Source organism: Geodermatophilus sp. SYSU D00742 (assembly GCF_054049935.1).
This window is the reverse complement of record NZ_JBJGYJ010000006.1, coordinates 55,994-167,323: the sequence shown is the minus strand read 5'-3', so window position 1 is coordinate 167,323 and position 111,330 is coordinate 55,994. Positions and strand designations below refer to the sequence as shown.

The following is a 111,330-nucleotide window of genomic DNA, read 5'->3' as shown; positions in this document are numbered from 1 at the left end:
TCGGGCAGGAGCGCGATCCGCTGCTGCCACGGCCGGTAGCTCGGGGTGAAGTGCTTCTCGACGTCGTAGCCCTCGGGGAGCAGCGGGCGCATCGAGTCGAGGAGGAGCGTGCGCAGCTCGTCGGGGTTCTCGAAGGAGGTCCGCGCCAGCTGGGCGCTCTCGGCGATGTACTGCCGCCGGAGGATCTCGTGGGTCCACTCCTCCGGGATGTCCAGCGCCCGGAGGGTGGTCGCGAGCTCGTGGTTCCGCGGCTTGGCGAAGAAGAACGTGGGGGAGCGCTGCAGCATCGTCACGTGCGCGGCGGTGCCCGCCATCGCCGGGATGAGGGTCGCCGCCGTCGCGCCCGAGCCGATGACGACGACGCGCTTGCCGGCGTAGTCGAGGTCCTCGGGCCACTGCTGCCGGTGGACGACCGTGCCGCGGAACCGCTCCAGGCCCGGCCACTGCGGCGTGTAGGGCTGCTCGTGCTTGTAGTAGCCCTGACACATCCACAGGAAGCCGGTGGTGAACCGCAGCTGCTCGCCGGTGTCGCCGCGGGTGACCTCCACGGTCCACCGGCGGTCGTCGGTCGACCAGCTCGCCGCGGTGACCCGGTGCCGGTAGCGGATGTACCGGTCCAGGCCGTTCTCGTCGACGACCTCGTCGAGGTAGCGGAGGATCTCCTGCGACGACGCGATGGAGGCGCCGCGCCAGGGCTTGAACCGGTAGCCGAAGGTGAACAGGTCGCTGTCCGAGCGGACCCCGGGGTAGCGGTGGGTCCACCACGTCCCGCCGTGGCCGTCGAGGGCGTCGAGGATGACGAAGCTCGTGCCGGGGCGCTGTGTCAGCAGGTGGTAGCCGGCGCCGATGCCGGAGATCCCCGCCCCCACGACGAGCACGTCCACGTGCTCGACCCCCTCGGCCACGTCCGCCCTGGCCTCCTGCGTCACGGTCATGTCCCAGCTCCCCTCGGTCCGTCCGCCGCGCGGCTCCGCCCGCACCCTGGCCGAGGTGTGGTGGCCCTCACAACCAGCCGGAACAGCCGGGGACGGTGCGTGTCAAGGTGCTGACGGTGGGTGATGACCGGTGTGGCTGCCGACATCGGCCGGCGCACCGCTGTGGGCGACACCGACTGGACAGCCGGCATGCAGCGCGGATCAGCCGGCCGACCGCTGCCATTCGCGCGGGGTCGTCCCGTAGGCCGCGCGGAACCGCCGGGCGAAGTGACTCGGGTCGCTGAACCCGCAGCCGCGGGCGACCGCCGCGATCGACCGGCGCCGGCCGGCCGGTGAGGCGAGTTCCGCCCGCGCCGCCTCCAGCCGCTGCTCGATGACCCACTGCTCGAGGCTCACACCCGCCTCGGCGCAGACCTTGTACAGCTGCCGCACCGAGACGTTGTGCGCGGCGGCGATCCGTCCGGGGGTCAGCTCCGGGTCGGTCAGGTGCTGCCGGGCGTAGGCCAGCACCCGCGTCGCCATCGTCTCGGCGCGCACGCCGGCGACCAGCCGGTCGGGGGCCGCGGCGGACACCAGCAGCGCCCGCACCAGCTCCGTCGTCGCCGTCCCCAGGATGCCGGCGGCGGGGTCGCCGGCCAGCCGGTCGGCGTCGCCGGCCATCCGCACCAGGTGGTCGCGGACCAGGTCGTGCAGCGGGCTGGCCCGCAGGCGGGGAGCGGCCGCCCGGACGACGTCCGGCGAGAGCCCGAGCTGATCGCTGGGCACCTGGAAGGCCCGGGAACCACCGGTGCCCGACCAGGAGAACGCGTACGGCGCCCGGAGGTCGTTGAGCATCAGCTCGCCGGTGCCCACGGCCTGGTCCGCGCCGAACTGGGTGAACCGCCCGACCCCGCCCCACTGCACCGCCAGCGCCACCACCGGCGGGTCCTCCTGCCGCACGTGCCGGGGGGTGCGCACCAGCCGGAACCCCGACGAGTCCGTGCTGAACAGGTCGGCCCGGCCGTAGCGCCACAGGTGCATGCGGGTGCGCACCTGGGCCGGCGGCCCCAGGTGCTCGATGGAACACGGGACCGACGCCTGCCCGAACGCGACGCGGAAGGCCTCCACCCGGTGCTCGGGCGGCAGTGCGGCGGTGTCCAGGAGCAGCATCGGACTCCCTCGGGACGTGCGGAGGACGGCCGGCGGGACGTCGTCGCACACCGACCGGGACGCGCCCCCGCTCGCGGCCCGAGTCTGGCAGGACGGCGGCCGGCGGTGAACCCCTCGCCCGTGCGCGCAGGGGCCAGAGGTGTGCAGTCAGGGACCGGCACCCGGCGCCGACCGCTGCCAGGCTCGGCGACCGGAGACCTGCACGCGTTCGCGCGCGGCTGAGAGGAGCCGAGATGACCGACGCCGTCCCCATCCCGCGACCCGCCGAGCCGCCCGCCCCGGGCGCGCCCGACACCATCGTCCTCGTCCACGGCTTCTGGGTGACCCCGCGCAGCTGGGAGGAGTGGAAGGCGTACTACGAGGCCCGCGGCTACCGCGTGCTCACCCCCGCCTACCCGGGGTTCGAGGTCGAGGTCGAGGCGCTCAACGCCGACCCCACCCCCATCGCCGAGCTCACGCTGCCGCAGGTCGTGGCGCACCTGGAGTCGGTGGTCGGGGCGCTGGAGCGGCCGCCGATCCTCATGGGGCACTCCGCCGGTGGCACGCTCGTGCAACTGCTGCTCGACCGGGGGTACGGCGCCGTCGGCGTCGTCCTCAACTCCGCTCCCACCGAGGGCGTGCGGGTGCTGCCGCTGTCGCAGCTGCGGTCGACGTTCGTCGCGTTCAGGAACCCGGCCAACCGGCACCGCGCGGTCGGGCTCAGCGAGGAGCAGTGGCGCTACGCCTTCACCAACACGTTCAGCGAGGAGGAGTCGCGGCGGCTCTACCGGCGCTACGCGGTCCCGGCGTCCGGCCGGATCCTGTGGAGCACGGTGCTGGCGAACTTCATGCCGGGCCCACAGGACGCCGCGGTGGACTACACCAACGACGCCCGGCCCCCGCTGCTGTTCATCTCCGGCGGCGAGGACCACATCATGCCGCCGAGCGTGCAGCGCTCGAACGTCGCGCACTACCGGTCGCCGCACACGGTGACCGAGCTGCGCGAGTACCCCGGCTACGCGCACCTGCTGCCGGCCCAGGAGGGCTGGCAGGAGATCGCCGACCTCGCCCTGGACTGGGCGGTCGAGCACGCCAGGGGGAGCCGGCCCGAGGTCGCCGGCAGCCAGTGACCGCCGGGCCGGCTGCCCTCCGGCTCACCCACGTCGGCGGCCCGACGGTGCTGATCGAGGTCGGCGGCTGGCGGTTGCTCACCGACCCGACGTTCGACCCGCCGGGCCGGCGGTACGCCTTCGGCTGGGGCACCTCCAGCCGCAAGGTGACCGGTCCGGCGTTCCCCGCCGGCGACGTGCTCCCGGTGGACGCCGTGCTGCTCAGCCACGACGGCCACGGCGACAACCTCGACGACGCCGGCCGCGCGCTGCTGCCCGCGGCCGGCGTCGTCGTCACCACCGCGTCCGGCGCGCGGCGGCTCGGCGGCGGCGCCCGCGGGCTGCGGCCCTGGGAGACGACGGTGCTCGCCGCACCCGGCCGCCCGTCGATCGAGGTGACCGCGACCCCGGCGCGGCACGGTCCACCGCTGACCACGCCGGTCTCCGGGGAGGTCACCGGCTTCGCGCTGCGCTGGGACGGGCAGGCCGACGGCGTCCTGTGGATCTCCGGCGACACCGTCGTGTTCGACGGCGTCCGGCGCGTGGGAGAGCGGTTCTCCGTCGGCACCGCGCTGCTCCACCTCGGTGGGGTGCGCTTCCCGGTGACCGGGCCGCTGCGCTGGTCGATGACCGCGCGCGACGCGGTCGAGCTGTGCCGCGTGCTGCGCCCGCGCTGCGTCGTCCCGGTGCACCACGAGGGGTGGTCGCACTTCCGGCAGGACCGCGCGGCTGCCGAGCGACAGCTGGCCGCGGCGCCGCGGGAGCTGTCCGCGCTCTTCCGCTGGGTGCCGATCGGCACCCCGGTGGAGCTGCCGGCCTGAGCCGTACCGACGGCGCTCAGCCGCCCCGCTGCACCTCCGCCTGCACCACCCCGCGCAGCGCCGTGAGCAACTCCGCATCGTCGGTGTCGCCGCGCTCGAGCGCGCCGCGCGCCGCGTCGGACAGCAGGCCGGTGTCCACGGCGTCCAGCCAGGTCACCTCGCCGCCGACCCGGCGTCCCACCTGCAGCGCGGCGCCGTCGGGGCGCAGCACGTACTCCTCGCTGTCGAGCCGGATGCTCATCTCGTCGCTCATGGCAGGGCCCTACCCCGCGCGGCGGCTGCTGCACGTCTGACGGCGGGGGAGAGGATGGCCGTGTGGAGGAGTGCTGCGAGGTCGTGGTGACCGCCGCCGATGCCGACTGGCTGGCCGGGTACACCCGGACGCTGGTCGAGGAACGGCTGGCGGCCTGCGGGCACCAGGTGACCGCGATCCGGTCGGTGTACCGGTGGCAGGGTGAGGTGCACGACGAGCCGGAGGCGCGGGTGGCGCTGCACACCCGCCGGTCGCTGGTGCCGGCGGTCGTGGCCCGCACGGCGCAGCTGCACCCCTACGACGTACCTTGCGTGATCGCCCTGCCGCTGGTCGGCGGCAACCCCGCGTACCTCCGGTGGGTGGTCGACGAGACGAGGGAGCCCGGGCACTGATCTCCGGACGACGACGCGAGCGGCGGATGGGGGACGCCGGCCCGCGCGACGCACAGGACCACCCGGCCACCGCGAGAGGTGGCCCGCACCCCGCAGGAGAGCACGTGGCACGACGGCCGGGGCCGCCGGAACTGCCCCTCGACGTCCGCCGCCGGGTCCAGGGGCCCACCAGCTCGGCGGTCGCCGTCGAGGCGGTGCTCGACGCGCTGCCCTCGCCGACGCTGCTCATCGACGCCGAGGGCACCGTGCTGCTGGCCAACACCGCGTGGGAGAACGCCGCCGACGTCCTCGGCGACGACCGCATGCGCGTCGGTGTGGACGGCGACTACTTCGCCATGGCCCGCCGGCTCAGCGGGCGCTCCGGCACCCTGTCGCTGGTCGACCGGCTGCGGGCGCTGTCCCGTGGCGAGTGCGACTCGGTGCAGGCCGACTACGCCCTCGAGCACCCCGGCGGCACCCGCTGGTTCCACCTGCAGGCCTCCCGGGTCGACCAGGCCGGTCAGGTGGTGGTCACCCACACCGACGTGACCTCCCGGGTGGCGGCCGAGCGGGCGTCGGACTGGCGGGCCCGCCACGACACCCTCACCGACCTGCCCAACCGGGCCCACCTGCACGAGCTCATCGACGCCGAGCTGCAGCGCCCCGACCGGGGTCCCGTCTCGGTCCTCTTCCTCGACATCGACGGCTTCAAGGACGTCAACGACTCCCTCGGCCACGAGGCCGGCGACGACCTGCTGCGCCAGATCGCCCGGCGGCTGACCGGCTCGACCCGCGCCGGCGACACCGTCGGCCGGCTCGGCGGGGACGAGTTCGTCGTCCTGTGCCGCGACTGCGACACCGGGGGCGCCGAGACGCTGGCCGACCGCTGCCGCAGCAGCGTCGACCGGCCCTTCGACCTCGGGGGGCGCATGGTGCGCCTCGGGGTGAGCATCGGCATCGCCACCGCCGCGGACCCGCAGGCGCCCCACGTCCGGTCCACCGACCTCGTCCGGGACGCCGACCTCGCGATGTACGCGGCCAAGGCGGCCGGCCGCAACCGGGTCCGGCTGTTCACCGCCGACCTGCGCACCGCCGCCCAGCGGCGGGCCACCGTCGCGGGTGAGCTGCGCGAGGCGATCCTCGACGAGCAGCTGGTGCTGCACTACCAGCCGGTCGTGCGGCTGCCCAGCCTGCGCTGCAGCGGCGTGGAGGCGCTGGTCCGCTGGCAGCACCCGAAGCGCGGGCTGCTCCAGCCGGCGGAGTTCCTCCCCGTCGCCGCGCAGCACGACCTCATGACGCCGCTGGCGCGGTGGGTGCTGCGCGAGGCCGCCGGCCAGGCGGTGGCCTGGGAGCGGGCCGGGCTGCGGCTGATCACCAGCGTCAACATCAGCGCCAGCCAGTTCGCCACCGGCACCCTGGTCCGTGACGTCCGCGACGCGCTCGCCGCGACCGGGCTGCCGCCCGAGCGGCTGGTCGTGGAGCTGACCGAGACGTCGGTGGCCCAGGACGCCGAGCGCGCCGCCGCCCAGTTCGCCGAGCTGCGCCGCTTCGGCGTCGAGGTCTCCATCGACGACTTCGGCAGCGGGTTCTCCTCCCTGGCGCAGCTGGTGACCATGCCGGCCGGCATCCTCAAGATCGACCGCAGCCTGGTCGCCTTCCCCGAGGGACGCCGGAGCAAGGCGGCCGCCGCCGTCGCCGCGGTGGTGGCCCTCGCGCGGGCCTGCGGCGCGCGCTCCCTGGCCGAGGGGGTGGAGACCGCCGAGCAGCTGGAGATGGCCGTCGAGCTGGGCTGCCACCTCGCGCAGGGCTTCCACATCGCCCGGCCGATGCCGCCCGACGAGGTGCTGGGCTGGGCGGCCGCCCGGGCCGCCCGGCCGCTGACCGCCGGCGGCCGCTGACCCGGAGCGGCCGCTCGGCGCTTCACGGCGGGGGCAGGGAGGCCCCTCAGCCCGGCTCCCCCCGGCGCTTGCGGCGGGCCACCACGACCAGGTCCACCAGCGCGACCGCGGCCAGCGCGAACAGCACGACGGCGGCCCACACCGGCAGGCCGGCGGCCAGCCACAGGACGCCGCCGCCGACGCAGACGACGAGGCCGAAGGCGGCCAGGGCCAGCCGCAGGGTGAGGGCCGACTGCGCGGGTGCCGCGCCACCGATGCCGGCCGTGGGGTCGTGGTGGTCGGGGAGGCCCCGCTCGTACTCCTCCCGCGACCGGGGGCGACGAGGCTCGTCCATGCCGTGCCACCTACCCCGCGCCGGAGCGCACTACCCTGGGTCGACGTGGCCGCTGACTTCTCCGTCGTCCTGGACGAACTCGACACGACCCTGAAGTCGATCGAGGCTGTCCTCGACGTCGACCGCCTCCGCCGAGAGGTCGCCGAGCTCGAGCAGCAGGCCGCCGCCCCCGACCTCTGGAACGACGTCGAGGCCGCGCAGGCGCTCACCTCCCGGCTGTCCTACCTGCAGGGGGACCTGCGGCGGGTGGAGGAGCTGCGCAGCCGGCTCGACGACGTCGGCCTCCTGCACGAGATGGCCGCCGAGGAGGGGGACGAGGCCACCACCGCCGAGGCCGAGCGGGAGCTGGAGAGCCTGCGCAAGGCGATCGACGAGCTCGAGGTCCGCACCCTGCTGTCGGGGGAGTACGACTCCCGCGAGGCGCTGGTCACGATCCGCTCGGAGGCCGGTGGCGTCGACGCCGCGGACTTCGCCGAGATGCTCATGCGCATGTACCTGCGCTGGGCGGAGCGGCACAAGTACCCCGTCGAGCTCTACGACGTCAGCTACGCGGAGGAGGCCGGCATCAAGTCGGCCACCTTCGCCGTCAAGCAGCCCTACGCCTACGGCACCCTGTCGGTGGAGCAGGGCACGCACCGGCTGGTGCGCATCTCCCCGTTCGACAACCAGGGACGCCGGCAGACCTCCTTCGCCGGCGTCGAGGTGCTCCCCGTCGTCGAGCAGACCGACCACGTCGAGATCCCCGAGAACGAGATCCGCATCGACGTCTTCCGCTCCTCCGGGCCGGGCGGGCAGAGCGTCAACACCACCGACTCCGCCGTCCGGATCACCCACCTCCCGACCGGCATCGTCGTCTCGTGCCAGAACGAGAAGAGCCAGATCCAGAACCGGGCCGCCGCGATGCGCGTGCTCCAGGCGCGGCTGCTGGCCAAGCGCCAGGAGGAGCAGCGGGCGGAGATGGACGCGCTGCGCGGGGAGGGCAGCAGCTGGGGCAACCAGATGCGCTCCTACGTCCTGCACCCGTACCAGATGGTCAAGGACCTCCGCACCGAGCAGGAGACCGGCAACACCGCCGCCGTGCTGGACGGCGACATCGACGGCTTCATCGAGGCCGGCATCCGCTGGCGCCGTCAGCAGGAGACCGTCGCCGCCGGCTGAGGCCCGTCACGCCCTGCCCCGGGCGTCCCCTTCGTCACACCGGTCCCACGTCGCGGCGCGGATTGCGCCACGCTGGGTGAGCGGTGACCCGGGGCCTCCGGGGAACCGTCACGCTGCGCGGATCCTGTACCGGGGCGTTCCGTGGCGAACCGACCATGATGCGCCTCGGGGAAGGTACCGTGGCGCCTCGTGATCCAACTGCAACACGTCACCAAGCTCTACCCGGCCAGCTCCCGGCCGGCCCTCGATGACGTGTCGACGGAGATCGACAAGGGCGAGTTCGTCTTCCTCATCGGTTCCTCCGGATCGGGCAAGTCGACGTTCCTGCGGCTGCTGCTGAAGGAGGACGACCCGACCTCGGGCACCGTCGTGGTCAACGGCAAGACGCTCAACACCATGAGCAAGTGGCAGGTGCCCAAGCTGCGCCGCACCATGGGTTGCGTCTTCCAGGACTTCCGGCTGCTGCGCAACCGGACCGTGGCCCAGAACGTGGCCTTCGCGCTGGAGGTCATCAACAAGCCGCAGCGCACCATCAAGCGCGTCGTCCCCGAGGTGCTGGAGATGGTCGGCCTCGAGGGCAAGGCCAACCGGCTGCCGGGCGAGCTCTCCGGTGGTGAGCAGCAGCGGGTGGCGATCGCCCGCGCGTTCGTCAACCGGCCGCTGGTGCTCCTCGCCGACGAGCCCACCGGGAACCTCGACCCCGAGACCAGCGAGGGGATCATGCTGCTGCTGGAGCGGATCAACCGCACCGGCACCACCGTGATCATGGCGACGCACGACTACCACATCGTCGACTCCATGCGCCGCCGCGTCATCGAGCTCAACGGGGGCGTCATCGCCCGCGACCAGTCGCGCGGTGTGTACGGCGTCGGTCGCTGACCCCCGGCGCTCACCGCCGGGTCGCTGACCTCCGCCAGCTGAACTCCAGACAGGGAATCCATGCGCGTCAACTTCGTGCTCTCCGAGGTGGCCACCGGGCTGCGTCGCAACCTCACCATGACGGTCGCGATGATCCTGACCACGGCCATCTCGCTCGGTCTCATGGGCACCGGCCTGCTGATCGCCGGGATGATCTCCGACATGAAGGAGATCTACTACGACAAGGTGCAGGTCTCCATCTTCCTGGCCGACGGCGTCACCGACGAGCAGCGCTCGGCGATCGAGCAGCAGCTCGCGGACTCCTCGGAGGTGGCCGCCTACATCTACGAGTCCAAGGACGAGGCCTACGAGCGCTTCCAGCAGCAGTTCAGCCAGCAGCCGGAGCTCGTGCAGAACACCCCGCCGGACGCGCTGCCGGAGAGCTTCCGCGTCGAGCTGGTGAACCCCGAGCGCTACGAGGTCATCGCCGCGGAGTTCCCCAACGGGCAGAACGGCGTCGACCAGGTCCGCGACGAGGGTGACTTCCTCGACCGGTTGTTCAGCCTGCTCAACGGTGCCCGCAACGCTACGATCGCCGTGGCCGTCGTCCAGGCGCTGGCGGCGCTGCTGCTGATCTCCAACACGATCCAGCTGGCGGCGTTCAACCGGCGCAACGAGACCAACATCATGCGGCTGGTCGGCGCCTCCCGCTGGTACACGCAGCTGCCGTTCATCCTCGAGGCCGCGCTGGCCGGGCTGATCGGGGCGCTGCTCGCCGTGGGCGGGCTGGTGCTGACCAAGGTGCTGTTCGTCGACAAGACGCTGGCCGGCCCGATCAAGGCGGGCATCATCCCGCCGGTGGACTGGGGCGCGATCGCCTTCATCAGCCCGATCATCGCCGGCGCCGGTGTCGGCCTGGCCGCGGTCGCCGCCTACGTGACGCTGCGCCTCTACGTGCGGCTGTAGTCCGCGCACCTCCCGTCGGGATCGCCGGTCCCGCACGCCCCGCGCCCGGGAGTCGTGCGGGACCGGCGATGCCGCCGTCCGCGCCGGGAGTCCTCGCGCGGTCGTCCGTCCCGGACACGCGCGGTTCCCCCTCCTCCCCGCCGGGTAAGGAGAGTGCGCCTCAGCGTGGAGGCCGGACGGTCGGACGAGCGGAGAACACGGTGGTAGAGCGGTTGCGCCGGCTGGGGGCCGGTCCGTTCCGGTGCGGGGAGTGCCGGTGAACGCGGTGGACCGGGCGGTGGAGGTCGCCGTCGCCCCGCTGTGGTTGGCCTGCACGGCGGGCTGGGGCGTCACCTCGGCGCTGATGCTGACCTGGACGGCGGCCCGGGGGCGGACGCCGTCCCGCGGAGCGGCGCTCCCGGAGAACGTCGAGGCCCGCGTCCGAGCCGTCGCCTAACCTGGGGACATGCCGCGTGAACAGGGGCGCAAGCTCATCGCCCAGAACAAGAAGGCGCGGCACGACTACTCGATCCTCGACACCTACGAGGTGGGCCTGGTGCTCACCGGCACCGAGGTGAAGAGCCTGCGTGCCGGCCGTGCCTCCCTCGTCGACGGCTTCGCCACGGTGGACGACGGCGAGGTCTGGCTGCAGCACGTGCACATCCCCGAGTACACGCAGGGCACGTGGACCAACCACGCGCCGCGCCGCAAGCGCAAGGTGCTCATGCACCGCGCCGAGATCGACAAGCTGATCGGCAAGACCAAGGAGGGCGGCCTGACCCTCGTGCCGCTCGACCTGTACTTCAAGGACGGCAAGGTCAAGGCGACCCTCGCGCTGGCCAAGGGCAAGAAGTCCTACGACAAGCGGCAGGACATGGCCGAGCGCGACTCCCGCCGCGAGATCCAGAAGGCCTTCGGTCGGTACGTGAAGGGGCGCCGGTGAGGGGAGCGGCCTACGACCGGTTCGGGGGCGTCGAGGTGCTCGCCGTCCGCGACGACCTGCCCGACCCGCCGGTCGGCCCCGACACCGTGCTGGTCCGGGTGCACGCGGCCGGGGTGAACCCGGTCGACATGGCGATCCGGCAGGGGTACCTGGCGGGCGCCTACCCGCACCACTTCCCGATCGTCCCGGGCTGGGAGGTCTCCGGGGTGGTCGAGGCGGCCGGCCCCGCGGTCGTGGACTTCCGCGCCGGTGACGAGGTGTTCGGCTACGTCCGGCGCGACGACGTCCAGTGGGGCGCCATGGCCGAGCTGGTGCCGGCCCCGCAGCGCTGCCTGGCGGCCAAGCCGGCGTCGCTGTCCTTCGCCGAGGCGGGGGCGCTGCCGCTGGCCGGGCTGACCGCCTACCAGGCGCTGACCGAGGTCCTCGGCGTCGGCGAGGGCGACCGGGTGCTCGTGCACCGCGCCGCCGGCGGGGTCGGCTTCAACGCCGTCCAGATCGCGGTCGCCCTCGGCGCGCACGTCATCGGCACCGCCTCCCCGCGCAACCACGGCTTCCTGCGTGACGCCGGGGTGGCCGAGGTGCTCGACTACTCGGCGGGGCCGGTCAGCGCCCAGCTGTCCGAGCCGGTCGACGCCGTCCTCGACCTCGTCGGCGGCGACACGCTGGCCGACGCGCCCAAGCAGGTGCGCGACGTCGCCCGGGTCGCCTCCGTCGTCGACCCCGCGGTCAACGACATGGGCGGGCGCTACGTCTTCGTCCGACCCGACACCCACGACCTCGAGGAGCTGGGCCGGATGGTCGAGGCCGGCCAGCTGCGGGTGCCGATCGCCAAGGCGTTCCCGCTGGAGCAGGTGGCCGACGCGCAGGCGCTGGTCGCCCAGGGGCACGTGCGGGGCAAGGTCGTCGTCACGCTGCGATGACCCGGCCGCCCGTCGACGACGCCGACGTCCCGCGCTACTGGCGGGAGCTCGGCCTGCCCGGGCTCGTCGACGTGCACGTGCACTTCCTGCCCGAGCGGGTGCAGGCCAAGGTGTGGCAGTACTTCGAGGCCGCCGAGACCCACTACGGCGCGGCCTGGCCCATCCGGTACCCGCTGCCCGCCGACGAGCGGCTGGCACTGCTCGAGCGGCTCGGCGTCCGCGCGTTCCCGACGCTGCCGTACCCGCACAAGGCCGGCATGGCCGCCTGGCTCAACGACTGGTCGCACGCGTTCGCCGACGCCCACCCGCAGGTGCTGCGCTCGGCGACGTTCCACCCGGAGCCGGAGGCGCCGCACTACGTCGCCGAGGCGCTCGACCGCGGGGTGCGGGTGTTCAAGGTGCACGTCCAGGTCGGCGCCTTCGACCCGCGGCACCCCCTGCTGGACCCGGTGTGGGCGCGGCTGGAGGAGACCGGCACCCCGGTGGTCATCCACTGCGGGTCCGGACCGCTGGCCGGCGAGCACACCGGCCCCGAGCCGATGACCGGGCTGCTCGAGCGCCACCCGCGGCTGCAGCTGGTCATCGCCCACCTGGGCATGCCCGAGTACCGGGAGTTCCTCGACCTCGCCGAGCGGTACGAGCGGGTGCACCTGGACACCACGATGTTCGCCACCGACTTCACCGAGCGGCTCATGCCCTTCGACCCGGCCGACCGGCCCCGGCTGGCCGCGCTGCGGGACAAGGTGCTGCTGGGCAGCGACTTCCCGTCGATCCCGTACCCCTACGCCCACCAGCTCCAGGCGCTGCACCGGCTGGGGCTGGGGGAGGAGTGGCTGCGCGCCGTGCTGTGGGGCAACGGTGCCCGCCTGTTCGGGGTGGACGGCTGATGCCCGGCTTCTCGCTGACCGCCGCCGTGCTGGGCACGCCGGACCCGCAGGGCCTGGCGCGCTTCTACCAGCGGCTGCTCGGCTGGCCCCTGCGCGACGACGACCCCGAGTGGGCGACGCTGCGCCCCGCGGACGGCGGCACGGGGCTGTCCTTCCAGCGGGAGGAGGACCACGTGCCGCCGGTGTGGCCCGCCGGCCCGGGCGACCCGCAGATGCAGGTGCACCTCGACATCGCCGTCGACGACCTCGACGCCGCGGTGGAGGCGGCGGTCGCGGCCGGGGCGACGCTGGCGGGGTTCCAGCCGCAGGACGACGTCCGGGTGTGCCTGGACCCCGCCGGCCACCCGTTCTGCCTCTACCTGCCCTGACCGGTCAGCCCGGCCCCGGGGAGTAGTGCGGGTGCAGCTGGGCGGCCCGGTCCATCTCCTCCGGCGCCAGCAGGACGACGGTGCGCACCCGGGCGACCCCGCCGCCGCTGATGGTCAGCGACAACGCCGCCGCGGCGGCTGCGTCGGGCAGGTCGACGATCGCGTAGACGTCCTCCTCGCCGAGGGCGAAGTCGAAGGTCTCCAGCCGTCCCTGCAGGTCGAGGACGGCGTGCTCGAGGACGCTGCGCCGGGCCGTCCCACCCCCGGCCATGACCGCCCGGGCGCCCTGCGGCGAGTACGAGGCGATGACGAGGAAACGGGGCACGGGCCCTCCTCTCGGCGGCGTCCTGCGATGCTGGCGGCGGGCGTCCCGCGACCGCAACCCCGCGCCGGGACCCGCTCGCCCAGGGGCCGCCCCGTCCCTACGCTGCGTCCCGTGCCGCACCTGCCCCACGGGTACACCGCCCGGCCGCTGGGCCCGGACGACGCCGACGCGGCGGCCGCGCTCCTGGCCGCCGCGGAGCCCCTGGACCGGACCGGTGAGCACGAGGACGCCGACGACCTGACGGAGTGGTGGGACGGGGACGGGGTCGACCTGCAGTCGGACGGCCTGGCGGTGTGCGGCCCGGACGGCGGCCTCGCCGGCTGGGCGACCGTGATCCCCACCGGCGGTGTCCGCGACGGCTTCCGCATCTGGCTGGAGGGCCGGGTGCACCCGGACCACCGTGGCCGTGGCATCGGTCGGTTCCTCCTGGACTGGCAGGTCGGCCGCGGTACCGCGCTGCACCGCCGCGACCACCCCGGGGTGGAGGGACGGCTGCTGGTGTCGGTCCACGCGCCGATGACCTCGCTGGAGGACCTGCTCCGGCGCGCCGCGTTCACCCCGGAGCGCTGGTACCGGGACATGGCGCGTCCGCTGACCGGCCTGCCCGAGGTGGTGGCGGTGCCCGGGGTCGACCTGGTGCCCTTCTCGTGGGACCGGGACGATGAGGTCCGGCGCGCGCACAACGCGGCCTTCAGCGAGCACTTCGGCTCGGCCGAGCGCGACCGGGCCGCCTGGCGCAGCCGGTACACCGGGCAGCGGGCGTTCCGCCCCGACGTGTCGGTCCTCGCCCTGGCCGAGGGCGCCGTCGTGGGGTACGTGCTGGCCTACGTCTACGAGGCCGACACCCGCGCCACCGGATCCCGGCAGGCGCACCTCGGGCAGATCGGCGTCCTGCGCCCGGCCCGCGGCCGCGGGGTCGCCGCGGCGGCGATCGCCACCGCGCTCCGGCTGGCCGCGGAGCGCGGCTGCGCGACCGCCGGGCTGCAGGTGGACAGCCAGAACTCCACCGGAGCCCCGGCGCTGTACCGGCGGATGGGCTTCACGGAGGTCCGCACCCGCACCGCCTGGGCCCACTCCCTGCCGCCGGTCCGATGACCGACGGCGTGGTGACCCTGCCCTCCGGTGCGCGCGTCCGCGGACGGCGGCTCGGCGCGCCGGCGTTCCCGGTGGACTTCGCGGTGGTGCTCGGCGCGGGACCGCTGCCGTCGTGGCCCGCCCGCCGGGTGCGCTGGCCGGACTTCTGGGTGCCGCTCGACCGCGCCGACGTGCTCGCGGCGCTGCACGAGGCGCTCCGGCGGGCGCGAGCGGGCCAGCGGGTGGAGGTCGGCTGCCGCGGCGGGGTGGGCCGCACCGGCACGGCGCTGGCCGCGCTCGCCGTCCTCGACGGGCTCCCGGCCGCGGACGCCGTCCGGTGGGTGCGGGCGGAGTACCACCCGCGCGCGGTGGAGACGCCGTGGCAGCGCCGGTGGCTGCGCGGTGTGGCCCGGGACGGCGGCTGAGGTCCGGCCCGTCTGCAGGGTCCACCCGCGAGCGTGCGAGCGGCGAGGAGGGCGGGGTCCTCCTAGTGTGCGCCGCATGGTCAGCACCGATCACCCCGCCGACGTCGCCCGCGCGCACCGCGCCGTCGAGCCGCTGCACAACCACCTGTACTTCGCGCCGGAGCACGACGAGCACCTGTCCGCGGCGGGGCTGCGGCCCGGACGGATGTGCTACTTCGCCGGCCGGGCGGCGCCGATGGGCGCGGTGGGCCCCGGCCTGGTCACGGCGACCTTCTACAACTTCGCGCCCGCGGTCGTGGCCCGTCACCTGCCTCGGGCCTGGACGCTGGCGACGCCGGAGCAGGTCCTCGGTGCGCGTCTGGCCGCGGCCGGCGCCTCGCTGACCCGGCTGCTCGGGGGTCCGGAGGGCGCGGCCGCGCCGGAGGTCGCCGAACTCGTGGGCCTGGTCCACGAGGCCTGCACCGTGCTCACCCCGGAGGGCCGGCCCCTCTACGCGGGGCACGCGGACCTGCCGTGGCCGGACCAGCCGCTCCTCGCGCTGTGGCACGGCGCCACCCTGCTGCGCGAGCACCGCGGCGACGGGCACGTCGCCGCGTTGCTGCGGCACGGGCTGACCGGCATCGAGGCGCTGGTGACCCACACCGTCACCGGGCGCGGCTTCACCGAGGCCGCGGCCAAGGCCACCCGGGGCTGGAGCGACGACGAGTGGGCCGCCGCCGTCGCCGCGCTGACCGCGCGCGGCCTGCTGGCCGACGGGGCGCTCACCGACGCCGGCCGGGAGCTGCGGGCCACGATCGAGGCGGAGACCGACGAGCTGTCGGCCGCCCCCTGGCAGCACCTGGGTGCGCAGCGGACCGCGCGGGTCGTGGAGCTGGGCCGCCTGCTGTCGGGGCGGCTCGTCGCGAACGGCGCCTACCCCTCCGGCACCTTCGCCGCCCGGTGACCGGCGCCCCGCGCCTGCCCGAGGCGGCCGGGACCGGGCCGTCCGCCGACGTGCTCCGTGCCCGCCGCGGCGGGCGCCTGTCCACGCTGGACCGGTTGCTGCTGCACAGTCCCCCGGTCGCGGAGGGCTGGAACGCCCTGCTCGGCGCGCTGCGCGGGGGGACGACGCTGCCGGCCGACCTGCGGGAGCTGGTGGTGCTGCGGGTCGCGGTGCTCAACGACGCCGCCTTCGAGTGGGCCGCCCACGAACCCATCGGCCGCCGCGCCGGGCTGACCGACCCGCAGCTGCGCGCGCTGCGGCAGCCCGACGCCGCCGCCGAGCCGGTCTGGACGCCGGTGCAGGCCGCCGTCCTCGCGTTCACCGACGCCTCCACCCGCGCGGTGGCCGTCCCCGACGAGGTGTTCGCCGCCGTCCGGGCGCACCTGGACGACCGCGGGGTCGTGGAACTCGTCGCGCTGGTCGCCGGGTACGCGATGGTGTCGCGCTTCCTCGTGGCGCTGGAGGTGCCGCCGCCGGACGGAGAGGTCGCCGGATAGCCGTCGTCTCCCTATGGTCTGGATCACAGTCCAGGGGAGGGCGCCATGACGGCCACCGAGAACAGGCCCGGGTCCGGACGTCGGACCGACGTGGACGCCGCGTTCCGCGGCAGCGCCACCTATCGCAGCCTGGGGGAGCAGACCCTCAGCCCGGCCGAGGAGCGGTTCGAGAAGGGACGACGCACCGTCGGCCTGTTCCTCGCCCCGATCGTGACCATCGTCTTCGCGCTGCTGCCGATCGGCCTCCCGCGGGACCAGCACCTGCTGGCCGCCGTCCTGCTCGGCGTGATCGTCCTGTGGATCACCGAGCCGGTACCGATCCCGATCGGCGGCCTCATCGGCATCGCGGCGATCGCCATCCTCGGCGTGGTGTCGGCCGACGAGGCGCTGGCGCCGTTCGGGTCGACGACGGTCTTCACCTTCATCGGCGCCTTCATCCTGGCCGCCGCGATGCTCAAGCACGGGCTGGCCCGTCGCTTCGCGATGTTCGTGCTGTCGCTGAAGTGGGTCGGCACCTCGACCGTCCGGGTCATCATCGCGTTCGGTGCGATCACCGCCCTGCTGTCGGCATTCGTGTCCAACACCGCGACCGTCGCCATGCTGCTGCCGACGGCCCTCGGCATCCTCTCGGTCATCGCCAAGCTGCTCCAGGACAAGGGGCTGGTGGCGCCGGACTTCGACCCGCTGCGGTTGCGGGTGGGCGTGGCGATCATGCTCATGCTCGCCTACGGCGCCAGCGTGGGTGGGTTGCTCACCCCCGTCGGGACCCCGCCCAACCTGATCGGCCGGGGGCTGATCGAGGAGGCGACGGGGGAGCGGATCGGCTTCCTGGACTGGGTGCTGATGGCACTGCCGATCTGCGCGCTGATGTTCGTCGCGCTCGCGCTGGTCCTCCTGCTGCTGAACAAGCCGGAGATCAGGCGCATCGAGGGCGTCCACGAGTACGTGCAGCACGAGCGGTCGCAGCTCGGGCCGTTCTCCCGGGCGGAGAAGAACACGCTCGTGGCCTTCGGCATCACCGTCTCGCTGTGGATCTTCCCCGGCGTCGTCGCGCTGACCGCCGGCACCGACTCCGACCTGTACACCGCACTGGGCGACCGGCTGGACGAGGGCATCGTCGCCGTCCTGGGCGCCTCGCTGCTGTTCCTGCTGCCCACCGACTGGAAGGCCCGGGAGTTCACCCTCAACTGGTCGGACGCGGCGAAGATCGACTGGGGCACGATCCTGCTGTTCGGCACCGGGATCATCTTCGGCTCGCTGCTGGCCGACACCGGCCTGGCCGAGACCATCGGCGAGGGCTCGGCCAACACGCTGGGGCTCACGAACACGTTCGCGATCACGATCTTCGCGGTGATCCTGGCGATCATCATCTCCGAGACGACCAGCAACACCGCGTCGGCGGCGGTCGTCGTCCCGATCATCATCCCGGTGGCGGTGGCTGCCGGGATCAACCCGTTCGTGCCCGCGCTGGCGGCCACGTTCGCGGCGTCGTTCGGCTTCATGCTGCCGGTGTCGACGCCGCAGAACGCCATCGTCTACGGCTCCGGCGTCGTGCCGATCACCAAGATGATCCGGTCGGGGTTCTCCTTCGACGTCCTCGGTGCGCTGCTGATCGTCGTCCTGCTGCCGGTGATGATCGACCTCGTCCTCGGCTCCGTCGGCGGGTGAGGCCGGCGCCGCAGCGGCAGGAGGTCCGAGTCGCCCGGCTCCGGTGGGTGCAGCCCGGCGTTCCCGGGTAGTGCCGCCCAGCACGGTCTCGATGGCGGGTACCGGCGTGCGTTCTCGGGGGGACACGTGAAGGACTCGCGGCCGGCCCGCATCATCCGGGCGAACAAGCTGACGTTCCTGGACTGGCTGCTCACCGCCGCCGGGTTCGCGTCGGCCGTCTGGGGCCTCGCCGAGACCGCCGGGGACTGGACGCCCGTCTCGGCGAGCTGGGTGGTCCTCTCCACGGTCCTGGGCGTGTTCTTCCTCGGGCGCAGCATGAGGCAGTGGAAGAAGCAGCACGCGGGCCCGAGGCCCGAGCGGGTGACCCGTCGGGTGTGGGGATACTCCGGCCCCTACTCCTCCTGGCGATCGCTGGGCGTGGGCCGGACCCACGCCGTCTACTCGCCGGAGCTCAACCGGCGCCTCGCGAGCGAGGACCCCATCGCGGTGGAGGTCGACGGCGAGTGGTACCCGAAGGGCCGGGCCGGGCAGTTCCGGGACCTGCAGCTGCAGAGGTTGAGGCTGAACGAGCGGAAGTACCGGCTCGCCACCGACCTCCTGGAGGACTCCCCGTCGGTTCGCCTCCAGGTCACCGACTACGCCGCCTTCATGGCGACCAACCGGCTGGCCTACGAGGCGTGGCGGGACGTCGACGTCAACGACGTCCACCTCGACTTCGAGATGGTGGAGCAGGCGATCCGGGACGAGGGGAAGCTGCCGCGACTGGTGCACAGCAACTGCTCGAACCACCTCGGTGGTGACCTGCTCGCCGTGGGCAACGGCGTCACCTACCTGCAGAAGCAGAAGACGAAGGCCCTCATGTACGGCGGCGAGTGGGTCGGCTCGGCGTCGGGGTCCTTCGACCTCACCGACCTGACCCCGTCGGGGACCCTCCAGGACCTGGTCAAGACCGGGCTGCTCCGCGAGCTGCGGGAGGAGATGGCGCTGCCCGCCCACCAGGTGCCGGGCCTGGAGGCGACGAAGGTGGTGGGCTACTCGCGGGCCACCTACCTCGGCGGGAAGCCGCAGTTCTACGCGGTCTGCCGGATCGGTGACGTGGAGCCGGGCGGCGACGAGTACACGGAGAGGTTCCACGAGATCTGCTTCGACGGTGGCGCGGACGGTCTGATCGCGGCGCTGGAGCGGTTCGAGGACCGCCACGAGGACCAGTTCTCCCCGCCGCTGCAGATGCTCATCAGGGTCGTGCAGGAGTGGCTGCTCGACGATCCGGGCGCCGACGAGTGGCTCTGGCCGGACATGGCGACGCCTGGGCGGGCCGGTCCCGGCGGCGGGTGATGTTCACCCGACCGTCGGCGTCCGTTGCACCTCGGCATGTCACCATGGACGACGGCCCGCTGACCTGAGGCCGGGCGACGGACGGGAGGGAGTGCGAGCGCATGCGCAGCGAACCCCCCAGTACCGGCACCGGGGTCGGCACCGCCTGACGCGCTCGCGCGGCTGCGGACCCCTGCGTGTCCCCCGCTCCAGCGCCCCCTGGGAGTCCGTCGTGGTCGACCGCCGCCGTGCGTCCCTCACCGCCCTGTCCCTCGGCCGCCGTCCGCGGCCCCAGCTGACCCTCGCGCCGCCACCCCCGACCGCTGCCCCCGCCCAGCGGCAGCGGCAGTCGCTGATCGTCGACAACGCCGTCTACTCCTCCGGCCGCCGGGTGGCCACGCCGGCCACGGTCGCCGAGAGCCACGAGTGGCTGGCCGAGGACCCCGAGCGCCTGGTGTGGCTGGGCCTCTACCGGCCGGAGCCGGGCGAGCTCGGCGAGCTGGCCGAGCAGTACGACCTGCCCGACCTGGCGGTCGAGGACGCGATCAAGGCCCACCAGCGCCCGAAGTTCGAGCGGTACGGGGACACGCTGTTCGTCGTCCTCAAGGCCGCCCGGTACCTGGACGCGGCCGAGGAGGTGGAGTTCGGCGAGCTGCACCTGTTCCTCGGCCGGAACTTCGCGATCACCGTCCGGCACAGCGAGTCGCCGGACCTCTCGCGGGTCCGCCGCCGGCTGGAGAGCGAGCCGGCGCTGCTGGAGCGGGGCAGCGAGGCGGTGCTCTACGCCATCCTGGACGCCGTCGTCGACGGGTACTCGCCGGTGGTCGCGGGCCTGGCCAACGACATCGACGAGATCGAGACCGAGGTCTTCGGCGGCGACCCCGGCGTCTCTCGGCGCATCTACGAGCTGTCCCAGGAGGTGCTGGAGTTCCAGCGGGCCGCCCAGCCGCTGACCGGCATCCTCGCCGCGATCACCGCCGGCTTCGACAAGTACGGCGTCGACGAGGACCTGCGCAGCTACCTGAGGGACGTCGAGGACCACGTCGTCCAGGTCAACGAGCGGGTGGAGGGCTTCCGCCAGCAGTTGCGCGACATCCTCACGGTCAACGCGACGCTGGTGGCGCAGCGGCAGAACGAGGAGATCCGCGAGCTCACCGAGGCCTCGATCGCGCAGGGCGAGGAGGTCAAGAAGATCTCCGCGTGGGCCGCCATCCTGTTCGCGCCGACCCTGGTGGGCACCGTCTACGGCATGAACTTCGACGACATGCCCGAGCTGGGCTGGTCGCTGGGGTACCCGTTCGCACTGGTGCTCATGGTCGGGGTCAGCGTCACGCTGTACGCGGTCTTCAAGCGCCGCGACTGGATCTGAGACTCCGCGGGCGCAGGGCGGGCCCCGGGACGGCGCTGCGGCGTGCCCCGCGGCGAGGAGCCCGTGATCGACGAGTGGGACAAGGGCAGGGCGCGAGGCGGGGAACACCCGGCTTGCCGGTGCCGTTACCCTGACTGCACAACTACACAGGGGGTGAATGGTCTCGACTTCGGTCGTGTGGCCAGGGGAAGCGAGCCGAGGAAGGCAACGATGAGCTCGTTAACCACGCGTTGCAAACCAATCAAGCGCCGACTCCAGTCAGCGCGACTTCGCCCTCGCTGCCTGACGGCAGCGTAGGCGGGTCTGTCAGCCCGGGTTCGTCATCGGCCCGGATCCTGGCATCAGCTAGATGACTCACCGTGCGTGCCGGTCGCGGGCGCGCACGGGACACCTCACAGCGACTGGGCCCGTCACACCGTCTTGTCCGTGAGATCGGTGGGGTCGAGCAGAGACGGAGCGGACTGCGCTCGGAGAAGCCCTGGGTATGCGTCGGAGGACGCGGGTTCGATTCCCGCCACCTCCACCCCTGTACGGGAGCCCCGTGAGGACGACGGTCCTCGCGGGGCTCTCGCGCGTCCGGGGGCCGGCGCCGCGGCACCCCGGCCGCCGCCGCGGCGCTCGACGAGGCTCAGCCTGGAGGCGCTTCATGGTCTGGTGGGAGCCCGCGCGGGACACGGCCGGCAGGCCGATCAGCTCGGCGAACTGGAACGCCTCGAACGCCTCCGCGTCGGCGACCGCCACGTGCACGGAGTAGTCCGGCTTGCCGAACAGCCGCCGGACGGCGACCACCTCGTCGAACGCGACGACCGCGGCCTCGAACTCCTCGACGGCGCGCCGGCTGGCCATCGACGCCTACCGGGCCCAGCCGGACCCACGCACCGCGCTGCTGGCGCTGGGCTGCGCGCTGGGCGCGGTGCTGGTCCTCCCCGACCAGGCGCTCCTGGCCGCGTACGTCGCCTTCACCCTGCTGCTGCTGGCCCGGTGCGCCCTCGGCCGGCGAGGCGGACGCGGTGCCGCCGTCCGTCCGTCCGGGACGGAGGTCGTCGGTGCCTGCACCTGTGGCGCCGCAACGTCCTGCTCAGCATCCTCGCCGGCACCGCCGTCCACGTCGGGCTCGCCACCGCGTTCGCCCGCGGCTGACGGGGCGCTGGCGGGTGGACGACGGTTCCCGCACCGGCCCGTATCAGGGCCGCATGTCCCGTACTCCTCTGCGGTGTCCACCCCGCACCGACGTCTGGAGAACGCATGCCGAAACCGTCCTGGCTGACCCGGGCCGCCCTGCTCGGCGTCCTGGCCGGCTGCGCGGCCCTCGTGGGGATCACGCCCGCCGCGGCGGAGTCCGCGCCGTCCGCGGCGGCGGCGTCCGCGGCCGCCCTGCCCTCCCGGACCACCCTGCAGGACCTCGCCACCGGCTTCGTGCTGGACAGCAACCACAGCGGCCAGGTCTACGCCATCGCGCGCAACGGCGGCGCCTACCAGACGTGGATCGTCACGCCCTCGGACCACGGCACGGTCACGCTGCAGAACGCCCAGACCGGCCGCTGCCTGGACAGCAACACGAACCGGGAGGTCTACACCCTCGGCTGCAACGGGGGGTCGTTCCAGAAGTGGCTGGTCGGGTCCAGTGACTACGGCACCGTCGTGCTGAAGAACCTGGCCACCGGCTTCGTGCTCGACAGCAACGGCGAGCGGAAGGTGTACACGATGCCCTTCAACGGGGGCTCCTACCAGAAGTGGATCCCGCGCGCGGCCTGACCGCGCACGGCCGGCCCGGGCGGGCCCCGTGGGGACGACGGTCCCCGCGGGGCCCGTCGGCACCCCGGCGCACGGCCGGTCCAGGCGCTACGTTCGCCCCCGGAGCCGACCGTCGGGGAGGGGCTGGGCATGGCGGGGATGGACCTGCGCGTCCGACTGGTCGGGCGGGCGCTGCGGGCGGCGTCCATCGCCCGCATGGACGACGCCCGGATCGCCCGCGCGCAGCAGGCGAGGATCGGCCACAACCCCGTCACCGACCTGCTGTTCGGCGGGGTGGCGCCCGGCGTCTCGCTGCGCGACGGGACGGCCGCCGGGGCGACCGGGCCGATCCCGGTCCGGGTCCACCGGCCCGAGCGCGGTGCCGGGACGCCGCCGCTGGTGGTGCACATCCACGGCGGCGGCTGGGTCCTCGGGTCGCTGGACCAGGCCGACTGGCTGTGCAGCAACGTGGCCGCGACCGTCGGCGCCGTCGTGGTGTCACTCGACTACCGGCTGGCCCCCGCGCACCGCTGGCCGGCCGCACCGGAGGACTGCTACGCCGCACTGGTCGACCTGGCCGCCCGCGCCGCCGAGCTGGGTGCCGACCCGCGGCGCCTGGCGGTCATGGGCGACAGCGCCGGTGGCAACCTCACCGCCGTCGTCACCCTCATGGCCCGCGACCGCTCGGGCCCCCGGATCACCCACCAGGCGCTGCTGTACCCGGCGACCGACCTGACCTGGGGCAGCCCCTCGGTCGAGGAGAACGCCGAGGCCCCCGTCCTCACCAAGCGCGACATGGACGCCTTCCGCGCCCACTACCTGGGCGGCCAGGACCCGCGCGACCCCTACGTCTCCCCGCTGCTGGCGCCCGACCACCGGGGCCTGCCACCGGCGCTGGTCCAGGTCGCCGAGCACGACCCCATCCGCGACGACGGGCTGCGCTACGCCGCGGCGCTGGAGGCGGCCGGCGTCCCGGTGCGGACGACGACCTACGTCGGGATGCCGCACGGCTACCTGGCCTTCCCGAAGCTGTGCCGCAGCGCTCCCCAGGCGCTGGGCGAGCTCTGCGCCGAGCTGCGCTCGGCCCTGGTGCCGGCGGCCGGGGAGGACCCCGCCCGCGAGGGGCACGTCCCCGCGTGAGGAACGCCGCGGGCACGGCCGACGGCCGGCGCCGCGCGGCAGACCGGCGCGCCGGGGCCCCGCTCAGAGCGTGATGCGGTGCCCGACGCCCCGACGGCAGGCGGCGGCGTAGACCAGCGCCGCCGCGGCCGTGTCCTGGACGGCGACGCCCACCGACTTGTAGAGGGTGAGCTGGCCGGGGGACGTCCGCCCGGGGCGCCGTCCCTCGACCAGCTCGCCGAGCTCGGCGGTCTCGTCGGGGGCGATCAGCCCGCGCGCGAGGGGCTCGGTGAGGTCGTTGGTGCCCACCGGGTAGGCCGTGAAGGCGGTGTGCCGGTCCTCGACCACGACCAGCGCGTCGGCCACGGTGTCGTCGTCCACCTCGCGGCCGGTGGCGGTGTAGCCGACCGAGGTGACGTGCACGCCGTCGTCCAGCCACTCGCGCCGGACCACCGGCTCCTCCGCCGCGGTCGTGGCGCAGACGACGGCGGCGCCCCGCGTCGCCTCCTCCCACGTCGCCACGGCCCGCGCCGGCACCCCCTGCCGCTGCAGGTCGTCGGCCAGGGCCGCGGCGCGCTCGGGGTGGCGGCCGGCGATGCGGACGTCCTCGAGGTCGCGGACGGCGCCGGCGGCGAGCGCGTGGGCGCGGGCCTGGACGCCGGTGCCGAGGACCGCCAGGACCGACGCCTCGGGCCGGGCGAGGAGCCGGATCGACAGCGCGGAGCAGGCGGCCGTCCGCGCGGCGGTGATCGCGGTGCCGTCCATGAGGGCCCGGGGTGCTCCGGTCTCCGGGTCGAGGAGCACGACCACCGCCTGGTGCGTCGGCGCCTCGTGCGCCTGGTTGCGGGGGAAGACGGACAGCACCTTGACCGTCAGTGCCCGCAGCGCGGGGCTGTAGCCGGGCATGGCGGCCAGGACGGCGTCGTGCTCGGGCACGCGGGCGGCCACCCGCGGGGGGACCGATGCCCGGCCGGCGGAGAGCTCGACCATGGCCGTGGCCAGCGCGTCGACCAGCTCGGCGACGTCGAGGAGCGCCTCGACGTCGCGGTGGCGGAGGAGCAGCACCGTCCGATGCTGCGCGCGGCGGGGGAGGCCGGTCAACGGGGGCGCCGCTGCTGTCGTACCCGGCTCCTACGGTCCGGCCATGGCATCGACCACGGAGGACGGCGGCGCGCAGCCCGGGGCCGACGAGACCATGGCGCGCATCGGGGCGGCGATCACGCTGGGCCAGCAGGGCCGGCGGGCCGAGGCGCGCGCGGCCTTCGCCGAGATCTGGGCGGAGGTCTACGCCGGCGGCGATCCGCTGCACCAGTGCACGCTGGCCCACCACATGGCCGACGTGCAGGACGACCCGCGCGAGGAGCTCGCCTGGGACCTCCGCGCCCTGGCCGCCGCGGAGTCCGTCACCGAGGCACGGGTCGCCGCGGCGGCGGCCACCGGCGAGGTGACCGCGTTCTACCCGGCCCTGCACCTCGACCTGGCCGAGGACCACCACAGGCTCGGTGACCTGGCTGCGGCCCGGCGGCACCTCCGACTCGGCCAGCAGGCCGCGTCCGCCCTCGACGACGACCCCTCCGGCTCGAGGATCAGAGGCGCCCTGGCGGCCCTGGCGGAGCGGCTGGCGGTCACGGAGGTGCCGCCACCCGCCCCGTCCGGGTGACGTCCGCGTGTCGCAGCTGTATCTCGCCACCCGCCGTTCCGATCCCACGTGCATGAGGAACACAGCGTGCCGGGCGGTGGCGCAGGCGGGGCTGAGCGCGGGGACGGCGTCCCTGGACGACGAGCGGCCGTGGCCGCTGCTGCTGGTCGCGGGCTGGCTCACGACCGCGGCGGACCTCGTGCTGCAGGCCCAGGAGGCAGACGCCGTCCTGGCCTGATCCGCCGGCTCACCCGGCCCGGTGGGCCACCACCAGCCAGGCGGCCGACCCGTAGGCGACGCCGTCCGGCGTCTCGTGCGCGGTGAGCGACGCCCGCAGCGCCCCGAGCGCCCGCTCCCGGCCCGCGGCGTCCAGTTTCTCGATCATCCAGCCGAGCTGCCCCAGCAGGAACGACTCGGCGTCCCCGGCGTCCCGGCCGAAGTACGCCGGCGCCTCCAGCGGTGTGACCTCCGCGGGCCCGAACCCGGCGGCCGCGAGGACGCCGCGGATCCGGTCCGGGTCGCCGAGCGCGAACGGGCCCGGACGGTCCGCGGGCGGCACGGGCACCTCCCGGCCCGCGGCGAGGGCGGTCGTGAACGCCGTGATCCACTCGTTGCGGGCGGCGGGCTGCCAGGTGAGCAGCACCAGCCGACCGCCGGGGCGCAGCGCGCCCGCGACGTTGCGCAACCCGACCACGGGGTCGGCGAAGAACATCGCCGCGCAGCGGCACACCGCCACGTCATAGGTGGCCGGCGGGAGGGGGTGCACCTGGGCGTCGGCCCGGGTGAAGGTGACGTTGGTCAGTCCCCCCGCCCGCGCCCGGGCACGGGCCACCTCGAGCATGGGGGCGGACAGGTCGATCCCGTGCGCGTGCCCGTCGACGGCCACCCGCGCGGCGTCCAGCGTCGTGCGCCCGGTGCCGCAGCCGACGTCGAGCACCTCGGCGGAGGGGGCGATGCCCGCCGCGGCCATGAACGCCGCGTGGTGGGCGCGCACGGCGTCGTCGTAGCGGTCGGCGTGGGCGGCCCAGTACGCGCCCTCGCTGCCGTCCCAGGCGCGGGCCTGGTCGACGTTCCCGGGGTCGATCCGGAGTGGGGTCTCCGTCATCGCGCTCACCTTCTCGGCGGCTAGTCTGCTCCCTTGGGGAGCATGACGGAGGGCTTACTCCCCTAGGGAGGAACATGTCAAGCGCCGGTGCGCTGACCACGACCTCGTACGCCATCCTCAGCCTGCTCGCCGTGCGACCGTCGTGGAGCACCTACGAGCTGACCCGGCAGATGGACCGCAGCGTCGGGCGGATGTGGCCTCGCGCGCAGAGCAAGCTCTACGAGGAGCCGAAGAAGCTCGTCGCCCACGGTCTGGCCACGGCCCGGTCGGAGGCGGTCGGCCAGCGCTCCCGGACCGTGTACGCGATCACCCCGGCGGGTCGCGATGCCCTCGCCGCCTGGCACCGGGAGCCCGGCAACGGTCCGGTGCTGGAGTTCGAGCAGCTGCTGAAGCTGGCCTTCGCCGAGCACGGGACGACGGCGGACGCCCTCGCCACGCTCGCGGCCGCCCGCCGCTGGGCCGAGGAGCGCAACGTGGCCGACCGGGCCGCGGCCGAGGCGTCCGCGACCGGCGACGGGTCCTTCCCCGAGCGGTCGGCCGAGCACCTGCTGGTGGGCCGCTTCCTCACCGACTTCTACCGGCTGGTGGCCGAGTGGGCCGACTGGGCGACGGCCCAGGTGGAGCAGTGGCCCGACGAGCCCGCGCGCGCGACGGCGGACGTGGCACAGGTGACCGAGACCGCCCGCCGGGCCCAGTGGTGACCGGCGGCCGCGTCGGCGCGCCGGGGGGACCGTGAGCGGGGCCGCCCTGCGGCGGGTGGACGCCGCGCTGGAGTTCGCCCCGCGCGGCCGCCGCGCGGTGCCGTACATCGTCCTGCACGTCCTGGCCGCCAACCTCGTCGGCCTGGCCGTCGTGTCGCTGCTGCTGTGGGGCCTCTCCGCCGGCGCGCGCGACCCGGCCGGCCGCACGGCCATCGTGCTCAGCGCGGTCGGCTACCTCGTGGTGGCCCTGCCGCTCGGGGTCCTCGCCGTGCTGCGCCGCCAGCGGCTGACCGTGGCCTGGCTGCGTGCCGGCCGCTCGCCCACCCCGGAGGAGGCGGCCCAGGCGCTGCGGCTGCCGGCCGACGTCGCGCTCGCCGTCGGGCTCGGCTGGCTGGCCGGCGGCATCGTCGTGGGCGTCGTCGGCGCCATCGCCTCGCACCTGTCGCTGGTGGGGCTGCGGGTGGCGCTGGCCGCGCTGCTCGGCGGGGTGGCGGCGGCCGGGCACAGCTACCTGCTCACGCTCCGCCTGGCCCGCGGGCTCACCGCCCGGGCCCTGGCGACCCACCCACCGGCCGGCGCCCTGGTGCTCGGTGTGCGGCCGCGGTTGCTGCTCACCTGGGCGCTGACCAGCGGCGTCCCGCTCATGGGGTTGACGCTGCTGTTCCTCGACCCCAGCAACCCCGAGGGCCCGCGCGAGGACGCGCTGGTGTTCCTCGTCCTCGTCGCCCTGGTGCTCGGGCTGTACACGACCAACCAGGCCGGCCGCTCGGTCGGCACGCCGCTGCGGGTGCTGCGCCACGCCGTGCAGCGGGTGGGGCGGGGGGACCACGGCGTGCGCGTCCCGGTGGACGACGCCGGGGAGATCGGGCTGCTGCAGGTGGGGGTGAACGCCATGGTCGACGGGCTCGCCGAGCGGGAGCGACTGCGGGACCTGTTCGGCCGGCACGTGGGGACGACGGTCGCCGAGCGCGCCCTGGACACCGGTGTCTCCCTCGGCGGTGAGGTGCGCACGGTGGCCGCGCTCTTCGTCGACATCGCCGGCTCGACGGGGCTGGTGCGCCGCACCGGGCCCGAGGAGATGGTGGGCCTGCTCAACCGCTTCTTCGCCGTCGTCGTCGCCACCGTCGAGGACGAGGGCGGCCTGGTGAACAAGTTCGAGGGCGACGCCGCGCTGTGCGTCTTCGGCGCACCGGCCGAGCACCCCGACCCGGCGGGCGCGGCGCTGCGGGCGGCCCGCCGCATCTGCGCCGCCGTCGCCGCGGCCGGGGAGGTGGACGTCGGCGTCGGGGTGTCCTGCGGACGGGTGTGGGCCGGTCAGGTGGGGGCGGCCAGCCGGCTGGAGTACACGGTCATCGGCGACCCGGTCAACGAGGCGGCCCGGCTGACCGACCTGGCCAAGGACCACCCCGGCCGGGCCGTGGTCAGCGACAGCGTGGTGCGGACCGCCGGCCCGGAGGAGGCGGTGCACTGGGCGCCCGGTGCGGTGGTGGAGCTGCGCGGGCGGGACGAGCCCACCCACACCTGGGTGCTGACCATCGGGTAAGAGAGGACCCCTGCCCCCCGCCACTCGCAGGCTCGCGGCGGGACCCTGCAGGGGGGCCTCTCAGACCGTGGCGGCCTGGCCGCCGATCGGCTGCTTTCCCGGGTTGGTGTGTGCCTTGACGACGACGAGCACGTCGTCGGCCTGGAGGGTGCCGATCAGCGGGTCGTCGAAACGCAGCGTCCGGCCGCCGCGGGTCACCGACAGCACGACATCGCGCAGCTGCCGGGGCCCGAGCCCGACCTCGCCGGCGGTGACCCGACGCTGCTGGAGGTCCAGCCCCTGGCCACCGGTGACGAGGTCCTCGACCACGGCCACCACGCGCGGGGCGTCGGTGGACAGCCCGAGCAGCCGCCCCGAGGTGGCCGAGGTGGTGATGACCGTGTCCGCGCCGGACTGCCGCAGCAGGTTGGCGTTCTCCTCCTCGCGCACCGACGTGGTGATCGGCACGCTGGGGTTGAGCTGGCGGACCGTGAGCGTGATGAGCACCGAGGCGTCGTCCCGGTTCGCCGCGACGATCACCGCGCGCGCCCGCTCCACCGAGGCTCTCCGGAGCACCTCGGTGCGACCGGCGTCGCCGACGATGCCCGTGAGGCCCACGGAGTTGGCCTCGTCGATGGCCCGCGGCTCCGGGTCGACGACCACGATCTGTTCCAGCGGGGTGCCGTTGGCCTGCAGCGAGCGGATCGCGCTGCGGCCCTTGGTGCCGTAGCCGCACACGATGACGTGCTGGCGCACGCGAGACCTCCAGCGACGGATGCGGAACTCCTCGCGCGTGCGCGCCGTGAGCGCCTCGAGGGTGGTCCCGATGAGGATGATCAGGAAGATGACACGCAGGGGTGTGATGACCGCGACGTTCACCAGCCGGGCGGTGTCGCTGACGGGCGTGATGTCGCCGTAGCCGGTCGTGGAGAGGGTGACCGTCGTGTAGTAGAAGGCGTCGAGCAGGTCCACCCTGCCGTCGATGGCGTCGCGGTAGTCGTTCCGCTCCACGTAGACGATCGCCACGGTGAGCAGCAGCACGAACGTCGCCGCGATCATCCGCTGGACGACCTGGCGGGTCGGGGACGCCTCGACGTGTGCGATCTGCACGCCGGTGTGCTCGGTCACCGGTCCCGTGTCGCTGGCCACCCGACGGACGATAGGTGAGTCGCCCGGGCAGGCGCGCGTCCGCCGCACCCGTCGGGGTGAGCCGTGGGCGGGTGCGGCGGCTCGCGGTCAGCCGTCGGTGACGGCCGCCCGTTCCCGCGCGGCGAGCTCCCGCTTGAGCACCTTGCCCGCCGCCGACACCGGGATCGCCTCGATGGAGACGACGTCACGCAGCCGCTTGTACGGGGTGACCCGGTCGTTGACCGCGGCCATGACCGACTCCGCCGTCAGCGCGGCACCGGCGTCGTCGGCCCGGCGGACGACGTAGGCCACCGGCAGCTCCCCGGCCTCCTCGTCCGGCCGGCCGACGACCGCGGCGCCCGCCACCCCGGGGACGCCGAACAGGATCTCCTCGAGCTCGCGCGGGAAGACGTTGTAGCCCTTGTAGAGCAGCATGTCCTTGGTCCGGTCGACGATCGACAGGTAGCCGTCGCCGTCCAGGACGCCGACGTCGCCGGTGTGGAACCAGCCGTTGGGGTCGATCGCCTCGGCGGTGGCCTCGGGCCGGTGCGCGTAGCCGCGCATGACCTGCGGCCCCCGGATGCACACCTCGCCGCGCTCGCCCGGTGGCAGCGGGTCGCCCCCGCCGAGCGGCCGGATGCTGATCTCGGTGTCGAACACCGGCACCCCGACCGAGCCGGCCCTGCGGGTGCCGGAGCGGAAGGACGGGTTGCCCGTGGCCAGCATGGTCACCTCGGTGAGGCCGTAGCCCTCGCCGATGACCGCGTCGGGCAGCAGCGCCTGCAGCCGCTCGATCAGCGGCGTCGGCAGCGGTGCGGCCCCGCTGGAGACCCCGCGCACCGACGACAGGTCGGCCTCGGCGATGCCCGGCACCTGCAGCAGCGCGACGAACACGGGGGGAGCGCCGCCGATGCTGGTGACCCGGTGCCGGACGGCGTCCTCGACGTAGCGCACCGGGTCGAAGCGCATGTGGACGACCGTCGTCGTCCCGGCCATGACCAGCCCGTTGAGGTAGCCGATGGCGCCCATCGCGTGGAACCACGGCGTGAGGTTGATGATCCGCGCCTGGCCCAGGCGAATCGGGCACTCGTCGGGGCCGAGCACCTGGCGCAGCGTGACGTCGCCGGCCTCGTCGAGCTCGGGCAGCGACCCCGACGTCCAGCAGGCCGCCTGCAGCACGTTGGTGACCACGTTGCGGTGCAGCAGCTCCACGCCCTTGCTCACGCCGGTGGTGCCGCCGGTGTAGGCCAGGTGCGCGAGGTCGGCGGCCGGGTCGACGCCGGCGTCGAGGTGCCGGTCGGTGGGGTCGGCGACGAGCAGGTCGGCGAGGTCGACGTCGCCGTCGTCCAGGCCGTCGAGCCGGGCGGCGAGGTCGAGGGTGTGCGCCTCGCCGGTGACGACGACGGTCTCGACCGGCGTGCCGACCAGCGCCGGCCGGGCGAACGGCAGCACCTGGTCCCAGGTGACCAGCACCCGGGCGCCGGCGTCGGTCAGCTGGGCGGCGAGGTCGGCCGCGGGCAGCAGCGGGTTGGTGGGGGAGAACGTCGCCCCGGCCAGCAGGATGCCGTAGTAGACCGCCGGGTACTGGCGGCAGTTGGGCAGGTGGACGGCGACGACGTCGCCGCGGCCCACGCCCGCGTCGGCCAGCCAGTTCGCGACCGCGTGCGCCCGGGCGCCGAGCTCGGTGAACGTCAGCGGGACGTCGTGGTCGATGAACGCCGCCCGGTCGCCCCAGCGCCGCACCGCGGCGCGCAGGATCGACCCGACCGGCACCGACGGGTACTCCAGCGAGCGCGGCAGGCCGGGCGGCCAGCTGTTCGCGGCGGGGGTCGGCGGGGCCTGCGTGGCGGTCATGCGGGACCTTCCTCTCCGGGCCCCCCAGCGTGGCGCACGTCACAACGGGTGTCGAGGTCCCACGGTGGGTGAGGATGGCGCCATGAGCGACCAGCGCACGGCCCTCGTGCTCGGCGGCGGCGGGATCACCGGCATCGCGTGGGAGATCGGCCTCCTCGCCGGGCTGGCCGAGGCCGGCGTCGACCTGACCGGCGCCGACCTCGTCGTCGGCACCTCGGCGGGGTCGGTGGTCGGCGCGCAGGTCACCGGCGGCGCCGACCTGGAGACGCTGTTCGCCCGTCAGCTCGAGCCGCCCACCGGCGAGAAGGTCGCGCGCATGACCCGCGCCGCGCTGGCCCGGTACGGCTGGGCGGTGCTGCGCAGCCGCGGCAACGACGTCGAGTTCCGCCGGCGGGTCGGGGCGCTGGCGCTGGCCGCCGAGCAGGCGGGGCTCACGCCCTCGGAGCAGGAGCGGCTCGACGTCATCGGCAGCCGGCTGGTCGGCACCGAGTGGCCCGACCGCGCGCTCACCGTCACCGCCGTCGACGCGCACACCGGCGAGTTCCGCGCGCTCACCCGGGACTCCGGCGTCCCGCTGCTGCAGGCCGTGGCCGCCAGCTGCGCGGTGCCCGGCGTCTACCCGCCGGTCACCGTCGACGGGCGCCGCTACGTCGACGGCGGCACGCGCTCTGCGGCCAACGCCGACCTCGCCGAGGGGTACGACCGGGTCGTCGTCCTCGCGCCGATCCCGCGTGGGCTCGGACCGATGGCCAGCGTCGACGCCCAGGTGACCGGGATGGTGGCCCGCGTCGCCGTCGTCTCGCCGGACCGGGCCAGCCGCACCGCGATCGGCCGCAACGTGCTGGACCCGGCCGCCCGCGCCGGGTCGGCGCGCGCCGGGCGGGCACAGGCCGCGGGCGTCGTCGCGGAGGTCGCCGAGGCCTGGCAGGGCTGAGCGCGTCCCCGCCTTGGCTCCTGGCCCCGTCCAGGGCACCGCCCCGAGCGTGCGAGGGGTGGGGAGGGCGGGGTCCTGCTTCAGACGACGGGTTCGGCGACCAGCGAGCCGGCCGAGTGCTCCTCCCGCAGGCGGGTCTTGAGCACCTTGCCGCTGGGGTTGCGGGGCAGCGCGGCGACGAGGCAGTACTCGCGCGGGTTCTTGTAGTGCGCCAGCCGCTCCCGGCACCAGGCGGTCAGCTCGGCCGGGGTGGGCGGGTCGGCCGGGTCGCGCGGGGCGACGACGGCCAGCGGGGCCTCGCCGTAGCGGCTGTCCGGGACGCCGATCAGCGCGACCTCGCCGACCGCGGGGTGCGCGGCCAGCACCTCCTCGACCTCGGCGCAGTACACGTTCTCCCCGCCGGTGATGATCATGTCCTTCTTGCGGTCGACGACGTAGAGGTAGCCGTCCTCGTCCTCCCGGACCAGGTCCCCGGAGTGGAACCAGCCGCCGGCGAAGGCCTCCGCGGTCTCCTCCGGCTTCCCCCAGTACTCCTTCATCACCATCGGGCTGCGGTAGACGATCTCGCCCACCTCGCCCCGGGGGACGTCGTCCATCGCGTCGTCGACGACGCGCACCTCGACGTTGACCATCGGGGTGCCGATGGAGCCGATCTTGCGGACGGCGTCCTCGCCGCGCAGGAAGCAGGTGACCGGGCTGCACTCGGTCTGCCCGAACGCGGTCACCACCTCCGCCTGCGGGAAGGTGTCGATCATCGTGCGCAGCAGCGTGGTCGACGCCGGGGCCGCACCCCAGGAGATGCGGCGCAGGCAGGACAGGTCGCGCTCGGCGATGCCGGGGACGGCGCACACCGCCGCCCACATGGCCGGCACCAGGAAGATGCTGGTGACCCGCTCGCGCTCGATGAGGTCGAGGGTCGCCACCGGGTCGAAGCCGCCCGAGCGGGTGATGACGTGACAGCCGCCCATCAGCAGCAGCGGCAGCCCGCCGGCCAGCCCGGCGATGTGGAACATCGGCGCCCCCGGCACCCCCACCCGGTCGCTCGGGCCGCCGCCGAGGTGCGCGATCTGGCTGAACGCGTGCAGCAGCAGGTTGCGGTGGGTGAGCACGGCGCCCTTGGGCCGGCCGGTGGTGCCGGAGGTGTACATGATGAAGGCGGCGGCGTCCTCGTCGACCTCGACGTCGAGGGGTGCCGTGCCGGCCGCGGCCAGGGCCGCCTCGTAGTCCTCCCCGACGGTGAGCACGGTGTGCACCCCGGGCGCCTGCTCGCGGGCCCGGGCCGCGAGCCCCGCCGTCGCGGCGTCGACGACCAGGGCGGTCGCCCCGCTGTCGGTCAGCACGTAGGCGACCTCGTCGGCGACCAGCCGGAAGTTGACCGGCACGACGACCGCGCCCAGCCGCACCCCGGCCAGGTAGGCCTCCCACACCTCCGTGCCGTTGAGCGCGAGCACCGCCACCCGGTCGCCGACGCCGACGCCGCGGTCGGCCAGGGCGCGGGCCAGCCGGGTGACCCGCTCGTCGAGCCCGGCGTAGCTGCGGCCGGCGCCGTCGAAGCGGAGGGCGGGTGCGTCCGGCGTCTTGCGCGCCCAGCGGGCCAGCTGGTCGGCCATCGTCATGCCGCGGCCCAGCAGCCGGGGGATCTCGACACTCACGGAGCTCTCCTGCCGCGCGCCCGGATGTGACCCGCGTCATGCTGGCCGCGGGTGGAGAGGGCGGTCAACCCTGACTGTCGGGGGCCCGGGGGAGGGTGAACAGCATCCGGGCGGCCAGCCGCTTCCAGAGCACCAGGTGGGGGTCGGTGGACGGCGGGCGGTCCTCGAAGGCGTAGACGACGGCGACCCCGCGCATGCTGGTGAACAGCAGCTCGCACAGCTCGGCGTAGAGCTCGGCGGCGGCGAGGTCGGGGCCCCAGATCCCGTCGGCCACGGCCCGGATCGCCGCCCGCAGCCGCCGCTCGCCGTCGCGCAGCGCCGCCCGCAGCTCCGGGTCCGTGCGCGCCGCCGTCCACAGCTCGACCGCCGCCCAGAACGGCGGCTCCTGGAACGTCGCCCACATGAGGTCGATCGCCCGGTCCACGCGCTCGCGGCCGGCCGGCTGGTCGGCCATGAGCGCCGCCGCGCGCTCCTGCACGCCGGCGAGCACGGTGGTCGACAGGTGCTCGGCGGCGGCCACCAGCAGCTCGGCGCGCGACGGGAAGTGGTGCAGCAGCCGCCCCCGGGACACCCCGGCCCGCGCCTGGACGGCGAGGGTCGAGGCGCCGGCGTAGCCCTCCTCGACCAGGCAGGCGACCGCCGCGTCGAGGATCAGCGCCCGGCTGTCCGCGGTCCGCGCGGAGCGGGACCGGGGCGCCACGGGGTCGGCGGTCACCGCGCGAGCGTAGGTCCGCCCGGTGCGGCCGAACAGTCACCGTTGACCGTTCCGGGTGACCGCTGTCACGCTGCCGCCGTCCCGCCCACCGCAGGAAGGCGCCGCTCGTGGACTTCGACGACACCCCTGACGAGGCGGCCTACCGCGCCTCGGTCCGCCGGGTGCTCGACGAGCGCGCGGCCGACCTGCTGCACGTCGGCGCCGGTGGGGAGGCGGTCGACGCGCGCACGCACGAGGCCGGCCTGCGGCGCACCCAGCGGGTCCTCGCGGAGGCCGGCCTGGTCGGCATCACCTGGCCGCGCGCGTACGGCGGGCAGGGCGGCACGCTGGTGCAGCAGGCGATCGTCGCGCAGGAGCTGGCCCGCGCGCGGGTGCCGACCCTCGTCAACCACATCGGCCTGGGCATGTGCGGGCCGACGGTCATCGCGCACGGCAGCGACGACCAGAAGCAGCGCCACCTCCCGCGGCTGCTGCGCGCCGACGACGTCTGGTGCCAGCTTTTCAGCGAGCCGGCGTCGGGGTCGGACCTGGCCGCGCTGCGCACCACCGCCGTCCGGGACGGCGACGAGTGGGTGGTCACCGGCCAGAAGGTCTGGACGACGCTCGCGCACGTCGCCGACCTGGGCATCCTGCTGGCCCGCACCGACCCGCACCGGCCCAAGCACGCCGGCCTGACCATGTTCGTGGTCGACATGCACGCCCCCGGGGTGACCGTCCGGCCGCTGCGGCAGATGGTCGGCTCGGCCGGCTTCAACGAGGTGTTCCTCGACGAGGTCCGCATCCCCGACGAGGAGCGGCTGGGCGAGCCCGGCGAGGGGTGGCGGGTCGCGCTGACCACGCTGATGAACGAGCGGGTGGCCATCGGTGGCGCCGGCAGCGACCTCGGCCTGCCGGTGGAGGCCCTCGCCGCGCTGGCCCGCGAGCGGCTGCCGCGCCTGGACGCCGAGCGGCAGGTGATCGCCCGGCAGGCGGTGGGCCGCGCCGTGGTGGCCGCGCTGGCCACCCGGTACACCGGCTACCGGCGGTTCACCGTGCTCAGCCGGGGCGGGCTGCCCGGGCCCGAGGCCGGCGCCGGCAAGCTGGCCGGCACCGCCGCGGCGAAGCTGGTCGCCGACGCCGGCGTCCGGCTGCTGGGTGACGACGCCGTGTACGCCGCGACCGCCGACGGCGACGACACCTGGCAACGCACCCAGGGGTACCTGCCCGGGCTGGCGATCGCCGGCGGCACCGACCAGGTGCTGCGCAACATCCTCGGCGAGCGGGTGCTCGGGCTGCCGCCGGAACCCCGCAGCGACAAGACCGACCCGTTCGCGAGGTGACGGCGGTGGACTTCGACCTCGGCCCCGACCAGCGCGACGCCGCCGCCGGCGCCCGCGACTTCTACCGCGGATCGGCGTCCCCCGCCGCGGCCCGCGCCGCGCTCGAGGGCGGCCCGCTCGAACCGGGCCACGACGTGCTGGCGGCGATCGGGTTCCTCGGCATCGCCGTCCCGGAGTCGGCGGGTGGTGCCGGCGGCAGCCTGCTCGACCTGGCCGTCGTCGCCGAGCAGGGCGGCGCGGTGCTGGCCGGGCCGTCCCTGGTCACCGCAGCTCGTGCGGCCGTCCTGCTGGCCGACGTCCCCGAGCTGGCCGCGCAGCTGGCCGACGGGTCGGCGCGGTTCGCCGTCCTCGACGGCCCGGTCACCGGCTCGGCGCCGTCCATCGACGCCGCCGGCGCGACGCTGTTCCTCGGCCTGGACGACGGCGCGCTCGTCGTCGGGGAGGGCGAGGCCGCGGCCGGCCCGCCGGTGGACGCCACCCGGGGGCTGGCCTCGGTCCGGCTGACCTCCCGGCGCGTGCTGGCCGAGGAGGCCGGCGAGCTGTGGGTCCGCGCCCGCCGGGTCGCCGCCGTCGTGCTCGCCGCCGAGGACCTCGGTGCCGCCGACTGCGCGGTGCAGCTGGCGGTGGGGTACGCGCAGCAGCGGGAGGCGTTCGGCCGGCGGATCGGCTCCTACCAGGCGGTCAAGCACCTGCTGGTCGACGCCTGGGTCGGGGTGGACCAGCTGCGGTCGCTGGTGTGGTGGGCGGCGTGGGCCGCCGACTGCGCACCGGACGAGCTGCCGCTGGCGGCGTCGGCGGCCAAGGCGCACGCGGCCGAGGTGCTCGAGCGGGCGGCCGAGACGTGCATCCAGGTGCACGGCGGCATCGGGTTCACCTGGGAGCACGACGCCCACCTGTACTGGCGGCGGGCCAAGGTCGACCGGCTGCTGCTCGGCGACGCGGCCGAGCACCTGGACGCCGTCGCGCGCCTCGTCGTCGCCGGCGGGCTCGGATGACCGCCACCCAGCTGCGGTACGAGGTCGCCGACGGGGTCGCCACGATCACGCTGGACCGGCCCGACCGGATGAACGCGTTCACCGCGGTCATGGCGGGGGAGCTGGCCGGTGCGGCCGCCGCCGCGGACGCCGACGACGCCGTCCGGGTGGTCGTGGTGACCGGCGCCGGGCGGGCGTTCTGTGCCGGAGCGGACCTCGGCGGCGGGGAGGGCACCTTCGCCGACCGCGGCCGCCCCGACCCGGTGGCCCGAGGCACGGTGGACGGCGTCCCGCGCGACTGGGGCGGCATCGCATCGCTGCCCTTCGCGGCGCTGCGCAAGCCGGTGATCGCCGCGGTCAACGGCCCGGCCGTCGGCATCGGCGCCACCATGACCCTGCCGATGGACGTCCGGATCGCGGCGGAGTCGGCCCGGTTCGGGTTCGTCTTCGCCCGCCGCGGCATCGTGCCCGAGGCGGCGTCGACCTGGTTCCTCCCGCGGGTGGTCGGCATCAGCCAGGCGATGGAGTGGGTGGCCACCGGCCGGGTGTTCGACGCCGCCGAGGCGCTGCGCGGGCGGCTGGTCTCCCGCGTCGTCCCGGACGCCGACCTGCTGCCCACCGCGCTGGGGCTGGCCCGCGAGATCGCCGACAACACCTCCGGGGTGGCGGTGGCCGCGAGCCGGCAGCTGCTGTGGTCGATGCTGGGGGCGGCCTCGCCGTGGGACGCCCACCGCGCCGAGTCCCGCGCGCTGATCGAGCTCGGGGCCGGTCCGGACGCCGCCGAGGGGGTGGCCTCCTTCCTGCAGAAGCGGCCGCCGCGGTTCGCCGCCCCGCTCGGGGACGGCGCGGTCGCCGGCGTCCCGCGCTGGCCGGAACCGCCCGCCGACGTCACCTGAGGGTCCGGCCGTTTGGTCGCACCGGGTGCCCGGGCAGGAGCGCCGGTGTGGACACCGAGATCACGCTGCGGGTCGACGGGGCGGCGCACCCGCTGACCGTCGACACCCGCACCACGCTGCTGGACGCCCTGCGCGAACGGCTGCGCAACACCAGTCCGAAGAAGGGGTGCGACCACGGCCAGTGCGGCGCGTGCACCGTGCTGCTCGACGGCCGGCGGGTGAACAGCTGCCTGGTGCTGGCCGTCACCGTGGGCGACGCCGCGGTGACCACCTCCGACGGGCTGGCCGCCGGCGGCGAGCCGCACCCGCTGCACCGGTCCTTCGTCGAGCGCGACGCCTTCCAGTGCGGCTACTGCACCCCCGGCCAGGTCTGCTCCGCCGCGGGCGTGATCGAGGAGGCCCGCGCCGGCTGGCCGAGCGCGGTCACCCCCGACCTCACCGCGGGGGACGCCGAGCTCACCGACGCCGAGATCCGCGAGCGCATGAGCGGCAACCTGTGCCGGTGCGCCGCCTACGCGCACATCGTCCCGGCGGTGGCCGACGTGGCCCGGACGAGCGGGGTGCGCCGGTGAGGGAGTTCCGCTACGAGGCCGCGGCCGACCCCGCCGCCGCGGTCGCCCTGCTGGCCGGCGAGCCCTCGGGTGCCTTCCTCGGCGGGGGCACCAACCTCGTGGACCTGATGAAGCTCGGGGTCGCCACCCCCGACGTGCTGGTCGACGTCCGCACGCTCACCTCGCGCGAGGTGACCGACGCCCCCGGCGGCGGCCTGCGGATCGGCGCCGGCGTCCCCAACGCCGACCTCGCCGCCGACCGGCGGGTGCGCGAGCGGTACCCGGTGCTCGCCCAGGCACTGCTGGCCGCCGCCTCCGGGCAGCTGCGCAACCGCGCCACCACCGCCGGCAACCTGCTGCAGCGCACCCGGTGCGGCTACTTCACCGACGTCACCAGGCCCTGCAACAAGCGCGACCCCGGCAGCGGCTGCGGCGCCCTGCGCGGCCTGCACCGCAACCACGCCGTCCTGGGGCAGACGTTCGAGGGGCCGGGCACCTGCGTGGCCACCCAGCCCTCGGACATGGCGGTGGCGATGGTGGCCCTCGACGCCGTCGTCCAGGTGCTGGGTCCGGACGGCGCGCGCAGCATCCCCATCGGCGAGCTGCACCGACTGCCCGGCGACGACGCCTCCCGCGACACCACGCTGCGGCACGGCGAGCTGATCACCGCCGTCGACGTGCCGGCGCTGGGCATGCCGAGCCGCTACCGCAAGGTGCGCGACCGGGCCTCCTTCGCCTTCGCACTGGTCAGCGTGGCCGCGGCACTGCGCGTGGAGGACGGCGTCGTCGCCGACGTGCGGCTGGCCCTCGGCGGGGTCGCGCACAAGCCGTGGCGGGCGACCGCGGCCGAGGAGGCGCTGCGCGGGCGGTCGGCCACCGAGGAGTCGTTCGCCGCGGCCGCCGACGCCGAGCTCGCCGCGGCCACCCCGCTGCCCGACAACGGCTACAAGGTGCCACTGGCACGCAACGTCGTCGTCCGCACCCTGCTCGACCTCACCGGAGGCACCGCATGACCACCGTCGACCGCGTCGTCGGGGCGGCTGTCGACCGCATCGACGGGCCGGCCAAGGTGCGCGGCACCGCGCCCTACGCCTACGAGCAGGACCCGGGCGAGCCGATCGCGCACGTCGCGCTGGTGCAGAGCACCGTGAACCGGGGCCGCATCACCCAGCTCGACCCCACCCGCGCCGAGGAGATGGCCGGCGTGCTCGCCGTCCTCACCCCGGCCAATGCGCCCCGGCTGTCCGGCGACCTCGCCTCCGACCTCCCGGTGCTGCAGTCCCTCGACGTGCACTACCAGGGGCAGGTGGTGGCGGTGGTCGTCGCCGAGACCTCGGAGGTCGCGAAGGCGGCGGTGGGGGAGGTGCACGTCGAGTACGCCGCGGAGCCGCCGGACGTGCGGCTGGCCGTGGACCGGCCGGACCTCTACGCGCCGGAGAAGCTCATGGCCGGCTACGCGACCGACTCGGTGATCGGCGACGTCGACGGCGCGCTCGCCGCCGCGGCCGTCACGGTCGACGCGACGTACGAGACGCCGACCCAGCACAACAACCCCATCGAGATGCACACCTCGATGGCCCGCTGGGACGGCGACCGGCTGACGATGTGGGACGCGAACCAGGGCCCGCACAACATCGTCGACGACCTGGTCGCCGGCTTCGGTCTCTCCGGTGGGGACCAGGTGCGGATCGTCTCGCCGTACGTCGGCGGCGCCTTCGGCGCCAAGGCGTTCACCCACCCCAACCAGATGGTGGCCGCGATGGCCGCGCGGGTCGTCGGGCGCACCGTCGTCCTGGAACTGACCCGGCAGCAGATGTTCAGCCTGGTCGGCCACCGGACGCCGACCATCCAGCGGGTCCGGCTGGGCGCGGACCCCGAGGGCCGGCTGACCGCGATCAGCCACGAGGTGGTCGAGCACACCTCGCGCATCAACGAGTTCGCCGAGCAGACGGCCACGCCCACGCGCGTCCTGTACGCCGCCCCGAACCGGCGGACGACGCACCGGCTGGCCCGGCTCGACGTCCCGCCGCCGACGATCATGCGGGCGCCGGGGGAGACCCCAGGCATGTACGCGCTGGAGTCGGCGATGGACGAGCTGGCGCACGAGCTCGGCATCGACCCGGTCGAGCTGCGCATCCGCAACGAGCCCCCGGAGGACCCCGAACGACACGTCCCGTGGTCGTCGCGCTCGCTGGTGCAGTGCCTGCGCACCGGCGCCGAACGGTTCGGCTGGGCCGGACGCGACCCCCGGCCCGGCGTCCGCCTCGACGGGCGGTGGCTGGTCGGCACCGGCGTCGCCGCGGCGACCTACCCCGCCCGGCGGCGCAAGGCCGACTGCCGCATCTCCGTCGACGGGCGCGGCCGGTACGTCGTCGAGATCGACGGCTCGGACATCGGCACCGGCGCGTGGACGGCGTTGACGCAGATCGCCGCCGACGCGCTCGGGGTGGGCCTGGGCGACGTCGAGCTGCGGATCGGCGACAGCCGGCTGCCCTTCGCCGGCGGCGCCGGCGGCTCCACGGGGCTTGCCTCGTGGGGGTCGGCGATCGTGCTCACCGCCCGCGACCTGCGCCGCCGGCTCGAGGAGTCCTACGGCGGCCAGCTGCCGCCGCACGGGGTCACCGTCGACGGCGGCGTCGCCGGCCCGTCACCGCACGCCGAGGAGCGGTCGATGCACGCCTTCGGCGCGCACTTCGTGGAGGTGCGGGTCGACGCCGACACCGGCGAGGTACGGGTGCCGAGGGCGACGAGCGTGTACGCGGCCGGCACGATCGTCAACGCCAAGACGGCCCGCTCCCAGTTCCTCGGGGGCTTCTGCATGGGCCTGTCGATGGCGCTGCACGAGGAGTCGGTGCAGGACGAGGTGTTCGGCCACTACGCCAACCACGACCTCGCCGAGTACCACGTGGCCACCAACGCCGACATCGGCGAGGTCGACATCTCCTGGCTCGACGAGGACGACCCGTACGTCAACGAGCTCGGGCTCAAGGGGATCGGCGAGATCGGCATCACCGGCGCCGCGGCCGCCGTCGCCAACGGCTACTGGCACGCCACCGGCCGGCGGGTCCGTGACCTGCCGATCACACCGGACAAGTACTTCCGGCCGTAGCGGAGCGGGAGGGACGCCGGTCCCGCCTCCTCCCCCTCCGACAGACTGGCCGGCGTGCTGCCACCACCGGGGACGCCGGGCACCGACCTCCCGGTCCGCGCGGTGCTGCCCGTCCTGGACGCCGCGCTGACCGGCGCCGGCAGCGCGGTGCTGGTGGCGCCGCCCGGCACCGGGAAGACGACCCTGGTCCCGCTCGCGCTGGCCGGGGTGCTGCCGGGTCGGGTGCTGGTGGCCGAGCCGCGCCGGGTCGCCACCCGCGCCGCCGCCCGCCGCATGGCGGCGCTGCTGGGGGAGCCGGTGGGCCGCTCGGTCGGGTACAGCGTCCGCGGCGACAGCCGGCGCAGCGAGGACACCCGCGTCGAGGTGGTCACCACCGGGCTCCTGGTCCGCCGGCTGCAGGCCGACCCCGAGTTGTCCGGCGTGGCCGCCGTCGTCCTCGACGAGTGCCACGAGCGGCACCTGGACACCGACCTGGCGCTGGCCTTCACCCTCGACGCGCGGGCCGCGCTGCGCCCGGACCTGCGGCTGCTGGCGATGTCGGCGACCGCGCAGGCCGGCCGGCTGGCCCTCCTGCTGGGCGGCGCGGACCCGGCGCCGGTGGTGGAGGCCACCGGCACGCTGCACGACGTCGCGACGGTGTGGTGCCCGCCCGAGCCGGCGGTGGCGCCCCCGCACGGCAGCCGGGTCGACCCCCGGCTGCTCGACGCCGTCGCCGCCACCACCCGGCGGGCGCTGGCCGAGACCACCGGTGACGTGCTGGTCTTCCTGCCCGGCGCCGCCGAGATCGCCGGTGTCACCGGTCGGCTGGGCGGGGTGGACGCCGACGTCCGGCCCCTCCACGGCCGGCTGCCCGCCGCCGACCAGGACGCCGCGCTGACCGCCGGCCCCCGGCGGCGCGTGGTGCTGGCGACCGACGTCGCCGAGACGAGCCTGACCGTCCCCGGGGTGCGGGCCGTCGTCGACGCCGGGCTGGCCCGGGTGCCGCGCTTCGACGTGTCCCGCGGCCTCGGCGCGCTCGCCACGGTGCGGGTGTCGCGCTCCGCGGCCGTCCAGCGCGCGGGGCGGGCCGGGCGCGAGGGGCCGGGGCGGGTGTACCGGCTGTGGCCGGAGGCGGAGCACGCGCGGCTGCCGGCCGCGCCGGAGCCGGAGATCGCCGTCGCCGACCTGACCGGCCTGGCACTGGAACTCGCCTGCTGGGGCGCGCCCGAGGGCACCGGCCTCGCCCTGCCCGACCCGCCGCCGGCCGCCGCGTTCGCCGTCGCCCGGGCCGCGCTGCACGACCTCGGCGCGGTGGACGACGCCGGCCGGGTGACCGCCCGCGGCCGGTCGCTCACCGCCGTCGGGGCGCACCCGCGCCTGGCCCGGGCGCTGCTCGACGGCGCCCCGCTGGTGGGTGCCCGCCGCGCCGCGGAGGTGGTGGCGCTGCTGTCGGCGGACCTCCCGGCCGGCTCCGACGACCTGGTCGCCGAGTGGCGGGGACTGCGCGGGGGCCGGGGCGGGGCGGCGGCCCGCTGGCGCGAGGAGACCGCCCGGCTGGTCCGTGCCGTCGCGCCGGCCCGGGACCCCGGTCTGCCCGACGACGTCGCCGCCGGCCTGGTGGTGGGCCTCGCCCACCCGGAGTGGCTGGCCCGCCGCCGTCCCGGGACCGGACGCACCTACCTGCTGGCGGCGGGCACCGGCGCGGAGCTGGCGCCGGGCACGGCGCTGTCCGGGGCGCCCTGGCTGGCGGTGGCCGCCGCGGACCGGCAGCCGGGCCGGCGGGACGCGCGGGTGCGCTCGGCCGTGGCGGTCGACGAGGCCACCGCCCGGGAGATCGGTGCCGTGAGCGACGGGCCGGAGGTGACCTGGCGGGACGGCGGCGTGGTCGCGGCCCGCGTCGAGCGACTGGGCGCGATCGTGCTCGCCGAGCGACCGCTCCCGGACCCGGACCCTGCCGCGGTCGCCGCCGCCCTCGCCGAGGGGCTGCGCCGCGAGGGGCTCGCCGTGCTCCGCTGGACGCCGGCCGCGACGGCGCTGCGCGCACGGCTGGCCGCCGCGCACGCCGGTCTCGGGGAACCCTGGCCCGCGGTGGACGACGACGCGCTGCGGACCGCCCTCGCCGGGACCCCCGCCCTCACCGTCGCCCGCGGCCGCGCCGACCTGACCCGGATCGACGTCGCCGAGGCGTTGCGGGCGCTGGTGCCGTGGCAGCTGGCCGGGCGGCTCGACGAGCTGGTGCCCGAGCGGGTGGAGGTCCCGACCGGGTCGCGGGTGCGGGTGGACTACACCGATCTCGAGGTGCCCACGCTGTCGGTCCGGGTGCAGGAGGTCTTCGGCTGGGCCGCCGCTCCGGTGGTGGCCGGCCGTCCGCTGCGGCTGCAGCTGCTCTCCCCGGCGAACCGGGTGGTGGCCACCACCGCCGACCTGGCCGGCTTCTGGGTCACCGGCTACCCCGCCGTCCGCGCCGAGCTGCGCGGCCGGTACCCGCGGCACCCCTGGCCGGAGGACCCCACGACGGCCACGCCCACCCGCCGGGCCCGGCCCCGCGGGTGAGAGGAGCACCCGTGCGTCCGCCCCGGGTGGAGGGTCAGCGCGGGCCGAGGTGACGCAGCAGCGTCTCGCCGAGGTCGCGCATCGCCGCGACCTGCTCGGGGGTGAGCTGGTCGAACAGGTGGGTGCGCACACCCTCGACGTGCACCGGCGCGGCGGCCTCCAACGCGGCGAACCCCTCGTCGGTGAGGACGGCGAGCTGGCCACGCCCGTCCTCCGGGCAGACCTGCCGGCGCACCCAGCCCCGCTCCTCCAGTCGCGAGACCGCGTGGGAGAGCCGGCTGCGGGAGGACAGGCAGGTGTCGGCGAGCTCGCTCATCCGCATGCGCCGCTCGGGGGCCTCCGACAGCGCCACGAGGATCTCGTAGTAGGCGTGGGAGATGCCGGTCGCGTGGGTGAGCTCCCGGTCGAGCCGGTCCTGCAGCAGCTGGGAGCTGTACAGCCACGCGCGCCAGGCCCGCTGCTCGTCCGCGTCGAGCCAGCGGGGCTCCCCGGCGGGACGACCGGACCCGGGGGCGGCGTCCCGGGGAGCCGGGTCCACGGGGGGGACGGACACGTGCGCGGTCATGCCTCCAGGGTACTGGCGGAATAGATGACCCCTCAACTATGCTGGCGTCCAGCAGAAGGTCAAACGCTCAACCAGTTCTCGGAGGCACACCATGACCAGCACCGCCGTCCAGATCCCCGGCTACGTCGTCGGCACCTGGGACATCGACGCCAGCCACTCGACGGTCGGCTTCTCCGTCCGTCACATGATGGTCAGCAAGGTCCGCGGCTACTTCCGCGAGTTCTCCGGCGAGATCGTCACCGCCGAGGACCCGGCGCAGTCCAGCGTCACCGCGCGGATCGACATGGACTCGATCGACACCCGTCAGGAGCAGCGCGACGCGCACATCCGCTCCGCCGACTTCTTCGACGTGGGCAACCACACCGAGATGACCTTCCGCTCGACCGAGGTCCGCACCGACGGTGCCGACTGGACGGTCGTCGGCGACCTGACCATCAAGGGCATCACCAAGCCGGTCGAGCTGGAGCTCGAGCTCAACGGCTTCGGGCCGGACGCCTACGGCGGCACCCGCGCCGGCTTCAGCGCCAAGACCGAGATCTCCCGCAAGGAGTACGGCGTCGACATCGACATGCCGATGGACGGCGGCGGCGTCGTCGTCGGTGACAAGATCACCGTCGAGCTCGAGATCGAGGCCGTGCTCCGCACCGCCTGAGTCGGCTTCCCGTACCCCCGCCGCCCGCGGGCTCGCGGCGGCTCCAGGGGGACGGCTCCGAGGGCCCCGGGCACCCGCCCGGGGCCCTCGTCGTGTCCCGGGTCCGGCGCGCTCGGCGCTGCGGCAGGATCCCCGGTCCCGGAGGGGGTCGGACCGAGGGGCGGGGCCGGGGGAGGGGAGGGGGACACTGGTCGGCATGTCGACCTCCACCCTCACCCGCGTGCAGACCCGCTTCCCGTCCGCCGTCCTGGTCGCCGTCGGCCTGGCCGCCGGCTTCGGCATCGCGCAGGGCACCGGGGTCCGCGCCCTCGGCGGTGCGGTGTTCGCCCTCGGCGGGCTCGCGGCGGCGTGGTTGTGGGTGCAGCGGCGGGGCTGGGCGGTCGCCCTCGGCCTGGGCGCGCTCTACGTCGGCGCCTTCGTGCTCGCCCACGTGCTGGCGCTGGGCGTCGGGATGGCGGCCTGGCTGGCGGTGAGTCTGGTCACCATCGCCGCCGCAGGGGTGACGTTCGCGGTGGCCGACCGCCCGCGGCCGGAGGTCGAGGCGCGCTGAGCGCCTAGCATGGGAAGGTCGCCGGGCCGGCGGCCGTTACCCCTGGTGTCTGGGCGCGTGGACGCGCCGACCCCCTGAACTCCCTGAGGTGCCTCTCCGCATGCCCACCCGCGACGACCTGCGCAACGTGGCGATCATCGCCCACGTCGACCACGGCAAGACCACCCTGGTCGACGCCCTCCTCCGCCAGGCGGGCGCCCTCGGGCGCGCCAAGGGCGAGGGGACGGACAACGACTCCACGCAGGACCGCGTCATGGACTCGATGGACCTCGAGCGTGAGCGCGGCATCACCATCCTCGCGAAGAACACCGCCATCCACCTGGCCGACGACAAGGGCAACCCCGTCGTCGTCAACATCGTCGACACCCCCGGCCACGCCGACTTCGGCGGCGAGGTCGAGCGCGGCCTGTCGATGGTCGACGGCGTCGTCCTGCTCGTGGACTCCTCCGAGGGCCCGCTGCCGCAGACCCGGTTCGTCCTGCGCAAGGCGCTGGGCAAGGGGATGCCGGTCATCCTCGTGGTCAACAAGACCGACCGCTCCGACGCCCGCATCGGCGAGGTCGTCGACGAGACCTACGAGCTGTTCATGGAGCTGCTCGAGGACAACGGCCTGGACACCGACGCGCTCGAGTTCCCGATCGTCTACTGCAACGGCAAGGCGGGGAAGGCGTCGCTGAACCGCCCGGCCGACGGTACCGACCCCGACAACCCCGACCTCGGGCCGCTGGTGAAGACGCTGCTGGACACCATCCCGGCGCCCACCTACGACGCCGAGGAGCCCCTGCGCGCGCAGGTCACCAACCTCGACGCCTCCCCGTTCCTCGGCCGGCTGGCGCTGCTGCGCATCCACTCCGGTGAGATGAAGCGCGGCCAGCAGGTCGCCTGGTGCCGCACCGACGGGTCGGTCAAGAACGTCAAGATCACCGAGCTGCTCGTGACCGAGGGGCTCACCCGCACCCAGGCCGAGAGCGCCGGCCCGGGCGACCTCGTCGCCATCGCCGGCATCGAGGACATCATGATCGGCGACACCCTCGCCGACCCGAACGACCCGCGTCCGCTGCCGCCGCTGACCGTCGACGAGCCGTCGATCTCGATCACCATCGGGATCAACACCTCGCCGATCTCGGGCAAGTCGGGCAAGAAGCTCACCGCCCGGCTGATCAAGAACCGCCTCGACCAGGAGCTGGTCGGCAACGTCTCCGTGCGCATGCTGCCCACCGAGCGTCCCGACACCTGGGAGATGCAGGGCCGCGGCGAGCTGGCGCTGGCCATCCTCGTCGAGCAGCTGCGCCGCGAGGAGTTCGAGCTCACCGTCGGCCGCCCGCAGGTGGTCACCAGGGAGATCGACGGGACGCTGCACGAGCCGGTCGAGCGGGTCACCATCGACACCCCCGGCGAGTACGTCGGCACCCTGACCCAGGCGCTGGCGTCCCGTCGCGGGCGCATGGAGAACCTGGTGCACCACGACACCGGGTGGGCGCGGATGGAGTACGTCGTCCCCTCGCGCGGCCTCATCGGGTTCCGCACCGAGTTCCTCACCGAGACCCGCGGCACCGGCGTCCTCAACCACAACCTCGAGGGCTACGAGCCGTGGCTGGGCGACATGCGCGCCCGTCCGACCGGCTCGCTGGTGGCCGACCGCCAGGGCGTGGCGACGTCGTACGCGATGTTCTCGCTGCAGGAGCGCGGCCAGCTCATGGTCGCCCCGGGCACCGAGGTCTACGAGGGCATGATCGTCGGCGAGAACTCCCGCCCCGACGACATGGACGTCAACATCACCAAGGAGAAGAAGCTCACCAACATGCGGTCCTCGACCGCTGAGGAGCTCGAGCGGCTCATCCCGCCGCGGATCCTGAACCTCGAGCAGGCGCTGGAGTTCTGTGCCGAGGACGAGTGCGTCGAGGTCACCCCGGCAGCCGTGCGGGTCCGCAAGGTCATCCTGGACCAGAACGAGCGCGGCAAGGCCAAGAACCGCAAGCCGAAGGCCTGAGACAGGGCCCCTCCTCCTTCCCGCTCGCAGGCGCGCGGTGAGGCACTCGGACGGGGTCGCACGGCCGAGCGAGCAGTCGTGGTCGCGACACGTGCGCGACACGCCGTACCCAGCGGCGACGACTGCCCGCTCGGCCGTTCGCGTCCCCGGGGCGGCGTTGACACCCCTCCGGCGCGCTCCCTAGCGTTCCTGATCGTCCTCGGACCGCTTCTCGGGGCACCGCCCCCACATCCCCGTCTCCAGGTTCGCGCGGTGCCCCCTCCGCCGCGCGACGACGCCGGTGGACCGCCACGGACATCGGAGTCCCCATGCCTGGACGCCCGCCCGCCACCCTCCCGCCGCGCACCGTCACTCCGCCGGGACGACGCCGCAGGGCCCTCGTCGCCGTCGTGGGCGCCGGACTGGTCGCCGGCGGCCTCACCGCCACCCCGGCCGGCGCCACCGGCGGGGGCGGTGCCAGCACGTCCGTCGAGCCCTTCGGCACCACGCCCGACGGCACCGCCGTGGAGCGCTGGACGCTCACCAACGGGGACATGACCGTCCGCGTGCTCACCTTCGGCGGTGTCATCCAGACGCTGGAGGTGCCCGACGCCGACGGCCGGGTCGAGAACGTCGTCCTCGGCTTCCAGGACCTGGCCGGCTACGTCAGCGACGAGGACCCCTACTTCGGCTCCCTCATCGGCCGCTACGGCAACCGCATCGCCGGCGGCAGCTTCACCCTCGACGGCACCACCTACCAGCTGCCGCTCAACGACGGCCCCAACACCCTGCACGGCGGGCCGACCGGCTTCGACGACCGGGTGTGGGAGGCCACCGACGTCGGCGACGACGCCGTGGCCGCCCTGCGACTGCGCCTGGTCAGCGCCGACGGCGACCAGGGCTTCCCCGGCACCCTCACCACGACCGTCACCTACAGCTTGGACGACGAGTCGCGGCTGACCGTCCACTACGAGGCCACCACCGACGCGCCGACCGTCGTCAACCTCACCCAGCACACGTACTGGAACCTGGCGGGGGAGGGTTCCGGGTCGATCTACGGCCACGAGCTGCAGATCGACGCCAGCGGCTACACCCCGGTCGACGCGACGCTCATCCCGACCGGCGAGATCGCCGCGGTGGAGGGCACCCCGTTCGACTTCCGCGAGCCCACCGCGATCGGCGCGCGGATCCGGGAGGACGACCAGCAGCTGCTGTACGGGCAGGGCTACGACCACAACTGGGCCCTGGACCGCGAGGACGACGGCGCCCGCGAGGGCTCGGACCGCGAGGACGCCCTCGAGCAGGCGGCCGTGCTGCGCGACCCGGCCAGTGGCCGCACCCTGACCATCTCCACGACCGAGCCGGGCCTGCAGTTCTACTCGGGCAACTTCCTCGACGGCACGCTGGTGGGCACCGGCAGCACCGTCTACCGCCAGGGTGACGGCCTGGCGCTGGAGACCCAGCACTTCCCCGACTCGCCGAACCAGCCGCAGTTCCCGTCCACGGAGCTGCGCCCGGGCGAGACCTACGACAGCACCACGGTGTTCGACCTGTCCTCCTGAGGACCGGGCACGTCCGCGGATGTGCGGGGTGCACGTCCGCGGACGTGGACGTCAGGCGGGGTGTCGTGATCGGTTCGTGACGAGCCGTGATGGCGGGCCGGGGCGCGCCGACCCGCCCAGCCGACGTGCCACGGGGCGCGCCCACCTCCTCTCCTACGGTCTCCTCGGGCCCGTGTGTCGAGGGGCCGGGGCGACGAGGAGAGGCAGGCGGAACGCTGATGAGGACCACCCTGCAGACGCTGGCAGCCGAGGGGCACCGCGGCGGGATCGACGTCCGGGTGAGCCTGCGCAGCGACGCCGGGTCGGGGGAGCACTCCTTCGACGGCGCCTGGTTCCCCCGCAGCCGCGACCTCGCCGTCGAGCTGCCCGAGCTGGTCGCGGCCCTGGACAAGCGGGGCGTGCGCGTCGAGCGGTTCACCTACCCGCTGGAGGCCTGGTCGCCGGCGCCGCGCAAGGTCGTCGTCGGGGGCCGGGTGGTGCGCACCGGCGGCTTCCGCAGCATGGACCCCGGTGTGGTCTGCCTGACCTGGGACGGCGGCACCCGGCGGGCCGACCTCCTCGTCGTCCCGCCGGAGACCGACGTCATCACCGGCGCGCGGGCGCTGCGGCTGTGCACCCGCCGCGGCCTGCCGCGCTCGCCGCAGATGGTGCTGGCCGCCGCTCGCTCCACGCCCCTGCCGCAGGTGCCGGGCCTGCCCTACACCCGGGCGGTCTGACGAGGCCACTCCGGACGCGGAGGGGAGCTCCCGCACCGCCGGCCCCGTCCGGGGCTCCCCGCCGGTCTCGAGGCGGCCCCGCTGGTGGCCCGGTGACCCCGGGACGGCGAGAGGCCCCGCCCGGCAGTGCCGGACGGGGCCTTTCGGGGTCCTGCTTCAGTCGCGCGGTGCGCTGGGCCGGCCGGCCGTGACGTCGCGGGCGAGGTCCGCGGCGTCGGCGGCGTCCGCCGGCAGGTCGATCTCGTCGTGCACGTGCACCGCCTCCGCGGCCAGCGCGTCGGCCGACTCCAGCGCGCGGTCCTTGCGGTACTCGCGGAAGGAGTGCACGACGGCCGCGGCCCAGATGGCGTAGAGCAGCGCGTAGACGGCGTAGCGGACCGGGTCCGAGGCGTCGATCCAGTCGCTGCGCAGCAGCGTGCGGGTGTTGGTCAGCACGATCACGCCGCCGACCAGCGAGCCGAGCATCCGCGGCGGCACGTGGCGCACCAGCCAGGCCGCCAGGGGGGCGGCGATGAGACCACCGATGAGCAGGGCGAGCACCCAGGCGGCGTCGATGCCCTGCGAGCCCAGCGCGAAGAGGAAGCCGAGGCTGGCGGCCAGGGCGACGAGGAACTCCGAGGTGTCGATCGAGCCGATCACCTTGCGCGGCTCCATGCGGCCGCTGGCGAGGATGGCCGGCGTGCCGACCGGGCCCCAGCCGCCGCCGCCGGTGGCGTCGACGAAGCCGGCCACCAGGCCCAGCGGGCCGAGGAAGCGCTTGCGCATCGGCTTGCCGAGGTGGCGGCGGTCGACGCCGCGCAGGGTGAAGCGGACCAGCAGGTAGATGCCGAGCGCCAGCAGGATCAGCGACATCACCGGGGCCGCGACCTCGGTGGAGAGGGCGGACAGCACCGTCGCGCCGAGGAAGGCGCCCAGGGCGCCGGGGACGCCGATCTTGGCGACGACCTTCCAGTCGACGTTGCCGAACTTCCAGTGCGAGAGACCGGACGCCAGCGTCGTCCCGATCTCGGCGAGGTGGATGGTGGCCGACGCGGCCGCCGGGTTGGTGCCGATGGCGAGCAGCAGGGTGGTGGACGTGACGCCGTAGGCCATGCCCAGGCTGCCGTCCACGAGTTGGGCACCGAGGCCCACGAGGGCGAGCAGGGTGAGGGTCTTCACGGGGACTCCGGATCCGGGGAGGTCCGCGGGCGCGCAGCAGGGCGCGGCACGACGCGGGACGAGCGTGGAGGGGGTGCGCGGGAGCGCCGGTCGTCAGCAGCCCGGACAGCGGGCGGTGCAGACGCGCAGCAGGTCGACGTGGATCCGCCCCACCAGGAGCACCGTCGTCGCCGCCACGAGGGATATGTCTACCAGATCGATCGGGATATGCGAACGCGGGTCCCACGGTGCGGGATCACGCCCGCAGGACGTCCGCGCGGACCGTCGCCAGGGACACCGCGGCGCCCAGCACGAAGAGCCCCGCGCAGGTCAGCATCGCGGTCGGGTACCCGGCGCCGAACACCTCCGGCCGGGCGTAGTCGGCTCCGGACAGCCCCACCGCGACCGGCAGGGTCGCGACGGCGAGCAGTTGCGCGGCCCGGGCCACGGCGTTGTTCACCCCGCTGGCCACCCCGGCCAGCGCGTCGGGAGCAGCGGCGAGCACGGTGGCGGTCAGCGGCGCGACCGTCGTGGCCATGCCCAGCCCCTGCAGCAGCGACCCCGGCAGCACCCCGGTCAGGTAGGGCGACCCGGCGTCCACGCCGGCCAGCCACGCCGTGCCCGCAGCGGTGAGCAGGGGCCCGACGGTCATCGGCAGACGTGGGCCGGTGCGCACGGCGAGGGACCCCGCGGCCGGCGACAGCAGCGTGATGAGCGCGATGGAGGGCAGCATGGCCGCACCGGCCGCGGACGCGTCGTAGCCGAGCACGGTCTGCAGCTGCAGCACGAGGAACAGCGACGAGCCGCCCAGCCCGCCGTACACGGCGAACGTGGCGAGGTTGGCCCCGGTGAACTGCCGCCGGGCGAACAGCGCCGGCGGCAGCAGCGGGTTCCGCGCCCGCCGCTCCCGCACGACGAAACCGGCGCCGGCGACCACCCCGAGGACGCCGGCGGTGACGACGTCGGGTCGTCCCGGGTCCTCGCCGGCGGCGATGAGCGCGTGGGTGACCGCGCCCAGGGCCAGGGCGCCGAGGGCGGCCCCGGGGACGTCGAAGCGGCCACGCCGGGTGTGGTCACGGCTCTCCGGCACGTGGCGTCCGGCCACGACGAGCACCACCGCGGCCACCGGCACGTTGAGCAGGAACACCAGCCGCCAGCTGGCCGAGTCGACCAGCAGGCCGCCCAGGAACGGGCCGACCAGCCCGGCGATCCCGGCGAACGCCGACCACAGCGCGATCGCCCGTGCCCGGTCGCCGGGGCGGAACGAGGCCTGGACCAGCGCCAGGCTGCCGGGGGCCAGCAGCGCGCCGCCGACGCCCTGCACCACCCGGGCGGCCACCAGCTGCCCCGGCGAGGCCGCCAGCCCGCACAGCAGGGACGCGGCGGCGAACCAGCCCACGCCCACCAGGAACACCCGCCGCCGGCCGTAGCGGTCCCCGAGCGCCCCGCCGAGCAGCACCAGCGCCGCCAGCGCCAGCGTGTACCCGCTGACGGTCCACTGCAGCCCGGCCAGCGAGGCGTCGAGCTCCGACCCGATCGCCGGGAGGGCGACGGTCACCGCGGTGCCGTCGAGGAACGCCATCCCCGAGGCGAGGACGGTGGCCAGCAGCAGCAGGCGGCCGCGCGCCGTCCCCAGTGCGACCGGCGCGGGCTGCGTGCCGGTCACCGCCCTCAGCCGACGACGAGGTGGGTGACGAAGTAGGCCACGGCGGCGACCGCCGCGGCGGCCGGCAGGGTGACCACCCACGCCACGACGATGTTGCCGGCCACCCCCCACCGGACGGCGGACAGCCGCCGGGTGGATCCGACCCCCATGATCGAGGTGGTCGTGATGTGCGTGGTGGAGACCGGGACGGCGAAGACCGTTGCGGTGGTGACCATGACGCTCGACGCCACCGTCTGGGCCGAGAAGCCGCCGGCGGGGGTGAGCTGGATGATCCGGCGTCCCATCGTGCGCATGATGCGGAACCCGCCGGCGTACGTGCCGGCGCTGATCGCGAGCGCGGCGGCCAGGACGACCCACAGCGGAACGGTGAAGTCGTCGATCTCGCCGGCGGTGAAGAGCGCCAGGGTGATGACACCCATGGTCTTCTGTGCGTCCTGCAGGCCGTGGCCGAGCGCCATGGTCGCGGAGCTGGCGATCTGCGCGTACCGGAAGCCGCGGTTGGCGCGGGTCACGTTGGCGCCGCGGAAGACCCACAGGATCGCCAGCATGAACAGGTAGCCCAGGCCGAAGCCCACCAGTGGCGAGACCACCATCGGGACGACGACCTTCTCGAAGACGCCGACCCACTGGACGGTGTGCGCCGCCGCCAGCGCGCCGCCCACCAGCCCGCCGATGAGCGCGTGGGAGGAGGACGACGGCAGGCCGAACCACCAGGTGATCATGTTCCACACGATCGCGCCGACCAGGGCGGCGAAGACGATCTCCAGGCCTCCGCTGCCCTCGGGCGGGTCGATGATCCCGGCCCCCACCGTCTTGGCCACCTCGGTGGAGAGCACCGCGCCGATCAGGTTCATCACCGCTGCCAGGGCCAGCGCCACCCGCGGGGTGAGGGCCTTGGTGGAGACCGCCACGGCGATGGCGTTCGCCGCGTCGTGGAAGCCGTTGGTGTAGTCGAAGGCCAGCGCGACCAGGATGATGACGATCAGGGCGACGAAGGCCGCGTCCATGCCGGGTCAGGACTCCTTGACGGTGATCGTCTCGACGACGTTCGCCACGTGCTCGAAGGCGTCGGCGGCCTCCTCGAGCTGGTCGGCCACCTCCTTGAGCTTCAGGATCTCCAGGGCGTCGAACTCGCCGCTGTAGAGCCGGGAGAGCAGCCGCCGGTAGAGCTTGTCCGCCTCGTTCTCGATGCGGTTGACCTCGATCCAGTACTCGGAGAGGTCCTTGAGCGTGCGCAGCCGTGGCATGGCCTCGGCGGTGGTCTGCGCGGCCCGCTGCAGCAGCGCCGTCTGCTGGCTCATCTCGGCCGGCAGCGTGCCCAGGCCGGTGAGGACCACCAGGTCGGCGGCGGCCTCGACGAAGTCCATGACGTCGTCGAGGTCACTGGCGAGGTTGTAGATGTCCTCGCGGTCGAACGGCGTCACGAAGCTGGAGTTCAGCTGCCGGAAGATCGCGTGGGTCGACTGGTCGCCGGCGTGCTCCAGCTCGCGCAGCCGTTCGGCGAGCTCCGGCCGGCGGGCGTGGTCGTGGATGAACTCGCTCAGGACGTCGGTGGCCGCCACCAGGTTCTGCGCCGAAGCGGTGAACAGCGGGTAGAAGCTGGAGTCCTTGGGCGTCAGGCTGAAGGGCACGCGTGGCTCCCGGTCGGTGGAGAGTGTCCGGTCGCCCGCCGCCTGGCAGCGGTCGCACGGCCGTCGGGCAGCATAGGTGCCCGTTCACGCGGGGTTCACCCGGGCGTCACCCGTGGGCGGCGTCGGCTTGCTCACTCCCGAGCGCGTCGACGAGGTCGGCGCGGGCCCGGGCGACCCGGGAACGGATGGTGCCGACCGGGCAGCCGGCGACCTCCGCGGCCTCGGCGTACGGCAGCCCCAGCAGCTGCGTCAGCACGAACGCCTCGCGACGGTCGGGGGCCAGCCGGGCCAGCAGGTCGTTGACGACGGCGCCCTCGCCCACCCGGTCGGCGGTGTCGGTCGTGTCCACGGTCTCCAGGTCGGCGTCGTCCCGGACGAGGGTGAGCCGCCGGCGCCTGCGGGACCGCACCGCGTCGGCGCAGACCCGTCGGGCGATCGACAGCAGCCACGTGCGCAGGGAGGACCGGCCCTCGAACCGGTGCAGGGCGCCGAAGGCCCGCAGGTAGGTCTCCTGGGTCAGGTCGTCGGCGGACTGCCGGTCACCGAGCGCCGCGCACAGCCGCCAGACGTCGGACTGCGTCGCGCGCACCAGCGCCGCGGCCGCGAGGGGGTCGCCGTCGACGGCGGCCACCGCCAGCCGGTCCAGTTCCTCCACGCCTGTCATCCTCCCGGGAGCCGCCGTCGGGGCCGATCCCGAAAGTGGGGGGAACCAACCGTGCCCCTGCGGCGACTACCCCATCATGCAGTGCACCCCGTACCGCGAGGCGCTCTCCGCCCGGCTGGACGGCGAGTCGCCCGGTGTGCCCGCCGCGGAGCTCGACGAGCACCTGGCGGGCTGCACCGGCTGCGCCCGGTGGGTCCGGCAGGCCGAGCTGGTCACCCGTCGCGCCCGCCTCGCGCCCGCCCCGCCCGTGCCCGACCTCACCGTCGCGGTCCTCGGGGCGCTGCCCCGGGAGCTCCCCGGCACCGCTTCGGCGGCCCGGGCCCGGCTGGCCGCCACCGCGCTGCGCCTGGCGCTGCTGGCCGTGGGCGTGGCGCAGGCGGTGGTCGCCTGGCCCGCCCTGTCCGCGGGCACCGCGGCCATGAGCGCACCGGTGCACATGGCGCACGAGACCGGCGCCTGGAACTTCGGCGTGGCGGCGGCCTTCATCGCCGTGGCCGCGGCGCCGCGGCTGGCGGCCGGCGCCCTGCCGTTCCTCGGCACCTTCGCCGCGCTGCTGCTCGCCCTCACCGTCGCCGACCTGCGGGCCGGGCACGTGCACGCCGACCGCGCCGTCGTCCACGTGCTGGTGCTGGTGGGGGTCGCCCTGGTCTTCACCGTCGCCTGGCGCGGGCGGCGCCGTCGCACCGTGCCCGCGGTCGCCCGCGAGCGGGTGCCGGCGTGACCGCGACCGCACGGCGCCGCACGCCGGCGGGGCTGCTGCTCCTCCTCGCGCTGGTCGTGGCCTGGCTGGGCGCGGGCGTGCTCACCGCGTCGCCCGCCGCCGCGCACGCGGAACTGGTCGCCACCGCCCCGGGGGAGGGTGCGCGGCTCGAGCAGGCGCCCGCCGAGGTGACGCTGACCTTCACCGAGGGCGTGTCCCTCGGCGCCGGGTACGCCCGGGTGCTCGACGCGGCGGGGGAGCGCGTCGACGCCGGCGCCGCGACCGTCGAGGGGAACGCGGTCGTCGTCCCCCTGCGCAGCGGCCTGGGCGACGACGGCTACCTGGTCACCTACCGGGTGGTGTCGGCGGACTCCCACCCGATCTCGGGGGCCTTCTCCTTCGTCGTCGGCGACGGTGAGCTCCTCGCGGCCGGTGTCGACGCCGCGGGCCCCGGCACCGACCCGGTGGTCGCCGTCCTGCTGCCGCTGGCCCGCTGGCTGGGCTACGCGGGGCTGGCCCTCGGCCTCGGCGTGCCCGTCCTCCTCCTGGCCGGCTGGCCGGCGGGCTGGGCGTCGCCCCGCCTGCGCGGGCTGGTCACCCGGGGCCTGGCGGCGGTCGCCGTGGGGGCCTGTGCGAGCTTCCTGCTGCAGGGGCCCTACTCGGCCGGCAGCGGCGTGCGCTCGGTGGCCGAACCGGCGCTGCTGGGCGCCACCGCGTCGTCGGCCAACGGCGCCACCCTGCTGGTCCGCGCCGCGCTCGCCGTCGCGCTGCTGGTGCTCCTGCGGCAGGTGTGGCGGCGCGGGGTTCCGCCGGCGCCCGCGGTGCTGGCCGGTGGCGGGGTCCTGGCGGCCGGTCTGGTGATCGCCACCGCGGCCGTCGGGCACCCGGTGGCCGGTGCCTGGCCGGTCCTGGCGGTGGCGGCCGCCGCGGTGCACGTCGCGGCGATGGCGGTGTGGCTCGGCGGCCTGGTGGGCCTGCTCGCCGGCGTCCTGCGGGAGGACGCCCCGCCGGCCGACCTCGCCGCCGCACTGCCGCCGTTCTCGCGCCTCGCCGCGGGCTCGGTGACCGCGCTGGTGGTCACCGGGGTCGTCCAGGGCGTCCGCGAGGTGGGCTCGCCCGTCGCCCTGGTGACGACCACCTACGGCTGGGTCCTGCTGGCCAAGCTGGCCCTGGTGCTGCTCCTGCTGGCGGCCGCCGGCATCTCCCGCGTCTGGGTGCAGCAGCACCTCGGGATCAGCCGGCCGCGCCCCGCGGGGCGGCGCCGGGTGACCGCGCACGCCTTCGCCGCCGGCGGCGAGGGCGCCGCCGCCCACCCGACCGTCGAGACGGCGGCCGGTGCCCGCGCCGAGGTGCAGGCCCGTGCGGCGGCGGCCGAGCGGGCCTCCCTGCGCCGCTCGGTGCTGGCCGAGCTGGTCATCGCCCTGGTCGTCGTCGGCCTGTCGTCGGTGCTGGTCGGCACCCCGCCGGCCCGCGCCGAGGTGAGCCGCCCCGTGGACGTGACCCTGCCGCTGGAGTCGGCGGCGGGCACCGACGGGAGCGTGCAGGTGTCGGTCGACCCGGCGACGGCCGGGCCCAACACGCTGCACGTCTACTACTTCGACGAGACCGGCCGGCTGGCCCAGCCGGTCGACATCCGCGTGGCGCTCACCGAGCCCAGCCAGGAGATCGGCCCGGTCGACGTCGAGCTGCAGCCGGCCGGCCCGGGGCACTACGTCGGCGACGGGATGACCATCCCCGGCGCCGGCACCTGGACCCTCGCGGTGACGATCCGGGTCGACGAGTTCACCGCCAGCAGCGCGACCACCACCCTCGCCGTCCGCTGACCCGCTCCATCCACCGATCCGACTGGAGAACCGTGTCCACCACCCTGCCCCGCCCGATCGCGCGCCTCGGCGTGGTCGCCGTGGCCGTGCTCGTCGCCCTGGCCGCCGCCGTCGCCGGCGCCGGCACCGCCTCGGCCCACGTCACCGTGTCCTCCGCGGACGGAGCCCCCGGTGGCTTCGGCAAGCTGGTCTTCCGCGTGCCCAACGAGAGCGACACCGCCAGCACCGTCGCCCTGCGCATCTCCATCCCGGAGGAGGCGGCGATGGCCTCCCTGCGGACCCAGCCCCTGCCCGGCTGGACGGTCACCCTCACCCGGTCGGACCTCGCGACGCCGCTGGAGAACCACGGTCAGCAGGTGACCTCGTACGTGTCGGTCGTCGAGTTCCGGGCGGCGGACGGCGTCGGCATCCGGCCGGGCGAGTTCCAGGAGTTCGCCCTCTCCGGCGGGCCGTTCCCGGAGGCCGACGCGGTCAGCTTCCCGGCGGTGCAGACCTACAGCGACGGCACCGAGTCCGCCTGGATCGAGCCGACCGTCGACGGCCAGCCCGAGCCCCAGCGTCCGGCGCCGGTGCTGACGCTGGCCGCGTCCTCCACGTCCGGGGGCCACGCGGCCGACCAGGTCGCCACCGACACCGCCGCCTCCACCGAGGCCGCCGGCGACGAGGGCTCCGGCACGGGCACCGTCGCTCTCGTCCTCTCTGTGGTGGCCCTGCTGCTGGGGATCGGCGGCGTCGTCCTCGGGTGGCGGGCCGGCCGTCGTACCGTGTCCTCGTGAGTCCGCACCGCCGCAGCCGTCTGGTCGCCCTGGTCGCCTCGGCCGGGATCCTCCTGACCGGCTGCGGCGGTGGTGCGGCCGCCGAGGGCGGTGGTGAGCACGACCACTCGGGTGGCGCCGCCGTCGTCGAGGGGCCCGAGGACCGCTTCGCCGGCGTCGACCTGCCCGACCCGTACCAGCGGCCGTCGTTCACCCTCACCGACACCAGCGGGGCGGCCTACGACTTCGCCGCCGCCACCGCCGGCACGCCGACGCTGCTGTTCTTCGGCTACACCAACTGCCCCGACATCTGCCCGACGACGATGGCCGACGTCGCCGTCGCACTCCGGGGCGTGGACCCGGCGCTGGCCGAGCAGGTGCAGGTGGTCTTCGTCACCACCGACCCGGCGTTCGACACCCCGGAGGTCCTCGCCGAGTACCTGCGCCGCTTCGACGCCGACCTGCCCAACCGCTTCGTCGGCCTGACCGGCGAGCAGGCCGCGATCGACCAGGCGCAACTGGCCGCCGGCGTGCCGCTGGCCGAGGACTCCGGCCGGCTGCACTCCTCGCTGCTGCTGCTGTACGGAGCCGACGACCTCGCGCACGTCGCGTTCAACGGCGGGAACACCAGCCGCGACATCGCCGGTGACCTCAGCCTGGTGACCGGGGCGTGATCCGGCGGTCCCCCGCCCGCCTGCTCGTCGTCGTCCTCGGGGTGCTGGCGACCCTGCTGGTCGCCGGGCCGGCCGTGGCACACGTCGGCGGCGGCGCCGCGGGCAGTGACTTCGACGGCCGGGTGCTCACGGTGCAGCCGGAGATGCCCGGTGTCTCGGTGCGGGTGCTGTCCTTCGGCGACGAGTTCGAGGTGGTCAACGGCACCGCCGCCGACGTCGAGGTGCCCGGCTACTCCGACGAGCCCTACCTGCGGATCGGCCCGGACGGCGTCTGGCGCAACGCCAACAGCCCGGCCACCTACATCAACCTGGACCGCTACGGGCGGACGACGCTGCCGGCGAACGCCGACCCGGCCGCCGAACCCGAGTGGGTCCGGGTCTCGACCGAGCCCCGGTACGTGTGGCATGACCACCGCACGCACTGGATGAGCGAGGACCTCCTGCCACCGGCCGTGGCGGCCGACCCGACCCGCGAGCACCTGGTGTCGGAGTGGCTCGTGCCGATGTCCCACGACGGCAGCGAGGTGCAGGTGCGCGGTGAGCTCACCTGGAGCCCGCCGCCCTCGCCGTGGGTGGTCTGGCCGCTGTACGCGGCCCTCGCGCTGACCGCCGTCGCCGCCGGGGTGATCGCCCGCGGGCCGCGTCCGCTGGGTGCCCTGCTGTTGCTCGGCGGCGCCGCCGCGCTGTGGCACGCGCTGGCCACCCCGGAGCCCCCCGCGAGCGTCTCTTCCCACGCCGGCGCCATCGCCTCGGCGCTGCTGCCCGGCCTGACCGCCGCCGGGGTCGCCGTCCTGGGCTTCGGGGCCTCCCGCCGCGGGCGCGGGGCGATGACCGGGCTGCTCGCCGTCGTCCTGGGCTGGCTGCTGCTGGTCCAGGGCCTGCCCGACGTCGACGTCCTGTGGACCGCGCACGTGCTCACGGCCGGCCCGGCGCTGCCGGCCCGGGCCGCGGTCGCCGTGCTGGTGGCGCTCGGCGTCGGGTGCGTGGTGGGCGGCGTCGTCGCCGTCCGCCGCTTCCGGGAGGCCGAGGGGCCGCGCCGGGCCGGGGACCGCGTCGGCGAGCCGCTGCCGGTCGGCTGAACCGGCAGCGGCTCGCGGGACGGGTCCTCCTACAGGTCGCCGCCGGGCACGGGGTGCAGGTGGGACCGGGCGGAGAACAACTCGTTGGCCCGCTCCAGGTCGGCCTCGAAGTCGACCTCCACGGCCGAGAACCGGGAGATGTCGATCGGCGTGAAGCGCAGCCCCTCGCCGAGGATCGCCGTCTCGATGCCGCGCTCGAAGTAGTCCTGGTCGGCGCAGGCGGCCAGGTGCTCCACGAGGACGGGCTTGTCCGCCGACGACACGTAGTTGATGCCCACCGCCTCGCCGAGGCCGCCGACGACGGTCTTGGACAGCTCGGCGATGTACCCCTCGGCGTCGAGGGTGTACTTGACCTCCTCGTCGGCCACGCTGGAGGTGTCGACGCAGACGAAGCTCTCGTCGGCCCGCAGGGCCGGCAGGGCCGCCTCGAGCACCGCGGGGTCGAACACGACGTCCCCGTTGAGCCAGAGGACGCCGCCGTCGCGGGTCGCCCGGAGCGCGCGCAGCAGGCTCTGCGAGGTGTTGGTGACGGCGTAGTCGGGGTTGTAGGCGAACCGCACGTCCGGTACGGCCGCCATGACGCGCTTCGCCTTGAACCCGACGACGACGGTCACGTCGACCGACGGCCCGAGGACGGCGCGCAGGCCGTCGAGCTGGCGCTGCATGATGCTGCGCCCGTCGTGCAGCGGCGTGAGCGGCTTGGGCCAGGGGCGCCCCAGGCGGGTCCCCATGCCGGCGGCCAGGATCACGACCTGGACCGGTGTGGGCACGGGCTCCGGGGCCGGCAGCGTGGGCAGTGTGCCGGTCAGGCCCAGGTGTGCGGTCGTGGCGCGGTCAGCGAGCACTGTCGTCCCCTCCTCGGGTGGTGGTGGTGGTGGTTGCGGACGGATCGGACGGGAAGAGCAGGTCGAGGACGCGCTCGGTGGCGTGCCCGTCCTCGAGGTGGCAGAAGGTCTCGCGGAAGCGGGCGTAGCGCTCCGCGTGGGCGGCGGCGACCGCGTCGAGGTCGGCGACGGCGTCGACCAGGTCCTTGCTCGTCGACAGCAGCGGTCCCGGGGCGACGTCCTCGAGGTCGAAGTAGAAACCGCGCAGCTCGTCGCGGAAGTACTCCAGGTCGTAGGTGTAGAAGAGCATCGGCTTGCCGGTGATGGCGAAGTCGAACATGGTCGACGAGTAGTCGGTGACCATCGCGTCGGCGGCCAGGTAGAGGTCGCGGATGTCGGGGTGGCTGCAGACGTCGCGGACCGGGGAGCCGTCGACGACCTCCAGCCGGTCCATGACCATGTTGTGCAGCCGGAGCAGCAGCACGTGGTCGCCGCCCAACCGCGCGCTGAAGTCGTCCAGGTCCACGGGGAACTCGAAGTCCTGCGGCCCGGTCTTCTTGAACACCAGGTCGTCGCGCCACGTCGGGGTGTACAGGACGACGGTCTGGTCGTCGGAGACCCCCAGGTCGGCGCGCACGGCGGCGCGGACCTCGTCGCGGCGCGGGCTGCTGAGCAGGTCGTTGCGCGGGTAGCCGGTCTCGTGCACCGCGCCGGTGTAGCCGAACGCGCCGCGCAGCCGCGGCGTGCTCGCGGCGTTGGGGGACAGCAGCAGGTCCCACTTGGCGATGTCGTGCTCGAGGTAGGCCAGCCGGCCCTCCGGCGCCCACCGGACGTCGTTGTGGATGCGCTTGAGCGGGGTGCCGTGCCAGGTCTGCAGGTAGGTGGCGCCCGGACGCTTCTCCCAGTCCAGCGGGATGTGGTCGTTGGAGACGACCAGGTCGGCGCCTTCCAGCGCGGCGATCGACTCCGGGCTGCCGAAGGTCACCGTGGCGACGTCCTCGGGGAAGGTGGCCTGCGTGTGCGGCGCGGACAGCCACGTGTGGGTGGCGTCGACGCCACGGGTCTGCAGCCCCTCGTAGAGGGCGCGCGGGCTGTCGGAGAAGTGGCCGCGGAAGGCCACGTAGACGATGTTCACTCCGCTCCTCCCGTGGGCAGCAGGTCGCCGGCGGCCCGGCGGGTCAGGACGGGCAGCACCAGGTCGGCCAGCTGCTGCCAGGAGTCGACGACGAGCAGGACGCCGGCGTCGGTCAGCGCGGCCGCCCGCTCCGCCCGCTCGGCCTCGGCGACGAAGAGCAGGTTCCCGACGGTGGGGCAGCCGGCCCGCACGGCGGAGAGCGCACCGGGGACGGAGTCCTCGACGGCCAGCCCCGCCTCCGGGGCGATGCCCAGCTGCTCGCAGGCGTGCAGGTAGACGGCGGGATCAGGCTTGCTGGTCGGCACCGGCAGCGAGTCCTCCGCGCTGAAACGGACCGCGGGCGGGATGAGGCCGGCCAGCCCGGTCGCCGTGAAGCAGGCGTCGAGCCGCGTGAGCGCGCTGGAGCTCACCGCGGCCAGCCGCAGGTGCGCCGACAGCGCGGTGAGCGCGTCGGTGGTCTGCTCGTGCGGGGTGAGGGTGGCGCCCAGGTGGGCGGTGACGGCGCGCTTCTCCTCGGCGACCCACGGCTCGACGTCGGCGTCCGGCTGCCCGGCCTCGGCGGCGAGCCGGCGCGACGTCGTCCGGAAGTTCATCCCGGTCGTCGCCAGCCGCAGCTCCTCGGCGGTGAAGCGCAGGTCCACGCCCAGGGAAGCGAGGAAGCGGTTGGTGACCTCCGCGGAGGCGACGAAGGCTGGTTCCTCGGAGGGGAACAGGTTGCCGTCGGCGTCGCAGAGCAGGGCCTCGAGGCGCTCGACGAGCGTCTCGGGGAGGGCGGGCATCGGGTGGGTTCCTCCGGGGGTCATCGGTGCAGGGGCAGGGGGAGGGCCGGCCCGGCGGCCAGCGCGGTGGAGATCGTCCGGTGCACACCGTCCCGGTCCAGCTGTTCCAGCACGGACCGGAGGTCGTCGGCGAACCCGGGGACGTCCCCGAGGTCGCCGAACACCGGCCGGACGCCGAGCAGCGGGCGTGGGTCGCTGCCACCTGCGAGGGCGAGGGCCTGGAGCTCCTCGGCGAGGGGGTCCTCCATCGGCAGAGGGCGGCCGGCGGGGTCGGTGCCGCGCAGGTACCGGCACCAGCCCGCGACGGCGAGGGTGAGCAGCCGGCTGGGGCGCCCCTCGGCCAGGGCCTGGCGCAGCGAGGGCAGCAGGTGGTGCGGCAGCTTGGTGGAGCCGCGCCGGCACAGTCGCGGCAGCCCGTCGGCGATCGCCGGGTTGGCGAAGCGCTGCAGCAGGGTGCGCTTGTACTCGTCGAGGTCGACGCCGTCGGGCTGGGGGAGCAGGGGGGTGACTTCGTCGTCCATCAGCCGGGCGACGTAGGCGACGAAGACCGCGTCGGCCATCAGCTCGTCCATGCGGCTGTGCCCGGCCAGCGAGCCGAGGTAGCCCAGCGCCGAGTGACTGGCGTTGAGCAGGCGGGTCTTCATGAGCTCGTAGTCACCGACGTCGGCCACGAACCGGACGCCGACCTCCTCGAGCGGGGGACGGCCGTTGGTGAACGTGTCCTCGATGACCCACTGCGAGAAGGGCTCGGTGATGACCGGCCAGCGGTCGTCGACGCCGTACCGCTCGGCCACCGCGGCGCGCTCCTCCGGTGAGGTCTGCGGGGTGATCCGGTCGACCATGCTGCTGGGGAAGGCGACCCGGTCGGTGATCCACCGGGCGAGCACCTCGTCGCGGAGCCGCGCGAGCCCGACGACGGCGCGGCGGGTGGCCTCGCCGTTGCGGTGGATGTTGTCGCACGAGACGACGGTGAAGGGGGCCAGACCCGCCCGCCGGCGCCGGTCCAGCGCCTCGACCAGGTAGCCGAACACCGTGGTGGGGGCGTGCGGGCAGGCGAGGTCGCGCCGGACGTCGGCGTCGTCGGGGTCGAACTCGCCGCTGTGCGGGTCGAGCCGGTAACCGGCGCCGGTGATCGTGAGGGTGACCATCCGGGTGCGGGGGTCGCTCAGCCGGTCGAGCACGGCCGCCGGCGCGTCGGGCGCGAAGAGGTAGTCGACCATCACGCCGACCACACGGGCGCGCTCACCGTCGGGGCTGCGCTCGATGACGGTGTAGAGGTGGTCCTGCGGAGCCAGGGCCTGCTGCATGGTGCGGTGCCGCAGGCCCACGCCGACCACGCCCCAGCCGTCGGAGAACCGTCGCTCCGCCAGCTCGTCGAAGTAGAGCAGCTGATGGGCGCGGGAGAAGCCGCCGACGCTGAGGTGCACCACGGCCGGCGTCAGGGCCGCCCGGTCGTAGGTGGGCACGGTGAGCCGGGCGCCGTGGCCGCGCAGGGTCTCCTGGCTCAGCGGCCGGATCCCGGGGCGGTCGGTCCCGACGGTCGGGAGAGGGACGGTGGGCGTGTCCGGGTGGGGCACTGCTCGTGGTGCCGGGAAGCGCTCCGGACTCGCCATGCGGCATCGACCCTCTCTCGTGCGTGCGGTGCGGTCGCCCCCTCGCAGCGTTCCTGGTCCGTGCCCTCGGTCTGCCGGTCTGTCGGCGGGGCGACGGGTGGTGCGGCGTTGATCATCAGTACACGGGGAAACCCGTCCTGGCTACTCGGGCGCGCTGCCCAGCGATCGTCGTGGGGGCGTCGAGGCGCGGACGGTTTCACGCCAGGGACGGGGAGTAACCGGAACCCCCCGGTGCCAAACATCGTCCGTCACCGGACCCGGGACACACGGCGTGTGTGGGAGATGACACAACGGCGTGTCGCGGCCCGACGCGCGGAGCAGAGGGTCACGGATGGGTCACGGAGTGTTTGGATGAGGGCAACCCCATCGGGCCCGGCGACGGGCTTCTCCCCACGAGGCGGGTAGGTACATGGCCGCACGGCGTCGCTCGACGAGCACAGCGGAGCCCTCGGCTCCCCACTCCCGTCGGGCTCCCCGCACCGCCGAGCGGTCCACCCGAGGGCCGCTGCCCGGCCCGCGTCGCGCGCCGCTGCTCCTGGCCGCCCTGGTCGCCGGCGGGCTGGTCGCCGGTGTCACCGGGATCACCGGCGCACCCGACGCCGCCGCCGGCTCGACCTCCGTGCTGTCGGCGCAGACGGACCTGCTCACCGCCGAGGAGGACGTCGAGCTCCTCCCGCAGGCCTCCATCTCCGTGGCGGAGGCCGAGGCCCGGCTGGAGGAGGTCGCCGCCTCGCGGGCAGCGCGCGCCGAGGCCGAGGCCGCCGCGGCGGAGGCGGCCCGGGAGGCCGCCCGGCCCCGGGCGGTGCTGCCGGTCGCGGGAGCCCGGCTGACCAGCACCTACGCCGCCCGCTGGGGCACCTTCCACTACGGGATCGACCTCGCCGCGCCGATGCGGACCCCCGAGTACGCGGCCGTCGACGGCGTCGTCCTGCGCGCGGGCTCGGCCAGCGGCTTCGGCCTCGCCGTGTACATCCTCCACGAGAACGGCGACGTGACCGTCTACGGCCACATGGACAAGATCCTCGTCGAGCCCGGCCAGTACGTGGAGGCCGGCGAGACCATCGCCCTGCTCGGCAACCGCGGCCAGTCGACCGGCCCGCACCTGCACTTCGAGGTGCACAAGGGGGGTATCAACGGCAAGCGGATCGACCCGATCCCGTGGCTGTCCGAGCGCGGCGTCGAGGTCTGACCCCGCCCTCCCGACGGCGTGGTGGGATGCCGGTCGTGGGTGCCGCCACCGAGGACGCCAGCCGCCGGCTGCTCCGTGCCCGCGACGCGATGGACCGCGCCTACGCCGAACCCCTCGACGTCCCGACGCTGGCCCGCATCGCGCACGTCTCCGAGGCGCACTTCATCCGCACGTTCCGGGCCACCTTCGGGGAGACGCCCAACCGGTACCTGCAGCGGCGCCGGGTGGAGCGCGCGATGTCCCTGCTGCGGTCCACCGACCGCAGCGTGACCGACATCTGCATGGACGTCGGGTTCTCCAGCCTCGGCACGTTCAGCCGGGTGTTCCGGGACGTCGTCGGGGAGCCGCCGAGCGTGTACCGCCGGCGCGGGCCGTTGCCGCCGGTGCCGACCTGCTTCGCGATGGCGTGGGCCAGGCCGAGCAGTTTCGGAGAAGCGCCGGGGGAGTGAGCATCCCTAGCGTTGCCCCCATGCTCACCGCGATCACCATCACCCAGATCTACGTCCCCGACCAGGACCAGGCGCTCGACTTCTACGTCGGCAAGCTCGGGTTCGAGGTGCAGTCCGACATGGACTTCGGCCCGATGCGCTGGCTCACCGTCAACCTCCCGGGTCAGCCCGACCGCGCCGTGCTGCTGGAGAAGCCCGGTGCGCCGTCGCTCAGCGAGGAGACCGCCGCGCAGGTGCGCGAGCTGATCGCCAAGGGTGCCGCCGGCGGGCACCTCTTCTTCGCCTGTGACGACGCCTACAAGACCCACGCCGAGCTCAAGGCGAAGGGCGTGGAGATCACCGAGGAGCCGGTCGACCAGCCCTACGGCATCGACTTCGGCCTGCGCGACCCCTTCGGCAACCACATCCGGATCGCCCAGATGAAGCAGGGCTGACCCCCGCTCCCCGATCGACCCCCCTGCGTCGGCACCCCGTCGCGGCCCTGTACAGTTGCTCCCGGCTCGGACACACCAGACCGGGTCGGCACGGGGCTGTGGCGCAGCTGGTAGCGCACCACACTGGCAGTGTGGGGGTCAGGGGTTCGAGTCCCCTCAGCTCCACCCCGATGACCAGGCCGTTCCCCCTCGGGGGAGCGGCCTGAGTCGTCTCTGGTTGCAGTTGTGGTTGCAGTTGGCCTGCCCTCACCTGGCAGCAACAGGGCACTCATCCGGTCGGCGGCTTCGCGCGCCAGGGCCGGCATGACGTAGCTGTAGATGTCCATCGTCGTGCGCATGTGCCTGTGGCCGAGCAGCTCCATGACCACCCGCGGGTGGACGTTCTCGCCCAGCAGCAGGGTGGCGGCGGTGTGCCGGCCGTCGTGCAGCCGGACGTGGCGGACGCCGGCGGCCTGGAGCAGCCGGGTCCAGTCGTCGTAGTCGGTCTTCTTGTCGATCGGCCGACCGTTGACCTGGGCGAAGACGAGGTCCTCGTCGTGCCACTCGGAGCCGGCCAGCATCCGCTCGCCGTTCTGGACGGCCTTCTGCCGGTGCAGCTCGGCCACGAGAGGCATGGGTAGCGCGAGCGTGCGTTGGCTGCGGCGGGTCTTGGGCTCCTCGTAGATCAATCCGCCGCCGCGGACGCGGTGGATGCTCCGCCGGACCGTCAGCGTGCCGGTCAACAGGTCGATGTCCTTCCACTGCAGCGCCAGCGCCTCGGACTGCCGCAGGCCGAGGGCCAGGGCGACGGTCCAGCGGGCGGAGTTGCGGACGTGCTGGGCCGCCGCCAGGACGGCCCGGGCCTCGCCGAGGTCCAGAGCGGTGGCGATGTCACTGGGGCGCTGGGCCGGCGGGTCGACCAGCGCGGCGACGTTGCGGGGGATGTGGCCGCGCTGGACGGCGACGGTGAGGGCTCGGGACAGGATCCGGTGGTGGCGCAGCACCGAGGCGGGGGAGTAGCCCGCGTCGAGCAGGGCCGTGTAGAGCTGGTCCAGGTGTTCGGGCCGCAGCCGATCGAGGCGGTGTCGGCCAATGCCAGGGACGAGGTGGCGCCGGACGGCGGACTCGTAGCTCTCCAGTGTCCGCTGGCGCACGCGGCGCGGCGCGATGGTCGTGAGCCAGTGTTCGAGCCACCAGGCAACGGTCGGGGTGGAGGTCTCGCCGATCGTCCCGGCCTCGCGCTTGCGCTCCAGCTCCCGAACCTTCGCCACGACGACGCCGCGGGCCTTGCTGCTGACGTGCCGGCGGTCAGGTCTGCCGTTGGCCTTGAAGCCGACAGAGACATAGCCGTGCCAGCGCCCGTCGGCGCCTTTGTAGATCGTCGACTCGCCGTTCGATGCGCGTCCCGTCATCGGCTGCCCCTGGGTCTCGGCCGGTGGCTCAGTGTGGCCGAGTAGACCGCCCGCGGCGGGGCTGCCTGTGGATCCAGGGAGCGCCGTCCCGTCCTGACTGCTTCTCGAGGGTGGCCGGCGTCCTCCGGGCATCCTCCAGTGGTGCAGGTGAGTGGATTGCCCGGCCGGTCCGGCCGTCAACTGGCGACTGTAGAAGTGCTGGAGACCCGGCTCAGTAGACGTCGGGAGCTCCGGTCAGGTGTGCACGCCGCCGGTAGGCCTGCAGCACCTTCTCCAGTTGCCGAGCGAGCCCGGGCAGGTCGCGGTCGTAGACGCGACTGTCGCTGAGTTGGCAGGCGAGCTCCTCGAGGAGCTGTGGCCAGTCCCGCCTCGTCGGAGCCAGGGGGACGCGGACCTGCACCAGTCTCTCGACCACCTGGACCGGGGATCGGTCCGACGTCGTGGCCCGCTTCTGCTCCCAGGCCCGATGCCGGCAGGTGGCCGAACACCACTGGGGGATCGGTCCACGACTCTTTGGGGCGATCGCCCCACCGCACCACCCACAGGCCCGCGCCGCGGCCCGTCGCTCGCGCCCGGACGCCACCGCGGCGTCGGGCGCGCTCGTCCTGGCCGAGCTGGTTCCTCCTCGCTCGGCTCGCTGGCGACGCCGGCTCTCCTGCTCCCGCCGTTGTCGCTCACGTTCACGCTGTCGCGCTCGGTATCCGGGGCTTCCGCTGTTTCCCATGCCACTGACACTGCGGATGATCCTTAAGTGACTCGTCACCACGAGTTCCCGGACCCTAGATGCAAGAGGTGTGTCCCTCTTGATCTTGTGGGTCTCTAGTATGAGTAGGGTGTCTTATGACACCGTGTAGTCGGTCGTCCGGCTCAGAGGCTGTCGCGCGTACTCGTCGTGCTTCAGGGGAGCTGTCCTTGGAGACGGCCTTAGAAGACGTTGCATTAGTCGCATGGGAGCCGGCGAGCGCAGATCAGCGTGACGGCGAGTCGGGCCAGCGCAGTGATGGCGACAGCGGCGCGGTCGTAGCGCAACGCGAGGCGTTTGTAGGACAGCAGCCAGCCCAGAGTCCGTTCGACGACCCAGCGGTGCCGGCCGAGTCGGGCGCTGGAGTCGCGGCGCCGATGCGGGCGATCTGCGCAGTGATCCCGCGCCCGCGCAGGTCGCGACGGACCCGGGCACGTCGTAACCCTTGGCAGTACGGCTCGGACGCGTGGGCGCATCTGGAGACGAGACGTGGACTTCGCGCGACCGAGGCCGGTTCAGGCGACTCAAGAACCCGGGCGTGATGGTGAAGTACGCCGGACCGAAGCGCTTCCGCAAAACCGAGACAACCTGGAAGTGGGATCGACACAGTACGAGTGGATGGCCGAACTCGGACACGAGCACGTGGCTCGGTTCGACAACGAGAACGGCACCGTCACAGACGTCTACATCGACAGGTGCGGGGAGGAGGCGGAGCTGGTCAGCCTCTCCTGGGTCACCAGGTCTCCTTTGTGTCACTCGCCGCGCCGTCCCGGTTGTCTCCCCGGGGCGGCGTAGTGAGTGCTGCGGCCCTGTCGCTCACTGGCGCAGAAGCCGCCGAGGAGCGCTCTCGCCTATCCGGGTGATCTCAGCGTGTCAGTGTGAAACCGCTCCGTCCGCCTCACCTACTGTCCGAGCTCGGACGAGAGAACCGGAGGCGGGACGTGGGCAAGGCAGTGCGTGTCGAGCAGGGATGCCGAGACTGTAAGAAGTGCACCAACTCAGGGGCGGCCAACCTGGGGCGGAACTCAGGACGCACGTCGATGGCCCTCGCAACAGGTGGCCTCTCTGAGGTGGGGATGCGGGCCTTCGCCAAGAAGTGCCGCATCTGCAACCACCAGCTCAGCCTGCACAAGGGCGCCGAGGCCACGACGCCGCAGCCCGGCGTGTCCTTGACGCAGATGGCGGCGTCGTTCATCGCCGCCGCGTCTGCACCGAAGACACCTGAGCCCGCAGCGCCGCCCGTGGCGAGCGGTCCGCCAGCCGGCTTCTACCCGGATCCCCAAGGGCTCGCGCCCTACCGGTGGTGGAACGGCCAGGAGTGGACCGAGCACACCACCACGACTCCGCCTCAGCAGTAGCGACCGCCGCAGTCAGAGCCGTCCTCATAGGGGCCGTAGTAGGGATTGCCCCTGGCGCCGTTGTCGCCGAACCAGTTGTCCCACGACAAGAAGCTGTTCAGCCGAACGTCGCCAAGGTGACGATGACTGCAACGACGATCGCGCCGGCCATGTACAGAAGGAAGACTGCGCCAGAGGCCTCGCCGATCGTCCACTTCTTGCGCCGACACCGCCAACATCGACCGTCCGGCCACCGAGACTGGTGGGCGCAGGTGCTGCGATTCACAGACACTCCGTGTCAGCAGGCCCAGCGGTTGATGCAGCCCAGATCGCCGTCCGGCTCAATCCCGCTGCCGCCCCCCGGTTCAAAGGGATCCAAGTCGCCGTCTCCGTCTTCGTCCATGAACGGGTACCACTCGCCGTCCCGGAAGACGCCCGTGGGCTCGGTGCAGGCGTTCATCCACCGGGACCAGGACTCGTCCTCGATGTCGGGCTCGGGGGTCGAGCAGTCGACGGCCGGTCGACTGGGTTCGTAGGTGTTCTTGTCGATCAGCCAGAAGACGAGATAAGCGCCATAGGCAAGCCCGGCTCCGAGCATCAGGAGTACGGCGAGCGTGTGATACCAGCGCGTCTCAGGCGGATGCCCTGTCTGCGTCACCGCCTACGTCCCCCGTCTTGCGCGTCTCCAGTCGGCGAAGTATCCGAGGTCAAGTAGCGAGCGCCAAAGCGGTTCGCCCGAGCGGGTGACTACTCCAAGGCACGGATCCGCAGCCGCTCGGGCGGGACCATGCCGACGTGCCGGCCCAGGCCCCAGTCGTGCTGCCGGCTCCAGGAGACGTCCGCCATCAATCCGCGGAGGTCGTCGCGCAGCTGCCAGGCGAACTGCAGACCTGGCCACCACGTGTCTCCGGACAGGACCTCAACGAGCCGCGGCACTTCGAGCCGTCGGTACTCCAGACGCTGGACACGTTCGAACACGGTCTAGATGTACTGACCTGAGAGGTTGGTGACCCGGCTGGCTGGTGGTTGACCGCCGAGTGCCGCCCAGGGGCCGCTCCCAGCGAGTGCTCCGTCACTGGAGAAGCCGCAAGATCAAGTGAAACACACCTCATGCACTGTCGGGTCAGCGACTCGTTGTGACGGTTAGATGGAGCTGGCGGCATGCGGTTTCGGTGGCCTGATGCCTTGCGGGCGCGGACAGCTTCCCCTCGGTCGACGCCGTGCGTCGCCGCGTGCAAGAGATGTTATGATTCGCGATCTTGGATCACCCATCGGAGGATGGAGGTCGTCCAGCGGTCCTCGGCGAAATCGGCACCCACCTGTGCCGGCGAGCACGCTGACTGTACGGCGCGGGCTTCTCGTTGCGCCTCTGGTGCAGCCCACGCACGGCGGTACCCGACCATCACTGTCTGTGACCAGGCACGCCAGAGCACAAAACCGGCAGCGCAGGCCAACAGGCCACGTCGACAGCGGCCCGAGGTCACGACAGCGCTGACTGGCCCGGGTTGGTCCCGCTGCTTGTGAGCCCGGATCGGCGATCGCCCTGGCCCGGTGGGGCACTCGCAGCTGGCGCTCCATGCGCTGCTCACGGCGCCGTGGTCCCCACTCCAGATCGTGATGCAGGCAGCGGCGGTCCGGATGCACCAGTTATTGCCGGGACACCGACGCCTACGTGGCAGCCACCGCCCTCGCGCCTACGCTGGCCCGGTGGCTACGGGGATGCTCGAAGGCGAACTGCGGACAACGATTGCTCGCGGCAGAGCAGTAATCGTTGTCGGCTCGGGAATTTCTGTCGCGGCTACGAAGCGCGCTCCCGTAGCCGGCTGGTCAGGCCTTATTCGCGATGGCATTGCGTACGCGACCGAGGTGCGGCAAGACCTTCCTCCCAGCTGGGCGACCTCAGTCCTTGAAGACCTCCGGCAAGGCGAGGAGGGGTACATCGACGGCCTCATTACGGCAGCGCAGAAGGTAACACGCGCGTTGGGCGGATTGAATCATGCCAACTTCCGCGACTGGCTAACCCGAGCCTTCAAAGACCTTCAGGTGGCGGACCCTGCCGCCATTGAGGCGATATGTGCGCTCAATCTTCCCATTCTGACCACAAATTACGACACGTTGATTGAGAAGGTGTCGGGACTCCAAACACTTTCATGGGTCGATGTCATGTCCCACACGGGCGTATTTGAGCCCGGCAGCGGTACGGTCCTTCACCTCCATGGCGACTGGGCCTCTCCGCACAGTATTGTCTTCGGCTACGACGGGTACGAGCGAGTCCGAGGCGCTGATGGTCCCCAAGTCCTTCAGAAAGTCCTAGGTCTGACCAAGTCCCTCGTCTTCGTGGGCTGCGGAGATGGGCTGGATGACCTGAATGTTGGGGCGCTGCGCGACTGGCTGCGCAGCAACGCCGGCCACAGCGACATTCGGCATTATCTTCTGTGCAGGAACCCCGACCTCGAGTCACTATCGAGAAGGCTTATCGACGAGCGCATCTTCCCGGTGAGTTACGGCGAGTCTTACAGCGACCTTCCGAACTTCCTGAATTCTCTCTTGCCGAGTTCCTCTGTTGACTTAGAGCGCCAGCGCCAGGAGGCCAAGGCTCCGCACATCGCTATAACCGACTTGTCCGATAGGGTGCGTCGGGAGGTCGTTCTGGGTGACCACATGCCCGATCTTGACAGTCGATCGGCTACGGAGCTCTTGATCCCGCCCGTCCTCTTGCCCGTAACACATGAAGAGTTTGCTCGCTCGTCATCGGACAAGGGTGGCAATCGGTACGAGCGTTGCGATGCCGAGGCAGACCTGATGCAACATCGTGTCATCGTGGTTTGCGGTGACGAAAGTTCGGGCATAACCTCAGCCCTCGAATGGATGGTGGCGCGAGCTAGCGAGTTGTCCCCGGATCAAGCGCCTGTAGTCCTCGACTGGAAGCAGTTGGACTCAGGGCTTAGGCCTCTTCAGCGCGCGATCCGGCGATATCTCAACGGAGCGGGCGGACTGCAGAATCCGGACGCGGAGCTTCCCGACTATTCGGTAGCCCTCGACAACTCATACTCAAAGCCGGTATCGATCTTTCGGCGAGTGCTCGAGGACATCAGCAGAGAGAACTGCAAGCTGGCGATCTTCGGTTGCACAACTGGAGTTGAGATCGAAATATGTAGACGCCTGACCGACGCCGGTGTCGACTTCGCGCTTCGCTACGTCGGCCGCCTCGGCTATAAGGATGCCGAGCTCCTTGCGAGCTATGTTGCGCCAAGCAAGGCCGGGGAGCTGAGCGAGAAGGCGCTGCAAATCATCCAAGATGAGCACCTTCCTCGAACACCGTTCACGCTGAGTCTTCTCATAAGTGCCCTGCTCTTTGGGGAAGATGTATTCCACGCAAATAGTGGAACCGCCCTACTGGACGCTTACGTGAACCTACTGCTTGGCCGTGGAGACATTCACGAGGACGCGCGACTCAGCATTGATGCTCACGGTCGCGCGACTCTCCTGGCACACCTTGCCGAGTACTTCACCCTGCAAGAACAAGGGGCATTGGATGAAGATCTCGTCCGATCCTTTCTGAGGGAGTTTTTCGAGTCGCGGGACTGGAGTGAAGACGCGGGGGAGGTTCTTGACAACCTGAGAAGCAGGCGCGTTCTAACGAAGTCCAGTGGACTGATCAAGTTTAGTCAAAGTAGTTATTTGTATCTGTTTGCCGCTCATCGCGCGATGTCATCAGCATCCTTCAAGGCGCATTTGCTCGGTCGACCACTGTACTACTCGCCGATCTTGAGGCACTACGCGGCGTTGCAGCGAGATGATAGTGACTTGCTGCATTCTCTCGATGGGCTTCTGGGGAAGGATGGAGATCTCCCGGCTCCACGTGAAACGGTGTTCGGGGCGCGTCGAAAGGAAGACGCTCGGGGGTCAGAGATCCATGAACTGCTGACCGCTCTCGACGTTCCAGAGCTAGACGCTGGGTCCGATGATGAAGAGGATGACGACTCCCTTGTGCGAGCTGAGAACGTGGATCGTAACCCGTTCCCACTAGATCGCATCAACGAAGCGCCAGAATACGTTCGACTCGGCAGTGTTCTCGGTTTGGTCTCGACCGTGCTTCGGGACTCTGACTCCATTACGAATCTCGCTCTGAAGCGTTCGGTACTCCAACGCCTACTGTTGCGCTGGGGCCTCCTTGCGGAGACAATCTACGATTACGACCACTTCCGGGCGTTCACCGACGATCTACATGACCGCCTGTTCGACGAACGATCTGGATCCACGGAGCCGCGGGCGCAGAAGGTTAGCCTCGAGGACCCTAGTGACGACTTCACGAAGGACGACTTCGCGGCCTTGATGAGCGCGCTGGTTGCTATTACGGGTATCTCGTCAACCCTGTCTAGTCGCAAGTTGATGAAGTCCCTGGAGTGGCTCGGGGGAAGCGGTGATCTGGCTGCCGACCCACGAGGCGCTTCAATGGGCGCTTTCCTGGCGCTTGACATGCAAGAGCCGGGATGGCCTGGAGTGGTAAGCGGTCTCGTAAAGCGACACATGCGAGCCGGTCCCTTCAGTATAATCCTCTGGCGAGTGTCTTTGTATGTGTATTATCACGTGCAGCTCTCCCCTGTCGATGAGAAGACCTTGCACGAATTCCTTATCGATGCTGTCTTGTCTCACCGAGGCGGCAAGAGCACCCCGACAGTTCGGGGTCAGATTGGCCAGCGGCTGAAGCAAAATAAGCTGACCCGTAGTCGACAGCGTCAACTGGGCAAGGGGTCCTCGCCGTTCAGTCAAGAAGTTGCGTCGGATGGCCCTGGGGAACCCCGCGCCTAGCTGGACCTACTGGGCGCGCTGTACGGGCCGCTTGCATCGGCAAGGTCATTCCGGTTTCGCGGGCCTCGGCGGTGCTGCTCTGGTCCCGCGACGAGCCCGTGTTGCAGCACGAGCAGGTCGGGACTCGCGGAGTGGCTGGTTCTGAAAGAGATCAATCGGGCCGACTGTCGCAGAGATTCATGAGAATCCGTGACTGGCCGTTTGGTGCTGTCACACGAGCGTGCTTCGGAGGCCGACCCCTCGCTGCTTGGCTTGAGGCTGCGCCATGACGTTCGGGAGATGACCGGCCTCCTGTGGCCCGCAGGGCTCGCAGGTGGGGGAGAGGGAGGTCCCGTCGGGGTGGCCGGTTGACGTCAGCCTCTTAAGCTGTCGGGACGTTCACGAGTCGCGGCGACTGATCAGTACAAGTTCGCGCGTGCCCCATCTGGGTCGCGCCATCCGGAAAGCAGGTCCGATAGGGGCTCACCGGGCCGTTTCGGCCGAGCGGCGTGACCGATTCGTGACCCACGCAGCGGCACACACGGGCTCTGAAAGGGTTCAAACGGGTCTTCCGGAGGGTCCTTCAGTGATCCTCCAGACGATCTAACAGGCCGGCCGACCTGCGGTTATGCGTGGAGCGGGTGACCGGGATCGAACCGGCATGGCCAGCTTGGAAGACTTGGCCCCACCGGCAGTCCCCCCGGCGGGGCGGTCGGCCCGGCGGCGCGGAAGCGGTATGGCGATTCTTCCGAGACGGTTGGCGGTTGGCATTGGGTGTACGCCCACGGATATGTGGGGAGCAGTGTCTGACGACAGTGCGATCGAGCTAATGCCGGCCGGCTTCTTCGCAGCAGCGATGCTCTACCGCCGGGCCTGTGCGACGGCCCATCAGGCGCGGGTACGCGCGACGGAAGCCGCTCAGACGGAGCGCCACGAGCGGCGCCTCCGCGAGCTCGACGCGGTGGTCGAGACCGTCGTGCTGGCGCAGGCCGCCGCCGAGGGCTGGATCCACCGCGCCTACCACCTCGCCGAGGTTGAGCCGCAAGGTCGAGGCGGCTGGGTGGCCCGCTGGCAGGCGGCGCCCCGAGCCATCGGGGGTCCGGGCGCCCGCGACCTCGATGCCGAGACGGTCGGAACGCTGCGCTGGCTGAGTACCTGGCGCAACTACCTCGTCCATGACGACGCGCAGGCTCGCGAGCGGCTACATGCCAGCGGCATCGACCCTGGCAGAGAAGCGGCGCACTTGGCTGCGGACATGGCTGAGGCAGTCGTCGCACGGATGGACGACGCCTTCAGTGATATCGGGGCGTGCATCGGCTGGCGGACGCTGCCCGGCCTCAACTCGGCGTACCTCTGGCGGTCGCACGATGAGGGGTAGACCGTCCGCCGTCCTTTGGATGCTCCGGGTGAACGAAGGGGGACCCCTTCGGTTCCTCGACTGGAGGGCCCGGGAAGAACGGTCAGGGCCGTGTTGAAGACGGGAGCCGGTCGACATCGGTGGTTGCAGTTCTGGTTGCAGTTGACGCTGTTCGAGGTCGAACGTCGAGGTTCGTCGCCGTCCAAACGTTCAGGTCGAGCCACATACGGAACCCCGGTGAACCGCCCTGAACGCGATCATGACGGCCTGGCAGTGTGGGGGTCAGGGGTTCGAGTCCCCTCAGCTCCACCCCGTTGATCAGGCCGTCCTCCATCCGGAGGGCGGCCTGACTCGTTCCTAGGCGGCAGCGTTGCCGCAGCGGGCCGGCTGTCGTGCGGCCGGACCTCGCGTTCCCTGCCTCCTTCGGTCGCATCTTCCACAGCTGGCAGTCCGACTTTCGCTCGATCGGTCGGCCGCTGACCCGCAGGAACCCAGGTATCGGTCGTGGTTGGGGCAGGGTGCTCGTCTTTCACCGCACGGCTGTCGACAGGTGCCGTTGCGTGCGTGGAGTGCCGATCCCAAGGAGCGTGGGGAATCACATGAAACGCACAGTCACGACGCCGTTCACTGTCCGAAAGCCCCGTCGCTTCGGTCGTCTGCTGCTCGGGAGGACCGCCGGGCTCTCCGTCCGCCGTGGCCGTGGAGCCGCTGCTGTCCTGCTGGCCTTGGCCTTGACGGCCTGCGGAGGCTCTGGCGGCTCGTCCAACGGCTCGGGCGGCGGCGGACGAGAGTCAAGCCCAGGCGACGTGCTGACCGCCGGTCAGCTGTCGACGGTGCTCCTCAACCCGGCCGACCTGCCCGCCGGATATCTGCTCGACTCCTCAACCGATGAGGGCGACGGCGACACCGACTTCGGCACGTCCGAGTGCGCGACCGAGCTCGAGAAGCTGGATACAACCGGCGTCGGTGACAGCAACCTCGCCGCCGAGGTCGAGCGAAGCTTTAACGCCGGTGAGGATGCTATCAGCGGCCTGGGGCAGTTCGTCAGTTCCAATAAGGACGAGGACGCTCTGAACGACGGCCTCGACAAGCTCGAAGGCATCATCGAGGGCTGCGGGCAACTGACGTTCTCCGTCGAAGGACAGCCGGCGACGCTCGAGGTCAGCGAGCTGGACGTGCCCGAGCACGGCGACGACACCTTGGGTATCAGCATGAAGGGACAGATCTCGGCGTTCCCCTTCGAGCTCGCGTTCGGCATCAACCGCCTGGGCCACAACGTCCACATCGTGTCCGTCGGCGGTCTGGGTGAGGCCGACCTGCCGGCGCTTCGCGCGGCGATGGACGCCGGCTTTGCGAAGTTGGAGCAGGCCCACACGGTTGCGAAGGACGCGCCGGTCACTTCGGCCGCTCCTGTCGCGTCGCCGTCAAGCACGCTCAAGACCGGAGGCCCGGGCGCGTACAGCGCAACGTCGGAGGACGGGGTCGCGATCGAGCTGGCTCTGCCGGCGCCGACCTCGGCGTCCTTGGCCGGCGAGGTTGCCGACTACCTCAGCAGCGTTGGCGGCGCCTACGCAGACGTGACGCTCGTGCAGGTCGCCCTGACCAACAACAGCAGCGAGGAGACGTACCTCGGCGGGGTGACTGTGGTCGCGAAGGACGGGACGCAGGTCGAACTCGAGAGCCTGGTGGAGGTGCTCAACGAGACCGACGACAGCAACCCGGACGCGTACAGCGCCACTGGCGGTGACCTCAACAGCAAGGTCAGCGACGCGCAGATCAGCGACCTCAAGCCACGCGCCAAGGGCTCTCAGCTGTACGCGCTCCGAGGCATTGCACCGGCTGATGTGGTGGATGTGTACGTCAACGTGGGCTACACCGACGTCCAGCTCGGTCTTCAGTAGCCAGCGCCAGGAACTCACCCCGGTGTTCCTGGCCTGCAGGATCGCCGGGGTGAGTGTTTGTCCGCGGGGGCCTTGCCTCAACTGGGACCGTGGACGCGAGCCGTGGGCTGAGCGCAGTTGGCCATCGTCGCCTCCCGGCATGGCGACTACGGGGGTGGAAGTCGGGAACTGCGCGAGCAACGACTGTCCGCAAAGTCGCTGTCGGACTCATCCCGGCCCATGCTTTGCGGTGTGCTTCGCTCGTCTGTCAAACGGCCTCCGCGTGGTGCCACGGTGGTGGCCAAGCCGGGTCGTTCACGGTCGTCCGCAGGGGTCTCCTGGTAGCCACATACGACGCTGAGCTGCAGCAATGGACAACGGCGGACGTCCGCGGACCCCCACCAGCCGCCCTGGCAGTGTGGGGGTCAGGGGTTCGAGTCCCCTCAGCTCCACCCCGATGACCAGGCCGTTCCCCCTCGGGGGAACGGCCTGGGTCGTCTGGTCGCCGTCGACGCGGGCCGCCAGCTCGTCGTGCCCGCGTAGGGCAGTCCCCGCCGGAGAGTGCACACCGGCACGCGGTCCGGCGGGCGCGCTCCACTCCTGCCGGGCCGGGACCGAGGTCCGGGTCGCGGCGACCTGCAGCGGCCGGCGTCGGACGCCGCTGTCGAGGGGCAGGCCCGAGCGCGCCCAGACCTACCGCGCCGTGGCAGGACGCGCGCAGAGGGACGCCGAGCAGGCACGCCTGAGGAGCCACAGCGCGCTGGCGACCCCGGTCCGAGGGCCGCTGACGCGACAGGCTCGATGGCCCTCGTCGCCCGGGCCGGCGGGCGACGTCCCCGCCGTTGCATCGAGGACGAGCCCGCACGCGGGCCGCGTCAGCCGCGACGCAGCCCGATCAGGAGCCTGTCCTCCTCCGACTGGCCCGCCGGGTGGGCATCCACGCCAGTCACCTGCCGGGCCGTGCGCCACTGGCCCGGCGCCCAGGCACGGGTCATCAGGCCCTCCTCCGACAGCGCGACCAGGGCTCCGCTCTCCGTTGCCAGCAGCCCGGCCTCGATTCGTTCGTCCTCGCCGCCAGTGATCTGCACCGTCCAGATCGGCATCCCGCGCTCCCCCTCTTGCGGCACCGCCTCACGACCCCCGGTCCCAGCAGACAACGGGGCCCGGAGGCACGTGGCAAGGCCCCCTGGGCGCGTCATCGCTGTGTGTCAGTGGAGCGACATGGGGCGAGATCATGGAGGCGCGGTCGGTGCCCGCCGCTGCGCCTCGTGGCTCAGCGGGGCGGCGGTCCCGGCGTGCCCGGCCCGTGCCCCGGTGCTCGCACGCCTCAGGCGAGGAGGGAGGTGGTGAGGCGGACGGTGAACCCGGCCGGGTCCCGGTCGGCCTCGAGGGTGTCGCAGGACTGGCGGACCAGCCACAGGCCCGCCCTGTGTCGTGGGTCGTCCGCCGGCGGGACGTATCCGGCCAGGGGGTCGTCGAAGCCGGGCCCGCGGTCGGTCACGGTGCACACCAGCCGGGTCGGCGGGGTCCACACCCGGAGGGTGACCGGTGGGCGACCGTGCCGGACGGCGTTGGCGAGCACCTCGGTGGTGGCGGCGGCGAAGTCCGTCCGCCGGTGCCGGTGCGGTCCCGGGGCCGCCAGCAGGTCACGCAGCCGGGCGCGCACCGCCGGGAGCCGGCTGACGTCGGTCAGGTCGTCCAGACGGAGGGCGGGGGTGGTGACCTCGACCGGGTCCGGCCTGCTGACCGCGGTCCGGCTGAGGACGGTGGCCGGATCGGCACAGCGGTCGTTGGGCGAGCGGCCGCCGGGCGTGAGCAGCGCGGGATGGGTCTGCTCGATGCCGAGGCGGACCGGCTCGGGCAGGGTGCGGGTGTCGTAGGCGCACACGCCCGACAGCGGCAGCGGGGCCAGCGCGATGTTGCAGGCGGCCTCGTACCCGGTCCACTCCGCCCAGCTCTCCCGCCCGTCGCCCACGGGGACCTCGGCGAGCGCCCGGACCCGGGGCACCCCGGAGCGCGCGTGCCGGCGGGTGATCCGTCGCTGGGCCGCGAGGGCCTGCGCGGGACGGGTGTAGACGGCGGCCGGCTCCAGGAGGGTGATCCGGTCGTCGCCGCCGAGGGCCTCGGCCACGAGCCGGTTGCGGTCCTCCCGGCACGCGAGCACCACCGACTCCCCGGCGGCCAGCCCGTCGGCCAGGAACGGCACAGCCGCGGCCACCAGCTCCTCGGTCGAGCCGTACAGCAGCGCGGAGTGCAGGTAGCTCTGTCCGGCGGCGGCGGTCATGACCGTCCTCCCACCATCCGGACCCCCGGCAGCTCGTCGACCTCCAGCAGGGACATGGTGCGCGCGACGTCCGGCTGGGGCGCGACGAGCAGGACCTCCCCACCGCCGGACCGGAACCGACGGGTGGCGTCGTCCAGCCGCCAGCACGAGCCGGCATCGATGTACCCGACCTCGGCCAGGTCGACGCGGAGCAACCGGGAGGGACGGCGGCTGGCGGCGGCCAGGACGGCGGTGAAGACGTCGGTGTTGGTGGGGTCGATCTCACCGCGCAGCACCAGCCCGTGCTCGTCGGGGCCGGTGCTGAGGGTCGCCTGCCGCACCCCGGTCAGGTGCACGGCGACGGCGTCGTCGAGTCGCGCACCCGTGGTCGTGGCCTGCGCGTACTGGCACAGGGCACTCACCGGCCGGGTCCGGGTCAGTGCGTCCACCCGCTGCTCGAACCCCCGGCGGGCCCGCAGCGACGAGCTGCTCAGCGCCGCCCCGGCCTCGGCCGCCATCCGCACCGCCGCGAACCCCTCGGCCAGCGCCGCGTCCACGACGACGGCCTCGCTGTCCGGCGGGTGGAGGTCCTCGAGCGGGAGCACCGCGAGCCGCCCCTCGCGCACGGCCGCCGCCGCGTCCAGGCCGCGCGCCTCCAGCACGGCGACCAGCGAGTCCTCCACCCGGGACGGCACCTCGCCGTAGACGACCTTCTCGCCGAGGTCCAGCCCGCGACGGACCCAGGCGGTCAGCCCGGCCCGCCGCTCGTCCTCGGTACCGTGCAGCAGCAGGACGTGCCCGTCCCACTCGGCACCGGGGGCCTCGAGGTCGACGCCCTCCACGAGGGACAGGCTACGGCGATCCACGGCCCCGGGAGGCGGCCGAGCCCCGCCGCGGCGACGCCGGGCGTACGACAGCACGCCGTCCGGGCGCACGGAGGAGCGCCCGGTCCCCGGGCCGTGGTCAGACCCCGGGGGCTGCGGTGAGGCGCCGGTACTCGGCCTGGACGATGTCGTAGCAGTCGCAGGCGGCGTCGTGCAGGCCGTCGGCGTCGACGACGGTGATCCGCCCTCGGGTGTAGCGGATCACCCCCGCCTGCTGCAGCACCCCGGCCGTCAGGGAGACGGTGCCCCGCCGTACGCCGAGCATCTGGGCGAGGAACTCCTGGGTGAGGGCGAACTCGTCGCCGCCCACCCGGTCGCGGGTCTGCAGCAGCCAGCGGGCGCAGCGCTCCTCGGTGGTGTGCAGCCGGTTGCAGGCCACGTTCTGGGCGAGCAGGACCATGGTGGCCTGGGTGTAGCGGTGCAGCAGGTCGTGCAGGGCGCCGTCGGTGGACAGGAACCGGCGCAGCTCGGCCGTCGGCAGCCGCAGCGCCGACCCGGCGACCTGACAGAAGGAGTCGTGCGGGCTCTCCGTCCTGCCGAGGAAGGCCGGCAGGCCGCCCATGCCCTCGTAGCCGATCGTGGCCACCTCGACCGCCGCCTCGCCGTCGACGGTGGCCAGCAGCGACAGGACGGCGTCCACGGGGAAGTAGAGGTGCTCGATGGGCTTGCCGCGCTCCGAGACCTGGTCGCGGACGTCGAGTTCCACGACCTCCAGCGCGGGCACGAACCGCTGGTACTCCTCCTCGGGCAGCCCGCGCAGGAGCAGGTTGCGGCGGGGATCAGGGGTCGGTGACCCGGACGGTGTGTCCATGCGTCCACCTCTCGGGACGGTCGCCCCGTCGGTCCCGGTCGTCGCGGACGACCCCCGTGAGCAGGCGGTCACGCCGGGACGCGGGGCGCCGGCCCCAGCCGCGCCCACGGCGGCACGGGGACGGCGAGCAGGTCGGCACCGCCGGGTGCCATCGTGTACGCCACGAGCGCGGGCGCGATCAGGCGGAGCGGGAGGGCGTGCTCGACGCAGCCGGTCGCCAGGGCCGCGTTCGGCATGCCGGGTGCCTCGGCGTCCTCGGGGTCCTGCACCAGCACCCGGCCACCGCCGCGCTTGACCGCGCGCACGCCGGCGGCGCCGTCGGACAGCCGGCCGGTGAGGACCACCGCCAGCACCCGGGCGCCGAAAGCGGCCGCGGCGGCGGCGAGTGTCTCGTCGGCGCTCCGGTTCGACGGGGTGGTCCGCAGGGACAGGAGGCCGGCCGGGCTCAGGCCCGCGCTGGTCCCCGCCGGGAGGACGGTGACCCCGGGCTGCAGGGGACCCGGCCTGGCGGTCCGCGCGGGCAGCGCGGACCGCGAGCGCAGGATGTCGCTCAACAGCTCCGGCGTACCCACGGCGCGGTGCTGGACCACCAGGACCGGTGCCGGGAAGGTCGCGGGCAGCCCTCCGGCGACCGTGCTCAGGGCCCTGACGCCGCCGGTGGAGGCGGCCAGCACCACCACGTCGAAGACCCCGTGCGGTGGAGGGGACGACGCCGTCATCCGGGCGACGGTACGCCTGTGTCAGGTACCTGACACAGGGTTCGTCGGCGTGTCGGCCGTCGACACGCTCCGGTCCCCGACCTCCGGCGTGCGTCCGGGGCTGCGCTCCCGGCCGTGCTCAGCCGCCGGTCCGTCCGGCACCAGGCCCAGCCCGCGACGGCGGGGGACCTCGGAGCCGGGGAGCGCCGCGCCGTCCGCCTCGTCGCCGCCGCGCAGGTGCAGGCAGAGCAGGACGACGTCGTCCTGCAGGGGCCGGTCGCCGGTCAGCTCGGTCATGACGACGTCCCGCCAGACCGCCGGGTCGTCGCCGTCCACGGTCCCGGCGACGGAGGCCAGCCGCTCCAGGCCGGCGTCCAGGTCGCTGCCGCGCCGCTCGACCAGCCCGTCGGAGTACCAGAGCAGCATCGCGCCGGCCGGCACGACCAGCTCCGCCTCGGTGCGCGGGCCGTCCGTCACCGCCAGCGGGGTGGAGCGGCCCTCCATCAGGTAGCGCGCCCGGTGGCCCGCCACCAGCAGCGGCGGAGGGTGCCCCGCGCACGCGTACCGCAGGGTGCAGGTGGCCGGGTCGTACTCCCCGTAGCCGAGCGTGGCCAACGCCGCTCCGGGGATGCCGGGACACGCCTCGTCGAGCGCCTCGAGGACCTGCCGCGGACCGGCGTGCCGGCCGCCGGCGATCACCCGCAGCGCCGCGTGCAGCCGCCCCATCGCGGCGGCGGCGGGCAGGTCGTGGCCGACGACGTCGCCCACCACGAACCCGGTCCGCCCGTCGGGCAGCGCGAACACGTCGTACCAGTCACCGCCGACGTCGTGCTCCTGGTCGGCCGGGCGGTAGCAGCCGGCGATGTCGACGCCGGGCCGGTGGCCGGGCACGACCGGCAGGAACGCCCGCTGGAGCTCGTGGGCGGCCGCGTGCTCCTTCTCGTACAGCCGGGCGCGCAGCAGTGCCTGGGCCATCAGCTCGGCGAGGGTGCCGGCGACGGCGGAGACGTCGGGGTCCACGGCGGCGTCGGACCCGAAGCCGAAGGCGAGCGCCCCGACGGTGACCGCACCGATCCGGGCGGGCACCGCCAGCGCGCTGCCCACGTGGGGGACGTGCCGGTCCTCCCGCCCGACGGCCTCGCCGGCCAGGCCCGCGGGGAACGCCGTCCGGAGCCCGGTCGGGGCGGACACGGTCACCGCGGTCCCGTGGCGGGCGGCCGCCGCGACCAGGGCGGGCGCGTCCAGCGCGAGCTCGACCGGGTCGTCGGCCTCGGCGGTCCAGGTGCGCAACCGGGTGCCGTCGGGGGACAGCACGCCCACCACGCCGTGGTCGGCCACGAGGCGGGTGCCGCGCCGGACCAGCACCTCCGCGATCGCCTCGGTCGTCGCGGCGGTGGCCAGGCCTGCGGTCACCTCCTGCAGCGCCTCGACCCGCCGGCGCATCGCGGCCTCCCGCAGGGACACCGTGCTCGCCCGCTGCCGTTCCCCGATCTCGACGGCGAGCAGCCAGGCGGTCAGGACGGCGACGGCGAGGAAGAGCTGGAGGCTGGCGTGCCCCGCGTCCGGTCCGGCGGCCAGGGACGCCCACGGGCCGCGGCCGGCGGCGGTCACCACGTTGGCGGCGAGGGTCATGGCCAGCCCGGCGGCGGCGACGACCGGGACGCCGTACCGGAAGGCGAACAGCACGAGCAGCGGCAGGGGCAGGTAGGCCAGGCGCACGGTCATCGGCCAGAACGCCGCGGCGGTCACCGCGGCGGTTCCCGCGGCGAGGAGCAGCCGGTGCGCGGCGGTGGGGAGGGACGCCCGCTCGGCCCCGGCCCGCCAGGTCAGCACCGTCCCGGCCACGGTGAGCACGCCCAGCCCGTCCCCTGCCCAGAACGGGAAGAACGTGGCGAACCAGTCGCGGGCGAGGGCCAGGTCGTTGGTGGTGGCCCCGACGAAGGCACCCACCAGCGGGCCTGCGACGACCGCGCACGCGATGAACACACCGAGGTCGCGGCGGCGGTGCAGATCGAGGTCCGGCGCGAACCGGCGCACCAGGGTGGCGCCGACGAGTGGCTCCAGGGTGTTGGCCAGCACGAAGCCGACCACCGAGGGGAGCGGCAGGTCGTAGGCGACGTCCATCCCGATCTCGACCACGACCACCGTGCCCAGCACCCACGGCCACGCCCGCGGGCGGGTGAGCACCAGGGCGGCGAGGGTGACGCCGGCCGGTGGGAACAGCACCGCGCCGACGTCCGAGGCCGAGAAGAGCCCGAAGGAGATGCCCGATCCCGCGGCGTAGGCCACGGCCACCACCGCGACGAGCCGCCAGGTGCGTGGGTGGTCGGCGGAACGGCTCGGGCTCGTCATCCGGAGCTCCGCGGGTCGAGGCCTCGCACCACCGTCACGAGGGCTCGTGACCGGATCATCATGGCCCGCCCGGGCGTCGTCGTCACTGCGCCGGGTGACCGCCGACGTCCGGTTCACCTGCGGGAGCGACCTCGCCGGGCTGCCGCCTGGTTCCGGGACGGGCCGAGCGCACCGGGGGCCGGGCTCCTCACCGGACCACGGTGGTGCCGGTCGCGGTCAGGACCACCGGAGCGGGATGGCCGGTGCGGGCCCGTGGACCTCGGGCGCCACGGGGGTGCGCCCGAGACCCAACGGGTCGGCGTCCTCCCCGCGGTCGAGCACGTAGCACGCGGCGATCACGCCGGCGCGGTCCTCGCGGATCCGCGCGACGATCTGGTCGATCGTCTCCAGCACGCAGTACCTGGCCCCGTCGGTCAGGTGGACGACGGTGTCCGGCCGGGCCTCGACCCGCTCGATGTGGTCGGGGTCGAGGCGGCACTGCTCGCCGGTGCGGCGGGTGAGGCCGATCATGGCGGTCCTCCTGCTGGGCGGGGCATCGGGCCCCGGCGGCGCCCTCGGGGTCGGGCTCCCTCCACGTCGGCCATCGGCGACCGGTGGTGGAGCCGCTCGCGCCGGCCGGACCCCCAACGGGGTGAGCCGTTCCCGCGGGAACGCCGCACCACCGCCGGCGTGATCACCTAGGTTCGGCGTCGTGCCCGACCTCGCCGCCCGCGCCCGCACCCTGCTGGACCTGCACCGCGCGCCGGGGATCCTGGTGCTCGCCAACGTCTGGGACGTCGCGTCGGCGAGAGTGGTCGCGCAGTCGCCCGGGGTGACGGCCCTGGCCACGGCCAGCCACGCCGTCGCGGCGACCTTCGGCTACGAGGACGGCGAGCGCATCCCGCTCGACCTGCACCTGGACATGGTGGGGCGCATCGCCGCCGCGGTCGACCTCCCCGTGAGCATGGACATGGAGGCCGGGTACGGCGACCCGGGGCAGACCGCCCGCCGCGCCATCGCGACGGGCGTCGTCGGCGGCAACCTGGAGGACGCGTCCCGGCCGCTGGACGAGTCGGTCGCCGCCGTCGAGGCCGTGCTCGCCGCGGGGCGCGCCGTCGGCGTCGACTTCGTGCTCAACGCCCGCACCGACGTCGTCCTGCACGCGGCTCCGGACGCCGACCGCGGCGCGGTCCTGCAGGAGGCGGTCCGCCGGGGCCGGGCCTACCTGGACGCCGGTGCGCCGGTCGTCTTCGTGCCCGGTGTGGTCGACCGGGCGGAGATCGCCGCGCTCGTCGACGGCCTCGGCCCCGGCCGGCTGTCGGTGCTCGCCGTCCCGCGGGTGTCCCCGTCGGTGCGCGAGCTCCAGGAGCTGGGCGTCGCGCGCGTGTCGACCGGCCCGGGCCCGCAGCGGGTGGCGCTGACCGCACTGCAGGACTGCGTCGCCGACCTGGTCGGTGGGGGCGTCCTGCCGCCGGGGACCCGCCGGTTGAGCTGAGCCGTGGCCGCCCCCTCGGAACGGCTGGCGTGGGCCGCAGCCGTCGTCGCGCCGTCGGCGGGGGAGCGGGTGCTGGAGGTGGGCTGCGGGCACGGCGTGCTCGTCGCGCTCCTGGCGGGGCGGGGTGCCGAGGTGCTGGGCCTGGACCGCTCGCCGGCGATGGTCGCCGCCGCCGCTCGTCGCAACCGGGCGGCGGTCGAGGCCGGCCGGGTGCGGCTGCAGGCGGCGCAGTTGCTCGACGCCGACCTCGGCAGCGGGCCGTTCGACGTCGTCGTGTCGTTCGACGTGCGCGCGTTCTGGGACGCCGGGGCACCGCGGACCTGGGACGTCGTCGACCGCGTGCTGGCCTGCGACGGTCGGGTCGTCGTGGCCTTCTCGCTGATGACGGCCGGTGCGGACGGGCCGGTGGTCGACGCGGTCACCCGGCTGGGGGCCGACCGTGGTCTGGCGGTGCACGCCGTCCACCGCCGCCGCACGGCGCCGATCGAGTCCGTCGCGGTGGAGCTCCGGCGATGACCGGGTGCCTCCCTCCCGGGCTCGTGCCTGCGGGCCCGGTCGCGCGGGGGCCGGTGCCCCGCGGCGGCCTCATCCGTTGGGGGGACGCCTCGGACGGCGGCTCAAGGGCGGTCCGGGCACTGCCGATCACCCGCTCAGGTGACGGGACCGCCGTCGCCGTGATCGCTGATCGAGCGGAGGGAGTGGTCGTGCCCGAGCAGTCCGTGCTCGTCGTGGAGGACACCGAGGAGATCCGGGAACTGGTCTGCACGGTCCTGCGCAAGGCGGGGATGGACGTCCGCGCGGTGGGATCCGGTGCCGAGGCCATGGTCGAGATCCGGCGTGCCGCGCCCGACGTCGTCGTCCTGGACCTGGGGCTCCCCGACGCCGACGGCACCGAGGTGTGCCGTCGGATCCGCGCCGAGAGCGAGTGCTACGTCCTCATGCTCACCGCGCGCGCCGAGGAGGTCGACCTGCTGATCGGCCTGGCCGTCGGCGCCGACGGGTACATGGCCAAGCCGTTCTCGCCCCGCGAGCTGGTCGCCCGCGTCCAGGCCCTGCTGCGCCGGCCCCGCGTCCCCGAGCCGCGTCCGGCTCCGGTCGAGGAGTCGGTGCGCAAGCTGGCCGAGCTGGAGGTCGACGAGGACAGCCGCGAGGTCCGCGTCGACGGCGCCGTGGTCGACCTGACCCGCACCGAGTTCGACCTCCTCGCGGCCCTGGCCTCCCGCCCGGGCCGCGTGCTGCAGCGGGAGACCCTGCTGCGGGAGGTGTGGCAGACCGACTGGGAGGGCAGCGTCCGCCTGGTCGAGGCGCACATGTCCAACCTCCGCCGGAAGCTGCAGGCGGCGGGCCTGTCCTCACCGGAGATCCGCACCGTCCGCGGGGTCGGCTACCGCCTCGTCGCCTGAACCGCCCCACGACACGACAGCGGGTCCGGACCTCCTCGAGGTCCGGACCCGCTGTCATGTCGGGTGGTACCTGCAGCCGACGTCGCCGAGGTCCGGAGGTGCCGACCCGGCCGCGGGCCGGTGAGCGTGCCGGTCGACGGCCGCGGGCTCCCCGCTGGTGACGCCGGTCCCCTCCCGGTCCCCTCGGGCTCAGGGCCGGTCCTCCTGGGTGTGGGTGGTGGGGCGCCAGATGGTGAGCAGGAGCCAGCCGGCCAGGAGGGTGGGGGCGCCGTAGACGAGCAGGTGGCTGAGCCAGGGGGTGCGCAGGGCGGTGATGAGGTGGCCGGCCGCGGGGATGACGGCCTGGACCTGGTAGGCGGTGTCGCCCTGGAGGACGGCGGTCCAGGGGTCGGGGGCGTCGTTGGCGTCGCCCTTGGTCTGCACGGTGACGGTGCCGTCGGCGGCGTGGTCGACGGTGAGGACGCGGTGGGTGACCAGGCTGCGGTCCCCGACGGGGATGTGGTAGGTGATGATCATGCCCTCGCGGACGTCGGTGACGTCGAGGGGTGTGGTGAGGACGATGTCGCCGGTGTCGATGGCCGGGGCCATGGAGCCGGTGAGCATGGTGAGGGTGCGGTAGCCGAGCAGGTGCGGGCCCACGGCCAGGCCGAGGAAGGCCAGCACCGCCGTGCCGATGAGCAGGCGCACCAGCCAGCGGGTGACCAGTCGCAGGGCGGGACGCAGCAGGCGCCCGGTGGCGGGCCGGCGGGCGCGCGCGGTCGGGAGCGGCGGAGGGGCCGTCCCGGGGGTGGCGAGGGGGAGCACGGCGGTCATGGCGGGTTTCTCCGGTCAGCTCGGCGCAGCGGTGGTCAGCGGGCGGTGCCGGTGCGCTGCTGGGCGGAGAAGGTGAGGCTCAGTGCGGCGGTCTGCTTCTGGAACGTGTTGTCGGCGCTGGTCGGCAGCGAGATGGTGAAGACCAGGTGGTCCTTCTTGCCGGCGGTGAGGCTGTCGGGGTTGTCCAGCTGACGGTTGCTCACGGCCGGGCCGGAGCCGAGGTTGCGCTCGGTGCCGCCGGTGCAGGCGTAGGTCGGTGCGCCGGCGGTCAGCGTCTGGGTCCAGGGCACCGAGCAGGACTTCAGCGACAGCTGCAGGCCGTTGGTCGTGTCGGTGGTGAGCATGTTGGCGGGGCTGGTGGAGGTGGTGACGGCCAGGTTGACCGAGGACAGCGCGGAGTCGCCGTCGTTGGAGAGGGTGACCGCGCGGCTCAGCGAGTCACCGGGCAGGAAGCCGGCGGTGGTGACCGGGATCGCGGCGCTGGGGACGGCCAGGTTGATGTCGACGTGGCCGGTGGTGACCTGGGTGGAGACCGGGGTGGTGGAGTCGGTGAAGGCGCCGAAGGTGCCCAGGCCGGCCACGGCGGCGGCGACGCCGACCACGCCGAGGGAGCCGACGACCTTGCGGGTGGTGGTGCGGGGCTTGGTGCTCATCTGCGGATCTCCTGCCCGAGGGGCCGGAACGGGTTGTTCCGGCGACACAGACGACGATCCGGCCCCAACCGCAGGCCACCCGCCCGCCTCCCGCAAGAAAGACGCAAGCCTCCCGCGGGACCAGGTCCCGGGGAGGCACGTCCGCAGGCCGCCGGCGCACGGGGCCGTGGTCGGGTCAGGCGCCGGCGACCGCCTGCAGCTCGACGACGAGGTCGTGGGCGAGGACACCGCGCCGGGCGTCGCGGGCGATCGCCTGGCAGACCGCGGCGACCTCCGGGTGGCCGAGCTGGGCGCTGGTCCCGGCGAGCGTCGTGGACGCGTGGGCCAGGGCGGGCGCGTCGCCGGCCCCCGCGCGGTCGGCGATGGCGGTCAGCCGGTCGGGCAGGGCGCTGGCGTAGATCTCCTGCAGCCGGCCCATGAGGTCGGCCTCGACGTCCTCGTCGTGCAGTTCCCCCACCTCGATCGCCGGTTGTGGCGCCGACGTCCGGTCGCGGAGGAGGTCGACCAGGAGTTCGGCCCCCACGGGCCCCGGCAGGCAGGCGAGGGCGCCGGCGGCCAGTGCGGCCCGGCGCTCCTCCTCGGCGGCGTCCCGTGCGACGGCCACGAGGTGGGCCCGGCAGCCGGCCAGACGCAGGCGGCGCAGGAGGGCGGGCCCCTCGCCGGCCGGGGCGGGCAGGTCGGTGACGACCAGGTCGAGGTCCAGTCGGCGGGCCAGGGCGAGGGCCTCGCGGGTGCCGGGGGCCTCGTGGACCTCCCAGCCGGTGAGCCGCAGCAGGCCGGCGACCCGGGCGCGGTCGGTGCCGTCGGCGTCGACGACGAGCGCGGTCAGCACGGGGACCCCCCCTCGGCGAGCGGAGTCGTCCCCTGACGCCGGTCGGCGCCCGAGGTGCGGGAGGAGAGCCGGAACACGGGCCAGTCCTCGTCCCGGTGCCGGTCCGGAGGAGCGGAGCGGTCCTGCCCCTCCACCGCGTCGACCAGGGCGTCGGCACGGATGAGCAGGGCCCGACGGTTGAGCTTCACGGCTGGTCCTCCTGGGTGTGGGTGGTGGGGCGCCAGATGGTGAGCAGGAGCCAGCCGGCCAGGAGGGTGGGGGCGCCGTAGACGAGCAGGTGGCTGAGCCAGGGGGTGCGCAGGGCGGTGATGAGGTGGCCGGCCGCGGGGATGACGGCCTGGACCTGGTAGGCGGTGTCGCCCTGGAGGACGGCGGTCCAGGGGTCGGGGGCGTCGTTGGCGTCGCCCTTGGTCTGCACGGTGACGGTGCCGTCGGCGGCGTGGTCGACGGTGAGGACGCGGTGGGTGACCAGGCTGCGGTCCCCGACGGGGATGTGGTAGGTGATGATCATGCCCTCGCGGACGTCGGTGACGTCGAGGGGTGTGGTGAGGACGATGTCGCCGGTGTCGATGGCCGGGGCCATGGAGCCGGTGAGCATGGTGAGGGTGCGGTAGCCGAGCAGGTGCGGGCCCACGGCCAGGCCGAGGAAGGCCAGCACCGCCGTGCCGATGAGCAGGCGCACCAGCCAGCGGGTGACCAGTCGCAGGGCGGGACGCAGCAGGCGCCCGGTGGCGGGCCGGCGGGCGCGCGCGGTCGGGAGCGGCGGAGGGGCCGTCCCGGGGGTGGCGAGGGGGAGCACGGCGGTCATGGCGGGTTTCTCCGGTCAGCTCGGCGCAGCGGTGGTCAGCGGGCGGTGCCGGTGCGCTGCTGGGCGGAGAAGGTGAGGCTCAGTGCGGCGGTCTGCTTCTGGAACGTGTTGTCGGCGCTGGTCGGCAGCGAGATGGTGAAGACCAGGTGGTCCTTCTTGCCGGCGGTGAGGCTGTCGGGGTTGTCCAGCTGACGGTTGCTCACGGCCGGGCCGGAGCCGAGGTTGCGCTCGGTGCCGCCGGTGCAGGCGTAGGTCGGTGCGCCGGCGGTCAGCGTCTGGGTCCAGGGCACCGAGCAGGACTTCAGCGACAGCTGCAGGCCGTTGGTCGTGTCGGTGGTGAGCATGTTGGCGGGGCTGGTGGAGGTGGTGACGGCCAGGTTGACCGAGGACAGCGCGGAGTCGCCGTCGTTGGAGAGGGTGACCGCGCGGCTCAGCGAGTCACCGGGCAGGAAGCCGGCGGTGGTGACCGGGATCGCGGCGCTGGGGACGGCCAGGTTGATGTCGACGTGGCCGGTGGTGACCTGGGTGGAGACCGGGGTGGTGGAGTCGGTGAAGGCGCCGAAGGTGCCCAGGCCGGCCACGGCGGCGGCGACGCCGACCACGCCGAGGGAGCCGACGACCTTGCGGGTGGTGGTGCGGGGCTTGGTGCTCATCTGCGGATCTCCTGCCCGAGGGGCCGGAACGGGTTGTTCCGGCGACACAGACGACGATCCGGCCCCAACCGCAGGCCACCCGCCCGCCTCCCGCAAGAAAGACGCAAGCCTCCCGCGGGACCAGGTCCCGGGGAGGCTCGCGGAGCTGGACAGACCAGCGGCTCGGACGCTAGCGGGGCAGCGTCAGGGTGAAGGTGGTGCCCCGGCCCTCGGTGCTGGTCACCTCCAGCGTGCCGCCGTGGGCGGTCGTGATGGCCCCGGTGATCGCCAGGCCCAGGCCGACCCCGGGCACCGCGTGCCGGCGGGCCGTCGAGGCCCGGAAGAAGCGGGTGAACAGCTGTGCCTGCTCCCCGGCGGGGATGCCGATCCCCGTGTCGCGGACGGCCAGCTGCGCGACGGGGACGGCGTCCGGCCGCTCATGGTGGACGACGGTGCTCTCCGGCGTCCGCCACGCCTCCCGCAGGGTGAGGGTGACCCGGCCGCCACGGGGGGTGAACTTGACGGCGTTGGAGACCAGGTTGTCGCAGGCCTGCCCCAGCCGGACGGCGTCCCCGCGGACGCCCAGCCCGGTCTGCGGCACGTCCACCACCACCTCGACGCCCGCCGCCGCGGCGGTGACCCGGGCGGTCTCCTCCGCGGCACGGACCACCGCGACCAGGTCGACGTCCTCCGGCTGGAGGCTGAACCGGCCGGCGTCCACCTGCGCGGTGAACAGCAGGTCGCCGACGAGGCGGAGCAACCGCTGCGCGTTGCGCTCCACGGTGGTCAGGTACTGCCGCTGCTCGTCGGTGAGCGGCTGGTCCGGGTCGTCGAGGACGAGTTCCAGGTAGCCGAGGATGGAGCTCAGCGGCGTGCGCAGCTCGTGACTGATCAGGCTCACGAACTGGTCCTTCACCCGCTCGGTGGCGCGGGCCTCGGTCATGTCGGTGCCGACGAAGTTCCAGCCGGCGTGCGCGCCGGTGTCGTCGGTCCGTGGGGTCACGGCCACCGAGACGGTGAGCTCCTCGCCCCCCGCGGCGACGTAGGTCCAGTCGCGGACGTCGTGGCCCTGTTCCTGCGCGGTCCGCACCAGGGCCGCGAGCCCGCCGCCGCCCTCCTCGAGCTCCTCGGGCAGGTGGAAGTCGGTGATCGAGCGACGGCGGACGACGTCGGCACGCGGCAGGCCCAGCATCTTCTCGGCGCCCGGGTTCCACACCCGGATGACCCCGTCGACGTCGGTGCCGACGATCGACTGCTCGGTCACCGCGTCGATGACGCTGGTCATCGTCTGCGCCCGCGCCTGCAGCATGCGGGTGGCGACCTCGAGCTCGTCGTCGCGGTGCCGCATCTGCGCGCGCAGGGCGGCGTTCTCCGCGCGCAGCCGGGCGACCTCCCGGTCCAGGGCCGGCTCGACGGTGGTCACGCGGACACCCCCGCGGTCAGCTCCCGGACGCGGGCGACCAGCCCCGCCACCGGGAAGGGCTTGGCGAGGTAGGCGTCGGCGCCGGCGGCCAGGCCGCCGGCGACGTCGTCCGGCGAGGCGCCTGCCGACAGCAGCAGGACGCGGACCCCGGCGGTGGCGGGGTCGGCGCGCAGGGCGGCGCACACCTCCAGCCCGGTCGCGCCGGGCATGGAGACGTCGAGGACGGCGAGGTCGGGCGGGTCGGTGCGGGCGGCGGTCAGGGCCCCGGTGCCGTCGGCGGCCTCCGCAACGACGGTGCACCCGGCCCGGCGGACGGCGAGGCAGACCAGGGCGCGGATGTCGTCCTCGTCGTCGGCGACCAGCACGCGAGCGGGTGCGGTCGGCACGGGCGGGCTCCCTCGGTCGGCGGCCGGTGCCCGGGGGCCCGCGCCGGTGGCGTCGTCCCCTGCGACCTCGGCGTCCGCGGCGCGCGGCTGCAGCGCGCCGACCGCGGCCTCACCCCAACAGGGGACCGTCCTCCCGGCTCCGGACAGCACTGCGCCCCGCCGGTGTGGTCCCGGCGGGGCGCAGGCGAGTGGGTGGAGACGGACTAGCTGGTGCGGCTCTGCACCGTCTCCCGGGACTGCTGGGCCTGGCCCTGCACGTCCTGCGCGGCGGACTGCCCTTCCTGCTTCACGGTCTGGGCGGCGTCCTGCGCGGTGGACCTGACCTCCTCCACCGCCTGCTGGGCGGCCGGCTTCAACTGGTCACCGATCTCCTGGGCGGCCTGCTTGGCCGGCGCGAGCAGCGTGTCCTTGTTCTCGCGGACCGCCGTCTCGGCCTGCTGCGCGAGCTGCCGCTCCTTCTCCGACGCCGGCAGGAGGCTGGAGACCAGCCAGCCGACACCGAAGGCGATGAGCCCCGCTGCCAGCGGGTTGCCCTGGGTCTGGCGGACGACGGCGTCGGGAGCCTGCTGGACGGCCGAGGCCGCCGACTGCGCGGCACCCTGCACCGACTCGGCGGCGCTGGAGGCGGCGCCCTGCACGGAGCCGGCCGCGTTGGAGGCCATGCCCTGGGCCGACGACCGCGTGTCGTGGGCGGTGCCCATCACCGAGGACCGGGTCTGCTGCGCGCTTCCCATCACCTTCTCCTTCGCACGGGTGATGCGGCCCTTGGCCGCGGTGACCCGCCGGTCCATCACCCGGGCGGGGTTGACCTTCTCGTTGAGCGCGTCGACGTCGTAGCTCAGCTCGCGCTGGGTGGCCTCGATCTGCCGGCGGATCACTTCCGGGTCGTTGCTCGTGGTCATGTCAGGTACTCCGATGTCTGAGAGGGCCGGTGGACGGCAGGTCAGTTGGGCTTCAGGGCGCCGGGCACCTGCTGGAGGGTGTCCACCGTGCGCTCGGGCTTGGGGTTGACCGTCTTGAGCTGCTTGCGGCCCATGACGAACGTGACCGCGGCGACGACGCCCCAGAGGACGGCGACGATGAGCGCGGCCAGGCCGGCGTCCATCACGTTCTCCAGCGCCCACCACAGGGCGATGGAGAGGAACAGCAGGACCATGTAGCCGGCGAAGCCGGCCGCGCCCATGAGCCCCGCGCCCTTGCCGGCCTTGCTCGCCTCGGCCTTGACCTCGGCCTTGGCCAGCTCGAGCTCCTGGCGCATGAGGGTGGAGAGGTCCTTGGCGACCTCGCCCATCAGCTGGCCGACCGACGTGCCCTCGACGTCGGGACGGCCCTGGTCGGTCATCGGCGTGCCCATGGCGCCGGACTGGGCGTCGTAGGACTGGTCGGGGGTGACCGCGTAGTTGGACTGCCCGGTGGCCCCGGACGGGTCCGGGTAGCCCTGCGGCGTCCCCACCGGCGTGGCGCCGGAGTAGGGAGAGGACATCGGTCAGACCCCCCGGCCCGGAGTGCGTGCGGGGTCGTCCCAGCCGGCCGACGTGGTCGGCGGGACGGCGGCGTCGGCCGGCGGCACGGTGCCGTACGGCGGCGGCGGTACCGGCGCGGTGCCCGTCGTCCCCGTGGTGCCGCCGTAGCCGGCGGTCTCGCCGTAGCCCGTCGTCGTCTCGTAGCCGGCCGTCTCGGTGTAGCCGGAGTAGGCCGGCGTCGGCTCGACGTAGTTGGTCTGCGTGTAGCCGGCCGTGGTCGCGTGGTGCTGGCCGGTGGCGGAGCCGGAGTCGCTGTGCGCGGCCTTGACCCCGCTGGTGAGCCGGCCGGCGACGACACCGGCGAGGGCGGCGCCCAGCAGGAACGTGCCCGGCTTGCGGCGGGCGAAGGAGCGGACCTCCTCGAGCAGGTCGGCCGGCTCGCGGTTCTGCAGCCAGCCGGCGAACTCCTCGACCTTGCTGGTCGCCTGGTCCACGAGGTCACGGGCGGGGCCGGACGGCGCCCCGTTGCCCTCGACCATCCCGCGCAGCTGGGAGGCGATGCCCTGCAGGCCCTCGGCGGCCCGCTGCTGGGAGGCGACGGCCTGCTGGCGGAGCTGGGTGCGGCCCTGGTGGACGAGGTCCTGGGCCTGCGCCTTGGTCTCGTACGCGACCTCCCGGGCCTGGTCGGCGGCGGTCGAGGCGACCTGGCTGCCGGCCTGGGCCGCGGTCTGGCCGACGTTGCGGGCCTCGTCCTTGGCGACGTCGGTGGTGGACGGCGTGCCCGTGGTGCCGGTGCTGGTGCTGGTCGAACCCGCTGTCGCGCCAGTGCCGTGGGTGGCCGGCGGCGGCGGGAACGGGGTGTCGATGGAGTGCGTCATCGTTCCTCCTCGGCATGCGTCGTGGTCAGAGCAGGCGCTACCCAGATCGCGATCACCCACACATCGCCGGCCGACGGTCGTCGGTCGCTGACGTGCGGGTATGGGTCTGTCCCGGGCCGTTGCAGCAACGGACCGGGTGTGCGGTGTCGCCCGCCGGCCGCGTCGTCGCGTGCTCGGCGGAGGGGGTGCCAGGGGCGCCGTGCGCCCGCTGCCGAGCGGCGGGCCGGTCGACCCCACCGCGTCTTGGTGGCGCCTCGGTGCGGGAGCCGCTGTACCCGTGGCGCGAGGACCCGAAACGAGACCGGACGGTCGGCGGCACGGGCACCATCACCGGCGGACTAAGGTGAGGCACACCTATCCTTCGCCCTCCGAGGAGCTCCCATGGCCGAGCAGGCCCAGCGCCGTCCGCGCACCCCCCGGCTGGCCACGGTGCTCCGGACGTCGCGCCCCACGCCGCACCTCGTGCGGCTCGTGCTGGGCGGACCGGGTCTCGCCGGCTTCGCGCCGACGTTCACCGACTCCTACGTCAAGCTGGTGCTGCCACCGGCCGGTGCCCCCTACACCGCCCCCTTCGACGTGGAGCAGGTGCGCAGCGAGCAGCCGGCCGAACTGTGGCCCTGCCTACGCACCTACACCGTCCGCGCGTGGGACGCCGAGCAGGGGGAGCTGACCCTCGACGTCGTCGTCCACGGGGACGAGGGCGTCGCCGGCCCGTGGGCGGTCGCCGCCCGATCCGGTGACGTGGTGCAGCTGCTCGGCCCCGGCGGGGCCTACCTGCCGGCCGACGACGTCGACTGGCACCTGCTCGTCGGCGACGAGACCGCCCTGCCGGCCATCGCCGCCTCGCTCGAGCGACTGCCCGCCGGCACGGCGGCGCGGGTGTTCGTCGAGGTGGACGACGCCGCCGAGGAGCAGGACCTCGACACGCCCGCCGGTGTGGAGGTCGAGTGGGTGCACCGCGCCGGCGCGCCCGGTGCCGCGCTGGTCGCCGCCGTCCTGACCGCCGAGCTCCCCGAGGGTGAGGTGCACGCCTTCGTGCACGGCGAGGCCGGCTTCGTCCGTGACCTGCGCCGGTTCCTGCGGGTGGAGCGGCTGGTGCCGCGCGAGCGGCTGTCCGCGTCGGGGTACTGGCGGCGGGGCCGCACCGACGAGGGCTGGCGCGCGGAGAAGGCGGAGTGGAACGCCGCCGTGGAGGCCGACGAGCAGCGGCTGCCCGTGGCCTGAGGGGGAGGGCCGCCCGCCCGCACGGCGCTGTGGACGGGGCGCTCACCCGGTCCAGGGGAAGCGGGGTGGGCGGCGCTCGGCGAAGGCGGCCGTCCCCTCGGCCAGCTCGCCGGCGCTGACCGTCTCCCGGTACCAGCGGTCGGCCTCGGCACGCCCGTCCCGCCCCGCGCTCAGCGCCGCGACGACCTCCTTGGCCGCCCGCTGGGTGAGGGCGGAGCGGGTGGCCAGCACCTCGGCGAAGGAGAACACCTCGCGCTCGAGGTCGTCGGCGGCCACCAGGCGGTCGACCAGCCCGGTGCGCAGCGCGGTCGGCGCGTCGACGAGCTCGCCGCTGAAGAGCAGGTACCGGGTGAGCGCGGGGCCGACGAGGTCCAGCAGCGCCTTGGTCGACTCCGGCGTGTAGACGATGCCGACCTTCGCCGGGGTCACGCCGAAGACACCGGTCGGGTCGGTGAACCGCAGGTCGCAGCAGGTGGCCAGCTCGACCCCGCCGCCGATGCAGTGCCCGCGGATCATGGCCACGGTCGGCTTGGGGAAGTCCCGCAGGGCGGCCTGCGCGGCGAGGTTGTCGCGCCGCAGCGCAGCCATGGGATCGGCGGGGTCCGGGCCACCGAGCAGGTCGGCGATGTCCGCGCCGGCGCAGAAGCTCGGCCCCTCGCCGGTCACCACGAGGACGCGGACACCCGGGTCGCCGGCCGGGCCGGCCAGCACCTCGGGCAGCGCGGCCCACATGCCGGCGGTGAGCGAGTTGCGCTTGTCGGGCCGGGCGATGGTCAGGACGGCGACCGCGCCCTCGCGGCCGATGCGGAGGAACTCGCTCATCTCATCCCAGGTCGTCGGTGGCGAAGGTGTCGCACTGCGCCGGGTCGCCGGTCTCGTGACCGGTGGTGAACCAGCGCTGCCGCTGCTCCGACGAGCCGTGGGTGAACGCGTCCTGGTCGACGGTGCCGCCGCCGAGGTTCTCCTGGATGAAGTCGTCGCCGATGCGGGCGGCGGCGTCCAGGGCCCGGTCGACGTCGTCCTGGGTGATCTCGGCGATCAGCGGCCGGCCGGACTCGTCCGGCACCGTCTCGGCGTGGTGGGCCCAGGCGCCGGCGTAGCAGTCGGCCTGCAGCTCCAACCGCACGGTGCCGCTCTCCGGCCCGGTGAGGCCGGGCGTGACCTGCTGGTCGGTGCCGAGCAGGTTCTGCACGTGGTGGCCGTACTCGTGGGCGATCACGTACGCGTTGACGAACAGCCCGCCCTCGGCGCCGAACTGCGACTGCAGTTGGTCGAAGAACGACAGGTCGATGTAGACCTGCTGGTCGGCGGGGCAGTAGAAGGGGCCCGAGCCGCTGGTGGCGCCGCCGCAGCCGGTCTGCACCGAGCCGTTGAAGAAGACGGTGACGGTCGGCTGGTAGCGGTCCCCGAGCACGCCGGTCCAGTAGTCCTGGATCGACTCGATGTCGGCGACCACGGCGCAGTCGACGCTCTCGTTGGCGTCCGCGCCGGTCCGGCACTGCTCCTCGAGCTGGCCGTTGTCGGCGGTCTGGCCCTGGCCCAGGCTGCCCAGCTGGCCGAGCGCCGCACCGGTGCCGCCGTCCCCGCCGCCGCCGAGCAGCTGGAACAGCACGAGGACGACCACGCCGACCAGCCCGAGCCCACCGCCGCCGACGGCCAGCCCGCGGCCGCCGCCCAGCCCGCCACCGCCGCGACGGTCCTGGACGCCGGACGTGTCGAGATCGGCGCCTTCGCTGTACCTCATGGGCTGGGAGCTCTCCTGGTCCCCGGCACCGTCGGTCGGTGCCGTACGCAGCGGCGGTGCCCCGGCCGGCGCGGGGTCATGCGCGTTCGGGCGCCTCGCCGCCGGTCGGCGTCCGGCTGGGCTGCTCGGCCGGCTGGTCGCGCAGGAAGAGGTACCAGTACGACGTCGCGACGAAGACCACCGCTCCGACCAGGTTGCCCAGCCCGGCCATCAGCCAGTTGAGCAGCACGTGACCCCAGCCGATGTCCGGGACGCCGGCGAAGACCGCGGCGGGCAGGAAGAACATGTTGGCCACGACGTGGTCGAAGCCCATCGCGACGAACGCCATGATCGGGAAGAAGATCGCCAGGACCTTGCCGGAGACCGTGGTCGCCGCCAGCGACATCCACACCGCGAGGCAGACCAGCCAGTTGCAGCCGACCCCGCGCAGGAAGACCTGCCAGGGGGACTCGTGGAGCCCCTTGGCCTCGGCGATCTGCGCCAGCCGCTCGTGGGTGAGCGCGGCGCTGCCGGAGGCGCCGGGCGCGCCGATGACCCCGGTCTGGACGGCGAGGAAGTAGGCGACGAACAGCGCGCCGAGCAGGTTGCCCAGCAGCACCAGGGTCAGGTTCTTGGCGACGTCGCCCATGCTGAGCCGGCCCTGCATCGCACCGAGCGGGACCAGCAGCATGTTGCCGGTGGCGAGGTCGGACCCGGCGATGAGCACCAGCACCAGCCCGAGGGTGAAGGCCGCGCCCATGAAGAGGGTGGGCAGCGTGCCCCACGTCTCGGGGGCCAGCCCGGAGGAGACGGTGATCGCCACCAGGGCGCCGAAGGCGATGTAGGCGCCGCCGAGGAACGCGCTGACCAGGACGCGGTCCCAGGTGCGGTGCACCTTCTTGGCGCCGGTCTCACTGGCCACCTGGGCCATCTCGGGCGGCTGGCGGTCGGACATCACGCCTCCACACGGCAGCAGACCTCGGGGTCCGGACGCTACTGGCCCGCGCCGCTCCCGGCCCGTCGACGCCGTCCGGGTGCCCGGCGGGGGTGTGCGACCTAGGTTCGGGACATGCCCCTCTCCGGTGAGTACGAGCCCAGCACCCAGCAGTGGGTCCGCGACCAGGTGGAGCGCTACGAGGCCACCGGAGGGCGCGAGGCCAACACCCTGCGGGACACCGGCCTGCCCGTGGTCGTCTTCAGCACCCGCGGCGCCAGGAGCGGGAAGGTGCGCAAGCAGCCGCTCATGCGGGTCGAGCACGAGGGCGCCTACGCGATGGTCGGCTCGGTCGGCGGCGCGCCCAAGGACCCTGCCTGGGTGGCCAACGTGCGGGCGCACCCGGACCAGGTGACCGTGCAGGACGGCCCCGAGCCGTGGGACGGCGTCGCCCGCGAGGTCACCGGCGAGGAGAGGGCGCAGTGGTGGGAGCGCGCGGTGGCCGCCTACCCCGAGTACGCGGTGTACCAGCAGCGCACCGACCGGGAGATCCCGGTGTTCGTCGTCGAGCGGCGGTGACCCCGGTCCCCCAGGTCAGGTGAGGCTGCCCTAAGTTCACCCCCGGGGTGCCGGATCGTCCGGCGACCAGGGAGGACGACTGTGCACGGGATCGGGCGGTACCGCGGAGGGGTGCTCGCGGTGGCGGTGGGGTTCGCGCTCGCCGGCTGCGGCGCCGGGGACGGCGGGACGGCGGGCGGGGCGGCGACGACCGCGGCCGCGGAGACCCGCACCGTCGAGCACGCGGCGGGGACGACGGAGATCGAGGGCACCCCGGAGCGGGTCGTCGTCCTGGACACCGGGGAGCTCGACGCCGTCCTGGCCCTCGGCCTGACGCCCGTGGGAGCGGTGCGCACGTCGGTCAGCGACGAGCTGCCGGCCTACATCGAGGACGCCGGGGCCGACCCCGCCGAGATCGCCAACGTCGGCACCATCGCCGAGCCGGACCTCGAGGCGATCGCCGCCCTCACCCCCGACCTCATCCTGTCCAACGCCGTCCGGCACACCGAGATCTACGACCAGCTGTCGGCGATCGCCCCGACGGTGTTCGCCGAGGCGATCGGCGAGACGTGGCAGGACAACCTGCGGCTGGCCGGCGAGGCGCTCGACCGGTCCGAGGCGGCCGAGGAGCTGCTCGCGACCCACGAGGAGCGCGCCGCGGAGGTCGGCGCGCTGTTCGGTGACCCGGCGGCGACCGAGGTGAGCATGGTGCGCTTCCTCGACGGCACCGCCGTCCGGCTCTACGGGGAGGGCTCCTTCATCGGCGCGGTGCTGGCCGACGTCGGCTTCGCCCGGCCGGAGCTGCAGCGCACTCCCGAGACCTTCGTGGAGGTCGCCCCCGAGAACATCGGGGAGGCCGACGGCGACCTGCTCTTCTACGCCTCCTACGGCGAGGACGGGCAGACCGCGGCCGGTCAGGTGACCGGGGGCGGGCTGTGGTCGAGCCTGTCCGCGGTGCAGGACGGCCGCGCCTTCGAGGTCAGCGACGACCGGTGGTTCCTGGCCATCGGCCCGCTGGGCGCCTCGCTGGTGCTCGACGACCTCGAGGAGATCGCCGGCCGCTCGGCCGGCTGAGCCCCACCGTGCAGATCCGCGGAGTCGCCCCGTGCGGATCCGCGGATCTGCACGGGGCGGCGGGTCGGGGGCGCGACGCCGCCCGGTGCGGACGCAGCGCCGATCCCCCTGGTCCCGCTGCGGCCGGTCCTCCACACTGCGGCGCCGATCCCCCCACCGACCGAGGAGGACTCCCGTGCCACTCAGCGCCGCCGACACCTGCGCCCGCGTCACCGCCGAGCTGAACCGCCCAGGGCAGCCCTTCGCCTACACGTGCGAGGGCAACCGGGTGGTCGGCGCCTGGGACGTCGCCGACGTCGGCTACCAGGGGCTGGTCTCCGCCGGCACGATCGACGTCCACTACGCGATCACGGTGACCCTCGACGAGACCTCGGGCACCTACGCGGTCGAGGAGCGCCGGTCCGAGGGCGGGAGCACCGTCCGGTCCTCCGGCGGGACGGTGTCCTTCGGCGGGTCGAAGCAGGTGTTCCGCGGCCGGTCGATCGGCAAGCAGTGGGGTGGGGGAGCGGCGCTGCGGGCCACCTCGCACGGGCAGCCGGGGCACACCTGGAGCTACTCGTTCGAGACCTCCCGCATCAAGCAACCGCTGTTCGACCTGCTGGCCGACGCCGGCTGGCAGCCGGAGAGGAAGGGCTTCCTGGCCCGTCTCTTCTCCCGCTGAGCCCCCTCTCCCACCGAGCCCCCAGCCCCCGGCACGGTCCCGTCGTGGGCCCCGCGAGCCGTGGGGCCGGGGGCCTCGCTCAGAAGCCGGCGACGGCGTGCGGCGTGTAGGGCTCCTCCAGCCGCGCGACCTCCTCGTCGGTGAGCTGGAGGTCGACCGCGGCGACGGCGTCGTCGAGGTGGGCGTCCCTGGTGACGCCGACGATCGGTGCGGTCACCACCGGCTTGGACAGCACCCAGGCCAGCGCGACCTGCGCCCGGGGGACACCGCGGGCGGCGGCGACCTCGGCGACCCGTTGCACGATCGCCCGGTCGCTGTCCCCGTCGTACAGCCGCTTGCCGAACTCGTCGGTGGCGGAGCGCTCGGTCGACTCGTCCCAGTCGCGGGTGAGCCTGCCGCGGGCCAGCGGGCTCCACGGGATGACGCCGATGCCCTGGTCGGCGCAGAGCGGGTGCATCTCCCGCTCCTCCTCGCGGTTGAGGAGGTTGTAGTGGTCCTGCATCGACACGAAGCGGTGCCAGCCGTGCTCGCCGGCCAGGTACAGCGCCTTGCTGAACTGCCAGGCCCACATGGACGACGCCCCGAGGTAGCGCACCTTGCCCGAGCGGACGACGGAGTCCAGCGCCTCGAGGGTCTCCTCGATCGGCGTGTGCGGGTCCCAGCGGTGGATCTGGTACAGGTCGACGTAGTCGGTTCCCAGCCGGCGGAGGCTGTCCTCGAGCTCGCGGATGACGGCCTTGCGGGAGAGCCCGGCGCCGTTGGGGCCCGGCCGCATCCGGCCGTGCACCTTGGTCGCGAGGACGACGTCGTCGCGGTCGGCGAAGTCGCGGATCGCGCGGCCGGTGATCTCCTCGCTCGACCCGTCGGAGTACACGTTGGCGGTGTCGAAGAAGGTGATGCCGGCGGCGATCGCCTTCTCGATCAGCCGGCGGCTGTCCTCTTCCGGCAGGCTCCACGGGTGGTTGCCGCGGGCCGGGTCGCCGAAGCTCATCATCCCGAGGCAGATCCGCGAGACCTGCAGGCCGGTGCTGCCCAGACGCGTGTACTCCATGGCCCCGAGCCTTCCCCGGTCGCCCGCCGACGGCCACCGGGCTCCCGCGCCACGGCAGGCGGCTCACCCCTCACGGGAGGGCGGCGGCCACCTCGGGCAGGGCCGCGGCCACGTCGTCGTCGAAGGCGGTGAACGGCTCGGCGTCGAGCCGGCGCCGCGCGCCCGAGCCGGTCCAGCGCCAGGTGCCGACCACCCGGCCGCCGGCGACGACGGTCGGCCGGAAGACGCCGTTGCGGCCGGGGACGATGCGCTCGGCGAACTCCGGCGGCACCGCGCAGCTGCGGTCGGCGTAGCCGAGGACGAACTCGTCGAAGCCGGGCAGCAGGAGCACCCGCTGCGCGTCGGCCCGGTGCGCGGCCAGCAGGTCCGGGGTCTCGGGGGCCATGAGGTACTCGCGGCCGTCGGCGTCCAGCGTGGCGAGCTGGACCCGGACCGCGGCCAGCCCGGCCCGGACGTCCCGCACCGGCAGCCCGGCCCAGCGGGCAAGGTCGGCGACGGTCGCGGGCCCGTGGCCGGTGAAGAACCGCAGGGCCAGCTCGGCCAGCGCCTCCTCGCGGCCGGGGCGCCGGGGAGCGGGCACCCACTCGTCGAGCAGCACGAACAGCTGCTCCCCCTCGCGGGTCGGCCCCAGGCACAGGGTGCCGGTCTGGGCCAGGTACCAGAGCAGGTGGTAGCCGCGCTGCCCGGTGGTGGGGACCCCGCCGGCGGCGACCGCGGCCAGCAGCTGCCTGCGGCCGCACCGCCCGCCGCCGGCCAGCGCGGCGGTGACCACCTCCCGGGCCCGCTCCACCTCGGCGTCGCTCAGGCCCAGGGCGGCCCGCCGCTGCGCGGCGCCGGCCAGCACGCGGGGGCCGAGCAGGTGCAGCAGCCAGTGCAGGTCGTCGGCGGCGACCAGGTGCAGCGTGCCCCGCATCGGCCACGAGCGCACGACCTCGCCCGCGTCGAGCGCCGCCTCGACCGCGGCTCGCGACCGCTGCGCCGTCCGCAGGGCCACCGAGGTCAGTGCACCGGGCAGCTCCTGGGCCTGCACGCAGGTCAGCCGGCGGACCACCGCTCCCGGTGTGGGCAGCGGCGGGCCGGCCAGCCGCTGGGCCACCAGCCGGAGCAGGGCGAGATCGGGTGCCACGCCCCCAGCCTGGCAGGGGGTCCGACGACCGGGCTCAGCGCAGCAGGTGCAGGTAGAGCAGCTCCTCGGCGTCGGGCTCGGTGGTCAGCGGGCGGAACCCCGCGGCGGCCGCGGCGCGGAGGCTGGCGGTGTTGTCCGGCTCGATGCCGAGCACGAACTGCTCGACGTCGGCGGTCTCCGGCGCCGCGACCAGCGCCGCCAGGGCGGCCCGCCCGTAGCCGCGGCCGGTCCGCTCCGGGTCGACGACGTAGGCGGCCCCCATCGTGCGGCGGACGTCCTCGTCCAGGACGCGCTCCCGCTCCGGGTCCCACGTCGTCCACCGGTCGTAGACGTCGCCGCCGACCTGCCCGACCACGCGGTCGTCGGCGTCCAGGACGACGAAGGAGTGCCCGCGGAGCACGCGCCGGCCGCGGAACTCCTCGGTCCACGTGGTGGTGCGCAGCGCCAGTTCCCGCTCCGGCCACTCCCGCCCACCGAGCCGGCGCTGCACCTCGGGTGCGTCGAACCAGGGGAGGACGGCGGGCAGGTGCTCCGGCTGGAACGGGACGAGCCGGACCGCGGGGTGCTCACTCACGGCGTCACCCTGCCGTCGCGGCCGGCGGCGTGCACGCCGGCGACCCGGACGCCGATCGCATCGGACGTCCGGGCCGCCGGGAGGGTGCTACGCCCGGTTCCGGGCCGGTCGGCCACGGCCGGCCGCCAGCAGGAGACCGGCGACCACGGCCAGGGCACCGGCCGTGGCGGCCAGCGGCCCGGCGGACGGGCCCGCGGACGACCTCGGCTGCGTCGCCACGGCCTGCGGCGTGCCGGTGCCGCAGGCGTCCCCGCTGCCCGTGACCCCGCTGCCCGTGACCCCGCGGCCCGGGGCGCCGGCGGCGTCCGGGCCGCCGGACGTCGTGCCCCCGGTCGCCGAGCCGTTGCCGGTGTGGCCGCCGACGCTCACGCCCGCCGCGGTGCCGGCGTCCCCGCAGTCGCCGTCGTGGCCGCCCGAGGCCGGGTCGGCGTCAGGGGTGTGGCCGGTGCCGCTCCCGCTGGTGCCGTGCGCGACGGTGCCGGTCCCACCGGTCCCACCGGTGCCGGCGGGGACGGTGCCCGTCCCACCGGCGCCGGGGTGGCCGCGCCCGGGGACGGGGGTCCCGTTCCCGTCGTGTGGCGGGCCGTTCCCGTCGCCGTCTCCGGGCGTGCCGGACCCGTCGCCCGCGCCGGCGTCCTGACCCTCGAGGGCCGGCAGGCCGGAGAGGTCGACCGGCAGGGTGACGCGGACCAGCAGGTCGCTGCCGGTGCCGGTCCCACCCTCGTCGACCGGGACCTCGATCGCCGAGCCGTCGCCGGACGTGCCGCCGAGCAGGCCGCCGAGGTCGACGTCGACGGTGTCCTCCCGCAGTGCGTCCCCGCCGAGCAGCTCCGGGAGCAGGCCCCCGGTGTCGATCGGCAGGCTCAGGACCGGGTCCCCGGGCGCGGACTGCCCGGGGCCGGTGTGGCCGTCGCCGAGGAGCCCGCCGACGGTCACGTCGACGTCCACGCGGGACAGCGGGCCGCCGGAACCGGGACCTCCGGGCAGCGGCAGGGCCACCGTGCTGGGCCGGTCGGCGTCGAGGCCGGCCGGCAGCTCCAGGACCGTGTCCCGCGCGGTCGTGCCGTCGGTGTCGCCGATCGTGACCGTGTCCTCGAGGTCGAGCAGCAGGCCCTCCCCGCCGGGCCCGGGCCGCAGCGGCTCGGCCAGGTCGACGTCGATGTCGTCCCCGGTCAGCGGGTCGCCGTCGAGGACGTCGCCGAGGTCCCCGGTGACCACCGGCGCGGTCACCGTCGTCCCGGCCGTCCCGCCGCCGGAGGTGTTCACCGGGACGGTGACCGTGAGGCCGTCCGCCGGGTCCGGCGGGGCGCCGTCGGCCTCGGTGACCCGCACCGGGACGCTCACGCCGCCGTCGCCGAGGACGGTGGTCCCCGGCGCGGTGTCGGTGTCGACCGGGAGCTGGAGGCCGTCCCCGGCCCCCGCGCCGACGGTCAGCTCCTCGCCGGTGCCGGTGACGACCGGCGTGCCGAGGACCGTGCCGTCCTGCACCGGGACGGTGGCGGTGACGCCGAGCAGGTCGGCGGTCAGGTCGTTGTCGTCGGCCGCGGCGATCCCCGTCCCGGTGGCCAGCAGGCCCCCGGTGAGCAGGGCGGTGCGCAGGCCGCGCTGTACCCATCTGTTCATGGCTGGTTCCTTCTCCGGTTCCGAGTGCACCGGCCCCGGACGGGACCGGTGGTGCTGCCGTGCCGGCTGCGAGCCGGCCGGGCGCACTCAGTCCGGGGAGACGGAGGGGTCGTCGGCGACGTCGCCGAGGGCGTTGCGGGCCTCGCCGGAGCGCGTGGCCGCGGCGGTGAGGACGCCGGCGGAGACGTCGGCGGGCAGCGTGGCGGTGCCGCCGTCGGGGCCCGGCACGGAGCCGCCGGCGGCGGACCCGCTGGTCGCCGGGACGGCCGGCACGGCACCGGGGAGGGGCGCCGGGACGGGCGAGAGCGGAGCGGGGGACGGCCCCGGGGAGACGGCGCCCGCGGGCACCTCCCGCAGCGGGGTCGCACCGGAGGCGGGACCGGCGTCGGGCACGGTCGCCGCGGCGACGGCCGGCACCGCAGCAGGGGCGGCGACCGCCTGGAGTGCAGCGGTCGGGGCCGGCTGCGCGGCGTCGACGTCGGCACGGGGCACGACGGCGTCCGGCGTGCGGGGGAGGCCGGTCACGCCCGGTCGGACGACGTCGGTGACCGGCTCGACGACGTCCGTGACCGGACGGAGGGCCCCGGTCACGGGCGGGAGGGCCCCGGTCACGGGAGAGAGGGCCTCGGTCACCGGCGGGACGGCGGCCGCCACCGGCGCCAGGGCCTCGGCCACCGGGACCACGGCGTCGGCCACCGGGACCACGGCGTCGGCCACCGGCGCCACGACCGCGGAGGTCGTCGCCGCGACCACCGGCTGCGCGGCCGTGCCGAAGAGCTCGGTCGGGGTGAGGGCGAGGACCGGCAGCGGAGCGCCGCCTGCACCTGTCGGCGTGGGCGGCGTGCCCTCGTCGGCCGAGGCGCCGGACGCCGCGGCCAGCCAGAGGCCGATCCCGAAGCCGCCCAGCAGGGCGGCGCGGGCGAGCCGGCGGCGCAGCCGGGAAGGGGTGCGCACGAGGGGAGGGACGTCGTCGGGCACGGCCTCCCCCTGACTCCTCGTGTTCGATTGGTCACTACGAGGCTAGGTAGGAGGGGTCGGTCCCGCGCGGCGGGACGGGTCGCCCGACCGGGTGGTTGCGGTCGATGCCCTCACCCGGCGTCACGGTTCCGGCACGCCGGGGTCCGGAACCCGGGACACGTCTGGACACGGGATCCGTGGGTACGGGCGGCCCCGGACTGCACCCGACGAGAGACTGCTCATGCCCCAGCTCCAGTCAGACCCGGCCCGTCCCGCGGCCGACCCCGCCCCGCTCCGCCCCCGTGGACGGCGGCTGTCCGGACGGCGGGCGGTCGTGACCGGCGGTGCCGACGGCATCGGCGCGGCGATCGTGCGCGCCTTCGCCGACGAGGCGGCGACGGTGGCGGTGCTCGACCCGCGCGGGGACGCCGCCGCCCGCCTGGCCGCGGAGGTCGGCGGGAAGGCCTACCGCGTCGACCTCGCCGACCCCGTGGACACCCGCGAGGCCATGGAGAAGGCGGTGGCCGGGCTCGGCGGCCTCGACGTGCTGGTCACCTGCGCCGGCGAGCAGCGGTACGCGCCGCTGCTGGAGATGGACCCCGTGGAGCTCGGCGGCGCCTTCACCCTCCCGACCCAGTCGATGCTCGGCGCGATCCAGGCCGCGGCGTGCGCGATGGTCGGCTTCCGCACACCCGGCGACGACTGCGTCGGCAAGGTGGTCACGGTGACGAGCGCGGGCGGTCCGGGCGGCGGGGGGCCGGCGCACCACGCCGCGGCGCGGGCCTCGGTGGTGGCCCTCACCCGGGCCGCGGCGCAGGAGCTCGGCCCGCACGGCATCACGGTCAACTGCCTGTGCCCGGGTCACGTGCTGCCGCCGGCGGAGGCCGCCGCGCGCAGCCGCACCGAGGTGGCCGCGTGGACGGCGCAGTCACCGCTGGGCCGGCTGGGGGAGCCGCGGGACGTCGCCCGCGCCGCGGTCTTCCTGGCCTCCAGCGACTCGGACTACCTGACCGGGGACGCGCTCAACGTGGCCGGGGGGATGGTCCTCCACTGACAGACTGCCCGTGTGCGGGCACAGGACTGGGACCAGCGCTACGCCGAGCAGCGGCAGTGGTCGGCGGAGCCCAACGCGCTGGTGGCCGAGCTGCTCGACGGCCTGCCGCGGGGGACGGCCGTCGACCTGGCCGCGGGGGAGGGCCGGCACGCGCTGTGGCTGGCCGCCCGCGGCTGGCGGGTGACCGCCGTCGACTTCTCCGCGACCGGGCTGGCCCGCGGCCGCCAGCAGGCCGGCGCCGAGCGGGTGACGTGGGTGGCCGCCGACGTCCTGGCCTGGGACGCGCCGGCCGGCTCGCTGGACCTCGTGCTCGTCGCCTACCTGCACCTGCCCGAGGACGACACCGTCGCGTTGCTGCGCCGCGCCGTCGGCTGGCTGCGCCCCGGGGGCCGGCTGCTGGTCCTGGGTCACGACGTCGACAACGTGGCGCGGGGCGTCGGCGGCCCGCAGGACCCGGCGATCCTGCACAGCGTGGCGCGGCTGGCCCCGGTGGCCGAGCTGCTCGACGTCGACCGGTTCGCGCAGGTCCACCGGGAGACCCCCGCAGGGACCGCGCTGGACACCCTCCTCTGGGGCCGGCGAGCGGCCCGCACCGTCGGCACCGGGCGGTAACCTGCCGGCCGTGATGGGGATGGGTGGCGCCGGTGGGTCGCGGGCGCAGCGGCGGCGGAGGCTGGTCGCCGCGCTGGTCGTGGTCGCGATGCTCGTGGTGGCCGGCGCGACGGTGCTGTCGATCGCCCTCGGCTGAGCAGTTCCACCATCCCGGGGCGAGTCGCCCGGCGGAGCTCGGCACGCTGCTGCGCGACGCGGTCGCGGCGAGTGCGGCCGGGCGGAACGGCTACTCCGCGGCCTGACCGCCGGCGGGCCCGCAGAGGTGCTCGAGGAACCAGTCCCGGGCCAGCGCGGCGGCCGCCTCCAGCGTGCCGGGCTCCTCGAACAGGTGGCCGGCGCCGGGGACGACGGCCAGCCGGCTGCCGCACCGCAGCCGCGCCTGGGCCGCGCGGTTGAGCTCGAGCACCTGCTCGTCCTCACCGCCCACCACCAGCAGCGTCGGCGCGCGGACGGCGGCCAGCCGCGGCCCGGCCAGGTCGGGGCGACCGCCGCGGGACACCACGGCCCGCACCCCGCCGTCGTCCGCGGCGGCCTCGAGCGCGGCGGCGGCGCCGGTGCTCGCGCCGAAGTACCCCACCGGCAGCTCACCGCAGCCGGGGAGGGCGCGCAGCCACGCGGTCACCTCGCGCAGCCGGGCGGCCAGCAGCCCGACATCGAAGACCGCCGCCCGGTCGCCGTCCTCCTCGGCGGTGAGCAGGTCGAACAGCAGGGTGCCCAGGCCGGCCTGGTGCAGGACGTCGGCCACGTAGCGGTTGCGGGGGCTGTGCCGGCTGCTCCCGCTGCCGTGGACGAACACGACCAGCCCGGTCGAGCCCTCCGGCACCGTGAGCGTGCCGGCCAGGCCGACCCCGCCGGCGGGGACCGTGACCTCGCCGGACGGCGGGACGGGCGGCGCCTCCAGGAGCGCCACCACCTCCTCGTCGGGGGTGGGCCGGAAGTCGTCGTAGAACCGGCCGACGGCGGCGAACCGGTGCGGCACCTCCAGGCACACCACCTCGTCGAACTCGCCGGCCAGGGCGCGGGCGCTCTCGCGGGCGCACACCGGCGAGGCGAGGACGACACGGCCGGCGCCCTGGGCCCGCACGACGGCACCGGCCGCCCGCGCCGTGGACCCGGTGGCGATCCCGTCGTCCACGACGACCGCCGTCCGGCCGGCGAGCGGCACCGGTGGGCGGTCCCCGCGGAAGCGCCGGGCGCGCCGGGCGAGCTCCGCCCGTTCCCGCTCCTCGGCCCGGGCCACGTCGTCGGGGCCGACGCCGGCCATCGCCACGACCCGCTGGTCGACCACGGTGACCCCGCCCTCGCCGACGGCGCCCATGGCCAGCTCCGGCTGGGTGGGCACCCCCAGCTTGCGGACCACGACGACGTCCAGCGGTGCACCGAGGGCGCGGGCCACCTCGAACGCCACCGGCACGCCGCCGCGTGGCAGGCCGAGGACGACGACGTCGGAACCGCGCAGCGGCTCCAGCAGCGGCGCGAGCCGCCGTCCGGCGTCGCGGCGGTCGTGGAACGGCACCTGGCACCTCCTCGCGTCCGGTTCCCGATGCTGCGCGCCCGGAGGGGGCGCCGACAGGGGACCTTGGTCCCGGGATGCAACCCCCGTGACGAAGGTCCCTGGTGCCGGGCCGGGGCGGGAGCTTGGGTGGAACGCGACCCACGGGGACCCGTCCGGCTCTCCCGTCTTCCCCGAGCGAAGGGCCCGCCGCATGACGCTGACCGACGACTCCGCCGTCGACCAGGCCGTGGCCCGTCTCGCCGACGAGTTCCGCGCCCGGCTGCGGCCGCAGGTGATCGGCACCGTCGTCCGCAACTGCCGCCGCGACCTCAGTGGGGTGCCGGCCACCGCACTGCCCGAGCTGGTCGAGCGCCTGGCCCGGGCCCGGCTGGAGGCGGAGAACTGAGCGGCGCGCCCGGGGGTCGACCTCGGAGCGCACTCGGACCCTCCGATGGCGCCGTGCGCGCCGGCCGGCTGCACGCCGTCGGCCCTGCCGACCACCTCGTCCTCGGCTGGCTCCCCGACGTGACGCCGAACAGGCGGTGACCGCCGGGGCCGGCCGGCGGTCGTCCGCGACCCGTCCTCGGGCAGCGGCGGGCCATGGGCACGGTGGTGCTGCGGCCCGGGGCGCAACCCGGTTGCCGTGGACCGGAGGATGTCCGGGTGGGCTACGTCGACCTGACCGGCATCCGGCACACCCTCCCCGACGGGCGGGTGCTGCTCGACGACGTCTCCTTCCGGGTGGGGGAGGGCGCCCGGGC

The 111,330-nt window shown here is 74.2% G+C and carries 113 protein-coding genes, 1 tRNA gene, 1 other RNA gene and 3 pseudogenes (2 of these 118 only partly in view); 64 read left to right on the top strand and 54 right to left on the bottom strand.

What is annotated here, in order from left to right; genetic code table 11:
• Both ACI78V_RS06585 and ACI78V_RS06580 read right to left on the bottom strand, forming a co-directional pair.
• Positions 1–935 carry the 5' portion of a flavin-containing monooxygenase gene (locus ACI78V_RS06585; RefSeq protein ID WP_456850032.1) on the bottom strand. It extends 568 nt beyond the left edge of the window, so only the first 935 of its 1,503 coding nucleotides appear in the window; it begins with the start codon at positions 933–935; the stop codon falls past the left edge of the window.
• A 201-nt stretch (positions 936–1,136) separates the two neighbouring features.
• Entirely contained in the window at positions 1,137–2,084 is a 948-nt protein-coding gene (locus tag ACI78V_RS06580) for a helix-turn-helix domain-containing protein (RefSeq protein WP_456850031.1), read from the bottom strand.
• A 233-nt stretch (positions 2,085–2,317) separates the two neighbouring features.
• On the opposite strand from ACI78V_RS06580, the gene ACI78V_RS06575 reads away from it, so the two are divergent.
• A complete protein-coding gene (locus tag ACI78V_RS06575) occupies positions 2,318–3,193 on the top strand; it encodes an alpha/beta hydrolase (protein WP_456850030.1) in 876 nt (291 codons plus the stop codon).
• Positions 3,190–3,993 (top strand): MBL fold metallo-hydrolase, encoded by an 804-nt coding sequence (locus ACI78V_RS06570; protein WP_456850029.1) that lies wholly within the window; start codon positions 3,190–3,192, stop codon positions 3,991–3,993. The genes ACI78V_RS06575 and ACI78V_RS06570 overlap by 4 nt, the downstream gene beginning before the upstream one ends.
• A gap of 16 nt (positions 3,994–4,009) precedes the next feature.
• Here the strand turns inward: ACI78V_RS06570 and ACI78V_RS06565 are convergent, their stop codons facing one another.
• The gene (locus ACI78V_RS06565) at positions 4,010–4,246 is read right to left on the bottom strand and encodes a hypothetical protein (RefSeq protein ID WP_456850028.1); all 237 of its coding nucleotides are present in this window, start codon (positions 4,244–4,246) and stop codon (positions 4,010–4,012) included.
• 62 nt (positions 4,247–4,308) lie between these two features.
• On the opposite strand from ACI78V_RS06565, the gene cutA reads away from it, so the two are divergent.
• Together cutA and ACI78V_RS06555 are read left to right on the top strand one after the other, a co-directional pair.
• Positions 4,309–4,638 (top strand): divalent-cation tolerance protein CutA, encoded by a 330-nt coding sequence (gene cutA / locus ACI78V_RS06560; protein WP_456850027.1) that lies wholly within the window; start codon positions 4,309–4,311, stop codon positions 4,636–4,638.
• Positions 4,639–4,742: 104 nt separating this feature from the next.
• Positions 4,743–6,515, top strand: a complete 1,773-nt coding sequence (locus ACI78V_RS06555; protein ID WP_456850026.1) for a putative bifunctional diguanylate cyclase/phosphodiesterase — start codon at positions 4,743–4,745, stop codon at positions 6,513–6,515.
• Between the two features lie 46 nt (positions 6,516–6,561).
• Here the strand turns inward: ACI78V_RS06555 and ACI78V_RS06550 are convergent, their stop codons facing one another.
• Positions 6,562–6,849: a DUF6343 family protein gene (locus ACI78V_RS06550; protein ID WP_456850025.1), complete on the bottom strand. Its 288-nt coding sequence runs from the start codon at positions 6,847–6,849 to the stop codon at positions 6,562–6,564.
• Positions 6,850–6,894: 45 nt separating this feature from the next.
• On the opposite strand from ACI78V_RS06550, the gene prfB reads away from it, so the two are divergent.
• The 8 genes from prfB (at position 6,895) to ACI78V_RS06510 (ending at position 12,928) form a co-directional block, all read left to right on the top strand.
• Entirely contained in the window at positions 6,895–8,007 is a 1,113-nt protein-coding gene (gene prfB / locus ACI78V_RS06545; protein WP_456850024.1) for a peptide chain release factor 2, read from the top strand.
• Between the two features lie 189 nt (positions 8,008–8,196).
• Entirely contained in the window at positions 8,197–8,886 is a 690-nt protein-coding gene (ftsE, locus tag ACI78V_RS06540; protein ID WP_456850023.1) for a cell division ATP-binding protein FtsE, read from the top strand.
• A 60-nt stretch (positions 8,887–8,946) separates the two neighbouring features.
• The gene (gene ftsX, locus ACI78V_RS06535; protein ID WP_456850022.1) at positions 8,947–9,831 is read left to right on the top strand and encodes a permease-like cell division protein FtsX; all 885 of its coding nucleotides are present in this window, start codon (positions 8,947–8,949) and stop codon (positions 9,829–9,831) included.
• A gap of 256 nt (positions 9,832–10,087) precedes the next feature.
• Positions 10,088–10,267 carry a hypothetical protein gene (locus ACI78V_RS06530; protein WP_456850021.1) on the top strand — a complete coding sequence of 60 codons (180 nt, stop codon included), beginning with the start codon at positions 10,088–10,090 and terminating at the stop codon, positions 10,265–10,267.
• Positions 10,268–10,276: 9 nt separating this feature from the next.
• Positions 10,277–10,753, top strand: a complete 477-nt coding sequence (gene smpB / locus ACI78V_RS06525; protein WP_456850020.1) for an SsrA-binding protein SmpB — start codon at positions 10,277–10,279, stop codon at positions 10,751–10,753.
• Positions 10,750–11,673, top strand: a complete 924-nt coding sequence (locus tag ACI78V_RS06520) for an NADP-dependent oxidoreductase (protein WP_456850019.1) — start codon at positions 10,750–10,752, stop codon at positions 11,671–11,673. Before smpB ends, ACI78V_RS06520 begins: the two co-directional genes overlap by 4 nt.
• Complete coding sequence (locus tag ACI78V_RS06515; RefSeq protein ID WP_456850018.1) at positions 11,670–12,560, top strand: amidohydrolase family protein; 891 nt, start codon at positions 11,670–11,672, stop codon at positions 12,558–12,560. The genes ACI78V_RS06520 and ACI78V_RS06515 overlap by 4 nt, the downstream gene beginning before the upstream one ends.
• Positions 12,560–12,928, top strand: a complete 369-nt coding sequence (locus ACI78V_RS06510; protein WP_456850017.1) for a VOC family protein — start codon at positions 12,560–12,562, stop codon at positions 12,926–12,928. Before ACI78V_RS06515 ends, ACI78V_RS06510 begins: the two co-directional genes overlap by 1 nt.
• Positions 12,929–12,932: 4 nt before the next feature.
• Here the strand turns inward: ACI78V_RS06510 and ACI78V_RS06505 are convergent, their stop codons facing one another.
• The gene (locus ACI78V_RS06505; RefSeq protein WP_456850016.1) at positions 12,933–13,253 is read right to left on the bottom strand and encodes a GYD domain-containing protein; all 321 of its coding nucleotides are present in this window, start codon (positions 13,251–13,253) and stop codon (positions 12,933–12,935) included.
• 111 nt (positions 13,254–13,364) lie between these two features.
• Here ACI78V_RS06505 and ACI78V_RS06500 point away from each other — a divergent pair, with 111 nt between their 5' ends.
• The 8 genes from ACI78V_RS06500 to ssrA all read left to right on the top strand — a co-directional run bounded on the left by ACI78V_RS06500 (position 13,365) and on the right by ssrA (position 21,108).
• On the top strand, positions 13,365–14,348 hold the full coding sequence (locus ACI78V_RS06500; protein WP_456850015.1) for a GNAT family N-acetyltransferase: 984 nt from the start codon (positions 13,365–13,367) through the stop codon (positions 14,346–14,348).
• Positions 14,345–14,752 (top strand): protein-tyrosine phosphatase family protein, encoded by a 408-nt coding sequence (locus ACI78V_RS06495; protein WP_456850014.1) that lies wholly within the window; start codon positions 14,345–14,347, stop codon positions 14,750–14,752. The genes ACI78V_RS06500 and ACI78V_RS06495 overlap by 4 nt, the downstream gene beginning before the upstream one ends.
• 76 nt (positions 14,753–14,828) lie before the next feature.
• The gene (locus ACI78V_RS06490; protein ID WP_456850013.1) at positions 14,829–15,695 is read left to right on the top strand and encodes an SCO6745 family protein; all 867 of its coding nucleotides are present in this window, start codon (positions 14,829–14,831) and stop codon (positions 15,693–15,695) included.
• Positions 15,692–16,231, top strand: a complete 540-nt coding sequence (locus ACI78V_RS06485; protein WP_456850012.1) for a carboxymuconolactone decarboxylase family protein — start codon at positions 15,692–15,694, stop codon at positions 16,229–16,231. Before ACI78V_RS06490 ends, ACI78V_RS06485 begins: the two co-directional genes overlap by 4 nt.
• Before the next feature lie 45 nt (positions 16,232–16,276).
• Positions 16,277–17,899: an SLC13 family permease gene (locus ACI78V_RS06480; protein WP_456850011.1), complete on the top strand. Its 1,623-nt coding sequence runs from the start codon at positions 16,277–16,279 to the stop codon at positions 17,897–17,899.
• Between the two features lie 126 nt (positions 17,900–18,025).
• Positions 18,026–19,234 carry a hypothetical protein gene (locus tag ACI78V_RS06475; protein WP_456850010.1) on the top strand — a complete coding sequence of 403 codons (1,209 nt, stop codon included), beginning with the start codon at positions 18,026–18,028 and terminating at the stop codon, positions 19,232–19,234.
• 211 nt (positions 19,235–19,445) lie between these two features.
• Positions 19,446–20,582 (top strand): magnesium and cobalt transport protein CorA, encoded by a 1,137-nt coding sequence (locus ACI78V_RS06470; protein ID WP_456850009.1) that lies wholly within the window; start codon positions 19,446–19,448, stop codon positions 20,580–20,582.
• 149 nt (positions 20,583–20,731) lie between these two features.
• Positions 20,732–21,108, top strand: a transfer-messenger RNA (tmRNA) gene (gene ssrA / locus ACI78V_RS06465).
• A 128-nt stretch (positions 21,109–21,236) separates the two neighbouring features.
• On the opposite strand, the pseudogene ACI78V_RS06460 reads toward ssrA, so the two are convergent.
• Positions 21,237–21,428, bottom strand: a pseudogene (locus ACI78V_RS06460) (Lrp/AsnC ligand binding domain-containing protein); the annotation flags it as partial.
• A 399-nt stretch (positions 21,429–21,827) separates the two neighbouring features.
• Between ACI78V_RS06460 and ACI78V_RS06455 the strand changes: the two are divergent.
• Both ACI78V_RS06455 and ACI78V_RS06450 read left to right on the top strand, forming a co-directional pair.
• On the top strand, positions 21,828–22,337 hold the full coding sequence (locus tag ACI78V_RS06455) for an RICIN domain-containing protein (RefSeq protein WP_456850008.1): 510 nt from the start codon (positions 21,828–21,830) through the stop codon (positions 22,335–22,337).
• A 129-nt stretch (positions 22,338–22,466) separates the two neighbouring features.
• Entirely contained in the window at positions 22,467–23,456 is a 990-nt protein-coding gene (locus tag ACI78V_RS06450; RefSeq protein ID WP_456850007.1) for an alpha/beta hydrolase, read from the top strand.
• A gap of 63 nt (positions 23,457–23,519) precedes the next feature.
• Here ACI78V_RS06450 and ACI78V_RS06445 read toward each other — a convergent pair whose 3' ends face one another.
• Positions 23,520–24,500, bottom strand: a complete 981-nt coding sequence (locus tag ACI78V_RS06445; RefSeq protein ID WP_456850006.1) for an ornithine cyclodeaminase family protein — start codon at positions 24,498–24,500, stop codon at positions 23,520–23,522.
• Between the two features lie 79 nt (positions 24,501–24,579).
• Between ACI78V_RS06445 and ACI78V_RS06440 the strand changes: the two genes are divergently transcribed.
• On the top strand, positions 24,580–25,095 hold the full coding sequence (locus ACI78V_RS06440; protein WP_456850005.1) for a hypothetical protein: 516 nt from the start codon (positions 24,580–24,582) through the stop codon (positions 25,093–25,095).
• A gap of 52 nt (positions 25,096–25,147) precedes the next feature.
• Positions 25,148–25,312: a hypothetical protein gene (locus ACI78V_RS06435; RefSeq protein WP_456850004.1), complete on the top strand. Its 165-nt coding sequence runs from the start codon at positions 25,148–25,150 to the stop codon at positions 25,310–25,312.
• A gap of 9 nt (positions 25,313–25,321) precedes the next feature.
• Here ACI78V_RS06435 and ACI78V_RS06430 read toward each other — a convergent pair whose 3' ends face one another.
• Entirely contained in the window at positions 25,322–26,179 is an 858-nt protein-coding gene (locus ACI78V_RS06430; RefSeq protein WP_456850003.1) for a class I SAM-dependent methyltransferase, read from the bottom strand.
• Positions 26,180–26,253: 74 nt separating this feature from the next.
• Here ACI78V_RS06430 and ACI78V_RS06425 point away from each other — a divergent pair, with 74 nt between their 5' ends.
• Positions 26,254–26,880 carry a PadR family transcriptional regulator gene (locus ACI78V_RS06425; protein ID WP_456850002.1) on the top strand — a complete coding sequence of 209 codons (627 nt, stop codon included), beginning with the start codon at positions 26,254–26,256 and terminating at the stop codon, positions 26,878–26,880.
• A gap of 31 nt (positions 26,881–26,911) precedes the next feature.
• Entirely contained in the window at positions 26,912–28,423 is a 1,512-nt protein-coding gene (locus tag ACI78V_RS06420) for an adenylate/guanylate cyclase domain-containing protein (protein WP_456850001.1), read from the top strand.
• Between the two features lie 60 nt (positions 28,424–28,483).
• Here the strand turns inward: ACI78V_RS06420 and ACI78V_RS06415 are convergent, their stop codons facing one another.
• Positions 28,484–29,551 carry a potassium channel family protein gene (locus tag ACI78V_RS06415; protein WP_456850000.1) on the bottom strand — a complete coding sequence of 356 codons (1,068 nt, stop codon included), beginning with the start codon at positions 29,549–29,551 and terminating at the stop codon, positions 28,484–28,486.
• Between the two features lie 87 nt (positions 29,552–29,638).
• Positions 29,639–31,384, bottom strand: coding sequence for a class I adenylate-forming enzyme family protein (locus ACI78V_RS06410; RefSeq protein ID WP_456849999.1), 1,746 nt, complete (start codon positions 31,382–31,384; stop codon positions 29,639–29,641).
• A gap of 82 nt (positions 31,385–31,466) precedes the next feature.
• Between ACI78V_RS06410 and ACI78V_RS06405 the strand changes: the two genes are divergently transcribed.
• On the top strand, positions 31,467–32,318 hold the full coding sequence (locus ACI78V_RS06405) for a patatin-like phospholipase family protein (protein WP_456849998.1): 852 nt from the start codon (positions 31,467–31,469) through the stop codon (positions 32,316–32,318).
• A gap of 80 nt (positions 32,319–32,398) precedes the next feature.
• Here ACI78V_RS06405 and ACI78V_RS06400 read toward each other — a convergent pair whose 3' ends face one another.
• Together ACI78V_RS06400 and ACI78V_RS06395 are read right to left on the bottom strand one after the other, a co-directional pair.
• Entirely contained in the window at positions 32,399–33,970 is a 1,572-nt protein-coding gene (locus tag ACI78V_RS06400) for a long-chain-fatty-acid--CoA ligase (RefSeq protein ID WP_456849997.1), read from the bottom strand.
• Between the two features lie 64 nt (positions 33,971–34,034).
• Positions 34,035–34,685 (bottom strand): TetR/AcrR family transcriptional regulator, encoded by a 651-nt coding sequence (locus tag ACI78V_RS06395; protein WP_456849996.1) that lies wholly within the window; start codon positions 34,683–34,685, stop codon positions 34,035–34,037.
• Between the two features lie 107 nt (positions 34,686–34,792).
• Here ACI78V_RS06395 and ACI78V_RS06390 point away from each other — a divergent pair, with 107 nt between their 5' ends.
• From ACI78V_RS06390 to hrpB, 7 genes are read left to right on the top strand one after another with little or no spacing between them, the layout of a single operon-like run.
• Positions 34,793–36,004, top strand: a complete 1,212-nt coding sequence (locus ACI78V_RS06390) for an acyl-CoA dehydrogenase family protein (RefSeq protein WP_456849995.1) — start codon at positions 34,793–34,795, stop codon at positions 36,002–36,004.
• A 5-nt stretch (positions 36,005–36,009) separates the two neighbouring features.
• Positions 36,010–36,999, top strand: coding sequence for an acyl-CoA dehydrogenase family protein (locus ACI78V_RS06385; protein ID WP_456849994.1), 990 nt, complete (start codon positions 36,010–36,012; stop codon positions 36,997–36,999).
• Positions 36,996–37,874, top strand: coding sequence for an enoyl-CoA hydratase-related protein (locus ACI78V_RS06380; RefSeq protein WP_456849993.1), 879 nt, complete (start codon positions 36,996–36,998; stop codon positions 37,872–37,874). Before ACI78V_RS06385 ends, ACI78V_RS06380 begins: the two co-directional genes overlap by 4 nt.
• A gap of 47 nt (positions 37,875–37,921) precedes the next feature.
• Positions 37,922–38,446, top strand: a complete 525-nt coding sequence (locus ACI78V_RS06375; protein WP_456849992.1) for a 2Fe-2S iron-sulfur cluster-binding protein — start codon at positions 37,922–37,924, stop codon at positions 38,444–38,446.
• On the top strand, positions 38,443–39,438 hold the full coding sequence (locus ACI78V_RS06370; protein WP_456849991.1) for an FAD binding domain-containing protein: 996 nt from the start codon (positions 38,443–38,445) through the stop codon (positions 39,436–39,438). Before ACI78V_RS06375 ends, ACI78V_RS06370 begins: the two co-directional genes overlap by 4 nt.
• Positions 39,435–41,534, top strand: coding sequence for a xanthine dehydrogenase family protein molybdopterin-binding subunit (locus ACI78V_RS06365; RefSeq protein ID WP_456849990.1), 2,100 nt, complete (start codon positions 39,435–39,437; stop codon positions 41,532–41,534). The genes ACI78V_RS06370 and ACI78V_RS06365 overlap by 4 nt, the downstream gene beginning before the upstream one ends.
• A gap of 54 nt (positions 41,535–41,588) precedes the next feature.
• Positions 41,589–44,066, top strand: coding sequence for an ATP-dependent helicase HrpB (gene hrpB / locus ACI78V_RS06360; RefSeq protein ID WP_456849989.1), 2,478 nt, complete (start codon positions 41,589–41,591; stop codon positions 44,064–44,066).
• A gap of 34 nt (positions 44,067–44,100) precedes the next feature.
• On the opposite strand, the gene ACI78V_RS06355 is transcribed toward hrpB, so the two are convergent.
• On the bottom strand, positions 44,101–44,631 hold the full coding sequence (locus ACI78V_RS06355) for a MarR family winged helix-turn-helix transcriptional regulator (protein WP_456849988.1): 531 nt from the start codon (positions 44,629–44,631) through the stop codon (positions 44,101–44,103).
• A 91-nt stretch (positions 44,632–44,722) separates the two neighbouring features.
• On the opposite strand from ACI78V_RS06355, the gene ACI78V_RS06350 reads away from it, so the two are divergent.
• The 5 genes from ACI78V_RS06350 to ACI78V_RS06330 all read left to right on the top strand — a co-directional run bounded on the left by ACI78V_RS06350 (position 44,723) and on the right by ACI78V_RS06330 (position 50,080).
• Positions 44,723–45,283, top strand: coding sequence for a YceI family protein (locus tag ACI78V_RS06350; RefSeq protein ID WP_456849987.1), 561 nt, complete (start codon positions 44,723–44,725; stop codon positions 45,281–45,283).
• Positions 45,284–45,479: 196 nt separating this feature from the next.
• Positions 45,480–45,833: a hypothetical protein gene (locus tag ACI78V_RS06345; RefSeq protein WP_456849986.1), complete on the top strand. Its 354-nt coding sequence runs from the start codon at positions 45,480–45,482 to the stop codon at positions 45,831–45,833.
• Positions 45,834–45,933: 100 nt separating this feature from the next.
• Positions 45,934–47,823: a translational GTPase TypA gene (typA, locus tag ACI78V_RS06340; RefSeq protein ID WP_456849985.1), complete on the top strand. Its 1,890-nt coding sequence runs from the start codon at positions 45,934–45,936 to the stop codon at positions 47,821–47,823.
• 308 nt (positions 47,824–48,131) lie between these two features.
• Positions 48,132–49,364, top strand: coding sequence for an aldose epimerase family protein (locus ACI78V_RS06335; protein ID WP_456849984.1), 1,233 nt, complete (start codon positions 48,132–48,134; stop codon positions 49,362–49,364).
• Positions 49,365–49,582: 218 nt separating this feature from the next.
• On the top strand, positions 49,583–50,080 hold the full coding sequence (locus ACI78V_RS06330; protein ID WP_456849983.1) for a DUF5994 family protein: 498 nt from the start codon (positions 49,583–49,585) through the stop codon (positions 50,078–50,080).
• A 156-nt stretch (positions 50,081–50,236) separates the two neighbouring features.
• On the opposite strand, the gene ACI78V_RS06325 is transcribed toward ACI78V_RS06330, so the two are convergent.
• From ACI78V_RS06325 to ACI78V_RS06305, 5 genes are all read right to left on the bottom strand, one after another.
• Positions 50,237–51,238, bottom strand: a complete 1,002-nt coding sequence (locus tag ACI78V_RS06325; RefSeq protein ID WP_456849982.1) for a sulfite exporter TauE/SafE family protein — start codon at positions 51,236–51,238, stop codon at positions 50,237–50,239.
• Positions 51,239–51,473: 235 nt separating this feature from the next.
• Entirely contained in the window at positions 51,474–52,883 is a 1,410-nt protein-coding gene (locus ACI78V_RS06320; RefSeq protein ID WP_456849981.1) for an MFS transporter, read from the bottom strand.
• A 5-nt stretch (positions 52,884–52,888) separates the two neighbouring features.
• Complete coding sequence (locus ACI78V_RS06315) at positions 52,889–53,890, bottom strand: anion permease (protein ID WP_456849980.1); 1,002 nt, start codon at positions 53,888–53,890, stop codon at positions 52,889–52,891.
• 6 nt (positions 53,891–53,896) lie between these two features.
• Positions 53,897–54,514: a DUF47 domain-containing protein gene (locus tag ACI78V_RS06310; RefSeq protein ID WP_456849979.1), complete on the bottom strand. Its 618-nt coding sequence runs from the start codon at positions 54,512–54,514 to the stop codon at positions 53,897–53,899.
• A 106-nt stretch (positions 54,515–54,620) separates the two neighbouring features.
• Positions 54,621–55,178 carry a sigma-70 family RNA polymerase sigma factor gene (locus ACI78V_RS06305; RefSeq protein ID WP_456849978.1) on the bottom strand — a complete coding sequence of 186 codons (558 nt, stop codon included), beginning with the start codon at positions 55,176–55,178 and terminating at the stop codon, positions 54,621–54,623.
• Positions 55,179–55,254: 76 nt separating this feature from the next.
• On the opposite strand from ACI78V_RS06305, the gene ACI78V_RS06300 reads away from it, so the two are divergent.
• The 5 genes from ACI78V_RS06300 to ACI78V_RS06280 are packed head-to-tail and all read left to right on the top strand — an operon-like array spanning position 55,255 to position 60,209.
• Positions 55,255–55,899: a zf-HC2 domain-containing protein gene (locus ACI78V_RS06300; RefSeq protein WP_456849977.1), complete on the top strand. Its 645-nt coding sequence runs from the start codon at positions 55,255–55,257 to the stop codon at positions 55,897–55,899.
• Positions 55,896–57,701 carry a copper resistance CopC family protein gene (locus ACI78V_RS06295; protein ID WP_456849976.1) on the top strand — a complete coding sequence of 602 codons (1,806 nt, stop codon included), beginning with the start codon at positions 55,896–55,898 and terminating at the stop codon, positions 57,699–57,701. Before ACI78V_RS06300 ends, ACI78V_RS06295 begins: the two co-directional genes overlap by 4 nt.
• A 32-nt stretch (positions 57,702–57,733) precedes the next feature.
• Positions 57,734–58,477 carry a YcnI family protein gene (locus ACI78V_RS06290; protein ID WP_456849975.1) on the top strand — a complete coding sequence of 248 codons (744 nt, stop codon included), beginning with the start codon at positions 57,734–57,736 and terminating at the stop codon, positions 58,475–58,477.
• Complete coding sequence (locus tag ACI78V_RS06285) at positions 58,474–59,130, top strand: SCO family protein (RefSeq protein WP_456849974.1); 657 nt, start codon at positions 58,474–58,476, stop codon at positions 59,128–59,130. The genes ACI78V_RS06290 and ACI78V_RS06285 overlap by 4 nt, the downstream gene beginning before the upstream one ends.
• The gene (locus tag ACI78V_RS06280; RefSeq protein WP_456849973.1) at positions 59,127–60,209 is read left to right on the top strand and encodes a hypothetical protein; all 1,083 of its coding nucleotides are present in this window, start codon (positions 59,127–59,129) and stop codon (positions 60,207–60,209) included. Before ACI78V_RS06285 ends, ACI78V_RS06280 begins: the two co-directional genes overlap by 4 nt.
• Positions 60,210–60,238: 29 nt before the next feature.
• Here the strand turns inward: ACI78V_RS06280 and ACI78V_RS06275 are convergent, their stop codons facing one another.
• The 4 genes from ACI78V_RS06275 to ACI78V_RS06260 are packed head-to-tail and all read right to left on the bottom strand — an operon-like array spanning position 60,239 to position 64,524.
• Entirely contained in the window at positions 60,239–61,054 is an 816-nt protein-coding gene (locus ACI78V_RS06275) for a phosphocholine cytidylyltransferase family protein (RefSeq protein ID WP_456849972.1), read from the bottom strand.
• Entirely contained in the window at positions 61,044–62,168 is a 1,125-nt protein-coding gene (locus ACI78V_RS06270; protein WP_456849971.1) for a CDP-glycerol glycerophosphotransferase family protein, read from the bottom strand. The genes ACI78V_RS06275 and ACI78V_RS06270 overlap by 11 nt, the downstream gene beginning before the upstream one ends.
• Positions 62,165–62,947, bottom strand: a complete 783-nt coding sequence (locus ACI78V_RS06265; RefSeq protein WP_456849970.1) for an HAD family hydrolase — start codon at positions 62,945–62,947, stop codon at positions 62,165–62,167. Before ACI78V_RS06265 ends, ACI78V_RS06270 begins: the two co-directional genes overlap by 4 nt.
• Positions 62,948–62,967: 20 nt before the next feature.
• Positions 62,968–64,524, bottom strand: coding sequence for a mannitol dehydrogenase family protein (locus tag ACI78V_RS06260; RefSeq protein WP_456849969.1), 1,557 nt, complete (start codon positions 64,522–64,524; stop codon positions 62,968–62,970).
• A gap of 445 nt (positions 64,525–64,969) precedes the next feature.
• Here ACI78V_RS06260 and ACI78V_RS06255 point away from each other — a divergent pair, with 445 nt between their 5' ends.
• The 4 genes from ACI78V_RS06255 (at position 64,970) to ACI78V_RS06240 (ending at position 66,797) form a co-directional block, all read left to right on the top strand.
• On the top strand, positions 64,970–65,749 hold the full coding sequence (locus ACI78V_RS06255) for a M23 family metallopeptidase (protein WP_456849968.1): 780 nt from the start codon (positions 64,970–64,972) through the stop codon (positions 65,747–65,749).
• 35 nt (positions 65,750–65,784) lie between these two features.
• The gene (locus ACI78V_RS06250; protein WP_456849967.1) at positions 65,785–66,198 is read left to right on the top strand and encodes a helix-turn-helix domain-containing protein; all 414 of its coding nucleotides are present in this window, start codon (positions 65,785–65,787) and stop codon (positions 66,196–66,198) included.
• A 20-nt stretch (positions 66,199–66,218) separates the two neighbouring features.
• Positions 66,219–66,632, top strand: coding sequence for a VOC family protein (locus ACI78V_RS06245; RefSeq protein WP_456849966.1), 414 nt, complete (start codon positions 66,219–66,221; stop codon positions 66,630–66,632).
• Between the two features lie 92 nt (positions 66,633–66,724).
• Positions 66,725–66,797, top strand: a tRNA-Ala gene (locus ACI78V_RS06240).
• 206 nt (positions 66,798–67,003) lie between these two features.
• Here ACI78V_RS06240 and ACI78V_RS06235 read toward each other — a convergent pair.
• From ACI78V_RS06235 to ACI78V_RS06225, 3 genes and pseudogenes are all read right to left on the bottom strand, one after another.
• A pseudogene (locus tag ACI78V_RS06235) lies at positions 67,004–68,023 on the bottom strand (site-specific integrase); the annotation flags it as partial.
• 211 nt (positions 68,024–68,234) lie between these two features.
• Positions 68,235–68,423, bottom strand: coding sequence for a hypothetical protein (locus ACI78V_RS06230; RefSeq protein ID WP_456849965.1), 189 nt, complete (start codon positions 68,421–68,423; stop codon positions 68,235–68,237).
• A gap of 539 nt (positions 68,424–68,962) precedes the next feature.
• Positions 68,963–69,201: pseudogene (locus ACI78V_RS06225) on the bottom strand (transposase); the annotation flags it as partial.
• 640 nt (positions 69,202–69,841) lie between these two features.
• Between ACI78V_RS06225 and ACI78V_RS06220 the strand changes: the two are divergent.
• A complete protein-coding gene (locus ACI78V_RS06220) occupies positions 69,842–70,123 on the top strand; it encodes a DUF2510 domain-containing protein (protein ID WP_456849964.1) in 282 nt (93 codons plus the stop codon).
• Positions 70,124–70,400: 277 nt separating this feature from the next.
• Here ACI78V_RS06220 and ACI78V_RS06215 read toward each other — a convergent pair whose 3' ends face one another.
• Positions 70,401–70,760, bottom strand: coding sequence for a hypothetical protein (locus ACI78V_RS06215; RefSeq protein WP_456849963.1), 360 nt, complete (start codon positions 70,758–70,760; stop codon positions 70,401–70,403).
• A gap of 89 nt (positions 70,761–70,849) precedes the next feature.
• Positions 70,850–71,080: a hypothetical protein gene (locus tag ACI78V_RS06210; protein ID WP_456849962.1), complete on the bottom strand. Its 231-nt coding sequence runs from the start codon at positions 71,078–71,080 to the stop codon at positions 70,850–70,852.
• Between the two features lie 729 nt (positions 71,081–71,809).
• Here ACI78V_RS06210 and ACI78V_RS06205 point away from each other — a divergent pair.
• From ACI78V_RS06205 to ACI78V_RS06195, 3 genes are all read left to right on the top strand, one after another.
• On the top strand, positions 71,810–74,914 hold the full coding sequence (locus ACI78V_RS06205) for an SIR2 family protein (protein ID WP_456849961.1): 3,105 nt from the start codon (positions 71,810–71,812) through the stop codon (positions 74,912–74,914).
• Between the two features lie 781 nt (positions 74,915–75,695).
• Positions 75,696–76,271 (top strand): hypothetical protein, encoded by a 576-nt coding sequence (locus ACI78V_RS06200; protein WP_456849960.1) that lies wholly within the window; start codon positions 75,696–75,698, stop codon positions 76,269–76,271.
• Between the two features lie 578 nt (positions 76,272–76,849).
• Positions 76,850–78,151, top strand: a complete 1,302-nt coding sequence (locus tag ACI78V_RS06195; RefSeq protein WP_456849958.1) for a hypothetical protein — start codon at positions 76,850–76,852, stop codon at positions 78,149–78,151.
• 854 nt (positions 78,152–79,005) lie between these two features.
• On the opposite strand, the gene ACI78V_RS06190 is transcribed toward ACI78V_RS06195, so the two are convergent.
• The 7 genes from ACI78V_RS06190 to ACI78V_RS06160 all read right to left on the bottom strand — a co-directional run bounded on the left by ACI78V_RS06190 (position 79,006) and on the right by ACI78V_RS06160 (position 85,648).
• Positions 79,006–79,233: a hypothetical protein gene (locus ACI78V_RS06190; protein WP_456849956.1), complete on the bottom strand. Its 228-nt coding sequence runs from the start codon at positions 79,231–79,233 to the stop codon at positions 79,006–79,008.
• A 224-nt stretch (positions 79,234–79,457) separates the two neighbouring features.
• Positions 79,458–80,414, bottom strand: a complete 957-nt coding sequence (locus ACI78V_RS06185) for an anti-sigma factor RsbA family regulatory protein (protein ID WP_456849954.1) — start codon at positions 80,412–80,414, stop codon at positions 79,458–79,460.
• On the bottom strand, positions 80,411–81,235 hold the full coding sequence (locus ACI78V_RS06180) for an MEDS domain-containing protein (protein ID WP_456849952.1): 825 nt from the start codon (positions 81,233–81,235) through the stop codon (positions 80,411–80,413). The genes ACI78V_RS06185 and ACI78V_RS06180 overlap by 4 nt, the downstream gene beginning before the upstream one ends.
• A gap of 121 nt (positions 81,236–81,356) precedes the next feature.
• Positions 81,357–82,088 carry a Crp/Fnr family transcriptional regulator gene (locus ACI78V_RS06175; protein ID WP_456849949.1) on the bottom strand — a complete coding sequence of 244 codons (732 nt, stop codon included), beginning with the start codon at positions 82,086–82,088 and terminating at the stop codon, positions 81,357–81,359.
• Between the two features lie 68 nt (positions 82,089–82,156).
• On the bottom strand, positions 82,157–82,807 hold the full coding sequence (locus tag ACI78V_RS06170; protein WP_456849947.1) for a chemotaxis protein CheB: 651 nt from the start codon (positions 82,805–82,807) through the stop codon (positions 82,157–82,159).
• A gap of 21 nt (positions 82,808–82,828) precedes the next feature.
• The gene (locus tag ACI78V_RS06165) at positions 82,829–85,138 is read right to left on the bottom strand and encodes a SpoIIE family protein phosphatase (RefSeq protein ID WP_456849945.1); all 2,310 of its coding nucleotides are present in this window, start codon (positions 85,136–85,138) and stop codon (positions 82,829–82,831) included.
• A gap of 216 nt (positions 85,139–85,354) precedes the next feature.
• Positions 85,355–85,648 carry a flagellar FlbD family protein gene (locus ACI78V_RS06160; protein ID WP_456849943.1) on the bottom strand — a complete coding sequence of 98 codons (294 nt, stop codon included), beginning with the start codon at positions 85,646–85,648 and terminating at the stop codon, positions 85,355–85,357.
• A gap of 181 nt (positions 85,649–85,829) precedes the next feature.
• On the opposite strand from ACI78V_RS06160, the gene ACI78V_RS06155 reads away from it, so the two are divergent.
• The 3 genes from ACI78V_RS06155 (at position 85,830) to ACI78V_RS06145 (ending at position 88,015) form a co-directional block, all read left to right on the top strand.
• Positions 85,830–86,612 carry an isocitrate lyase/PEP mutase family protein gene (locus tag ACI78V_RS06155; protein WP_456849941.1) on the top strand — a complete coding sequence of 261 codons (783 nt, stop codon included), beginning with the start codon at positions 85,830–85,832 and terminating at the stop codon, positions 86,610–86,612.
• A gap of 3 nt (positions 86,613–86,615) precedes the next feature.
• On the top strand, positions 86,616–87,128 hold the full coding sequence (locus ACI78V_RS06150) for a class I SAM-dependent methyltransferase (protein WP_456849939.1): 513 nt from the start codon (positions 86,616–86,618) through the stop codon (positions 87,126–87,128).
• 188 nt (positions 87,129–87,316) lie between these two features.
• Positions 87,317–88,015, top strand: a complete 699-nt coding sequence (locus ACI78V_RS06145) for a response regulator transcription factor (RefSeq protein ID WP_456849937.1) — start codon at positions 87,317–87,319, stop codon at positions 88,013–88,015.
• A gap of 189 nt (positions 88,016–88,204) precedes the next feature.
• Here ACI78V_RS06145 and ACI78V_RS06140 read toward each other — a convergent pair whose 3' ends face one another.
• From ACI78V_RS06140 to ACI78V_RS06090, 11 genes are all read right to left on the bottom strand, one after another.
• Positions 88,205–88,828, bottom strand: a complete 624-nt coding sequence (locus ACI78V_RS06140; RefSeq protein WP_456849935.1) for a signal peptidase I — start codon at positions 88,826–88,828, stop codon at positions 88,205–88,207.
• 35 nt (positions 88,829–88,863) lie between these two features.
• Positions 88,864–89,481: a TasA family protein gene (locus ACI78V_RS06135; RefSeq protein ID WP_456849927.1), complete on the bottom strand. Its 618-nt coding sequence runs from the start codon at positions 89,479–89,481 to the stop codon at positions 88,864–88,866.
• Between the two features lie 175 nt (positions 89,482–89,656).
• Positions 89,657–90,313 (bottom strand): response regulator, encoded by a 657-nt coding sequence (locus tag ACI78V_RS06130; RefSeq protein WP_456849933.1) that lies wholly within the window; start codon positions 90,311–90,313, stop codon positions 89,657–89,659.
• Positions 90,307–90,501 (bottom strand): hypothetical protein, encoded by a 195-nt coding sequence (locus ACI78V_RS06125; protein ID WP_456849931.1) that lies wholly within the window; start codon positions 90,499–90,501, stop codon positions 90,307–90,309. The genes ACI78V_RS06130 and ACI78V_RS06125 overlap by 7 nt, the downstream gene beginning before the upstream one ends.
• Positions 90,498–91,121 carry a signal peptidase I gene (locus ACI78V_RS06120; protein WP_456849929.1) on the bottom strand — a complete coding sequence of 208 codons (624 nt, stop codon included), beginning with the start codon at positions 91,119–91,121 and terminating at the stop codon, positions 90,498–90,500. Before ACI78V_RS06120 ends, ACI78V_RS06125 begins: the two co-directional genes overlap by 4 nt.
• Before the next feature lie 35 nt (positions 91,122–91,156).
• The gene (locus tag ACI78V_RS06115; RefSeq protein WP_456849927.1) at positions 91,157–91,774 is read right to left on the bottom strand and encodes a TasA family protein; all 618 of its coding nucleotides are present in this window, start codon (positions 91,772–91,774) and stop codon (positions 91,157–91,159) included.
• A gap of 169 nt (positions 91,775–91,943) precedes the next feature.
• A complete protein-coding gene (locus tag ACI78V_RS06110) occupies positions 91,944–93,176 on the bottom strand; it encodes a sensor histidine kinase (protein WP_456849925.1) in 1,233 nt (410 codons plus the stop codon).
• On the bottom strand, positions 93,173–93,562 hold the full coding sequence (locus tag ACI78V_RS06105; protein ID WP_456849923.1) for a response regulator: 390 nt from the start codon (positions 93,560–93,562) through the stop codon (positions 93,173–93,175). The genes ACI78V_RS06110 and ACI78V_RS06105 overlap by 4 nt, the downstream gene beginning before the upstream one ends.
• A 203-nt stretch (positions 93,563–93,765) precedes the next feature.
• Positions 93,766–94,464: a DUF3618 domain-containing protein gene (locus tag ACI78V_RS06100; protein ID WP_456849921.1), complete on the bottom strand. Its 699-nt coding sequence runs from the start codon at positions 94,462–94,464 to the stop codon at positions 93,766–93,768.
• A 41-nt stretch (positions 94,465–94,505) separates the two neighbouring features.
• Positions 94,506–95,045, bottom strand: a complete 540-nt coding sequence (locus ACI78V_RS06095) for a phage holin family protein (protein WP_456849920.1) — start codon at positions 95,043–95,045, stop codon at positions 94,506–94,508.
• A gap of 3 nt (positions 95,046–95,048) precedes the next feature.
• Positions 95,049–95,903: a hypothetical protein gene (locus ACI78V_RS06090; protein ID WP_456849918.1), complete on the bottom strand. Its 855-nt coding sequence runs from the start codon at positions 95,901–95,903 to the stop codon at positions 95,049–95,051.
• Positions 95,904–96,284: 381 nt separating this feature from the next.
• Here ACI78V_RS06090 and ACI78V_RS06085 point away from each other — a divergent pair, with 381 nt between their 5' ends.
• Positions 96,285–97,127, top strand: coding sequence for a siderophore-interacting protein (locus ACI78V_RS06085; RefSeq protein WP_456849916.1), 843 nt, complete (start codon positions 96,285–96,287; stop codon positions 97,125–97,127).
• A gap of 42 nt (positions 97,128–97,169) precedes the next feature.
• Here ACI78V_RS06085 and ACI78V_RS06080 read toward each other — a convergent pair whose 3' ends face one another.
• From ACI78V_RS06080 to ACI78V_RS06070, 3 genes are all read right to left on the bottom strand, one after another.
• Positions 97,170–97,949, bottom strand: coding sequence for an enoyl-CoA hydratase/isomerase family protein (locus ACI78V_RS06080; protein ID WP_456849914.1), 780 nt, complete (start codon positions 97,947–97,949; stop codon positions 97,170–97,172).
• Between the two features lies 1 nt (position 97,950).
• Entirely contained in the window at positions 97,951–98,871 is a 921-nt protein-coding gene (ypfJ, locus tag ACI78V_RS06075; RefSeq protein ID WP_456849912.1) for a KPN_02809 family neutral zinc metallopeptidase, read from the bottom strand.
• Positions 98,872–98,947: 76 nt separating this feature from the next.
• Positions 98,948–99,805: a formate/nitrite transporter family protein gene (locus tag ACI78V_RS06070; protein ID WP_456849910.1), complete on the bottom strand. Its 858-nt coding sequence runs from the start codon at positions 99,803–99,805 to the stop codon at positions 98,948–98,950.
• 114 nt (positions 99,806–99,919) lie between these two features.
• On the opposite strand from ACI78V_RS06070, the gene ACI78V_RS06065 reads away from it, so the two are divergent.
• The 3 genes from ACI78V_RS06065 (at position 99,920) to ACI78V_RS06055 (ending at position 102,077) form a co-directional block, all read left to right on the top strand.
• A complete protein-coding gene (locus ACI78V_RS06065) occupies positions 99,920–100,363 on the top strand; it encodes a nitroreductase family deazaflavin-dependent oxidoreductase (protein WP_456849908.1) in 444 nt (147 codons plus the stop codon).
• A gap of 81 nt (positions 100,364–100,444) precedes the next feature.
• Entirely contained in the window at positions 100,445–101,416 is a 972-nt protein-coding gene (locus ACI78V_RS06060) for an ABC transporter substrate-binding protein (RefSeq protein ID WP_456849907.1), read from the top strand.
• A 175-nt stretch (positions 101,417–101,591) separates the two neighbouring features.
• Positions 101,592–102,077, top strand: coding sequence for a hypothetical protein (locus tag ACI78V_RS06055; RefSeq protein ID WP_456849905.1), 486 nt, complete (start codon positions 101,592–101,594; stop codon positions 102,075–102,077).
• Positions 102,078–102,156: 79 nt separating this feature from the next.
• Here ACI78V_RS06055 and ACI78V_RS06050 read toward each other — a convergent pair whose 3' ends face one another.
• The 5 genes from ACI78V_RS06050 to ACI78V_RS06030 form a co-directional block, all read right to left on the bottom strand.
• Positions 102,157–103,128, bottom strand: coding sequence for an aldo/keto reductase (locus ACI78V_RS06050; RefSeq protein ID WP_456849903.1), 972 nt, complete (start codon positions 103,126–103,128; stop codon positions 102,157–102,159).
• 70 nt (positions 103,129–103,198) lie between these two features.
• Complete coding sequence (locus ACI78V_RS06045) at positions 103,199–104,254, bottom strand: winged helix DNA-binding domain-containing protein (RefSeq protein WP_456849901.1); 1,056 nt, start codon at positions 104,252–104,254, stop codon at positions 103,199–103,201.
• 34 nt (positions 104,255–104,288) lie between these two features.
• Complete coding sequence (locus ACI78V_RS06040) at positions 104,289–104,828, bottom strand: GNAT family N-acetyltransferase (protein ID WP_456849899.1); 540 nt, start codon at positions 104,826–104,828, stop codon at positions 104,289–104,291.
• Between the two features lie 87 nt (positions 104,829–104,915).
• Positions 104,916–106,451 carry a hypothetical protein gene (locus tag ACI78V_RS06035; protein WP_456849897.1) on the bottom strand — a complete coding sequence of 512 codons (1,536 nt, stop codon included), beginning with the start codon at positions 106,449–106,451 and terminating at the stop codon, positions 104,916–104,918.
• Positions 106,452–106,538: 87 nt separating this feature from the next.
• Positions 106,539–107,429 carry a hypothetical protein gene (locus tag ACI78V_RS06030; protein ID WP_456849895.1) on the bottom strand — a complete coding sequence of 297 codons (891 nt, stop codon included), beginning with the start codon at positions 107,427–107,429 and terminating at the stop codon, positions 106,539–106,541.
• Positions 107,430–107,742: 313 nt separating this feature from the next.
• Between ACI78V_RS06030 and ACI78V_RS06025 the strand changes: the two genes are divergently transcribed.
• Genes ACI78V_RS06025 through ACI78V_RS06015 form a run of 3 tightly spaced genes read left to right on the top strand, consistent with a single transcriptional unit; the run spans position 107,743 to position 109,210 of the window.
• Positions 107,743–108,462 (top strand): SDR family NAD(P)-dependent oxidoreductase, encoded by a 720-nt coding sequence (locus tag ACI78V_RS06025; protein ID WP_456849893.1) that lies wholly within the window; start codon positions 107,743–107,745, stop codon positions 108,460–108,462.
• Positions 108,463–108,474: 12 nt separating this feature from the next.
• On the top strand, positions 108,475–109,074 hold the full coding sequence (locus ACI78V_RS06020; RefSeq protein ID WP_456849891.1) for a class I SAM-dependent methyltransferase: 600 nt from the start codon (positions 108,475–108,477) through the stop codon (positions 109,072–109,074).
• 10 nt (positions 109,075–109,084) lie between these two features.
• Positions 109,085–109,210, top strand: coding sequence for a hypothetical protein (locus ACI78V_RS06015; protein ID WP_456849889.1), 126 nt, complete (start codon positions 109,085–109,087; stop codon positions 109,208–109,210).
• 90 nt (positions 109,211–109,300) lie between these two features.
• Here the strand turns inward: ACI78V_RS06015 and ACI78V_RS06010 are convergent, their stop codons facing one another.
• Entirely contained in the window at positions 109,301–110,590 is a 1,290-nt protein-coding gene (locus ACI78V_RS06010) for a phosphoribosyltransferase family protein (RefSeq protein WP_456849887.1), read from the bottom strand.
• A 190-nt stretch (positions 110,591–110,780) separates the two neighbouring features.
• On the opposite strand from ACI78V_RS06010, the gene ACI78V_RS06005 reads away from it, so the two are divergent.
• Both ACI78V_RS06005 and ACI78V_RS06000 read left to right on the top strand, forming a co-directional pair.
• On the top strand, positions 110,781–110,975 hold the full coding sequence (locus ACI78V_RS06005; RefSeq protein ID WP_456849885.1) for a three-helix bundle dimerization domain-containing protein: 195 nt from the start codon (positions 110,781–110,783) through the stop codon (positions 110,973–110,975).
• A gap of 257 nt (positions 110,976–111,232) precedes the next feature.
• Positions 111,233–111,330 carry the beginning of an ABC-F family ATP-binding cassette domain-containing protein gene (locus ACI78V_RS06000; protein WP_456849883.1) on the top strand. 1,522 nt of this gene lie beyond the right edge of the window, so the window shows 98 of its 1,620 coding nt (coding positions 1–98); the start codon lies at positions 111,233–111,235; the stop codon falls past the right edge of the window.

Coding starts and splice junctions, on each gene's coding strand:
- ACI78V_RS06135 (WP_456849927.1), bottom strand. CDS start 89,481: ATGAGCACCAAGCCCCGCACCACCACCCGCAAGGTCGTCGGCTCCCTC.
- ACI78V_RS06430 (WP_456850003.1), bottom strand. CDS start 26,179: ATGACGGAGACCCCACTCCGGATCGACCCCGGGAACGTCGACCAGGCC.
- ACI78V_RS06165 (WP_456849945.1), bottom strand. CDS start 85,138: ATGACGAGCCCGAGCCGTTCCGCCGACCACCCACGCACCTGGCGGCTC.
- ACI78V_RS06265 (WP_456849970.1), bottom strand. CDS start 62,947: ATGCCCGCCCTCCCCGAGACGCTCGTCGAGCGCCTCGAGGCCCTGCTC.
- ACI78V_RS06170 (WP_456849947.1), bottom strand. CDS start 82,807: ATGACGGCGTCGTCCCCTCCACCGCACGGGGTCTTCGACGTGGTGGTG.
- ACI78V_RS06480 (WP_456850011.1), top strand. CDS start 16,277: ATGACGGCCACCGAGAACAGGCCCGGGTCCGGACGTCGGACCGACGTG.
- ACI78V_RS06455 (WP_456850008.1), top strand. CDS start 21,828: ATGCCGAAACCGTCCTGGCTGACCCGGGCCGCCCTGCTCGGCGTCCTG.
- ACI78V_RS06440 (WP_456850005.1), top strand. CDS start 24,580: ATGGCATCGACCACGGAGGACGGCGGCGCGCAGCCCGGGGCCGACGAG.
- ACI78V_RS06245 (WP_456849966.1), top strand. CDS start 66,219: ATGCTCACCGCGATCACCATCACCCAGATCTACGTCCCCGACCAGGAC.
- ACI78V_RS06085 (WP_456849916.1), top strand. CDS start 96,285: ATGGCCGAGCAGGCCCAGCGCCGTCCGCGCACCCCCCGGCTGGCCACG.
- ACI78V_RS06580 (WP_456850031.1), bottom strand. CDS start 2,084: ATGCTGCTCCTGGACACCGCCGCACTGCCGCCCGAGCACCGGGTGGAG.
- ACI78V_RS06140 (WP_456849935.1), bottom strand. CDS start 88,828: ATGACCGCCGTGCTCCCCCTCGCCACCCCCGGGACGGCCCCTCCGCCG.
- ACI78V_RS06515 (WP_456850018.1), top strand. CDS start 11,670: ATGACCCGGCCGCCCGTCGACGACGCCGACGTCCCGCGCTACTGGCGG.
- ACI78V_RS06195 (WP_456849958.1), top strand. CDS start 76,850: ATGAAACGCACAGTCACGACGCCGTTCACTGTCCGAAAGCCCCGTCGC.
- ACI78V_RS06185 (WP_456849954.1), bottom strand. CDS start 80,414: ATGACCGCCGCCGCCGGACAGAGCTACCTGCACTCCGCGCTGCTGTAC.
- ACI78V_RS06070 (WP_456849910.1), bottom strand. CDS start 99,805: ATGTCCGACCGCCAGCCGCCCGAGATGGCCCAGGTGGCCAGTGAGACC.
- ACI78V_RS06160 (WP_456849943.1), bottom strand. CDS start 85,648: ATGATCGGCCTCACCCGCCGCACCGGCGAGCAGTGCCGCCTCGACCCC.
- ACI78V_RS06090 (WP_456849918.1), bottom strand. CDS start 95,903: ATGACGCACTCCATCGACACCCCGTTCCCGCCGCCGCCGGCCACCCAC.
- ACI78V_RS06380 (WP_456849993.1), top strand. CDS start 36,996: ATGACCGCCACCCAGCTGCGGTACGAGGTCGCCGACGGGGTCGCCACG.
- ACI78V_RS06335 (WP_456849984.1), top strand. CDS start 48,132: ATGCCTGGACGCCCGCCCGCCACCCTCCCGCCGCGCACCGTCACTCCG.
- ACI78V_RS06035 (WP_456849897.1), bottom strand. CDS start 106,451: ATGAACAGATGGGTACAGCGCGGCCTGCGCACCGCCCTGCTCACCGGG.
- ACI78V_RS06410 (WP_456849999.1), bottom strand. CDS start 31,384: ATGACCGCCACGCAGGCCCCGCCGACCCCCGCCGCGAACAGCTGGCCG.
- ACI78V_RS06450 (WP_456850007.1), top strand. CDS start 22,467: ATGGCGGGGATGGACCTGCGCGTCCGACTGGTCGGGCGGGCGCTGCGG.
- ACI78V_RS06065 (WP_456849908.1), top strand. CDS start 99,920: ATGCCCCTCTCCGGTGAGTACGAGCCCAGCACCCAGCAGTGGGTCCGC.
- ACI78V_RS06405 (WP_456849998.1), top strand. CDS start 31,467: ATGAGCGACCAGCGCACGGCCCTCGTGCTCGGCGGCGGCGGGATCACC.
- ACI78V_RS06190 (WP_456849956.1), bottom strand. CDS start 79,233: ATGCCGATCTGGACGGTGCAGATCACTGGCGGCGAGGACGAACGAATC.
- ypfJ (WP_456849912.1), bottom strand. CDS start 98,871: ATGAGGTACAGCGAAGGCGCCGATCTCGACACGTCCGGCGTCCAGGAC.
- ACI78V_RS06425 (WP_456850002.1), top strand. CDS start 26,254: ATGTCAAGCGCCGGTGCGCTGACCACGACCTCGTACGCCATCCTCAGC.
- ACI78V_RS06355 (WP_456849988.1), bottom strand. CDS start 44,631: ATGACCGCGCACGTGTCCGTCCCCCCCGTGGACCCGGCTCCCCGGGAC.
- ACI78V_RS06095 (WP_456849920.1), bottom strand. CDS start 95,045: ATGTCCTCTCCCTACTCCGGCGCCACGCCGGTGGGGACGCCGCAGGGC.
- smpB (WP_456850020.1), top strand. CDS start 10,277: ATGCCGCGTGAACAGGGGCGCAAGCTCATCGCCCAGAACAAGAAGGCG.
- ACI78V_RS06345 (WP_456849986.1), top strand. CDS start 45,480: ATGTCGACCTCCACCCTCACCCGCGTGCAGACCCGCTTCCCGTCCGCC.
- ACI78V_RS06490 (WP_456850013.1), top strand. CDS start 14,829: ATGGTCAGCACCGATCACCCCGCCGACGTCGCCCGCGCGCACCGCGCC.
- ACI78V_RS06575 (WP_456850030.1), top strand. CDS start 2,318: ATGACCGACGCCGTCCCCATCCCGCGACCCGCCGAGCCGCCCGCCCCG.
- ACI78V_RS06305 (WP_456849978.1), bottom strand. CDS start 55,178: ATGACAGGCGTGGAGGAACTGGACCGGCTGGCGGTGGCCGCCGTCGAC.
- ACI78V_RS06100 (WP_456849921.1), bottom strand. CDS start 94,464: ATGACCACGAGCAACGACCCGGAAGTGATCCGCCGGCAGATCGAGGCC.
- ACI78V_RS06255 (WP_456849968.1), top strand. CDS start 64,970: ATGGCCGCACGGCGTCGCTCGACGAGCACAGCGGAGCCCTCGGCTCCC.
- ACI78V_RS06495 (WP_456850014.1), top strand. CDS start 14,345: ATGACCGACGGCGTGGTGACCCTGCCCTCCGGTGCGCGCGTCCGCGGA.
- ACI78V_RS06220 (WP_456849964.1), top strand. CDS start 69,842: ATGCGGGCCTTCGCCAAGAAGTGCCGCATCTGCAACCACCAGCTCAGC.
- typA (WP_456849985.1), top strand. CDS start 45,934: ATGCCCACCCGCGACGACCTGCGCAACGTGGCGATCATCGCCCACGTC.
- ACI78V_RS06315 (WP_456849980.1), bottom strand. CDS start 53,890: ATGGACGCGGCCTTCGTCGCCCTGATCGTCATCATCCTGGTCGCGCTG.
- ACI78V_RS06080 (WP_456849914.1), bottom strand. CDS start 97,949: ATGAGCGAGTTCCTCCGCATCGGCCGCGAGGGCGCGGTCGCCGTCCTG.
- ACI78V_RS06350 (WP_456849987.1), top strand. CDS start 44,723: ATGACCAGCACCGCCGTCCAGATCCCCGGCTACGTCGTCGGCACCTGG.
- ACI78V_RS06550 (WP_456850025.1), bottom strand. CDS start 6,849: ATGGACGAGCCTCGTCGCCCCCGGTCGCGGGAGGAGTACGAGCGGGGC.
- ACI78V_RS06005 (WP_456849885.1), top strand. CDS start 110,781: ATGACGCTGACCGACGACTCCGCCGTCGACCAGGCCGTGGCCCGTCTC.
- ACI78V_RS06510 (WP_456850017.1), top strand. CDS start 12,560: ATGCCCGGCTTCTCGCTGACCGCCGCCGTGCTGGGCACGCCGGACCCG.
- ftsX (WP_456850022.1), top strand. CDS start 8,947: ATGCGCGTCAACTTCGTGCTCTCCGAGGTGGCCACCGGGCTGCGTCGC.
- ACI78V_RS06435 (WP_456850004.1), top strand. CDS start 25,148: ATGAGGAACACAGCGTGCCGGGCGGTGGCGCAGGCGGGGCTGAGCGCG.
- ACI78V_RS06120 (WP_456849929.1), bottom strand. CDS start 91,121: ATGACCGCCGTGCTCCCCCTCGCCACCCCCGGGACGGCCCCTCCGCCG.
- ACI78V_RS06115 (WP_456849927.1), bottom strand. CDS start 91,774: ATGAGCACCAAGCCCCGCACCACCACCCGCAAGGTCGTCGGCTCCCTC.
- ACI78V_RS06175 (WP_456849949.1), bottom strand. CDS start 82,088: ATGGACACACCGTCCGGGTCACCGACCCCTGATCCCCGCCGCAACCTG.
- ACI78V_RS06050 (WP_456849903.1), bottom strand. CDS start 103,128: ATGGAGTACACGCGTCTGGGCAGCACCGGCCTGCAGGTCTCGCGGATC.
- ACI78V_RS06300 (WP_456849977.1), top strand. CDS start 55,255: ATGCAGTGCACCCCGTACCGCGAGGCGCTCTCCGCCCGGCTGGACGGC.
- ACI78V_RS06565 (WP_456850028.1), bottom strand. CDS start 4,246: ATGAGCGACGAGATGAGCATCCGGCTCGACAGCGAGGAGTACGTGCTG.
- ACI78V_RS06365 (WP_456849990.1), top strand. CDS start 39,435: ATGACCACCGTCGACCGCGTCGTCGGGGCGGCTGTCGACCGCATCGAC.
- ACI78V_RS06330 (WP_456849983.1), top strand. CDS start 49,583: ATGAGGACCACCCTGCAGACGCTGGCAGCCGAGGGGCACCGCGGCGGG.